This is a genomic window from Haloarcula sp. R1-2, from assembly GCF_011627385.1.
GTDB lineage: Archaea > Halobacteriota > Halobacteria > Halobacteriales > Haloarculaceae > Haloarcula > Haloarcula marismortui.
The window spans coordinates 337,961-446,381 of sequence record NZ_JAANTG010000001.1 but is presented as its reverse complement, the minus strand read 5'-3'; the positions used below and the strand labels follow the sequence as shown (position 1 = coordinate 446,381).

Genomic DNA, 108,421 nt, shown 5'->3' with positions numbered 1-108,421 from the left:
CGTCGCCGCCGTCAATCCCTCGTACAGTAGTTGCTGTGTGTCAGGGGTGAGAAACTGCGCGCCCGTGACTGAAACCACGCCGGCCAGTTGCCGGCCGAAGACGATGAACACGAGCAACAGCACCGGCATGAGCGAGATGAACGCGTAGTACGCTAGCGACGTCGCGATGTACCTGATGTCGCTCTCGTACGCGATGCTGGCGACTGTCTTCGCAGTTGCCACCCACTCGGCTCGTCGCACCATATCTCGAAAAGGGTGGAAGCAGGGAAACATGTTTGTGATAAGATAACTGTGGTCGAGGGACAGCTACGACTGGTCGTCCGCGAACCATCCTCAGCCCTCACGACGTACTGCGCCTGCAGGGCCACGTATGGTTAGCTCAGCCGTCCAACCGCTTTCGCATCTCGACGTGTGGAATGCCTGCTTCCTCGAATTCGTCGCTAACCGTCTCATAGCCGAGCTGCTGGTAAAATGGTTCAACGTGGGTCTGTGCGTGGAGTTTGAGTTCGGTTGCGCCGTCGTCCCGAGCGGCGTCTTCGACGGCCCGCATCAGCGCTGCGCCGACGCCATCGCCCCGATAGGGCTCGCGGACCGCAACTCGCTCAACCTTGCCGACCGTGGACTCGGGGAACCGGAGCCGAGCAGTCCCGACGGGATACTCGTCGTCACGGGCAAGAAACTGGACCGCATCCGAGTCGTTTCCATCGAGTTCCTCGTCCTCGGAGACGCCCTGTTCCTCGACGAACACTGCTGTTCTGACGGCTGTTGCCGCATCTTCGAACGCATCCCAGGTGCCGACACTGATTTCCAAGTCGCCCATGTCCGCGACTTCGAGCGGATCCCCTGTATGTGCTGTCACTTGGAATCGCCGAAACCATCAACACAGATGCGGGTGAAGCGGGCACGTATGACGTACGACTACGCTCGCGACCACGAGCACGAACTGTCGGCGGAGTATCTGTACGCCTCTGACGCGGAGGTTCTGGGAATCTACGACGCCGATGACTCTCTTCAGGTCGACGTGGCGGTCATCTGTCCCGAGTGCAGTGAGACACTCCGTCTGGAGACGACTGTCGACAAAGTCACGTCGTCCGGGACGGAACTGCCGCTGGACGAAGACTACTACGACTGACGGACACTCCCGAAATAATTTTTTCTGCGGCGCGAGTATACTGGGCCGCTATGTCCGACTTCGACACGTTCGAGTGTGCGAGCTGTGGTGCGTCGTTCAAAGCGTATCCCGACGCAAATGCGGCACAGAAAGAAGCGTGTAGTCCGGCCTGCGAAACCGCGTTATAGTCGGCTTCGACTTTCTTGCGTTCCTCGGTCGACAGCGTTAGCTGTCGGGGCTGTAGTTGGGTGCTTCGTCCGTAATCATCACGTCGTGTGGGTGGCTCTCCTGCTGTCCCGCGGCAGAGACCCGAACGAACTCGGCGCGTTGCTTGAACTCGGGTATCGTCTCGGCTCCGACGTAGCCCATCCCGGACTGCATCCCGCCGACGAGCTGGTGGAGTTCGGAGGCCAGCGAGCCCTTGTACGGTGTCGCGGCTTCGACGCCTTCGGGGACGAACTCCTCGCCCTCTTCGTCGTCCTTGAGGTAGCGTTCGCCGCCGCCCTCGTTCATCGCGCCGACGCTGCCCATGCCGCGGTACTGCTTGTACTTCTTGCCGTTCATCGTGATGACGCGGCCCGGAGCCTCGTCGGTCCCGGCGAAGTACGAACCGAGCATCACCGCGTCAGCGCCCGCGGCGATGGCCTTGATGGCGTCGCCGGAGTACCGGATGCCGCCGTCGGCGATGACCGGCACGTCGTGCTGGCTCGCCACGTCGGCGACCTGCGCAACGGCGGTGATCTGTGGCATCCCCGACCCGGTGACCACACGAGTCGTACAGATGGAGCCGGGGCCGATACCCACCTTGACGCCGTCGGCGAAGTCGACGACGGCCTCAGCGGCTTCCCGGGTCCCGATGTTGCCGACGACCACGTCAGCGTCTACTTCGGCCTTGATCTCGCGGGCGCTCTCGATGACGTTCGCGTTGTGGGCGTGCGCACAGTCGATGAACAGGATGTCAGCACCGGCCTCGTCGGCGACCTGCGCGCGGTCCATCTCGAAGGGGCCGACGGCGGCACCACAGCGGAGCGAGCCGTCGTCTGCGCGGGCAGCCTGGTCGTACTCGCGGCGCTGGAGGATGCCCTGCATCGTGACCAGCCCGACGAGTCGGTTCTCGCCATCGACAATAGGGACGCGCTCGATCTTGTGGTCGTACATCAGTTCCAGCGCCTCGCGAGGCGTCACATCTTCGGGGGCGGTGACGACTTCGTCAGTCATCGCATCCGTGACGGCGTCGTCCTCGCCGACCTCCAGATACGGCCGGATGTCCGTCCCGGAGATGATGCCCAGCACTGCGCCGTTGTCGTCGTCGACGACCGGCGCGCCGGAGACACCCTCGCGTTCCATCAGTTCGTCGACCTCACGGACGGTCTGGTTCGGGCTGGCCGTCACGACGTCGCGAATGATGAGCTCGTCGGCGCGTTTGACCCGCTCGATCTCGGTCGCCATCTGGTCGGCGTTCATGTTGCGGTGGAGGACGCCAATGCCGCCCTGGCGTGCCATCGCGATCGCCATGTCACTCTCGGTGACGGTGTCCATTGCCGCGGAGACAACGGGGACGGTCAGTTCGACCGACTTCGAGACCCGCGTTGTGGTATCTGCCTCGTCGGGTTCGACACGGGACTCCTTGGGTCTGAGGAGTACGTCGTCGAACGTCAGCGCCTCCGGCACTCGGAGCTTCTCTGAGAAAGGCTCGGAATCGTTCGCCATGTAAATCGTCAACGACGGCCCGGCAAAAACGTTGCGAGACTCGGCGCTACGTGAGGTTCGATGCCACACGTCTCTCTGGCACCCCGTTCCAGAAATCCGCTATCGATCTCTCATTTGTCACTCCCTGGTCCCGAAGGTGAGACATTCGTCCACAAACAACGGGCTATTCCGGAGAAACGGTGGCGTATGTGCGCAGTTCTCACGCAACGGTTATGTGCGAATGAAGGATAATTAAAAACATGCGACTCACCGAACCCGCACGGAACGGTACTGCCCGTCAGATGACGTCCACAGCGTCGGGCAATACAGCGTTCACGTGGTTCGGTAAGAAGTTCTGGCAATTCTGTCGTGTTCGTCAGGACCGAGTGAGAACCTCCCGACGGGAGTTGGGTTACGCTCAACCGTAGCACGACATGAGTAGCTCCAGACACCCGATTGCACTCGACATCGAGCAGCAGGTCGGCCGCGGTGGCCGGCTGCTGGCGACCGTTATGGGTCTGCCGCTCGTCGACGGCATCTTCCCGGTGCTCGTCCTCGCGGGGGCACTCTCGACCTGGATGGGCGTCCTCGAAGTGGGCTTGCTCGTCTTCGGCGGGTCGGCCACCGTCGCTGTCGTGTTAGCCGAACTCGAAGGCGGCCCCCGGCAGCAGGCGCGCTCTGTACTCATCATCGGAGCCGTGTTGATGCCGATCGCGCTCGTCGAAGCGGCCCTTGCGCCGACGATTGCGGGACTCGTCGAACTGGGGACCCTCGAACGGTTCGCCGGCCTCGTCATCCTCGCCATCGCAGCACAGACCGCGAGCGCCCGAATCGGCGAGTACCTGCCGCGGCCAGCCGTCATCGTCGTCCTCGGCCTCCTGGCGAGCCTTGACCCCGCCGGCGCAACGCTGGTCACCGCTATCGAACCCGGTGTCTTGCTCCGCGCGGCCGCCACCACGGGCGTCGGTATCGGCTTCGCCCTCGCCGTCGCACTGGCGAGCCCGTGGCTGCGTAACGCCGTCGACATCGACCGCTTTCGCTTCGGTAGTGCTGTCGCGCTCGGCGTCCTCGCCCTTTCGGTCCTCGGCGTGATGCCGACCGACGCGCCCGTGGCGCTGGCCGTGCTCGCTGTCACGGCGCTGCTGTCGTTCGACCCGGAGAACGCCCGCACGCGTCACACGGAATACCGACCGGACGCCGTGGACCTCACCGCCGCCTTCGCCGACGGCGGCGCGTCCCAGGGCGTTGCCGCCGACGAGCAGACCGACGAAGGGGCCGCGGTCGAGTACGAACCGGATCAAGAACGCGCCCCGTGGCTGTGACGAGGGAGAACTTTTAGGCCTCTCAGGCCCGGTCGTCCGGTATGAGCGACAATCGCGTGGTCCAAGGTCGGATGCAGACCCCCGAGAGCCTGGCCGAACTCATCGAAGGAGACGGTGTTATGGACGCAGAGCCTATCGAAGACGCCGATGACGACTGCCCGGAATGCGGCGAGAACGTCATCTCCGTGGGGTACATGCCCTCTGCGCTAGAATTCGTTACTGGATACAAGTGCCAGGAATGCGACTGGTCTGACACCGACCGCGACTGAGCGCCGTCTGCCAATCGAAATCCCTTTAATCCGAGTCGGCTTACGCCGGAGTGCGGGGTCGTGGCCTAGTCCGGGAAGGCGGCTGACTCCAGAGGCCACGCGCCTGGGACGACACTCCAAGGGCTGATATACTGAGCGGCCGGCTGATCACCGGTTCGCGACGATGACCCTCTGGAGTTCCGAGGCGCAGGACGGAGATATCAGCCGATCGGGGGTTCAAATCCCTCCGACCCCATTTCTCGCGTTTCACGCTCCAAAATTGCCAGCAGAGGCTCTTTTGCTCAAGTCTCTCCGACCACATACCGTTACCCTTTCACACCGGTCTGTTCGCTGGCTTGCATCACAGTAGGACGTCGCAACCCGATATATCTGGCTCTAAACCCATCCTCAGCACTGCCAGAGCATTCTGAAAGCACGGACCTGTAGTCAGTGCCGAGTTGCAGACGCCAACACTGCCCAAGTCCAATGAGTTTACTGCATGGCGGCTATCTGCCCACGCATGAGTCAGTTATTACGTGATTTACTTGCCGGAAACGCCGACCACGCGGCGGCGTTCCGGGACCGGTTCGACAGCGTCCAGAACTCACAAACACCCGATGCTGTCACGGTCTGTTGCTCCGACTCGCGGGTGCTGCAGGACCATATGTGGGGCAACAGCGAGCCGGGGCATCTCTTTACCTGTAGCAACATCGGGAACCGAGTTATCCAGCAGACCGCGTCCGGCGAGGCGGTCTCGGGTGACGTGTTGTACCCCATCGAGCACACGATGACCGAAACCGCCATCGTCGTCGGCCACACCGGCTGTGGAGCGGTGACGGCGACCTACGACGACCTGACGGACGGCCTCGATGAGCCGGCCGGTATCGAGCACTGTCTCGGCGTTCTCAAACCGCATCTTGAGCCCGCGCTGGAACACCTTCCCGAAGACATCGAGCGGGCGGCGGCTGTCAACCGACTCGTCGAGTACAACGTCGACAGGCAAGTCGAGTTCCTCCGAGACAGCGATGACGTGCCCGACGCCGTCGACGTGTTCGGTGTCGTCTACGACTTTCAGGACGTGTACGGGGGGCAACGGGGTGAGGTCCACGTAATCAACGTCGACGGCGAAACCGATGTCGACGCGCTCCGGGCAGCCCATCCCGATATCGACTCACGGATCAACCGTCTCTGGGAGTACTAACAGGACGGTGAAGGTGGTGAGTGAGCGTTAAAACCGAGTCTCGGACTATACCGACCACATCACAACAGGTTCTTACTATCTGTTCTCTCGCTGTTCGACCTTGTTCAGTTCGATCAGGAGCCGGAAGATCGCTTTGACGAGATTCTGGTCGACGTCGAACTGCTCCGCGTTGTCGCCGGCGCGGTCCATGACGGCCTGCTCCTGTTGCTCGTCGGTCGTCGGCAACCCCTTCTCGTCTTTGACCTGTGCGATGGTGTCGGCCACGTAGGTTCGCTGTGCGATTTTCTCGACGATTTCGCGGTCGATCGTCCGGATTTCGTCGCGCAGTTCGTCCAGCGACATGTCCTCTGGATTCGGATTTGTGCTCATACTGTGTGTGCTCCCTCTGTTTGTGTCGTCGTCAGCCAGGTCGCCCCGGGTCGCTTGTCCCAGGTGTCCTGTACAGCTTCGAGTGCCGCCCGTTCGCCGACGGCGGTAAACGACGGCCCCGTTCCGGACAGTGAGACGCCCTCGACGTGCTGGAGTGCGTCGAGAACCGGGTCCGTCTCGAAATCCAGCGCGGCCGAGAACGCGAGGCCGTTGACGGTCATGGCCCGCTGGTAGTCGCCATCGAGTGCGAGGTCCTCGACGAGGCGGGCCATCGGTGCGATCTGCCGGCATCGCTCGACATCCGCGTCAGCACTGAAAGACTGTTCCGGCGGCGTCCAGACGAGCACATCCCAGTCGATTTCCTCGCGGGCTAGGAGCGCGTCATCCTCGTTGTCGGTGACGGTGACGCCGCCGAGCATCGACGCCGACGCGTCGTCGAAGGCCCCGGTGACGGTGACACCCACGTCGCGGGCGGCCATGACGCCGAGACGGGCCATGTCCTCGCGGCTCATCCGCTCGGTCGCGTCAAGCGCGTCGAGCGTCGCCATGACAGTCGCGTTTGCGGCCGCACTGGAGCTTTTGAGCCCCGACGCCATCGGGACCTCGCTCTCGGTGCGGGCGGTCCCGCCGGAGACTGCCGGGACACCCACGTTCTGTGGGCCGCCGTGGGCGTCGATGACGTACTCGACACAGCGTTCGATGAGCCGCGTGTCGGCGTCCGGCGCACCGTCCACCTCACCGGTGACGCCGTCGGTTTCGGTCGAGAGCGTGACGGTCGCTGTCGTGTACTCGTCGATAGCAAACGCCGCGCCGCGGCCGGTCGCGAGCGCGTTGAGGACCGTCCCTGCTGCGGGCGCTGCTGCCTTCCCTTCCATCGACGTGTACTCCCACACGGACCTATTTACTAACTGCGATACCCCTGTAGCGGTCATATTGACCGCAGCAGCCGATGTGGTTCTGTCTAGTAATGCGATACACCGGCGTCCGGCTGCAGTACCCCGTCTTAGGCTGGAAACAGGAGATACGGCAGAATAAACAGCAACAGGAACATGAATAGGAGGATGATGCCATAGCCGGCCAGCGTCCCGGCGGCTGTCAGCCACGCTGGATGGTCGAACTGCTCGGTGAGAGTTGCCATACCGTGGGATTCAGTCGGGGACAGTATAGTGGTTTGGGAGCGGGACTGCCCCGAATTACCGCAATGGCCTCCCTGTGACTGGGAACGGTAGGCTTTCAACCATCGGTTCAGTACACTGGCAAAAATGTATATTGTCATCGTTGGTGCCGGTGATATCGGGTCGCCGTTGCTTGAGATTGCGACAGCAGGGGGCAACGAGGTCGTCGTTATCGAACGCGACGCGGAACGAGCGGAACGCGCGTCGAGACAGTACGACTGTCTCGTTATCAACGACGACGCGACGGTGAAGGATACGCTAGAGGACGCCGGTGCAGACCGTGCCGACGCGCTCATCTCGACAACCGATCAGGACGCGACCAACATCATGGTCTGTCTGCTGGCACAGGAACTCGAAGTGCCGGACATCGTCTCAGTTGTCCACAATCCCGAGCACATGAACGTGTTCCGCCAGATCGGCGTCAACACGATGCAGAACCCACAGCGGCTCATCGCCGAGTATCTCTATCGGGCCGTCAAACGGCCGTCTATCGTTGACTTCATGCGCATTGGCGATCACGCGGAAGTGTTCGAGATAACGGTCCAGCCTGACGCACCGATTGCAGGCAAAACGTTGCAGGAGGCCAACACAGACGGCCTCATCGGCGGCCAGACGCTTATCGTAGCTATCGAGCGTAATGGCGATGGTGACCCAATAACGCCCCGCGGCGATACGCGTATCGAGGCGGACGACCTCCTCACGGTCTACTCGGGAGAGGGTGCGACGCCGGAGGTGACTGACATCTTCGGTCACTCCGAGGACCACAACTGATATGTCACGACGGAACGGCGGGCTGTTCCCGACAGACCTGCAGACAATCGCCCGCGATATCGGGTCCCTCCTGCTGATGGAGGCCGGGTTGATGACGATTACAGCCGCGGTTGCGCTGGGCTTTCAAGAGTTCTACGCCGCGTTTGGGTTCTTTACCGCGGCCGGGATGACCGCTGGCGTCGGCGGTCTCGCGAACCGCGGGTTCTCCGATGCTCCAGCCCCACAGATGAAACACGGCATGGTCATCGCCGCCGGCGGGTGGCTGCTGGTCGCCGCGTTCGGCTCGTTGCCGTTCCTGTTGACCGCGTGGTTCACGCCTCCTGCTGTCATGGATACGTTTGTTCCGGTCGGAACGGACACGAGTACGTGGGCGCCGATCAGGGTCGGCGGAACGACGACGCTTTCCAGTCTGGCGTACTTCCGGAATCCGCTCCATGCCTTTTTCGAGAGCATGAGCGGATGGACCGGGAGCGGCCTGACGATGGCGGTTCACGAGCCCTCGCTCCCCCGCGCAGTCCAGTGGTGGCGGTCGTTCATCCAGTACGTCGGCGGCGTCGGCGTCATCGTCCTGACCGTGTCTATCCTTTCACGACCCGGCAGCGGTAGTTACGCCCTTTACCAGAGCGAGGCCCGAGAGGAAAAGATCCATCCAAGCGTCGTCTCTACCGTCCGAACGGTCTGGAAACTCGTTGTCGGCTACACAGTCCTTTCGTTCGCGCTGCTGTTCGGTGCTATCCTCGCCAGCGACAGCGAGTACGCGGAGTCGCTGCCGCTGTGGGAGGTCGCCTGGCAGGCACTCAACCATGCCATGACTGGGCTCACGACCGGCGGGTTCTCGGTCACTGACAACTCGATTGCAACGTACAACTCGCCGCTTGTCGAGACCGTCCTGTTGCCGATTATGATTCTCGGTGCGATTGCGTTCCCGGTCCACTACGTCGTCTTACACGACAGGCAGGTTCGTGAACTGGTGACGGACCTGCAGACCCGCTGGCTGTTCATCCTGCTCACGGTCGGCGTCGTTGGTCTCTCAGTACAAAACGCGTGGTCCGTTCCTGCGACGACTGAGGCGTTTGCCACCCAGTCGTTCCTGCCGGTTTCCGTGCCGATGCTCAACGCCGCACAGCTCGATGCGGTCCGGGACTCGACGTTCCAGTGGGTCAGCGCTCTCAGCTGTACCGGCTTCCAGTCGGCACCAATCGGTCGCTGGCTTGCCGGCGGCAAGGTACTCGTGGCCGGTGCGATGGTGCTTGGCGGCGCTGCGGGGTCCACTGTCGGAGGCATCAAAATCATCCGGGGCTACACCATCGTTCGCGGCATCATCTGGCAGTTCTCGCGGGTGTTCCTCCCGACAAACGCGGTGATTACGGCCCGTATTGGCAACCGGACGCTCGACCGTGAGTCGATGGAGCGGGAGTTCAGCGAAGCGGCCATCGTCACGCTGCTGTGGCTCATCATTCTCATCATCAGCAGCGTCGTCCTCACCAACGTCGCAGGACCAGCGTTCGGCTACGCCGATGCCCTGTTCGAAGTCGCCAGCGCGCAGGGGAACGTCGGCCTTTCATCGGGCATCACCGGCCCGTCGATGCCCGCGATTGCGGAGGGGATGTTCGTGTTGAATATGTGGGTCGGCCGACTGGAGATTATCCCGATACTCGTGTTCATCCGCGCCGGGCTGTACGGGCTCGACCCGTAGCTGAGCGGTCGCCCCGCAGTCTTTCACTCTTCATCAGGGTAGACTTCGCCGAGGAACATCCAGTGGACTTTGGTACCGCCCTCGGGTCTGGTCTCCTCCTTGACATGGTAGAGATACGGACCGTGTGGGCAGTCACCACAGTCTTCAGCACAGGTCGTCCGCTTCACCACCTCGGTGTAGCCGTCGCGTTTGGTCGCACGAAGGATTTCCTCGTTGGGGCCCGGCTCTACCGGTGAGGCCGTCTCGTCGTGGAATTGTAACAGCTCCTGCGCATAGATGATCGTATTGCGGAGTTCATCAGGCGTCAACTGTGGCAGTTCCGCTGCTACTTCATCCGGGAGCCCCTCAGGCGGTGTCGGCTCGTTTTCATGACTAGACATACTCACATCTCTATCTGGGAGGAATATAACTGAACTGGCAGCTACAAACAACGGCAGAAGGTGTTTCCCGGACTCACTCGTTCCAGAACGCACCCGTGAATAGCACGAACACCGGGATTATCTCCAGTCGACCGATCCACATCAGGAATATCATCAGCAGTTTGCTGGTCTCCGGGAAGAGTTCGTAGGTCCCGAACGGCCCCAGAAACCCGAACCCGGGGCCGATATTCCCGATAGTCGCAAGACTTGCGCTGATGGCCTCGAAGACAGTTAGTTCGAGTCCGACACGGCCCGCATCAAGGAGGAGAAACACCGTCGCGATGCCGAACGTGAGCAGGTACAAAAGCGTGAATCCGTATATCGCGTTGATGACGTCCTCGTCGATGACCTGCCCGCCGAGCCGAACTGGTCTGACGGCACTGGGATGGGCTGTCGTGAACAGTTGCCGTCGGATACTCTTGAGCACGACGAGCCACCGGACGATCTTGATGCCGCCACCGGTCGACCCTGCGGAGCCGCCGATGAACATCGCGAACAACAGGACTCCCTGTGCGGTGTTGCCCCACTCAGCGAAGTTACTCGTCGCGTACCCGGTCGAGTTCAGCAGCGAGGCGACCTGGAATGTGGCTTGCCTGAGCGAGTTCTCCAGCGCACCCTGCGTGATGCCACCGAGTTCGAGCGGCGGTGCGGACCCGGTAAACAGCAGGCCCCAGAGGATGACGGCCACGCCGGCGTTTGCACCGAGGTACGCCTGGAGTTCACGGTCCTGGAGGAAGGCGGCATACTCGTCCTGCAACAGGAGGTAAAACAACGCGAAGTTCATCCCGGCAATGAGCATGAACGGGATGACGGCCCACTGGACGGCCGGTGAGAAGTAGGCGATGCTCTCAGCCTGTGGCGAGAAGCCGCCGGTCGGCAGCGTTGTGAACCCGTGGGCAACGGCGTTGTAAGCGTCCATATTCGGTGCGTAGCCTGTGTAATGGAGGCCAAGCAGAATGAGGATATACAGAACGGTAAAGCCCAGATAGAACAGCCAGAGGAGTCGGGCAGTCTCGGCTATCTTCGGCGTCAGTTTCTGCAGTTCGGGGCCGGGTGCCTCCGATTCGATCAACTGTGCCCCGTTGACGGCTGCCTCTGGGAGAATGGCGACCATCAGGACGATGATACCCATCCCGCCGAGCCACTGGGTGAGCTGTCGCCACATCAGCAGCGCGTGGGAGTGGCGAGCAAACGATATTTCATCGGTAGCAGTCGCGCCAGTGGTTGTAAACCCGGACATCGACTCGAACAGTGCGTTCACAGGCTCACCGAGCGCTGATTCGGTCCCGTACCCGGCGATAACGTAGGGAATCGCACCGATGACTGCGACAGCCCCCCACGAGAGCCCGACGAACAGCAGCGCTTCGCGTGGCCCGAGTTCGTGGCTGTCGCTGACTTGCTCTATCGCTACGCCGAGCGTGATGGCGATTGCGATAGAAATCAGGAAGACAATCGTGTCATCGCCGTACACGAGACTGATACCCAGCGGGACCAGCATTGCCACGGCAAGATACTTGATCACAGTGCCGGTCAAGGCGATACTCTGTCGCCAGTCGACACGAATCGACATCACTGATCACCGACCATTAACTGACGCTCACACTCCCGATATGAAAAAGCCTCGCGTTCCAATAGCCCTGTTTCCGGCGAATCTACTCGTGCACAGCGTCAGTTCGATGCGGTCGCTGTTCCGTTCTGGCAGCGCACCGACTGCGTATGCAGTCGCGTCGTCCGGTGTCGATCTTGCCGCTGGAACTACTAGAGACGCTGCAGTGGCGACTCAGGCGTGGCCCCGTTCTTTCGCCCCTTCGCGGATTTTCTTCGACCGCTTACGGACGCGTGACACGTACCGTTCGATTTTCTCCGGTTTCTCGCCGTAGAACGACGCGGCCCAGTGAACGTCGACGCCGTCCTGCGTGAGGAAGTACGCGACGAGCGTATCACGGCCCGCCTGTATGACCGTCGGCGGCACGCCGCGGTCGCCGGTCCCGGCCTCCTGAAAACCATTTACGTCGAAGTACACATCAGCGTACAGCGTCGCCGTGTCCGGGTCGTCGAATGCAATTCTCTGGTGATCTGGGGCCTCAAAGCGATACCGTGTCTCGCCGTCAGCAGTGGTCCGTTCGGTGATTCGGACGCCGAGGATATGCTCACGATACGTCTCTAAGTCGGTTACAGTGTTTGAGTTGTCAGTCTGAGCCATTTCTTGGGTAAAATCGAAAGCTGGGTAGCTGTCGGAGTGGTGCTTGGTCAGCGGCGTGCCTCGTTAGCTGTTGCTCCCGTTGCCGCTGTGGCCATTCTCGTTACCGTTGTTGCTATTTTCGTTGCCGTTGTTACCGTTGCCGCTGTTGCCGTTACCGCTATTCCCGTTTCTCGTCTTTTCTTCGGGCTCCTGTGGCTCGTAGACGTAGAGCCCGTCGTTCGGGTACGAACGCGCGGGGCCGCCGAAGCCGTCCTCACAGCAGAGGACGCGTCCGTCGTCCATCACGTAGACGTTATCGACGTTCCGGAGCGCGTCGTCGGCGTCTTCTGGCTCGTCGGTGAAGTCGGGGCCGACAATGACCGGTTCGAGCGTCGAGATGTTGTAGTCGGATTCAAGCACACCGCGATAGACGACCCCGCCGTCAACGCGGTCCATCTGGATGTCGCCCTCGTCGTTTGCGAGGTCGTCGTTGAACTCCGAAATACCGAAGTAGACTGGGTCGCCCGGTCCGGCACCGTCCTTGCTGTCGACACCCTCTGCTTTGTTGAACTCGATCGATACGCCGATTTCCTTTGCCGCCGCACGGGTTTCGAGGAACGGAACCCGGCGGAGTTCCTCGTCAACGCCGTCAGGACCTTCGGCGTAGTACTGGTCGGCCCACTCGACAATTTCCTCGTTGGTGATGTAGTTCTGGTTGCCGTTCTCGATGACTTCTCGGTCAGCCTCCTCGAGGGCGGCCTCGCGGTCCTCCATCCAGTCAGACCCGGCGTGGACTCGGAGATAGTCAGATTGCGTGATGTCGTCGTATTCGGCAATCCACTCTTCGATTTCCGCGTTGCTTGCACTACCCAGCGGAATCCACTCGATGTCGAGCGAGTACTCAGCCGGAGACTTCCGTGTGCCAACCGTCGACGCGTCCGCCTGTGGGTTCGTAATCTTCGGCGCGTACAGCGTGCCCGACACGTCCATCGGGTCGTCGTACTTCGGAATCCGCTCGTCGGCGACGAACTTGTAGATGCCCTTGCTGTCGCCGTCCGAGCACATATAGACAGTTTGCTCGTCGGCCTGAATGTTCGGTGCCTCCCACGAGGCCCGCCCCATCACGTAGTACTTGACTGGCTGTGGCGGGTCGGCGGTCGGCTCGCGGAAGTCGACGTGGTAGCCATATCGGTACGGGTTCGGATACGTATCAGAGATCGGTTCGGTGCTATTGCTGTTTGAGTTCTGATATGACTGCTCAGAACCGAGATAATACGCGAGGAATTCCACGCCGTCCAGCGCCCAGTATCCCTGGATGCTCCAGGCTTCGTCGCCGTAGTAGTCGTCGACGGCGCTCTGAATCTCAGTCGGGTTCGGTCGGTTCCAGAACTGCGCACCACCGATGCGTCCCTTTCCGGTGCCGGCGTCGACGATGTCACCGACTTGGTTGGTCAGCGACACACGGGGGTGGGCGTAGTTCTCCTCTGAAGAGATCATTGTTCCCCACGGGCTAAGATCGCCGTAACAGTTGATCCGCGTGCCACCGATCTCACGGAACGGCTCCGTGTTCGCCAGGTTGATCGCGTCATCGAGGTCGGCTTCCCACTCGCCGTCGAAAGTCTGGCGCAACGGGATTCGACTGACGTTGCCCGGACTGTTCTCCCAGTTGGTAAACAGGTACCCTTCAGTTCCGTCCTCGTCTGTCGGGACAAACTGATTACAGTCAGGGTTCGTCCCAGCCGCACCGTACTGCGTCCCTTCGAAATTGTCTAGCGTGATGTCTGTTCCGTCCGGCGTCTGCGTCACGCCGAGGCGCTCCTCGCCGTCGTTGATTTTGTCCCGACCGTGTGCGAGGATTTCGTATTCCCCGTCGCCTGACCGGACCTGACGCTGCTCCGCCTCGGTCTGTGGCGTCGACAGCTCGTCGAAGTCGTCGTTAGTCCCATCAAGTTCGAACTGGAAACCACTGAAATAGCCGATTCCAGCAGTGTCGAACGGCTCCGGATTTTTCTCCTCAGGATGCTGGAGACTGTACAGGAGTGCCCCGTTCTGGAAGACAAACGGCCCTGTCACCTCCGCCCCGAACGCTGTCGTCGAAAATCGTTTGAGGTCACCCTTGACAGTCCCCGAGCCAACTGTCTCAGATTCTGCGACCTCATCACCACTTGCCACACCGATGACACTAGCCCCAAGCGCAGCTGCCACCGATTTCGAGAGTACCTGTCGTCGACTAAAATCGACCATGCACCTGTTCAAGCGGAGGGTGTTTTAAAACCGGTTTATAATATGTGCGTATAAGGATATTTTCTGCACAGAGATATCCCGGTTGCAGGGTAACAGACAGTTTGCGAATAAATCACGATGCAGCGCTATTTTTGCCGAATATATTATCTATTAAATATACGAGCCAGATGGCACAGTGCTACAGGAGCAGGACGCTTGTGAGGGGTCTGTCTGCTCCATCAGTGGACTCGGCCCGCAGTCTGTCACAGTGTAGCGGTACTCAGGCGTGGCCCTGTTCTTTCGCCCCCTCGCGGATCTTCTTCGACCGCTTGCGGACGCGTGACACGTACCGTTCGATTTTCTCCGGTTTCTCGCCGTAGAACGACGCGGCCCAGTGGACATTGATGCCGTCCTGTGTGAGAAAGTAGGCGACCAGCGTATCACGGCCAGCCTGTATGACTGTCGGTGGCACGCCGCGCTCGCCGGTCCCGGCCTCTTGGAAGCCGTTCACGTCGAAGTACACATCAGCGTATAGCGTTGCCATCTCGGGGTCATCGAACTCGACGCCCTCGTGGTCAGGGGCCTCGAATCGGTAGCGTGTGTCGCCCTCGCCTGTCGTTCGTTCGGTGATGCGTATGTTGAGGATGTACTCACGATAGGTCGAACTGTCCATCGGTGCAACAGTGGTGTCTGATTGTGGCATGGATAGGTTGGTCTGGTGCTACGGTTGTCGGCTCGTTCTAGCTGCGAGCGCCGCCACCGCAGCGAGTGCGGCGATGGCCAGCGCTATTGGGAGTGGCCCGTTCGCGCTAGTCGTCGACCGGTCGCCGCTATCCGCTGTGGTACCTGCGGCGCTTGCGGTGCCCGCTGACTCGGCTGTGGACTCGCTGGCGGATGACGATGCGTCGGTCACAGCGGTCACTGTCTCCGTCGATGCGCTCGGAGAGACTGCGACCGCCGTCGGCTCGGTCGCAGGTTCGACCGCGCCGCCGCCGTCCGCGTCGACCTGACTCGACGCGACGGTCACCTGTGTCTCGCCGCCGGCGACACCGGTGAGTTGGACCGTCGCGAGCGGCACGTCGCTCGCGCCGGGTTCTATCTGCCCGTCGAGGTCAGCCGCCTCAAGCGTGACTGTCTCACCGTCTGAACTAATGACAGGGTCAGTCGTGAGGCCGAGGCGGTCGGGGTAGCTTGCGTTCTCAAATCGGGCGACTGCGGGGTCATCGACGGAGAGTTCGAGCTGGTAGCCGGCCAGTCCGTCCGGTGCGCTGGTGAGAACGACCGGCACGGCCATCGTTTCACCGGCAGCGACGGAGCCGGTCTCGATGCTGATTGCTGGCGTACTCTGCCCTGCAGCGAGCGCGGGGACCGTCCCCGCGAGGAGGACGAGCGCGACGAGCGCGAGCGGGGTGCCAGCGGTTCTGACGCAACCGCGTATCGAAAGGGGGCTGTCGTCTGTCATTGTGTTCCTGTATGGAAAGATGAGAGGGGGTCGGTTGCGGCCGTCAGTTGACCTCTTCGTAGAGCGCCGTCACATCCGCGAAGTCGAGTTTGCCGTTCTCATTGAAGTCGTACGCGCCGGTGTTCAGCTGCACGCTGTCGGAGTCCATATTCGAGAACAGCACCTGCACGTCCTCGTAGTCGAGACGGCCGTTGCCGTTGAGGTCCTCGAAGTGACCGTCGCCGTCGGGGTCGGTCGGCGCGGCGTCGCCGACAACCGTCTGCGGGCCACCCACAACGATGCCGTTTCGAGCTTCTGCCTCGATGGCGTTCCCGTTTTCGTCATCCATCTGCTCGATGGAGACAGTCAGGTCGGTCGTGCCGCCGCCGTTGGCGCGGACATCGAGCGTTGCGAGCGACACATCCCTCGCGCCGGACTGGACGTTCGTGTTGACATCGGCCACGCGAATCGTCGCCGACGAGCCGTCATCGCTGACAGAACTCTCAGTGAGTCCAAGCGCGTCGGGGAATGAGACGCCGGTGATAGACGCGATTTCGGGGTTCGAGACGCTGACGGTGAGCCGAGCGCCGGAGAAGCCAGCAGGGAGCGACGAGGCAGTCAGCGAGACGGTACCCGTCGACCCACTCCCGACCGCGGCGGAGTTGGCGCTGACGGTGACGGTCGGCTGGTAGACATAGAGCCCGTCGTTCGGGTACGAGCGCGCGGGGCCGCCGAAGCCGTCCTCACAGCAGAGGACGCGACCATCACGCATCGTGTAGACGTTGTCGATGTTCCGGAGTGCGTCGTTTGCGTCTTCTGGCTCGTCGGTGAAGTCGGGGCCGGTGATGACCGGTTCAAGCGTCGAGACGTTGTAGTCGGATTCAAGCACACCGCGATAGACGACCCCGCCGTCGACGCGGTCCATCTGGATGTCGCCGGTGTCGTTTGCGAGGTCGTCGTTGAACTCCGAAATGCCGAAGTAGATGAAATCGCCGGGCTGTGAGTTATCGACGGTATCGACACCCTCGGCCTTGTTGAACTCGATGGTCGCACCGATCTCCTTGGCGGCTGCGCGGGTCTCAAGGAACGGGATGCGACGGAGTTCCTCGTCGACGCCGTCTGGGCCGTTCGCCTCGTACTGCTTGGCCCACTCGATGATGGCCTCGTTCGAGATGTAGTTCTGGTTCCCGTTCTCGATGACGTCGAGGTCGGCCTGTTTGAGCATCTCCTCGGTCACCTCGTCGCCTTCTTCCCAGTCGGCGTGTGCGCTGAGGTAGTCGGCCTGAGTCACACCGTCGTACTCGGCGACCCAGGACTCGACCTCGCCGTTGGTGGCGTGACCGAGTTCTATCCACTCGATTTCGAGCGGGGTCTGTGCGGGAGAGTTCCGTTCGCCGGCCTCCGAGGCGTTGGCCGCGTCGTTCGTTATCTTCGGTGCGTACAGCGTTCCGGCAACGTCCATCGGGTCGTCGTACTCCGGAATCGGCTCGTCGGCGACAAACTTGTAGATGCCCTTGCTGTCGCCGTCTGAGCAGCCGTAGACGGTCCGCTGATCGCCTTCGATGTCAGGTGCCTCCCACGAGGCCCGCCCCATCACGTAGTACTTGACCGCTTCAGGTTCGTCGGCGGTCGGTTCGCGGAAATCGACGAAGTACCCGTACCGGTACGGGTTCGGATACACATCGTCGATAAGCTTCGTGTCGAGGTTCTCGCCGTCCTTCTGGTCGTCGCGGTCCGCACCGAGGTAGTACGCGAGGAACTCGACGCCAGTCAGTGCCCAGGAGCCCTGCGCATAGAAGTTCTCGTTGAGGTCGCCGCTCTCGGCGTAGGACTCGATCGCGTCCGATATCTCGCTGGGGTTCGGCCGGTTCCAGAACTGACACCCACCGATGAGGCCCTCGCCCGACCCCGCCTCGACGATGTCACTCACCGTCGCTGTCAGGCTGACGCGAGGGTGTGCGTAGTTCTCTTCGGCAGAGATCATCGTCTCCCACGGACTGAGGTCGCCGTAGCAGTTGATCCGCGTCCCGCCGTGTTCACGGAGCGAGTCGGTGTTGGTCAGGTTCATTGCGTTCTCGGTGTCCGCACTCCACTCACCGTTCTCGTCCTGGCTGAGCGGGACCCGCGAGACGCACCCGGGACTGTTCTCCCAGTTCGTGAACAGGTAGCCCTCGGTTCCCTCGTCGTTGCTCGGGACGAACTGGTTGCAGTCGGGGTTCGTCGCCGCGCCGCCGTACTGCGTGCCGGCGAAGTTATCCTGCGTGATATTCGTCCCGTCAGGCGTCTGGACCACGCCGAGGCGCTCCTCGCCGTCGTTGATCGGTTCGCGCCCCTGGACGAGAACCTCGTAGTCACCGGCCGCGGATCGGACCTGACGCTGTTTCTCTTCGGTGTCCGGAATCCCCACCTCCGAGAAATCGTCGTTACTCCCGTCGAACTCGAACTGGAAGCCGCTGAAATAGCCCACCGCGGCCCGTCCGAACGGTTCGGGGTTCTCTCCTTCCGGGTGCTGGAGGCTGTACAGCAGTGACCCGTCCTCGAAGACGAACGGTCCCGTCACCTCCGCGCCGAATGCCGTCGTCGAGAAGCGTTTGAGACTTCCGGCGACGCTCGGTGCCCCGGGTGTGTCTGTTTCTTCGACCTCTTCCCCACTTGCCACGCCGATGACGCTGGCCCCAAGTGCAGCAGCCACCGACTGTGAAAGTACCTGCCGTCGAGTGAAATCGACCATGCGAGTGAGAGGTAGCAGTGATTATTAAAGCAAGTTTATAATATTTGTATGATGTATTAAGAGAGGTCTTTGTACATCGGATACACACGTACTGCTAATTTTCCAGATGTATAAGAAATAGTACTATTTTTGCGGAATACGTACTGAATAGCTCTGACAACATCCGCTCACGGACCTGTTGGAGCCCACCTACTTACCAGTAAGCGCTACGGGGAGCTGACACTGCCCGATACCACGATATGTCAGGTTGAAAATTAAACAGGTCGTCGCCGTGGAGCGCGGGACGAAGGGCTACATCCCCATGTCGGCGGCCGGGTCGGGGACCGGAAGCGCGTTCGGGGACACACCGAGCAGTTCCGCCGCGTGGTCAAGCGCCATGTCGAAGCCGTAGTACCGCTCCAGTTCGTCGCCGTCAGCGGTCGGTCGGACCTTCAGCATCGCGTACCCCTCGATGTTCTGTGCGACCGCAGCGCTCCCGCCGTTGCTCTCGAATATCAGTAGCCGTTCCTCGTCGGTCTCGCGGTAGGTGGCCGTGATACCGTCGGCCGACGCCTCGGCGGGGAGTTCGGAATCGGTCATCAGCGGTACTATGAACCGGGGGCATGCGAACCTGACGGTCCGTTCGAAATCATAAACGCGAAGCGGACGGCCCGCCACAAACGCCTATGTCGAAGTGGCTCCAGAGTGGTCGCCGACGCGATATGTGTGTCCTGCTGGCCGCCGCCGAAGACGGGGAACTCTCCGGCCAGCGGCTGAAGACACGGCTCGAACGCCGGTATGACACACGGATCGAACCGAAGAGCTTCTACGGTGCGCTCGACGCCCTAGAGTCGGCCGGGTTCGTCGAACACCGCGAGGACGGCATCGCCGACAAGTACTCGCTGACCGACGCCGGCAAGCGACGACTTCGAGCCCAGTTCGAGTGGATGCGTGAGGCGCTCAACGAAGACGGCTGACACCGCTGACCGTCGACACCTGCTGCATTTCGTTCGCCGGCACTGGTGGATGGGATATTCTTTTGTGAGCTGTCCCACAGCACACAGGTATGTCCCTGTCCCGCGCGCTCCTTCTGGCTGGTCTGGACGCCCTCCCGTTCGCAGCGCTCGCCAGCGTCGCAACGTATGCCTTCGCACGCACAGCTGTTCAGCCGTCGGAAATTGTCGGGATGCTCGCCGGGACCGTCGGCGTGGCGGTACTCCTCGCGCTCGGAACAATCAGTGCGAACTGCTACCGTGCGGACGGAAAGCCGTTTTACTTCACGCGTGCGGTGGTCGTCGAAGCGCTCCTCTCGTTTCCCTAATCGAGAAGTTCGCTGGCAATCGTGTTGCGGAGGACCTCGCTGGTCCCTTCGTAAATCTCGTTGAGTTTCGCGTCGCGGTAGAACCGCTCGGCCGGGAAGTCTTTCGTGTAGCCGTAGCCGCCGTGGACCTGAATGCCCTCGTTCGCCACTTCCCGGGACACCTCTGAGGCGTACAGTTTGGCCTGAGCAGCCTCCTTGACAAAGGATTCGCCGGCCATCTTCTTATCGGCTGCCTGGTGCATCAGCAGGCGAGCGGCCTGCGTCTTCGTGTCCATGTCGGCGAGTTTGTGCTGGATGGCCTGAAAGTCGCTGATTGGCTGGTCGAACTGCTCGCGGTCCTGGGCGTATTGTAGCGCCTCGTCCAGCGCCGCCTGGGCGATGCCGACACCGCGGGCCGCAATGGTGATGCGTCCACCATTGAGCGTCTTGAGCGCGTGGACGAATCCGCGGCCTTCCTCTCCGAGCATCCGGTCGGCGGGGATACGCATCTCGTCGAACCGGAGTTCAGCGGTCGGACAGCCCTTATCGCCGAGTTTGTGCTCGGTCCCTTCGACGATGAAGCCGTCGTCCTCCTCGGGACGGACGATGAACGAGGAGATGCCCTTGTTGCCGGCCTCGGGGTCGGTCTTGGCGAACAGGACAACAGTGTCGGCGACGGAGCCGTTGGAAATCCAGAGCTTGCCGCCGTTGACCAGATAGGCGTCACCGCCGTCAACCGGTTCGGCGGTGGTGTCCATCGCCGGTACGTCACTGCCTGCGCCCGCTTCGGAGAGGGCGAACGCGCCGATTTCCTCACCCGCTGCCAGCGGCGTGAGGTAGGTCTCCTTCTGGGCTTTGTTGCCGAACTCGTAGATCATGTTGCAGGCCAGCGAGATGTGTGCGGCGACGATTGTGCCGAGCCCGCCGCTTCCCCGCGAAATCTCTTCGAGGGCCATGGCGTAGCTGTGATAGTCTAGTTCGGCCCCGCCGTACTCCTCCGGAATCGGCATCCCCATCAGGCCGAGGTCAGCCATCTCGTCAACGAGGTCCCACGGGAACTCGTCGGTTTCGTCGATCTCCGCTGCCCGCGGCTTGACCTCGTCGTCGACGAACTCCGCGACCATGTCCTGTATCTGGCGTTGTTCCTGTGTGGGGCTAAAGTCCATGACAGATTCTAACGCGGGTTGGGTCTTTACTGTTGGCCAACGCGCGGCCCGTTGCCGGGTATCGTATTCGGCCTGCTACTGTCGGCGTTTGTCACCGCAGAGTGGTCAGTCGTAATCGTAGAAGCCCTGCCCGGATTTCTTCCCGAGGTCGCCGGCCGCGACTTTCCGTTTGAGCAGGTATGCGGGCTTGTAGCGGTCTCCCAGCTCTTCATACAGCGTTTCAGAGGCGTCGAGAACCACATCAAGACCGATGTGGTCGGCCAGTTCGAGCGGGCCCATCGGGACGTTCGTCCCGAGAGTCAGCCCACGGTCGATGTCGGCTTTGTCGGCGACACCCTCGTCGTACGCGCGAACGCCTTCGTTGATCCAGGGCATCAGCACACGGTTCACCACGAAGCCGGGCTTGTCGTCGGCCTCCCAGGTTTCCTTGCCGATGTCGTGGGCGAACTCCCGCCCCAGCGTCACCGTCTCGTCACTGGTTTTCTCGCCAACGACAAGCTCGACGCCTTTCATGACCGGTACGGGATTCATGAAGTGCAATCCGAGGACCTGTTCGGGTCGCTCGGTAACACTAGCGATAGTCGTAATCGAGAGCGTGCTCGTGTTGCTGGCTAGCACTGTGTCCGGCCCACAGACGGCATCGAGATCCTCGAATACAGACTGCTTGATATCCATGTCTTCCGTCACGGCCTCAACGACGAGGTCGGCATCCGCGAGGTCGTCCATCTCGGTAGTTCCAGTGATGCGGGCTGTTGCCGCTCCTGCCTCTTGTTCTGTCACTGTATCCCGCGCAACGAGTGTCTCAAAGCTCGACTGAATCTCCTCAAACCCGGCGGCAACCAGTTCATCTGTCATATCGCGCATGACGACGTTGTAGCCGGCCGTCGCCGCGACCTGCGCGATGCCGTTGCCCATCGTTCCAGCCCCGACGACGCCGACGGTGTCTACTTTTTCGAGATGCATACCGGCGTCTTCGTCGGGTGGTCGTGTAAGTCTGCCGACGGTATCGGACTGTCACAGGACTGGAATTCTACCGAGAGAATCTGTCACAGGCTTAGCGGCAAGCACTGCCCCGCGGCTGAATATTCACTCGAAATGTAGTAAATGTCAGCAAAAAGATACTTATGGTGTGCCGGAGAACCAACTGGTGATGAGAGACCCTGCGGGCAGCAGGCTCGGAGAAAATTCGACTGGTCACCGGATGGCCAGTCTCTGCCCCTACATCTGACAAATGAGTAAGTCACTCGACATTTCGACCACCGAAGCCGAGCAGACAGTCACGGAAGTCATCGACACCATCGTCGCGACGACACCGGACGTCCGCCGCGCTGTTGCCGACTACCGTGGCCAGAGCAACTCCGTCAACCCCACTGGCGACGACCAGCTCGCGGCTGACCTGCGCGCCGACGAACTGTTCGAACAGCGGGTGCTGGGCATCGACGGCGTTGCCTCCTACGCTAGCGAGGAACGCGCGGACGTGAAAACGACAGACGGTCGCCTGCATGTCGCGATGGACCCCCTCGACGGGTCGAGCAACCTCGAACCCAACAGCGGGATGGGGACGATTTTCGGCATCTACAGCGAACAGCCACCGACTGTCGGTACCAATCTCCTCGCCGCCGGGTTCGTCATCTACGGTCCGATCACCTCGATGGTCGTTGCTCGGGACGGCAGCGTCCGCGAGTATATCCTTGAAGACGGCGACAAGCGGGTCGTCGACGACGACGTGACGGTCCCTGAAGACCCCACCGTATTCGGGTTTGGCGGCGGCGTCGACTCTTGGACCGACGAGTTCGAATCCTACGCCGAGGCGGTCCGTCACGAACTGAAACTCCGCTACGGCGGGGCGATGGTCGCGGACATCAATCAGGTACTCACCTACGGCGGCATCTTCTCGTACCCCGCACTTGAATCACGCCCCGAGGGGAAACTCCGGGTCCAGTTCGAGGGCCACCCGATGGCCTACATCCTTGAGTCAGCCGGCGGTCGGTCCTCCGACGGCGACCAGTCGTTACTTGAGATCGAACCCGACGAGCTACACGAGCGGACGCCGCTGTATCTCGGGAACGACGACCTGATCGACCGTCTCGAAGCGAATATCGACTGACGACCCGGCTTCTGTCATTTAGTATCCGAGATAGATCGCCAGCGCTTTGAGAACGCCGTACAGCCCGACAGCGACGCCCAGTAGCCCACCGAGGACGGTTCCGACGATGCCGTCAGGCCACAGCGAGAGCGGGTTCGGAACGCCGATCGACGGGAGCGCTGGAATCGGGAGACCACCGCTGTCACCCGTCACGTTCCCGATGCGCTGCCCGTCGACCGTTAGCTCGCCAGTCCTGTTTTCCGGAACTGAGCGGGCAAACTCCGTCGTTCGCGTCTCCCCGGCAGGGACCGTAACTGTCCGCGTTGTGAGTGTCGAGGTGTTGAGCGCGACAATCACGTTGTGGTCCCCGCTCGCAGTGCCCCGGTTTTCTAGCTCGACGGTAATCACAGTCCGGTCGCCGGGGCCGAGCGCCGATGGAACAGCCGTGGCGTTCGTGACTACGATATCTGGTTCTCCGGCGGTCTCTGTTTGTGTCTCGGGTTCAGGCGTCGATGTCTCAGTCGTCTCGGATTCAGATGTCGATGTCCCGTTTGCCGCGGCTTCAGACGTTGCCGTCTCATTTGTCGTCGCTGTCTCCGAATCCGCGTCTGCTGCTGTCACCCGCTCGACTCCGACAACAAACGTTGAGAGACTCGGTGATGTAGCCCGGTACACGATATGCGAGTCGGTCCGGTCGGCGACTTCAGTCGGTAACGGCGTCCATCCGTTGCTGTTCCGGAACAGTGTCACAGCTCCGGGCTCCGCGTCGACCGCCGCAAGTGTGTCGCGGTTCACAGTAAACCTAACCAGCACATCCGCAGTTGGAACTGCGCCATTGTCGAGAGCAAACCGGCTGATACCAGTGTGGCCAGTCGCAGTCGCGAACGACGGCGGAGGCTGGCGAGAGCGGATGGTGAGCGTCGCAGATTCGTTGGACGGGAACGACGCCGTGAGTCGTTCCAGTGTTCCGTTCGGGCCGCTGGTGAGTGCACCCACTTGGGGCTGGATCACCTGTGACTGCCCAGTCCCATTCACCGAGACACTTGCGACAGTCGCATTCGGTTGCTGCACGGTCACGTTCCCAACGGTTCCATTCCCCGTCACAGACACGACTCTGGTCACTGTTTCCGTGTTCCCAAATGGATCGGTAGCCGTCACTGCAACCTCGTGACTGCCAGGCGAGGCGAATGCCACGGTGATGTTCTCGCCGCTCAGGATCGTGTCATCACCCACCTGCCACTGGATAGACTCAACACCCTGGCCGTCTGTCGTTTCCGCTGCAGAGAACGCCACCGGTTCGCCAACTGTCGCGTTTCTCGGACCAGTAACGGTGACGTTCGGTCCAGTCCCATCATAGAGGAACGTCTGCTGTCGGGAAAAGGAGTTGTTGTTCCCGTGCCTGTCGGTCACCGACATCAGCAACAGTGAGTACTCACCTTCTTCAGGGAACGTGTATTCCCGGGTGTAGACGGCTGAGTTGCCGGTACGTTCAGTGAATGCTGAGATATTGAGCGTGTCAAGCGATGCCCCGCCGATGGAGACGCGTAGTTGATCTAATCGTTCATGTGTCTCAACGGTGATTTCGGCGGTCGAACTGTTGACCCGCGTGACATTGAAATCCCTGTACTTCGGTACGACGGCATCCATTCCGGTTGCGGTGACTGCCTCATCCGGGAGTTCGTTGCCTGCCGTATCGGTGATGTTCGCAGTATTGCGGAGGCTGACTGAGACATTGTTTTTGTCTACCTTGCTTTCGAGGGCGAGCGACACACGCGCCCCACTTTTATTCCCCTTCGCTGCACTGATCGACGTGACAGAGACGTTCTCTACCCGACCCGCAGTCAGTGTAAAATCGTCTGCTTGAATCGTGTTCGTGGCTATCGACTCGTCGTCATACAGAGTGACCTCGATGGTCGTGTCGTCGCTCCGCGTCGCGTTGCCCCATTCTGGTGGTTCAGTGTCTTCGGCTACAACGGTGTCTGTCGCAATCGGCATGAGAAGCGGGACCGCGAGAAGCAAAACCAGAAGCGGGAGCCATCGGCGCGGACTCCCGGGTATCAAAGGCGTGACTCGGGAATGACCGATGGCACTCATAGTATCTAGCTATTCAGGCACCCAATATCAATGGTATGCCACCATTATGAGAGGTGATAATCACGCGTGGGGTAGCTACGATGATATGCACTGGGACATCGAACGTGTTGTCGACGGTCGACCCCTTGGGATCGTAGTCGTCGGGAGTATACAGCCCCTACTCCCTCCCTTTCAGTGGTAAACAGTGTGTATTTAATACGGTGGGTGAAAACGGGATAACAGACCACGTGGGGGCGTGGTTGCGGAGGGTGACGTGTTCACAACGGACCGAACGGTCCTGATAGGGACCATCGACGGGTGGTGTAGCGCTCTGCTCGACGAACTTGCGGCCGTCGAGCGAGAACTATGGCTTGTCGTCGCCGTGACGCTCATCGTCGACGTGTGGCTGACACACATTGGCCTCCAGCACGGTCTCCACGAAGGAAACCCCGTGATGCGGGCCGCGATAGAGACGTTTGGAATTGCCGTTCTTGGCCTGACGAAGATCGGCGTTCTCGGGCTGGCAGGGCTGACCCGCCAGTTGCTGAGCGACCAACGTGGTGTCGTCGTGCCGCTCGGGCTGGCGCTCCCGTGGGTGGCGGCCGTCGTGATCAACGCGGCCCTCTTGGTTAGCCTGTAGCCGCTCTGGGATTGCGCTGTCCTCCGACGTTACCTGTTCGTTCGCTGGACCAGTATCCTGCACGTATCGTGTAGCCGTGGGCGATTCAGTCACAGACATTCCGTCTGACCGACTGGTTCCGTCGTGGGTAACTGTTATCTGGAAAATCCCATGGACGGCGGTACCCTTTTCCCCACAGTCTGAGATATTAGCCGTATGTCGCCTGAGGTAAACCCATTTGAGAGTTTACAGGAGCAGATCGACGACGCGTCGGACTATCTCGAATATTCGACCGACGTGCTCGAACGGCTGAAACACCCCGAGCGAGTGCTGGAGACGAACCTCTCCGTAGAGATGGACGACGGCTCCGTCGAGGTGTTTCGTGCCTACCGGTCACAGTTCAACGGTGACAGGGGACCGTACAAGGGCGGGATCCGGTATCATCCACAGGTCACACGCGATGAGGTCAAGGCACTGTCTGGCTGGATGGTGTACAAGTGCGCTGCGGTCAACATCCCCTACGGCGGCGGGAAAGGCGGTATCGAGATCGACCCGCGCCAGTACTCGGCCAGCGAAATCGAGCGGATAACGCGGTCGTTCGCGAAAGAACTCCGGCTAATCATCGGCGAGGACCGGGACATCCCCGCGCCCGATGTCAACACCGGCCAGCGGGAAATGAACTGGATTAAGGACACCTACGAGACGCTGGAGAACACCACCGAACCCGGCGTCATCACCGGCAAGGCTCCGGAGTCGGGTGGCAGTGCGGGCCGCGTCGAAGCGACTGGCCGGTCCGTGATGCTCACGGCCCGCGAGGCGTTCGACTATCTTGGCAAGGACATCGAGGACGCGACGGTGGCTGTCCAGGGCTACGGGAACGCCGGCTCCGTGGCGGCGAAACTCATCGAGGATCTAGGCGCGAACATCGTCGCCGTATCGGACTCCTCAGGTGCCGTCTACAATCCCGACGGGCTCGGCGCACGCGACGCGAAGGCGTTCAAGAGCGAGACCGGGTCGCTAGCCGGCTACGAGGGCGCGACGGAGGAACTGACCAACGAAGAGCTGCTAACGATGGACGTGGACCTGCTTGTTCCGGCGGCACTCGAAAACGCTATCGACGGCGACCTCGCTCGGGATGTACAGGCCGACATCGTCGTGGAGGCGGCCAACGGCCCGCTGACACCGAACGCGGACGACGTATTCACGGAGCGCGACGTGGCCGTGTTCCCTGATATCCTCGCCAACGCCGGCGGCGTCACGGTGTCGTACTTCGAATGGGTCCAGAACCGCCAGCGGTTCTACTGGTCCGAAGAGCGGGTCAACGACGAACTGGAGACCATCATTACGAACGCGTTTGACGACCTCGTCGAGACTTACGAGGAGACCGGCGCGCCGAACTTCCGGACGGCGATGTACGTCGTCGCTATCCAGCGCGTCGTCGCTGCGGCCGAGGAAGGCGGCATCTGGCCCTGACCGCGTCCCGGAATCAGTCGCGGCTACCGCGGGTGTTTTGCCAGCGCTTCCCCTACTATGTGTATGGACATTTACGAGCGCCAGGTTCGCGTCGAAGCCCCGCTAGCAGAAGTCTGGAAATTCCACGCGACAGGCGACGGGCTGGTCGCACTGACCCCCGACTGGATGAACATCCGCATCGAGGCGGAGCGGGGACCGGATGGCGAGCCGAACCCCGACGAACTAACCGCCGGGTCGGTCGTCGAATCCTCGATCAAGCCCTTTGGCGTGCCGCCGCGCCAGCAGTGGGTCTCGAACATCGTTGCTCGGGAAGAAGGCGAGGACGAAGCGATGTTCCGCGACGTGATGGACGAAGGGCCCTTTCCCCACTGGGAGCATACGCACACCTTCCGAGCGTTGAGCGACAGGGAGACGCTCGTCCACGACCACGTCGAGTTTGAACTGCCAGGCGGACCGCTCGGCCGGGCCCTTGGCCCCTTCGGCTGTCTCGGGATGGAACCGATGTTCCGGTATCGCCATCAGCAGACGAAGAAACTACTCGAAGGGTAACTTGGCCTGCCCGCAGACGGCACGGTCCCGACTATGGTATCCGGTGTTTCTTTATTCCCGTGTCGGATACTGCCACAGGATGAGTGGACGTGTCGTTACGATAACTGGAGTGGTCGTGATGTCTCCGCGCCACAGCGGAGCGGAGTGGACGTGACCGAGCCGCGAATCGACCCGCGAATCGGGCTGGTCGTCGCAGTCCTTGCGGTCAGTACGAGCGCGATTCTCGTCCGCTGGACCGACGCTGCGGCGTCGGTAGCGGCATTCTACCGTGTCCTGTTGACGACCGCGCTGCTGGCCCCGCTGGCGCTGGGTCGGCATCGGTCGGCGTTCGGGCGACTCGCTCGACGGGACGTACTGGCGGCCGGGGCGACGGGCGTCGCGCTCGCAGTGCACTTCGCCGCGTGGTTCGAGAGCTTGGCGTGGACGAGCGTTGCGGCGTCGGTCACGCTGGTCCAGTGCCAGCCGCTGTTCGTCGCCATCGGCGCGTGGGCGCTACTGGACGAGCGTGTCACGCGTGGCACGACGGCGGGCATTCTGGTCGCTATCGGCGGTATCATCGTGATGTCTGTCGGCGAACTGCTCGGAAGCGGGACTGTCGGCCAGCGTCCACTGTACGGCAACGCCTTGGCCCTCGTCGGTGGTGTCATGGCCGCCGGCTACGTGCTCGCCGGACGCTCGCTCCGCCAGCGGTTCCCCCTTATCCCCTACGTGACCGTCGTCTACGGTGTCGCCGCGGTCTGCCTGCTCGTCTTCGTCGTCGCGTCGGGCCACCCTGTGACAGGCTACCCGCCCCGGGAGTGGGCACTGTTCTTCGCGATGGCCGTTGGCCCCGGCGTATTCGGCCACACCGTCCTCAACTGGGCGCTGGCACACGTCGAATCCAGTATGGTCAGTGTCTCACTGCTCGGTGAACCGGTCGGGAGCGCGCTGCTGGCGCTGCTGTTGCTCGCGGAAATACCTGGTCCGTCGACCGTCGCCGGCGGCGCCGTCGTGCTCGTCGGTATCGGCGTTGTTGCTAGAAGCCGGTCGGTCGGAGCAGCGCCAGCGGACTGAAACTGTTCCGGACGGCCTACGCGTGTTTTTCGACGGCTCCGCGGATTTCGGCGGCGGCGAAGTCGTGGTCCGGGCGAATGTTGACGAAATCGAGGAACTCCTCCGCAGCCAACAATTCAGACGTATCGTAATGCTGTGCGGCGGCGGAGACAGCAGCCGGTGCACCGATGAGCGGCTCCAGCGCGCCAAGCGCACAGGCCACGTCGTAGGCGCGAGCGTCCCTGATAGCCGCCTCGCGGACGCTCGTAGCGTCGATGAAGTACAGGTCACCGTGGGCCACGAGCACGTTCTCACAGCGGAAATCGCCGTGTGCGAGGCCGTCCTTGTGCATCCGGTTGAGGAAGTCAAACACTGTTGGACTGTGTCGCTCGACGGTCTGGGTCGGAAGGTCATCCAGCGGTTCGAAGTCGGGAATATACTCCAGCACCAGAACCCCCATTCCGTCGTACTCGAAGGCCTCAATTGGTTCGGGAGCGTTAACGCCGATCTCCCGCATCCGCCGGGTCGCCGCCAGTTCGTGTTCCGCCATCTCGTAGGGCGTCCCGAAGTGCTCAAAAAAGCCCTCGGTGCCCGACGAGAACGCGCCGATGTTGCGGCCGGCGGTCAGCAGCGTGTGGACCAGCGAGTTCTGCCCCGTGATGACTTTTACGAACCACTGGTCGTTGACGACCAGCGGGGTCGAGAGCCAGTTGTCCGCCTCCAGAAACGCCACGCGAGCCGCGGGCTCGTCGTACCGCCCTATCACCGCTCGCACCACACCTTCGAGTTGCTCCCAGGGGACTGTTCCACGGAGGAGTCGCCGGAACGCCATTCCCTCTAAGAAACGCCGTGGGCGGTCAAATGGCTTGTGTCTGCCCCCGTGTGGTATTTAATAACACAACACATAGGCTCGGTATGGAGTTCGACGTTCCCGGCGAACACCGGATGATACGGGACTCGGTCCGCACGTTCTGTGAAAACGAGATTCAGCCGATAGCGCAGGACATCGAGGACGAGCACCGGTTTCCGGCAGAGATATTCGAGGAACTCGGCGAGCTGGACGTGATGGGGGTGCCGATCAGCGAGGAATGGGGCGGGCTGGGCGGCGATACGCTGATGTATGCGCTCGTCGCCGAGGAACTCGGGCGCGTTTCCGGAAGCATCGGGCTCTCGTACGTGGCCCATACTTCTCTTGGGGCCAAGCCGATAGAGCTGTTCGGCACGGATGCCCAGAAAGAGCGCTGGCTCACACCACTCGCCTCTGGGGACCAGCTCGGCGGCTGGGCGCTGACAGAGCCGGGCAGCGGAAGCGACGCCAGCGACATGGAGACCATGGCCGAGCGTGACGGCGACGAGTACGTCATCAACGGGACCAAGCAGTTCATCACGAACGCTTCTGTCGCCGGGTCAGTGCTGGTCAAGGCCGTCACCGACCCCGAGGCCGGCTACGATGGCATCTCGACATTCATCGTCGCTCCCGAAGACGACGGCTGGGACGTGACGACCGAGTGGGACAAAATGGGGCTGAACGCCTCGCCGACTTGCGAACTCCAGTTCGACGACTGCCGGGTTCCCGCGGACCGACTGCTCGGCGAGGAAGGCGACGGCTGGGCACAGACCCTGAAGACGCTCAACGGCGGCCGCATCTCCATTGCTGCGCTCTCGACGGGGCTCGCACAGGGGGCGTTTGAGGCCGCGAAGTCTTACGCTACCGAACGCGAGCAGTTCGACCGACCCATCTCGAAGTTCGACGCTGTGCGGGACAAAATCGTCGAGATGGACCGCAAAATCGAGCGCGCTCGCCTGCTGACCCACAAGGCTGCGACGATGTACGACCAGGGCGAAGACGTGACGCGTCTGTCGTCGCTAGCGAAACTCGACGCCAGCGAAATCTGTCGAGAGGTCGCCGAAGACGCCGTTCAGGTGCTTGGCGGCTACGGATACACAACGGATTTCGCCCCGCAGCGGTTCTACCGGGACGCGAAGCTCATGGAAATCGGCGAGGGAACGAGCGAGATACAGCGGATGGTGCTCGGCCGGGAACTGGGGTTGTGATACGCCGCACGGCGTTCACGCGTCGACGGGACCTTCGGGGACGATAGTAACGGGCACATCGGCGGCGTCGATGACGGCGACTGCGGCGTCGCCTTCCCGGAGTCTGCCGGCCAGCCCCTTCGGCTCGTGGCCCATGACGATGTGATGCACATCCACGTCAGCCGCGAGTTCGAGCAGTTCGTTGCCGATCCGCGTGCCCGAGCGCATTGCAGACCGGCCGACGTGTTCGATAGCGACCGTCGCCACGACGGTGGCGTCGCGGAACCGGTCGCGCATCTCGTCCCGGAGTTGCATGGCTGTGCCATCAGCGGTGTTCTCGTCGACGAGGTGGACGACGTACAGTTCCTCGTCGAGTCCGTCGGCGAGTCGAACTGCCGTATCAATGACTGCCGGAGAGACCGAATCGTTGGCGATAGCCACAAGAATGGTCATACCGGAGACAGGGCCTTCGTGTCCTAATCACTTTCTGCCAGACCAACAGGTTCGCTCACTCAGTTGCCTTCAGATTATGGACGGCGTCGACGTACTCGACGACCTCGGCAGTGGGCTGGATAGCCGAGAGTATCGCGTCGGCGTCCTTGTACGCCATCGGCGCTTCGTCCCGGACGCCTTTGATGACGGACTCCGAGTAGATACCGTCCATCGCTTCGGCGAACTCGTCCATATCGACCTCGCTGTGGGCCCGCCGGCGGCTCATCACACGGCCCGCACCGTGTGGCGCTGTCTGGTGGTACTCGTCGTTGCCCTTCCCGCGTGCGATAATCGACCCGTCGGCCATGTTGAACGGGACCAGCAACCGCTGTCCGTCGCGAGCGGGCGTCGCTCCCTTGCGAATAGTGAGGTCACGGAAGTCGATGTAGTTGTGAATCGACTGGAAGCGGTCGACGGGGTCGACGCCAAGGGCGTCACAGACGGCATCGCTCATCAGTTCGCGGTTCCAGCGGGCGTACTGCTGGGCGAACAGCATATCGACGAGGTAGCCGTGGGCCTCGCGACCCTCCAGCCAGTCTAAGTCCGTGTTGCGGTCCTCGTCGTCGCTGCTGTGGATGGCATCCTGAACCTGTCCCAGCGCGTCGAAGGCGTCCTCGATTTCCTTGCCGTCCAGTTCGCGGCGGAGACGGTCCTTCCGGATGTAGGATTCGCCCATGCCGCCAGTGACCCAGGCGTAGAGGTCGCGGGATTCGACTGTATCGGGGTCGAATTTCAGGTACTCGACGTACTCTTCGGGAAGCTGGTCGCGGATCTCGCCGATTGTTCGGCGGTCCGTCGCCGTCGACTGCCAGTACTCGGCGACGGACTTACCCAGATACCGGGAACCGCTGTGGATGACCAGCCAGTAGTCACCCGACTCGCGGGCCTGGCCGAACTCGACGAAGTGGTTCCCGCCGCCCAGCGTCCCCGCGCTCTTGATGATGTACCCCATGCTCTGGCGCTGGTCAGCCAGAACGCGGTCACACAGCGACTCGAAGTACTCTCCGTCGTAGCCGTTGAAGTCGAACTCGACGGGGTCGATGTGTTCGCCGAACCGCTCGGCGTAGGCCGTGTCGAACTGCTCGAAGATGCGGTTGGCCCGCTCGAACGGGAACGCTTCGACGAAGTGGACCGCATCGTCGTAGTCGTGGACCGACCGCCCCATCGGGACCGCCTCGCGGACGCGTCGCTCGCGCTCAGCGTCTTCTAGCGGGAGTTCCGGGCCAAGGTTCGTTGCGGCCATTCCACACCCCACGTCGACGCCGACGATGTTCGGCACGACGCGCTCGCTCAACGGCATCGTAAAGCCGATAGGTGCGCCGGCCCCCCAGTGCGTGTCCGGCATGATTCGAACCGGCTCAGTGAACGCCGGATGGTCGATGAGCGTCTCGATCTGCTCCCGACACCCGCTCTCGACGAGCGATTCGTCGTCGACCATCACCCGTGCTGTGGTGTGTTCGCCCGTCAGTTCGAGTACCATTGGTGTCGTACCGTAGTTGCATGGAGGGTTTGAACCTCACGGTGGCCCGTGGGTGGCTCTCATCCCCGCGAAAGCTCCTAAAACCCACAGCCGAACAGGGCCCGATACACCCAGCCGCTGAAATCTGCCTTCTCAGCCGCTGAGATGGGTTTTCACTCTGTGGGAACACCCTCTCCCTTATATGCCACCGTGGTGCGGAACTCCATATGTGAGGTGACACAGATGTCCTATCAAGCGGCGAACCCCCTGGCAGACGACTTCGAGCTCGAGCTCGGCGGGGCCTGGACCGCATACTGGCTGGCGTTCCTGCGTGTCGTAACCGGCTGGTGGTTCTTCCACGCAGGCGTAACGAAACTCATCGAAGACGGGCTGGCCTACAGCTACGGGCCGATGTATCTCAAGCAGATGACTGGCACGGCACTCGGTCCGATCCCCGTGCTGATGGGCGAACACTTGGGCTGGCTCATTCAGGCGATGGTTCCGCTGGGCGAGACGCTCATCGGGCTGGGACTGATGGTCGGCGCGCTAGTCAGGCTCGCATCCGTGTTCGGGGTCTTCTTCATGTCCCTGTTCTGGATCGGCAACGCGGGCTTCGGCCACGGGCTGGTCAACAGCGACTTCATGGGCCTGCTGCTGTTCATGACGATGATCGTGCTGGCCACCGGTCGCTACTATGGCCTCGACGCGATCATCGAGAAGACCAAACTGGTCAAACGACACCCGAAACTCAGGTACCTGCTCGGCTAAGGAGGTGACCACCAATGCAACAACACACCACCGTCATCGACAAAGCGGCGATGGCACTCAGCGGCGGACTGATGCTGCTGGGAGTCGTTGTCCTCGGCATCGTGGAGATACTGGCGGGTAAGCCCTACAGCGCGGCACCGCTGACGAACGACGCGGGCGAGATCATCGCGACCCCGATGGTCGATCCGACGCTCCGGACCGGGCTGGTCTTGGCCGGCCTCCTAGTCTTGGCCCTGTACGGGGTCTACAGGCTCGTCGCCCCAATGAAGACTGAGACGGCCACGACACAGCAAGAAATCACGGCAGACTGAGCAGTCCTCGTTTTCGCTGTTTTGACCCGACGTGTCGCTCTTATCTACAGAAATGATAGTGGGTGCCGTTCCACCCCACCGATTCCCCACTGACAATGTATTTACTGTGACTATATTAATCAGGTGGGGTAGTTTCTAATTCTGATAGAGCCCACCACAACGCTCATTTCTGTGGTGGTAGTGATTATTATATGCCTTCGCTGGTGGTCCACTACGCTTTTGTTGGGTTACTCGCCGCAACGCTGCTGGGTGCTGCATTCGATAAGCGGTCGTTGCTCCTGTCGATACTCGTCGTCACGTTTCCCGATGTAGACGCGTTCCTCGGTCTCTACTGGCAGGTCGGTCACCGGGCCGCGACGACGAACCTCGTCATCCCGGCGGTGCTGGCGCTCCTCATCGGAGCCGACCTGTACCTGCGCGACAAATCGTATATTAAGCGCCGCTGGGGGGCGTACGGTGTTCGAGTCAGCTGGTTCTGTGTTGTGGTGTATGCGGTGGGTCACGTACTGCTGGACTTGATTACTGGCGGTGCGAACCTCTTCTGGCCGCTGTACGACCAGTTCTATCAGCTCAGCGGCCATCTGGAGCTGTCGAGCCAGCGCGGTATCGTCCAGACGTTCGTCGAGCTACCCGAGCCGCGCGCTCAGACAGCCGGTGGCACCGGTACGGGCGGGAGCGGTGGCTCGACCACGCAGTCGATGGGCAACTCCAGCGAGGTGCAGATGAGTACCGGTATCGACCCCAATCCGGGCCAGCCGGAACCCGAGACTGTCGACCGTGTGTTCCCAATCGCCCGGAGCGGCTGGGAACTGGTCGTCCTCGTCGTCGGGACGCTCGCCACCGCCATCCGTCTGCGCATCGGCCACGACCTCCCGGAGGAGTGATGGGCTGCCGGTCGGCACTGTGGAGCGTTCGCTTTCGAGTCCTTCATATACGCCGTGGCCAACCGGGGAACCATGGGCTTCGAGGTACGCCGACGACTCAGTGTCGCCGACACGGTGACGTTGTTCAACGCCGTCGTCGGGTTCGTCGCCGGAGCCATCGCCTTCACTGACCCCCATCTGGCCGCTCGGCTCATTCTGCTGGCGGTTATCGCTGACGCTATCGACGGGATCGTCGCCCGGAACGGCGACAGTTCGGCGGTCGGCCCGCTGCTCGACTCCGTGACCGACGTGGTTTCGTTCGGTGCGACACCGAGCCTCTTTCTCTACGTGCTGTTGACGGACGCCTACGGCGGTATCGAGTCCGCGCACCCGGCCGTGTTCGTCGGCCTCGCGTTGCTCGCTTCCGCGTACGTCGTGTGCTCCATCGTCCGGACCGCCTTCTACTCGACGTACTTCGATTCTCCCGACGAGCGGCCGGGCATGCCGAACACCCTCGGGAGTATCATCATCGCGACAGCGTATCTGGGCGGCATCACGAACCCGCTCGTCCTGAGTGTCGGCGCGCTCGGTCTCTCGCTGGCGATGATCGCGCCCTTCGACTATCCGAAACCCGGTCCCAAACACGCGGTGCCGATGGGCGTCGTGCAGGCGGTGGCCGTCGTCGCGCCGGCTGCGCTGTTCCGGGCCGGCCCGCGGGCGATGCTCGCCATCGCGCTGCTGTTTTTCGCGCTCGGCCCGTGGTTTTACCCCGGAGAGTAAGACGCCAGCAGCTTCAGCCGTTCAGTTCCACTCAGGCTCGTACAACTCTCGATCTTGATCGGTATATCTGGTGCTTTAAAGTCTGTTAATTCCATACATATGTGGTACGGAGTTCAACAGCAGGAATGGAATTCCAGTTCTCTTGGTACCTATATACCCCTCTTCTCTCCGCCGCAGTTTCGCTTCTTATCGCTGGTGTTGGCGTGTACTATCGCGACTGCACGGGGTCTCGATCTCTCGCTTTTTTGATGGTTGCCATCGCCTGGTGGTCGGTGATGTCTGTGATTGAACTCGGGGCGACCGACCTTGCAACGAAGCGCCTCGCACTCAAGCTCATGTATCCCGCAATTGGGGCCGTTCCCGTCGCGTGGCTCCTGTTCGCCATCCAGTACACGGGTCAGACTCGCCTCCCGACCCGCAAAGAGCTGGCGGGCATACTCTTCGGGCCTGTCCTGATGATCTTGCTCGTGTGGACAAACCAATACCACGGGTGGTTCTGGTCCTCAATGGAGCTGGCTTTCCAGGGCTCGCTCCTCGTTTCAGTGACGGAGCGGGGCCCCGCGTTCTGGGCATGGACCGCATACGCGTACGTCGTGATGGCTGTGGGGACCGGCCTCATGCTGAAGCTGGCACTGTTCTCAGGACGCGTCTACCGTACCCAGGCGATCGGACTCAGCCTGGCAGCACTCCTCCCGTGGGGAGGAAACATTCTCTACCTTACCGGCGTCTCGAGCGTATTTGACCTGACCAAGATCGGATTCGTGTTCAGTGGCGTCCTTCTGGGGGGCGCTGTTTTTCGTCGGCAACTGCTTCAAGTCATTCCTGCAGCCCGAGAGATCGCCCGGGACGAGATCGTCGCGTCGATGAAAGAGGCTGTCATCGTCGTCGACGAACGCGACGTTGTCATCGATCTCAATCCACAGGCGAAAGCCATTATCGGGACACCGGGGGCAGCGTGGATCGGCCGGCCACTTGAGGATGTGCTCCCCGGTTTGATTGAGCTCCGTGACTCGCCAACCGACGACATCCCAGACCGTGCCGAAATTACCGTGCCTGTGAATGGCGAAGAGCGAGCATACGAAGTACGACAGACACCGCTGCATCGTGGCTACGGCACAGTCACGGGACAACTGATCACACTCACTGATGTAACCGAGCGCAAACAACGTGAACAACGCATCGAGCGACAGCGACAGCGTCTAGAGGTCGTCAACCGCGTCCTCCGCCACGACATCCGTAACGATATGCAGGTCATTCTGGGGACCACTGAGAACCTCCTCAAATCACAGCAAGCCCAGCCACAACTGAAGCGAATCAAACGGAAAGGAGAGGATATTGTCACATTAAGCGAGCGGGCTCGCGACCTTGAGCGGTTCGTCGGGGACGGCGCAGTCGAAACTACGACCGTCGATCTCAGCGCTGTCGTTGCAGACGTAATAGCTGACCTCGAACGGACGTATCCAGACGTGGAGTTTCGCGTCGAACGGCCGGACCGGGCGGAGGTATCCGCCGTAGATTTGATCGACTCCGCGCTGAGGAACGTTCTGGAAAATGCGGCCGAACACAACGACCAGTCGGTCCCAGAGGTATCGGTGACGGTTATGGGACCCACAGATGACGGGGACGTTACGGTTGCGGTCGCTGATAACGGTCCCGGACTCCCTGACCGAGAGCAGGAGGTGATCGAAACGGGGACAGAAACGGCTCTCAAGCACAGCAACGGGCTGGGTCTCTGGATCGCCTACTGGACTATCACTACCTCCGGCGGAACCATCACGTTTGCCGAGAATACGCCACGAGGTTCGGTCATCACTATTCGCCTGCCATCTGCTTCAGCAGAACAGCCGAAGCCGTGACCGCCACTGTCGCCCCCTCCAGTCAGTAGTTGTGTGTCTCAATAGCGCCACTTCAGTATATCTCAAACCGCTCAGACCGCGTCCTTGATGAACTCCTTCAGGAGGTCGTTGAACGTCTCGGCCTGTTCGACCATCGCCAGATGGGCAGCGTCGGGGACAAACGACACCTCTCCGTCGGGGATCTCGTGAGCCAGTGTCTCGTGATACGCGCGTGGAGTCAGTTTGTCGTGTTCGCCGCAGACAGCCAGCACGGGCACATCGATCTCGCCCAGTCGCTCGCGCACGTCGAAACCGTGACACGTCATGAAGTCGCGGCGGGTTACCGCCTGCCCGACCGTCTCCATCTGCTCGCGGGAGCGAGACGCGGCCTCGTGGTCCGTGTCGTGGAACAGGCGGTCCCGTTCGTGCAGGAACTCGACGGCGCGGTCCCAGTCGTCTGCGAGCCATTCCTGCAGCCCTTCGAACACCGGGAGTTCAGGGCCGGTCCCCAGCAACACTATCGCCTCGGGCGTCCAGTCCCGCTCCAGTGCGACCCACTGGGCGACGGCCCCGCCAAGCGAGTTCCCGATCAGCACGTCCGCGTCTGTCTCCCGCCCCACAGCGACCACGTCGTCCGCGTAGGCGTCGAGCGTCGGGGTCCCAGCCTCGGTGTCGATATCGTCGGAGTCACCGTGCCCTGACAGGTCCAGTGCGACGGCGGGGTGAGCCGGTCCAGATGGCGCGTATTGGTGACCCCACACGCGGTGTGTCGCCCCGCTGCCGTGGACATACAGCGCCGTCGACCCCGATGCCGCAGGCTGTGTCTGTCTGTACGCCGTGCCTCGCCCGTTGTGACTGACCCGTACCATGCGACACCGTTCGGAAGCGGTGTGGATAAAAGGTTGGCGCGCTCAGATGAGGTGTGAACCGCATTCAAGCAACTCTCCTCATTTTTCTGCCGTACGGCGTATTTCGGCGATGAGTTTATATACTTATAGCACTTACTTTTGGTTAGCATGACTTCAGAACAGCAGTTGTTCGACGAGACGCCCCTCCGCCGATTCGAGTACGACGACAGCGTCGTGTTCGCGGCGGACGTGGGACCTGCCGCCGATGCGAGTGTCGATGTGGTCGATGAGACCGTCATCGTCGTCGCTGACGGCCACCAGTACGAACAGGAAATCCCCGCTGACGACGCACGAGCGTTTATCAACCACGGGGTTCTCACTATCGAACTGTCAGACGGGGAGAGATAACTGATGAGACTTACAGTTAAACCACTCAAACAGAAAGACGCCGGCCGTGGCCTCGCGGCTATCGACCGCGCCGCGATGGACGAACTCGAACTCGAGAACGGCGACTACATCGTTCTCGAAGGGAAACAGGACAGCCGCGCAGTCGCCCGGGTCTGGCCCGGTTACCCCGAGGACGAAGGGAACGGCATCGTCCGTATCGACGGGCAGCTCCGCCAGGAAGCTAACGTCGGCATCGACGACCCCGTCAACATCGAAAAGGCCGATGTCAACCCCGCGACATCGGTCACCGTCGCGCTGCCCCAGAACCTCCGGGTTCGGGGCAACGTCGGGCCGATGATTCGCAACAACCTCAGCGGGCAGGCCGTCACGCAGGGCCAGACGGTTCCCGTTAGCTTCGGTCTCGGACCGCTTTCCTCGATGTCCGGCCAGAAGATCCCGCTGAAGATCGCAGAGACCGAGCCCTCCGGCACGGTCGTCGTGACTGACTCCACAGACATTCAGGTCAGCGAGATGCCCGCCGAGCAGGTCCACAGCGGCGAGGGCGCACCTGAAGCGAGCGACACGCCCGATGTGACCTACGAGGACATCGGCGGCCTCGACCGCGAACTCGAACAGGTCCGCGAGATGATCGAGCTGCCGATGCGCCACCCCGAACTGTTCCAACAGCTCGGCATCGAGCCGCCGAAGGGCGTCCTCCTGCACGGCCCGCCCGGCACGGGGAAGACGCTGATGGCCAAGGCCGTCGCCAACGAAATCGACGCGTACTTCACCACTATCTCCGGGCCGGAGATCATGTCGAAGTACTACGGCGAAAGCGAGGAACAACTCCGGGAAGTCTTCGACGAGGCCTCCGAGAACGCCCCCGCTATCGTCTTCATCGACGAGATCGACTCTATCGCCCCGAAGCGCGGCGAGACGCAGGGCGACGTGGAGCGCCGCGTCGTCGCCCAGCTGCTCAGCCTGATGGACGGGCTCGAAGAGCGCGGGCAGGTCATCGTCATCGGCGCAACGAACCGCGTCGACGCCATCGACCCGGCGCTGCGCCGCGGTGGCCGCTTCGACCGCGAGATCGAGATCGGCGTCCCGGACAAGGAGGGCCGCAAGGAGATCCTACAGGTCCACACCCGCGGGATGCCCCTCGCCGAGGAGATCAACATCGAGAACTACGCCGAGAACACCCACGGCTTCGTCGGCGCTGACCTCGCGACCCTCACGAAAGAGAGCGCGATGAACGCCCTGCGGCGCATCCGTCCCGAACTCGACCTCGAATCCGACGAAATCGACGCCGAGGTGCTCGAACGCCTGGAAATCAGCGATAAAGACTTCCGCGAGGCGATGAAGGGCATCGAGCCCTCCGCGCTCCGGGAGGTCTTCGTCGAAGTCCCTGATGTCACCTGGGACTCCGTCGGTGGACTCGAGGACACCAAGGAGCGGCTCCGAGAGACCATCCAGTGGCCGCTGGAGTACGAAGACGTGTTCGAGTCGATGGACCTCGAAGCCGCAAAGGGTGTGCTGATGTACGGTCCGCCCGGCACCGGGAAGACGTTGCTGGCGAAGGCCGTCGCCAACGAAGCCCAGTCCAACTTCATCTCCGTGAAGGGGCCGGAACTCCTGAACAAGTTCGTCGGCGAGTCCGAGAAGGGCGTCCGCGAAGTGTTCAGCAAGGCCCGCGAGAACGCCCCGACTGTGGTGTTCTTCGACGAGATCGACTCCATCGCCGGCGAACGTGGCGGCGGCACGACCGACTCCGGCGTCGGCGAACGCGTCGTCTCCCAGCTCCTGACGGAACTGGACGGCATCGAGGACATGGAGAACGTCGTGGTCGTCGCGACCACGAACCGTCCGGACCTCATCGACGACGCGCTCCTGCGCCCCGGCCGACTCGACAGGCACGTTCACGTGCCCGTCCCGGACGAGGAGGCCCGGCGCGCCATCTTCCACGTCCACACCCGCGACAAGCCGCTGGCCGACGGCGTCGACCTCGACGACCTGGCCAGCCGAACGGACGGCTACGTCGGCGCGGACATCGAAGCGGTCGCCCGCGAGGCGTCCATGGCCGCGACCCGGGAGTTCATCAACAGTGTGGACCCCGAGGATATCGGCGACAGTGTCAGCAACGTCCGCGTGACGATGGACCACTTCGAGCACGCGCTCTCCGAAGTCGGCCCCAGCGTCACCGAGGAGACCCGCGAGCGCTACGACGAGATCGAACAGCGCTTCGACCGGGCTGAACCCGGCGTGACCGACGAAAGCACGGCCAGTCGCACCTTCCAGTAGCGACGGTCGGCACTGACGCCGATTTTTGCGTAATAGAGCGGTTTGCTGGCTGCGTTATTCGTCTGCAACCCTGTCTATCGTGATTTTGAGACACTCATAGGCTTCCTTCGTGGCACCGGACCCGCCGACAGTGACTGGTCCGTCCTCGGTCTCGATGGTGAGTGACCGTTCGGCCGGGTTCTTGCTCGATGCGGGATAGACGAGACTCTGCCGGGCGTTTATGACCGGCCCCGATATCGTTGTTTCAGTTCGGTCCGCAGTCGAGAGTACCCGGGCGCGAGCAGTGATCGGCGTCCCCGCGCGCAGCGCCAGCGCCGACATGAGCACCGCGAACTGAAAGGCAGAGAACGTCCGCGGGAACTCACACACGTCGGCGACGTAGCGTTCCGTCCCCATCAGCCAGTGGCTACCGAGAAACATCGTGAACTGGTCGTGCGCGAGGTTCTTGTTATCGAACTTGGTTGCCTGATATTCTGCAATCGAGTCAGTCAGCATTCCAGAATGCCCAGTGAGTCCACGCTGAGTGTCGGCGGTCACGAGCAACGGGGTGATGTTGCTCTCGATTGTCCTGACCGCTGTTGCGATATCCTCGTACGCGGGCGTCGGTACTGTCTCATCGCCATGGACCAGTAACAACACCAACACATCTCGCTCGATAGCGGCGCTGAGTTGCGGCACAAGCTCCGAGAGAACGGATATTGGTACAGCAACCGTGAGACTCTCCTCGGCACTGTCGATAAGTGATCGTATCGCATCGAGGACTGCCGACTGAGTCCGATGAATCTCCAGCCCCGGTTGTGCCATCATCAGAGGATACACTGCCACGAGTATAAATTGTCCCCTGAATTGGGCGATACCGTCGCTGAGACGGTGGAAGTGTCACCAGTAGGGATGGTCGTGGTGTAACTTCTTTATGTGTGTGTCTCTTCGGAAGGGTGATGAAGTCACAGCCCACCGTCCTGTTCGTCCGTAGTCCGAGCCAGGACAGGGCCGCGATTTCGATGCTTCGGGACAGCGGTCTCACCGTCCACGAGTTCGACGGTGTTCGTGAACTGGAGTGTGCGCTCGGCGAGTACGACACGGATTGTGTCGTCACGAACTGCGAAGTGGAGAACTTGGACGGAACACAGTACCTCGGTGGGCTAACGGTTATCGAACGACTGCGGGAAAGCCATCCCGAACTTCCAGTCGTCCTTTTTGCTGAGGTGACGAACGGAGACATCGCTCGTGAGGCATATAGCCGCGACGTGTTCGGGTACGTTCCGAACACCGTGGCAGACGCCCACCAGCGGCTTCTGGCACAGGTCGACGCCGCCGTCGCGTCCAGTCCGGCCCGTCAACGGGCAAACAAGCGAAAACAGCTCAACGAGGCCGTCCGGCTGGTTAATCAGGCGCTCGTCCGCTCACAGTCACGGATGGATATCGAACGTGACGTCACAGCAGTTCTGGCGGGCACGGCCAGATACAGCGAAGCCTGTACGGTGACCTGTCAGCACGACAGGCCGGTCGTTCGAGCGCTGGGCTCACAGCGAGGCCGCGTTTCCATCGCCGTGCCGGAGCCGTTGCGTCGCGCCGACTCGGAGGACAGACTGGTCGTTGCAGACATCGACCCAGCAACGTTCGCGGACGACACAGACGCACTGGAGACGGACTGCGTCCGCGTGCTCGCTGTGCCACTGGTGTACGATGGGACGTCGTACGGTGTCCTCGGGGTGTACGCCGACCGTGTCGATATCTTCGACATGGAAGAACAGGACACGTTCCGGGAGGTCGGCCACAATATCGCGCTGGCTATCGACGCGAGCCAGACGAAAGACGCGCTCCAGCAGCGGACGACAGAACTGGAACGACAGAAAGAGCGGCTCCGAGAGCTCGCACAGATCATCTCACACGAACTCCGGAACCCGCTTCAGGCAGCGATGGGACGGGTCGAACTCCTCGCCGCTGAACACGCCGCCGAAGAGTTTGACGCCATCCAGCGCAGCCACACCCGTATTTCGTTCCTCATCGACGATCTCATGGAAATCGCGCGACAGGGCGGCAGACAGTACACTGTCGGGCCGGTCGCGCTCTCCGACGTGATGGGGGACGCCTGGACGACGGTCGACACCGATGGGTCGACCATCGAAATCGACTGTACCGAGACGATATTGGCCGATAGCACCCGGCTGTGTCAGCTCGCAGAGAACTTCTTTCGGCTCGCCACGGACCAGGCCGACACCGGGAAGGTAACGATCACGGACACGGCCGATGGGTTCGCCCTCGAACACGACGGCCCTCCGTTGGAGGCGGGAAACGAGGGGCCGTTTGAACTCTACTACGCCACCAATGATGAAGGAGTCGGGCTCCACCTCGCCGTAATTCGGGAAATCGCACACGGTCACGGATGGGAAATCACCCTCTCCAACGAATCGACGGGACGGGTCCGGCTGAATGTAACCGACGTTGAGCGGCCGTCAGCGAAAACCACGTAGGACCCCGCCTCGCCGTACGCGACTCGAAACCGTATTCTGGATTCAGTCCGGAGTTGTGGTATGGATCTTCAGGCTCGGTATCGCGTGCCAGCACTCACTGGCCTGTTGACGGTCGTGTCGCTTGCGCTCGTGTTCGGGGCCGTTCTCGGGGCCATTCCCCAGTCGGCTCTCCCCGCTGCGCCCGCGAGCGTTCTCGGGGCCATTCCCCACGCCAACGCCGTAGTCAGCGCTCTCGCTATCGGAACAATCATCGGCGGTGTCCGGGCCATCCGCCGCGGAAATATCGCTCGACACCGGAAACTGATGCTCTCCTCGTTTGGCCTGTTCGCCCTGTTTCTCGTGCTGTACCTCTACCGGATAACGCTTGTCGGGCCGACGGACTTCACCGGCCCGTCGGTCGTCGAGACCTACTTCTACCTGCCGTTTCTCGCGGTCCACATCTTGCTCGCCATCATCGCCATCCCGGCGGTGTACTACGTCCTGCTGCTGGCTTACACATACCCCGTCTCGGAACTGCCATCGACAAACCATCCGCGAGCCGGAAAGCTGGCCGCAAGCCTGTGGCTCATCTCCTTCTCGATGGGTATCGTTGTGTACGCGATGCTGTATCTGGTCTGGTAAGGATTACTCGCGCTCCGTTCGGAGCAGGCCGAACCACAACATGTCTCGCCACGCGCCGTCGAGATACCACTCCTGACGGTGTGTCCCTTCCTTCGTGAATCCCAGCCGTTCGACCACCGCGACGGAGCGGTCGTTCCCGCCCACGATTTTCGCCGACCACTTTCGGAGCGCCCGCTGGTCGAAGCCATACTTGACCAGCCTGCCCGCCGCCTCAGTGGCGTACCCTTGACCCCAAGCGTCCGGGTCAAGCCAGTATGCCAGTTCGGCTGTGCCGCGCTCCGTGTCGTGGTCCGTCATAGCGACGAGTCCGACCGGCTCCGTCCGCTCCTCGACCGGGCCGGGACTCCCGGCCGGGTCGATACAGACCAGTAGATGGACCGAGTCCTCGTCGGAAAGCGTCTCTTCGTAGTATGTTTCCATCTGGTCGGTGGTCGGCGGGCGGGCGTACGTCCCCAGGCCCCAGACCTGCTCGTTGTGAAAGACGTGCTGTATCCAGTTGAGGTCGTCTCGCTCCGGGGACCGGAGGGCGGTTCGGTCGGTCGCGAGAAAGGACGGCCCTGGCATGGGCAACGCCTCACTCGGAGTGGGCAAAAATGTAGTGCTGTGCAGCACCGACGACGCTAGTCGTCAGCCGGGCTCGATTGGGTCCCGATATCCGGGCGGACAACGTCGCGGTCCGTCGCCTCGCCCTCGATGTCGTAGGGGTATTCGCCGGTGACACAGCCGAGACAGAGGTCAGTCCGGCTCTTGTCCAGCGTTTCCGCGATGGCGTCGATAGAGAGATACGACAGCGAGTCCGCCTCGATTTCGTCGCGGATTTCCTCGACGGACTGATTCCCGGCGATGAGTTCGTCGCGGGAGGCCATGTCGATACCCATGTAACACGGAGCGACGATGGGCGGCGCGCCGATGCGCACGTTGACCTCTTCGGCACCGGCATCCTTCAGCAACTTGATCAGTTGCGTCGAGGTGGTCCCGCGGACGATAGAGTCGTCGATGATGGTGACGCTTTTGCCCTCGATTGTGGACTTGATGGGGTTGAGCTTCAGTCGGACAGCCCGCTCGCGTTCGTCTTGCGTCGGCATGATGAACGTACGGCCGACGTACCGGTTTTTCATCAGCCCTTCGGCGAACTCGATGTCCGAGCCGTCGTCCTGTGCGGCCTCAGCGTATCCGGAGGCGAACGCACGCCCGGAGTCGGGCACCGGCAACACCACGTCCGACTCGACGCCGGACTCTTCCCAGAGTTTCCGACCGAGTTCGCGCCGGACCTCGTAGACGAGGTTCTCGTCGATGGTCGAGTCCGGTCGCGCGAAGTAGACGTGTTCGAAGAAGCAATTGGCCGTGTTCTCCGGTTCGACGAGCTGATAGGTGTCGTAGCCGGTGCCGTCGGCGTGCAGGACGACGAGTTCGCCGGGCTTGACGTCCCGGATCAGTTCGCCGTCGAGCGTATCGATGGCGGCTGATTCGGAGGCGAGGACGTAGCCGTCCTCGAGTTCGCCGATACACAGCGGCCGGTTCCCCTGCGGGTCGCGCACGCCGAGGACCGTCTCGTCGTGCATGATGGTCAAAGAGTACGACCCGTGGATGCGGTTCATCGTCCGCTTGACAGCCCGAACCAGATCCTCCTCGAGGAGATTACGCGCGAGGTCGTGGGCGATGACCTCGGTGTCGCCATCGGACGTAAAGGCGTGGCCGAGGTCAGCCAGTTCGTCGCCGATCTCGTCAGCGTTGACGAGGTTCCCGTTGTGGGACAGTCCCAGCGACCCCGACTTGAACGAGACGGAGAACGGCTGGGCACAGCAGGCGTTGACGCTCCCGGCAGTCGGGTATCGGACGTGGCCGATCCCGTTCGAGCCGTTGAGCGCCTCCAGATCGCCGGGGTCGAATGCGTCACCGACGAGTCCCATTTCGACGTGGCTGTACTGCTGGAACCCGTCGTGGGTGACGATACCGGCCGATTCCTGGCCGCGGTGCTGGAGCGCGTACAAGGAGTAGTAAAGCGGTCGGGCGGCGTCACGGTCCTCCAAAGAGATGCCAACAACGCCGCACTTCTCGTGCATTTGTGTTGAGTGTGTTATTCGCCTGCTTTCGACTGCCACTCGTAGTCACGCCGCTTGGCCGACTTGCCGAAACCGCACGACGAGCAGACCTTCTTTTTCGTGTGATACGACTTTTCACCACACCGTCGACACTTCGTGTGCGTCGTGGTGTTTTTCTTGCCCTGACTCGGAGTTCCTGCGCCAGTCATGGAGTAATTGAGACGACGTTATCGCCGCGTATAATCGTTGTGTCTTCATCCTCGACGACGAGGTTCATGTGTTGGTCGTAGCCAGTGAGTTCCCCCTCGAACAGTTCGCCACCCTTCAGCTGTACGGTGACTGTCTCACCGAGGGACGCTTCGAGTACATCTAGCGGTCGTCCACTCATGTACGGTTTGGATAGTGATGGCCGCTTAAACGTACCGTTTGTCTGATGGCGCGCGAGAGCGTTCAGATATCCTACACGTCAACGCTAAAGGGCGCTTGCTCGGCCGCTCGGACGGCGAAGCCAGCCAGCAGGTCTGCGAGCGCGTCGAGGTCGTCCGGGTCGATGACTTCGACCGGCGTGTGCATGTAGCGGTTCGGCAGGCCGACGTTGACTGACGGAATCCCACCGCGGGAGGTGTAGAAAGCGTCCGCGTCGGTCCCGGTCCGGATACCGGTCGCCTGTAACTGGATGTCAATGTCCTCGGCGTCGCTCGTTTCTCGAAGCGCATCGACGGCGACCGGATGGTTCGCGCTCCCGCGGGCAACGACCGGTCCCTCGCCGAGTTCCACACCCGTCGCGGCTTTGCCCGGCGAGCCCGGTGCGTCCGTTGCGTGCGTCACGTCCGCTGCGATGGCGACATCGGGCGCGAGGTCGAATCCGACCATCTTCGCACCCTGTACGCCGACTTCTTCCTGCACCGTCGAAACAGCGTACACCGTTGCGTCCGCATCTGACTCTGCTGCGCGGCGGAGTCCCTCAGCGGCCGCCCATATGCCGATACGGTTGTCCATCCCCCGTGCAGCGAGGCGGCCGTTCTCCAGTTCACTCAGCGTCTGGACGAATGTCACCGGGTCGCCGCGGTCGACGAGCGATTCTACCTCGTCGCCGTCCACTGCCCCAACGTCGACGTGCTGTTCGGAGATTTCGGGGACTGAATCGTCGTCCGAATCCCGGAGGTGAATCGCAGTCTGTCCCACGACACCCGAAACGGGACCGTCAGCCGTGTGAATAGTGACGTGTTGCCCGCGTGAGACGGTCTTGTCAGAGCCGCCGATGCGGCCCAGTTTGACGAAGCCGTCGTCCGTGAAGTCCCGAACGATGAACCCGATTTCGTCGCCGTGGCCCGCGAGCGCAACGGTCGTGTCGCCGCCCTCGACCTTCGCGACAGCGTTCCCGTAGTCGTCCGTTCGGACCTCGTCGGCGAACTCACTGACGTAGTCGAGCCACACCCGCTGGCTGTCGGCCTCGTATCCAGACGGGCCGGGCGTTGTCAGCAGCGATTCAAGGAACTCTCGTCGTCGTGTGTCCATATGGGGCATAATCGCCCCGTGGTGATGAAATCAACGGACGGCAGACGGTCTACGACCATCCCAGCGTGGTCCCGGTACCGCCACGGCTAAGAGTCGCGGTATCGAACTGTCAGTATGGCAGAATTCACCTTCCTCGAACTGCATCTCGACGGCGCGGAGTTCACTGCGAACGCCCCATTCAGCGCTGCTGACGATGACGACGAATCGGAGCGCAAATCGCGGTGGTCGCGGTCCCAGACGGAAAAAGCGAGCGACGAAACGGGCGCAGAAGGCGGCAGTGGCCCCAGCATCGGTCGCATCGCGCTCGCGGTGCTCGGTGTCGTCGCAGTTGTCGCGCTCGTTCTGCGCCTGTATTTCGGCGGGTCTGCCGCTGATGACGACAGCGACGAAGCGCTGTAGGGCCACGTCTCGTGCCACAGCGAGCAACGAACCGAACGCTAGTGGTCGTTTTCGCAGGGAGAAGGCCTATTTTGTCCCGCCACATTTCAGACGTATGGGATTATACCACAGCGTTCAGGCTGTCGCCAGCGCGACCGGCGACGGCCCCATCGACTGGAGTGCTGTCGCCGACGCCGCGAAGGGTGCCACAGACACGGGTGACCTCACTGTCGAGACGCCCGAACGCGACGGCTACGCGACCGACGTTCGGGACGCACGGGATCGCGTCCGGGAGGTCGGCGAACTTGCCTTTGATCTTCCCGAAACCGTCGAAATCCAGAACCGGCATCACTGGATCGACGCCAACGTCGCCACGTTCAGCCGCGTGATGGAGCCGATAGAACAGCAGGCCGAGTATATGCCCGGCATCGCCCGCGTCGTCAACACCGGATCGATGGCCGTTGCGCTGTCGTTTCTTGGAAACAACGTCTTGGGCCAGTACGACCCCGTCTTGCTCGCGGACAACGACGCCCACGCGCTGTACTTCGTGCGCCCCAACATCAACCGGGTCGCCGACCAGTTGAACGTCGAACGGGACCGCTTCCGCCGCTGGATCGCCTTCCACGAAGTCACGCACGCGGCGGAGTTCGGTGCAGCCCCGTGGCTGTCTGACCACCTCGAAACAGCGATGGAGGACGCCATCGACAACCTCACCGACGGCAACATCGACCGCACAACGCTTGGCGAACTCGATACGACGATGACTGCCGTCGAAGGGTACGCGGAACTGCTGATGGACCGTGCCTTCGACGACGAGTACGACGACCTGCGGCGGAAAGTCGACGAGCGCCGACAGGGACGTGGCCCCATCGCGTCGCTCATGCGCCGACTGCTCGGCCTCGGAATGAAACGCCAGCAGTACGAACGCGGGAAGGCGTTCTTCGACACGGTCGCCGACGCCCGCGGCGTCGCTGCGGCCGGACGCGTCTGGGATTCGCCGGACACCCTCCCCACCGAAGACGAGATAGAGACGCCGACGCTGTGGATCGACCGCGTCGATCCCTGAAAGCGCTACAGCACGCTGCGTGGTCGCACGGAACGGTTATTTTTCCGGTTCTTCTACAGGCCCTTCTATTTTCGCGACGTCGAGGAGGATTTCGCTGTTCGATTCGTCGACAGCGACAACTGTCCCGGCGACGACGAGCTTCGATATCGGCGTCGGGCCGAGAATGACGGCCTGTCCCTCACTGAAATCCTGCACCGAACTCTGGAGGTGGAACCGGGCGCGGCACTTCTCCGGGTCGTGAACGTTCGTGAAATTAATTTCCTCGACGGTGACGTCGACCCGGTCGTAGTCGTGGGCGACGACGACGCTCTCTGCCTCGTCTATCTGCTGGCGGTCGATTGCGTCGAATGCCTCGGACGTCGGCTTGTAGCCACCCGTCGGGCCGGGAATACCTTCGACAAGTCCCAGCGAGGTCAGACTCTGCATCTGGTTCCGTACCGTTCCGGGGTTCCGGTCGATCTCCTCCGCGATTGTCTCGCCGGTAACCGCCTCACCGGTCTGTTGATACCTGTTTACCAGCGTCGTAAGCATCGTTCGCTGGCTGTTGTTCAGATCGATGCTAACCATACCGGAGTGTATCGGGAGCGGCTACTTATCCCATTGGGTTCACTCATTCACCGCCAGTCGCTCTCACGGAGGTGGCTACTCCATGTATCCCAGTTGCTTCAGGCGGTCCTCGACTGCGTCGCCGTCATCGCTTCCGATGGCGTCCTCGATACTGAGCGGGTCACGTTCGCCGATGGCGGGGTCCTCAGGGAACACCGGGAGCACTTCGCCGCGCATATCAGTCGGGATAGCACAGCCGTGGGCGGCCAGCACCGTCGGCGCGATATCGAGAATGCTGATTCTGTCGAGTTCGCCCTGTGGCTCGAAGTCCGGCCCGCTGGCGGCGAAAATGCCGTAGGGTGTGTTCTCGGCCGCCCAGCGGTCGGGGCCGCTCTGGATGGTCCCGCCGCCGATGCCGTCGTTGACGTGGACACCTGGGCGCTGGTCGACAACGACCTCTGGACCGGCGTCGACATAGGGGCCGTTGTACACGTCCTCGCCTCTGTACACGTCAGTGAACAGCGGCCCGTGCTCGTCTTCGACCTCGCTGAGGTCGGCAATCAGCGACTCACGGACCGATTCCACGTCGAATCGGGGATTGATGTACACCGGCCCTTGCCCGCTGGCGACGACCTTCGTCTGTTCCAGGTCGATGGCTTCGAGCTTTCGGTCCCGTTTGACGCCGTCGCGTTGCGGGACGAGTTGCTGGATAGACTCGGGGACGACGCGGGCAAGTATGTCGACCAGTCCAGCCCGCTTTGCGACCGCGAGCAGGTTCTCTCGGTCGAGCCCAATTTGCGTGAGAAGCGCGTCGACGCTCGTATCCCGAACTTGGTAGCCGTTCTCGGCCAGCCACTCGTTGATGTAGAACTCCGTCTGGGTGGCGTCACAGCCGTGGTCGGACATCAGGACGAGGTTCAGGTCCTCGCGGTCGTCGAGTCGGCCGACCCACTCGTCGACGAGCTGCCACGCGCGCAGGCTCGGCTCGTCGTCCCAGAAGAAGTGATGCAGGACGTTCAGATAGAACAGCGTCACATGGACGAAATCGAGGTCCCGCTCGTCCAGTAGCGTCGTCGCGACCTCAAAGCGCTTCTCTAGCAGGTCCAGAATGGCCTCGACCTCCGCGCCGCGCTCGTCGTTCGAGGACAGCAGCGGGTCCGGGTGGACGCTGTAATCGAACCGTGATTCGAGTTCGTCGGCCAGTTCCGGCGGCGAGGTGTAGCCGGAACTGATCGAGCGGTACTCCCCTTCAACGGCGTCCGGGCCGCCGGCAACCACGAGGTCGTCGATGTCCCGCGGGGGGTACATCGTCGGCATATTGACGACGCCAGCCGACTGCCCCTCGTCGTTGAGGTAGTCCCACAGCTCGGCGGTGTCGTAGTCGCCGCCGTTCATCACGGTGATCTCGCCCGCGGCGAGGTCGACGTTCTCGAACCAGAAGACGCCGAACCCGCCGGGGTCCTTACCCGAGGAGTAACACTTCCAGTTCGGGAACGTGACTGGCGGCAGACAGCTCCGCGTCCCCGCCCAGGTGCCGGTGTCCCGCAGCGCGGCCAGGTTCGGGAGCTCGCCGGCCTCGATCCACGGGTCGAGCAGTTCCCAGCTCGCTCCGTCAAGTCCGACGACGAGGGTCTTCGTCATGGTGAGACGGAGACAGGGGAGTCACTAGTCCCTTTCGCACCCTGTCTATGGGAGTGCAACACGACCACCCGACCAAACCGACAACGCGTCACTTTTGAGCGCGCCGCTGGAAGGGCCGGTATGAGCAACCGGTCGGACATCGCACCGGACACCGTCTCGGTCGAGTTGACCGAGGACGGCGTCGTCGTGGAGTACCTCGACGGCCGCCAAGCGTTCTATCACGGCGTCCCAACGGCGGTCGAAGAGCGTATCCAGACAGCCCCGGGGAAAGACACACACGTCCTGATAACCGACAAAACGGAGACATCAGGTATCCTCGTGTACGTCAACGACCTCCGGACGCACGACGACATTCTCGAAGAAACGGGCGTCGGACGGGTCATCCTCGACGACGGCGAGGAAGACGAACTGTTCCCGGGAGTCACGGTCCGGGATAATCAGATGCGGACGGCGGTCGAGGTGGACTACGAGGTGACGAACGGCCGGGTGTTCGTCTTCGAGGAGGACGAACTCGGCGAGCGGAGCTACGAAATCGTCGAGGGGTGAGACTACGGTGGGACAGGCGCGACTGCGGGGCGAGGACCGTTACTGGATGTAGGACGGGTCTTCGTCGTCACAGTTCTCCTCGTGCTGGCGCGCGTCGCTCTGGTCGTCGAACATCAGGCCACAGGTCTCGCACTTGTACCACGTGACCTCGTCTCGCTCGGTCTGGACAACCATATCAGAGACTCGAATTGCCGCCCGTATATTATTTTCCCGCAACACAACGGGAACCCTCAAGGGAGTCGGATTGCAAGAAGGCGGCATGAGCGGGTCCACTGAGGCCGGTGTCGAACTCACCGTCGAGGGTGCGAACAAGCGCGACGCCGGGCGCGGTATCGCACGACTGCCGGAGTCCGCACGGACTGAATTGGGCGTGCTGAGCGGGTCGCCCGTCATCATCGACGGGGATGACATGACTGTCGTGAAAGTCTGGCCGGCTGACGATGACGGCTCGTTTGTCCGTATCGATTCGGACACTCGGGCGAACGCCGGCGTCAACATCGGCGACACTGTCACAGTAACAAGCGGGTCGGTCTCAGAGGCCACCGAAATCGCCGTCCAGCCGGTCGAACCGATGCCGGGGAGCGAGGACTATGAGAGTCTGGTCAGGAAGCGTCTCGTCGACCAGATTGTTCAGGCCGACGAACGGACGCACATCGATGGATTGGGGACCTTCCTCGTCCGCAAAACGTCTCCGTCGGGGCCGGTCCGGGTTACCGACGCGACAGCGGTGACCGTGCTGCCGGGACTCGACGGCGGCAGCGGCGCGGGCCAGTCGTCATCCGACGAGGCAACAACAACGAACACGCCGACCGCCGAAACAGAGTCCGGGGTGAGCTACGAGGACATCGGCGGCCTCGACGAGGAACTGGACCGCATCCGCGAGATGATAGAGATGCCGCTCTCGGAGCCCGAGGAGTTCCGCCGTCTGGGTATCGACCCGCCAAGCGGGGTCCTGCTGCACGGCCCGCCCGGGACGGGGAAGACCCTCATCGCCCGCGCCGTCGCCAACGAGGTCGACGCCTACTTCGACACCATCTCGGGCCCCGAAATCGTCTCGAAATACAAGGGCGAAAGCGAGGAACGGCTCCGCGAGGCCTTCGAGAAAGCCGAAGCGAACGCGCCGGCCATCCTCTTCGTCGACGAGATCGACTCCATCGCCGGCTCCCGGGACGAGGACGCCGACATGGAGAACCGGGTCGTCGCCCAGTTGCTTACGCTGATGGACGGCCTCGAAGACCGGGGCCGCGTCGTCGTCATTGGCGCGACGAACCGCGTCGACGCCATCGACCCGGCGCTGCGCCGCGGTGGCCGCTTCGACCGCGAAATCGAGGTCGGCGTCCCCGGCGAGCACGGCCGCCGCGAGATTATGGACGTCCACACGCGGGACATGCCGCTGCACGACGACGTGGATCTGGACCGGATCGCCGCACAGACCCACGGCTTCGTCGGGGCTGACCTCGCGTCGTTGACCACTGAAGCCGCGATGGCCGCGCTCCGGACCGACCGCGATGATGGCGATGTCCATCAGGACGACTTCGAGACCGCGCTTGCAACGGTCGACCCCAGTGCGATGCGGGAGTACGTCGCCGAGTCGCCGACGGCGACCTTCGACGATGTGGGCGGGCTGGCCGAGGTCAAGCAGACGCTGACCGAGACCATCGAGTGGCCGCTGTCGTACGGTGAACTGTTCACCGCGACCAACACCGACCCGCCAAGCGGCATTCTACTCTATGGCCCGCCGGGGACCGGCAAAACCCTGCTCGCTCGGGCCGTCGCCGGCGAGAGCGACGTGAACTTCATCCACGTCGCCGGCCCCGAAATCATGGACCGCTACGTCGGCGAGAGCGAGGAAGCGGTCCGGGAACTGTTCGAACGCGCCCGCCAGACCGCGCCGAGCATCATCTTCCTCGACGAGATAGACGCCATCGCCAGCCACCGCGGTCAGGGCAACGAAGTCACCGAGCGCGTCGTCTCCCAGCTACTCGCTGAACTCGACGGCATCACCGAGAACCCCAATCTGGTCGTACTGGCTGCGACTAACCGCCGGGACATGATCGACGATGCGCTCCTGCGACCAGGTCGCCTCGAACAGCACGTCGAGGTCCCGAACCCCGACCGTGACGCCCGCGAGGAGATTCTTTCCGTCCACACCGCCGGGAAGCCACTCGCCGCTGACACCGATATCGAGGACCTTGCCGAGAAGACCGACGGCTTCTCTGGCGCAGAGCTGGAGGCCGTCGTCCGCGAAGCGTCAATGCTGGCTATTCGGGAGGTCGCGTCCGCCTACGGACCAGAAGAAGCCACCGAGAACGCTGAGGAAGTGGAGATCACACCAGCACACTTCAGCGAAGCGCTTGAACGGGAACGCACGCGGTAGCTCGCGTGGCTCGCTGGGAATCTTGGTCGGACTATCCGCTGAGCGGGAGCGCTTCGTCGGTAGTATCCGAAAGGCGAGGAGAGGCGAAAGGGTCGACTCCGGGAGAGGAGTGAAAAGGCTGTCCGGACAGCCTTGGCGGACGAGCGACGCCGAGTGGCCGAGCAGCGAGACGGGCGTTAGCGCCGGCATCGACGTGAAAAGCGCCTTGCCGGCAGGTACTCGTAGCGAGTGCACAGGCAAAAAAGGCCCGGTGTCGGGTTCCGGCTACGCGTCGTCGTCGGGCGACTCATCAGTCGGTTCGGGAGTTGGTTCCTGCTGTGGGTCGCTACTGCCGTCGTCGCCGTCTTCTATGGCCGATTCAGACGTGCCACGTCGGCCCAGCAGCGGGAGCGACCGACCGCGGAGGAGTCGGCGGCCGCCGACGACTGGGACAGCGAGGACGACGAGCCACGGCGCGAGACTCGCGGCGGTCACCAGCAACCCACGAGTGAACACGTACACGTCGGTCACTGACGAGAGGAACGCAGCGACAAGCGACCGCTCGTGGTACGGCACTTGCTGGGCCGACGGCTCGGGCGCTGGCTCATGGATCTCGACGCGCAGCGTCGAATAGGCGACCCGCTGTTCGAGCGAGCGCTTCTGTGCTTCGAGGCGTTCGATGTCGCTCTGGACCGACGACAGTTCTTCCTCGATGCGGAGCAGTTCCGCCGTGCTGTTGGCCTGTTCGTAGAAGGTCCGCAGTCGGTCGCGGCGCTCCCGGAGGTTGGTCAATCGCGCTTCGAGGTCAACCAGTTTGTCGGTCACGTCTTTCGTCGTTGTTTCCTCGGAGCGGACCGTTCCCTGCTTGCTCACCATCGACTGCGTCGGCTCGTACTCCTCGCTTGGCACTCTGATGACGATGTAGCCGGTGTACCACGTCTCGCCGTCGTCACGGTGGAGTTCGCGGTTCGAGTCGCTCACGTATCCGCCGGACGTGCGAGCGCGAGCGGCGATTGCATTGGCTGTCGCGGAGTAGTTCTCCACTTCGACCACCATCCGTCCGTTGCGAATGATTGCCCGGTCGGCCGCCGCGTCGCCGGCCTGAATGTTTTCGCTATCGCCAGCGCTCGCCTTGGAATCCGCTTCGACGGGCTGACTCGACCCGTCGCCGCCGCTGGACATCTGTGCGCCATCGCCGCCGCCCTGTGCCTCGCCCGCATCGCCACTTCCGCCCATGCCGGTACAGCCGGCCAGCAAGAGGAGACCGACGACAGCGAGGACCCTGATTCGGGAAGCCATACGGGACGGACTCGTTCTGAGAGCAGTATAATGACGGCGAACGCTCAAAAACCGCTTTTTGTCAAACAGCGACTGCAGTTACGGCCAGTCCGTCCGGCGGTCAGCAAGCGCCGGGAATTCCTCGCGGACCTGCTCGACGCGAGCCGGGTCGAGAGTGGCAGTTACCAGTGCCGGGTGGTCGTCGGCGCTGGCAAGCGTCGTTCCCCATGGGTCGTACACCGTCGACCGACCCAGCAGTTCCGCGTCCTCGAACTGTCCGACGCCGTTCGCAGCGGCGACGTACAGTTGGTTCTCGACGGCACGGGCGCGGCCGAACAGTTTCCAGTGTTCGACGCGCGGATACGGCCACGCGCTCGGGACAAGCGTCAGCGTCACGCCCTCGTCAACGAGATGGCGGTATAACTCCGGGAACCGGAGGTCGTAACAGGTGGTGACTCCGATGGTGAATTCCTCGAAGTCGACAGTCGGAACCGTCTCACCCGGCTCCAGTAACTGGGATTCCGCAGAGTCGTAGCCGAACAAATGGTGTTTCCGGTACACCGCCCGGCGCTCCCCGTCGCGGTCGAAGAATACAGCAGTATTGGCCAGCCCCTCATCCGCGGGCACGTCGAACCCGCTGTCAGCGCTGGCCGCGAGGTCCTCGACGACGCTGCCGGCCAGCACCGCCACGTCGTGGTCCGCGGCGACGCTGCGAATCTGGCTGAGCGTCTCGCCGTTCAGTCCCTCCGCCTCGCGAGCGTAGCGGTCGAAGGCGAAGTACCCGATGTTGAACAGTTCCGGGAGCACAACGAGGTCCGCGCCCTCCGCGGCCGCGTCCCTGATGGCGGTCGTCGCGCGACTGACGTTCACGGTCACCGAATCCGACGATACGTCTATCTGGGCAAGCGTGAGCCTCATACTTCGACTTCGAGGTCGTCCCGCAGCGCCTGTTCGAGGTTTTGCATCTCATCGTCGAGGTTCCGCTTGAAAAACCGCTCGACGCCGGGGAGTTTGCCGTCGACGATGAACCGGTTCGTCAGTTTCGTCCCGCCGTCGGCCGTCTCTTCGAGTTCGTGCTCGCCCTGGACGGTCATCACCTTCGAGCGACCGATGAAGCGGGCGTACTCCGGGCGGCGCTGTTCGACATCCTCAGTTTTTACCGTCATTGTCTGACTGACCACCGGAATTGGGAGCTCAATCGACCAGTTTGCGTGTGTGTCGTCGATGATTTCCCAGTCAGTGACGACGCTAATTGGCCGGGCCCGTTTATCCGGGTCGGTGATGAATTCCCAGACACGTTCCGGTGTGGCCGGCACAGTCATCGTTCGTTCGACCCGGACAGTCATGGAAGGTACTGAGGACTACTGGCCGATGAATCCACCGATTGTCACAGTGCGTAAAACCCGACGGGGGCTATCCGGTCGGCGTGACGCGCCACGTCGTCGACCGCGCTCGGCCCCACTTCTCGATTTCGACTTCGTCGGCCTCTTCAGCTAAGCGTGGCAGCCGCGCTCCCACTTGCTTCGAGGAGAGGCCGAGCTGCTCAGCGATGTTCTTCGCGCGGAAGTAGCTCTCTCCACGCGAGACGCTGTCCCGGAGATATTCGAGAATGCGTCGGTCTTCCTCGCTGTAATCGGCCATACAAGAGATACGGTCTCTGCGTTTTTAACGGTTCCCTTCACAGTCTTGCGGCTGATACCAGTATCAGGCGTCGTAGGCGTGGATCGCCACGATTGCCACGGCCGCGGCCAGCATCGCAAGCCCGAACGCGCCGCCAGATGTCACGAGCAGGTTCCCCGTCTCAAGTTCCTGTGCGTGCAGAATCGCGTAGTTATAGCTGTTTGTTGCTGTGACCACGGCCGCGCCGACAGAGACGAGCCCGAACAGCAGGGCCAGGCCCGTCCCCATGTCGCTTTTGGACGCCTTGGAACTCATGTACGACGCTTTCGGTGTTGCCCACTTAGTTCATTCGGGCTGGAGCCACAGGACATATACCTCCCCATGGGAGATGGATGTGCAACTATGGGTCGGTTGAAAATAGTTGGCGTGCTGGTTGTCGCAGTCGCTGCTGTCGCGGGGGGCAGCGTCGCACTCGGCGTCCTGGGCACGCCCAGTGTCGCGTCGGTGGACAATCACTTCGCAGGTGTCTCGAACCAGACGACTACCGTGGCGACGGACCTGACCGTGACCAATCCCAACCCGGTCGGCGTCCAGCTGGGCGGCGTCGGACTCAATTACACGGTCTCAATGAACGGCGTAGAGATGGCACAGGGCGACAGGCAGGGCATCGGTCTCGGCACCGGCAACTCGACGCTACAGTTCACCACCGACATGCAAAACGACCGTATCCCGCCGTGGTGGGTCACTCACATCGACAACGGCGAGACGACGACAGTAGGTATCGACGCCACCGTCACGTCCTCGATGCTCGGCGGACAGTCAGTGTCCGTTACTCAGGAACGAACTATCGAGACGGACCTCCTCAGCCAGTTCAACTCCACCGAGACGCGGCCCGTTGAGGCAGACCAGCCGCTCGTGTCGGACCCCGTCCTCTACATCAACGAGACCCGCGGCGCGTGGGACCAGGAGAACCTCACCCAGTCCGAGACACCACTGAACCTTGCCTTCGACGTGTACAACCCAAAGCCGTACCCTTACACAATCACCAAAGTCGGCTGCACCATTCGGATGAACGACGTGACCGTCGGCGAGGGCGAAACGGATCGTGGCTACGTCCTCAACCCAGGCGAGAAGACGACACTCGAAGCGAACACCGCTATCCAGAACGAGAATCTAGACCGCTGGTGGGTGACCCATCTCCAGCGAAATCGACAGACAGACCTCTACAGGCGGAGCAGGCCGAGTACCTCGGGGCTTGACCCCGAGGGTGAAGGCCGTAAGCCCCGTTAAACGTGTTCCGTTCGCTCGATATACTGCTCAATCGTGTCGGTCGAAACATCACCCGCCGTCCCCACGTAGTACGATTCCTCCCAGAACCCACCTCCCCACAGATACTCCTTCAAGTACGACTCGTGCTGTTCCCACATCTCCCGCGCCGTGATGCTCTTGACCGTTCGCACAATCTCGCTCGGCGCATGCTTCGGGTGGGCTGACAGGAACAGGTGTACGTGGTCGGGTGAGATGTGGAGCGACAGTATCTCGTAGCCGTACTCGTCGCACATGGCACGGAAACTCGCTTCCAGCGAACCCTCGATTGGTTCGAGAATGGTGTGGCGGTACTTCGGACACCACACGAAGTGGTAGTTAATCTTGTACACCGTGTGGTTCGACCGCTTCTCGCCCATACATACCAATACAACGACCAATCGAAAGTATTCTCTGAAGTGACTCACAGACTACCACAAGTGAACTTTTAACTGTGGAAGAACAAGGGGTAGACGTGACGAAACAACTCAAGGTATCCGACACCGTGTACGACGACCTTGACGAACTCAAGGACGAGGAGGGCCACACGAGTTTCGACAGCGTACTCCGCACGCTCCTCCTCCACTACCGTCACGTCCAACCCAACGAGCAGGAATGACCGACTCACAGGCTCTCGTCAAGACGCTGGACTTCCAACTCGACATCCAGAGTGACAACGAGAGCCTGCTGTACGACGCCACCCTCGAAGCGCGGTCGGTGTACAACGAAACCATCCGTCTCGCCAAGCAAGGCGTCGACTGGGACGCGATTCCCGACCGTGTAGCCGACGACGCCAACCTCGTGAAAAACACGACACAGCGCGTCGTCGCCAAAGCACTCGGCGCGATGGAGAACTACTACGAGTACGACGACTTCGGCAAACCCAGTCACACCAAGGACGGCGCGTACCCCCTCCGAGCGAACTACGAGGAGGGGTACAACCTGTCGCTCACCGACGACGGCGACGTGGCGTTCCGCATCAGCGCGAAGCCGTACAAGCACGTCACGGGCGTCCTCAAAGGGAGTGACGCCAACCTCGACATTCTCCAGACCGCACTCGAAAGCGATGAGTGGAAGATTGGGACGGCGGAAGCCCTGTTCCACAACGACAACGCTGAGTTGCACGTCAACGTCACCAACACCGAACAGACCGTTCGAGACAAGCAGGACTCGCGGACGGTCGTCGGTGTGGACGTGAACGAAGACAACGTGGCTCTCACCGCTCTCTCCGAGGATGGCATTGAGGACTCGTTGGTTATTGACTTCCCCGAAATCAAGTTCGAGCGCCACCGCTACTTCACGATGCGGAAGCGCGTCCAGAACGCGGGGAAAGACAGCATCCACGACACGCTGGAAGGGCGTGAGGAACGGTTCGTCCGTGACCGACTCCACAAGGTGTCTCGACACATCGTGGAGTGGAGTCGTCAGTTCGAGAAGCCGTGCATCGTCTTTGAAGACCTCAAAGAGATGCGCGACAGTATCGACTACGGCACGCGGATGAACCGACGCTTGCACCACCTTCCGTTCCGCGCCCTCCAGTTCTATACGTCGTACAAGGCGTCGTTCGAGGGTATCCCGATAGCGTGGATTAACCCCGAGTACACGAGCCAACGGTGTCCGATGTGCGGACACACGGAACGTGCGAACCGTAACAAGAAACGGTTCAATTGTTGGGACTGTGGGCATCAAGACCACAGCGACCGTGGTGCAAGCGTCAACATCGCCGTGAAAGGCGTGAAGAAACTCGATTGGAATGTGCCTGCTCTCAACAGCCTTCCCGTTGTTCGGAAGGTGCGACGGCGGGCATCGGGGGCCGTGGACGCCCCGACCGTGACCCAACCGACCGTTCGAGGCTATCAGGCCGATGGTCGGATGGGAGTGTCCGACTAAACCACGGGAAGCCTCGGGGCTTGACCCCGAGGCGGTTCACCTCGTGCTTGAGGGCGACAACGAGCAGTTCAGAGTTGACCTAGACTCTATTGACTACCAGCAGGAGATAGAGACAGATATCTTCGGCACCAAGGCGCAGCACCCGACCGGTGATGGGACTGCTGACGACTCCAGCAATGGGTCCGACCGTTCGACAGCCGACAGCGCGACTGCAACCCCAACACCCGCGGAAACCGAAACAGACGGCGGATTACTGGACGGTGGGGACACAGAGACGGATGACGGCCTGCTCGACGACGGAGAGACGGAAACGGAAACCACGACGACGACCGAGACACCCACAGCGACCCCGACGGAGACGGCCACGCCGACTGAAACCGAGACAGACGATGGCGGTCTCCTCGGGTAGCCGATAGTAGTCTGCTCCCTCAGTTCTCGACACAGAGTGTCCCCGTGTCATCGACTGATACCGTATAGCCACAGTACTGGAACAGCATCGGTAACTCCTCTGACGGGGCATCCAGCACCGCGTCCAGTCGTTCACCGTCAACGACCATCTCAAGGCTCCCAAGTTGTGTAGGGTGGCAGTCCTCAAGTGCCGCGATGGTCTCTTTGACGGCGATATGAATGGGTGTCGATGGGTCGACAGGCCGCTTCATACTGGACCATTCACGATGTCCGATGAAAGGTGCAGGTGTTTTTCACAGCAACCGATCGTGGTAGTGAAACTGCCAAATTACGTGGTAGAGTCGGAAAACAGGACTGTCGCTGCGAACCGCAACTGCGGGCAGCGGGAGCCGCCTCACTCGATTGTCGTGTGCTCGGACTCCTCGTTGAGCGCGAGGTTCGTCGCGATCTCTGCGCTCCGGACCGCGAACTCGGCGGTCTGCTGGAGGCTGACAAGCACTTCACGCACTTCCAGTAGCGCCTCGTTGTCCATCTCCGGCAGGTCGTCGAGGATTTCGTGTTCCTTGTCGCCGATATCCTTGTACAGTTCTCGGACCTGAATCGCGGTGTCGTAGTTACGGTCGACAGCCGCCTGCACCGCCAGCTCGGTGATGTCGTTGACCTGGTCGGTAAACTCGCGGATGCGGCGCATCGTGGAGCTGTCGACGTTGAGCGAGTGGTCCTCGGTCTCCAGGGCGATCTCGGCGATGTCCTCGGCGTTGTCCGCCGTCAGTTCGAGGTTCTTCGCAATCGACCGATAGCCGATGAGCGGGAAGCCGTCGTTGAGGCCGATGGCCCGCGCAAGGTTGGGGTTCTGGTAGGCCGTGAAGATGAGCCGTAGCAGGAGGACGAATATCTTGTTGGCCTGTCGCTCACGGTTGAGCGCCCGCTGCGCGAGGTCGGGGTTGCCGTGGGCGAGGGACTTCACCGCTTCATTGCGCATCGTCGAGCCGGTGGATTCCAGCCGTTCGAGAAGGTTGTTGAGCGTGAAGTCTTCCGGGTCGACGGAACAGCGAATCGCGATCCGGTCCGGCGTTTCTTCGATGACGCCGAGGCCCATCAGCTGGGTTTCGGCGTTGTAGACGGCGTTGATGTGGGACGATTCTAGCGTCTCGCCTTCTGGGGCTTCGACGTGGATGACGCGCCGACCGAGCACATACTGGGCGACGATAGCCCGCTCGACGGACGCGGCATCGAGATTCTCCGCGTGGATGATAGCCTCTGATTCCTCGGTCTGGACGGACTCGGGCATGACTGTCAGCGTGCCTTTGCCGCCCATCCGCAGTGACACTTCGTCGCCTTTCTCGACATCGTGCGCACTGGCCCACTCCGCCGGCAACGTCATCGCGAGTGTCGACGGTCCCAATCGCTGGACTTTCCGGGTTTCCATATGTCCTTTGTGGGGCGTGAGATACCTTAATCTTGACTATACATGATAAAATGCCGGGAGCGATATATCATGGCTTGCTGTCATCGGCTGTAGGAGTTTCAGACGACTTCGACGAGTCTGCGTTCGTGCCTCCCGACGCGGACCCGCAGCCAGCCGCGCAGTTCCGCGTCTAATTCCGGGTCGCCGGTGTCGACACGGAGCGTGCCGATACCGTCTAGTTTCCGCCGCGAGGCGACCACTTCGAGGTCACACTGCCTGATGACCGCCGGCGATAGCTGCTGGTTCCCCCGACCGAACACGAACCCCTGCCCGCCGATAGGCGAAACGACGATGACATTTCGGTCACCAAGGGCGTCGAGGATGTCCGACTCGGCGGCGTCGCGGGCGAGCACCTCTCCGTCGCGCCATACGTCTACACCAAGCGTCGTTCCATCAAACCCCAGTTCCTCTTTGATAGCGCCAACAGTACTCCCCGGTCCAAGGACGTAGGTCACATCCGGGTCAGCGGCATTGGCGACGCTCTCGGCGAGGGATTCGACACTGCCGCCGCCCAGCTGCTTGGCTGACTGGCGCTGGTCTGCGACTGGGACCTCCGCGACGGCCCGGAGTTCGGTGACCACTTCCCCGCCTCTGAAGGCGTCCTCGTCGATATCGTTGACCTCCGCGCGCTCTGTCTCGGAGAAGCGGGCCACGATGCGCCCGGCCGCACGTGGCGACACGCCGAACACGGAGGAGTACACCTTAACACCGGCCGGGACGCCCAGAATCGGGATAGCCGCGTCCAAGTCGTCGAGGGTCGTCGCCACGTCGACAGCCGTGCCGTCGCCACCGACGAACAGAATCACGTCCGCATCCGCCTCGACGAACGCTCGAACCGCATCTCGGGTGTCCTCGCTGCCTGTCTCATCAGCGCTCGCCGGAGTGCCAACGACCGTCGGATCGAAGCCCGCCTCACGAGCGAGACGCTCTCCCATCGGGTCGCCGTACGTGAGCAGTTCCACGTCCGTCCCGACCTCGGCGAGTGAGGCAAGCGCTGTCCGTGCGCGGTCCGGTGCGCGTTGCTCCGCGCCGCGGCGGCGCGCTTCCGCGACTTTCCCGTCAGTGCCTTTGAGGCCGACGCGGCCGCCCATGCCGGCAATGGGGTTGACCACGACACCGATTCGTCGCATTCAGCGTCACTACGCGACCCCGCGGCAAAAGAGGCCCGGGAGCGTGCCTTTCAAGCCACCCCACGCAGAACGCACAGCTATGTCAGTCGTACTCCAGAGCGGCGTTCAGACAGGGATTATCAACGCGTCCGGCGCGGCCATCACGCTCGGTGGCCTGCTGCTTACGTTTCTCTGGCTGAACCACCTCTACCGGTAGTCACTCTGCCGTCGGTGACTCAACGCGTTCGCTGAACCACGCAGCCGCCTCCTCGACTAACTCCTCCTCTGTCCCTTCGAACCGGACGGTCACGTGCTCGCCCGGATAGCTCCCGACCTTAACCGGGAACTGCTCCTGTACCTCTGCCAGTCGGTCAAGGAGTGCGCTCTCGGGCTCAGCGGCGTCGACGGTGTGAACGTACCGCTGCTCGCCGGCGAACTCTTCTGCGACCTCCTCGAACATCCGCTTCATTTCGCCCGGCACGCCCGGCAAGACATAGCAGCTCTCGACGACACAACCGGGCGCGACCCCCTCGTGGTTGGGCAAGACACGGGACCCCTCCGGTACCTCGCCCGTTCCGTCGGTCAGGTCGTCGCGCGTGTACCCGCCGTGTTCCTCCAGCCACGCAATGGCGTCCTCGCTCTCGACGACATCCCGTCCGAACGCCGCGGCGACGGCTTCGATTGTTTTGTCGTCGTGCGTCGGTCCAAGGCCGCCGGTGACGATGACGGCGTCGAACTCCGCGTGATACTCGTTGACCACGCGGGCAATGTCCGAGATCTCGTCGGGGACGACCGTCGTCCGACCGACGGTGACGCCACGCTCCGCGAGTTGTTGTCCAAGCCACGCAGCGTTTGTGTTGACCGTCTCGCCACTGAGCAGTTCGTCTCCGACGGTGACTACCGCGACGCGCATACCGCCTGATTGGACTGGCAGACACAAATACTGTCGGTCATAGAACGTAGTAACTGTGTATCCGTTGAATCGGAGAGAAATGCTCCGTCAGGGATTTGAACCCTAGTCATCACCGTGAGAGGGTGATATGATTGGCCGGACTACACCAACGGAGCGTACACAAGTTCGTAGCGAGGAGATACGTATAATCATTGCGTTTCAGCCCCGCCCTGTGCTGGTTTATCATGCTGTCAGCTGTAACTATTCCCAGATATCTGCGGTAGCGAAACGCGACACAGGCGTACAGCCGCCAGTATCACTCGTCGTCGAACGGTGACCCTGCGGCGTCGGGTTCCTGACCAGCGAGACTGATGATGTTCTCGCGGCCGACTCTGAGCTTCGAGATGTCGCCGTCGTCTTCCATGTCAGAGAGGAGCATACTCACCTTCGACTTCGACCAGTCGGTGCTGTCGACGATGTCGACCTGCTTCATCCGGCCACCGTTTTCCTCCAGCAGTTTGCGGACGCGGTCGCTGTCGGTGAGCAGTTCCTCGTCGGGGACTGCCGGTTCGTCAGGGGTGTCGGTGTCCGCCATTGCATCGCCCGAGGAAGCCGTCGATGGCTGCTCAGTGCCGCCTGTGGCCGACGCCGTCGCAGCGGGTGGTTCGTCATCGTCGGTTCCCAACACTCCTCCCAGCGCGCCGGACCGCCACGCGGCCACACCACCGGCGACGACAATGAGACCGACGATGGCGGTCGGGAGCATCCACGATGGCCCGCCGGCGGCCTCGGCAGGTGTGTCATCGTCCGCCGTGGTGCGCTGCTCAGCACTAGTGCTCTGCCCGGTTTCGCGCGGCTGCAGTTCCACGTAGGGCCGACGGTCGTTGAACGACTGCTCGCCGTTCCACGTGACGCTCTCGCTGTTTTCGAGCGAGTCCGGGGCGCTCTGTGAGGCGGGGGCCGGCTGGACATCGGCGAATGCTAGCTCGGGGCCGCGCTCGAAGACGAACGACTGGCTCGGCCCGATGTAGAACCCGCCGTCGAACACGTCGCTGACCACGACTGCGTCGCCCTCAACGACCGCGAAGTTACGCCAGCGGAACGACATCCGCACGGTTCCAGTGTTCTGGAGCGGGTCGACCGTCGCCGACCGGTCGTAGTTGGTCGCACTCATGTTCCGGCCAGTCACGTTCGTCCCGTACTGTGTCAGCAGCGTCGACTGCTCGACGAAATTCTGGTACAGTGGCTGCTCCGACTGCTCGAACTCCCGGGCAAACTCCTCGAACTGCTGTTGTTCAGTGTCGTTTGCAAGCGGCGTCCGGTAGAGGATGGCCCACTTCGCCGACCCGTTCTGATACAGCGTGACCTGAAACGTCGTCCGGTCGAACCTGTCGGGCGTCTGGACGCCAATGCTCTCGTCGGCCGGCTGTGACATCGCCAGTGGCGCGGCACCGCTTCCCAGCAGGAGAGCCAGCACGAGACTGGCGACGACCAGGCGTACCATCTGTCGTATATCATCGATGGACCGCATAAAAGCGCTGTGAATAGCACCGTTCTCCGTCGATGTCGGGCCGATATCCGGTGGTTTCTCGATACGGTTTCGGCTCAAAGCATTGGTGACCCAAGTCGGTGTCGTGCGCTGTGCGGGCGCTCGATCACCCGGCCGTCACTGGGTTCGAAGTGGCTCCCATCGGCAATCTGTCCCGTGGTATCAATCGTCTCTCGCTTGATACGTGACCATGGGAGGGGACGATTCCTGTTTTGACACCGGTGTCTTGGCTTCTACACCGGTATTTCGCACGAATTTCCGGTGGGTTATTTAGACAGGAGGGTCCAACGAAGGGTAACCTATGGGAATTGCTGAGTTCGCAAGAGACGGCCGTGTTGTGATGGGTGACCGGCCGGGGGCAGCAGTGGTGGCCGCTGTAAGTGGCTTCCTCCTGCTGGATTTAGTTGCAAAGCTCGCTGGGACAACCGTGTTCTTCCTCGGAGCCAAGTTACTGGGTGGGTCTCTCACCGTGAGTTCGTTGCTCTCAATGGTGGTGGACGGACTGCTCGTCGGACTGGCGGTCGGACTCGCCGGCATCGGCCTGTCGATGACATACAGCATCCTCGACTTCGCCAACTTCGCACACGGGGACACTGTGACCGTCGGGGCGTTCCTGGGGTGGGTCGCCGCGTACATCACCGCCGGCCTCGGGACTGGAGCCCCGATCTCGGAACTGTTCATGCTCAATTCGGGGCGGCAATTGAGCACCGTTTCGACGTTCCTTCCGGTGCTTCTCGGGCTTGTCGTCGCCGGCGTCGGGTCGATCGGTATCGTGTTACTCATCGACCGACTCACCTATCGCCCCATGCGCGATACGGACAACATCTCCTTGCTGATTGCGTCAATCGGTGTCGCACTCGCGTTGCGCTACCTCATCGCGTTCGTCTTCGGCACACAGACCAGTGGGGTCGCAAGCGGCGGGCTCCGGGTGACGCTGTTCTCGATGATCTCAGTCACTGACAACGAAATCACCCTGCTGGTGGTGTCGGTCCTGTTGATGCTCGGCGTCCACCTGCTGCTACAGCGGACGAAGCTCGGCAAAGCAATGCGGGCGATGGCCGACAACGAGGACCTCGCACGCGTGACCGGGATTCCGACCGAACGCGTGATTCGACTTACCTGGATTCTCGGTGGCGGCCTGGCAGGCATCGGTGGCTACCTGCTCGTGTTGGAAAGCGGCACGATATCATTCAACTTCGGCTGGATTCTGCTCCTGCTCATCTTCGCCGCAGTCATCGTCGGCGGCATCGGCTCGATATACGGGGCGATGGCCGGTGGCATCCTCATCGGGCTGGTCGACAGTCTGGCCCTGATATGGCTGCCATCGGGACTGACCCGGGCCTCCGCGTTCCTCGTGCTCATCGTCGTCTTGCTGTTGCGCCCGTCCGGTATCTTCGGGGGGGTGTCGACAGCATGAGTGCTGTTGACACTGTTCGAAACCGTCTGGATGCGCTCCCTGACGTAGGGCTGGTCGTCGCCTTCATCGCCAGTATCTGGGCCGTCATGCTCGTGCTGGCGATCGCTGTCGGCGGGGCGAACTGGGCGAACCTCGCCGCCGGCTTCATCGGCAGCGTGACCGTCCTCATCGGCGGCTACGCCATCCTCGCACTGGCGCTGAATCTCCAGTGGGGGTACACCGGCCTGTTCAATATCGGCATTGCGGGGTTCATGGCCGTCGGCGCGTACACCACGGCGGTTCTCACTGCGCCAACTGACCCGGCCGCGGGAGCGGTCCCGGGGCTCGGACTCCCGCTGTGGGTCGGTCTCATCGGCGGTATGGCAATGGCCGCTATCATCGGCGGTCTCGCGGCGCTACCAGCGCTCCGACTGAAGGCCGACTACCTCGCTATCGTGACGGTCGCGTTCTCGGAAATCATCCGACTCGTCGTCAACTGGAACGGGCTCGCCGAGGTCTCGCTATTCGGGGTGCCGTTTGGAACCGGCGGCGCGACCGGTATCTCGTTCAAGTCCGCAAACGAGGTCGCATCGACGCTCATCAACGGCGTCGGACAGCCACTCGTTACTGCTGCGGAGGGCGTCGGCGTCTCCGGGCCAAATCTGGCGAACCTCACGTACGGGATACTCCTCCTGCTGGTCGTGGCGGCGAGCTACTGGGTGCTCGCCCGTATCACGAACTCGCCGTTCGGTCGCGTGCTGAAGGCGATCCGCGAGGACGAAACCGTGACTCAGTCACTCGGCAAAGACACCCGGCGGTTCAAGATCAAGACGTTCATGATCGGCTGTGCGCTGATGGGGCTGGCCGGCGTTCTGTTCCGCGGGCAGGCGGGCTACGTCAGCCCACAGCAGTTCAGACCGACGATCACGTTCTACGTGTTCGCGGCGCTTATCATCGGCGGCTCGGGGTCCAACACCGGCAGCATCATCGGGGCGGCGACGTTCTCTGGACTGCTGTTCTATCTGCCGGCCCGATTGGGCGAGAACGTCTCGCTGGGCGGCACTCGCGCACCTAGCAACATCGTTGACGCGATCGCCGGGCTCGGGTCACTGGACCCGCTCCCGCTGCTCGCATACACCATTAGCAACGTCAGCACGCTCCGGTTCGTCCTCATCGGCGTCGTGCTGATATACATCATCCAGAACCAGCCAGACGGACTGCTCGGCCACCGAAACGAACCCGCAACGAGCGTGAGCCTTGACAGACCGCAGTCCGGGTCCGGAGGTGAGGCGAATGAGTGAACCCGACGCGGCACCGCGACAGGAGACCGCCGTCACGAGCGACGCGATCGAGTCGCCGCTGCTGGAAGTCACCGGCCTCCGCAAGGAGTTCGGTGGCGTTGTCGCGGTGGACGGGGCGACGTTCTCCGTGGCAGAGGGGTCGCTCACCGGCCTCATCGGCCCGAACGGGGCCGGCAAGTCGACGACGTTCAACTGTATCACGGGCATTCACGAGCCAACTGGTGGCCGGGTCACCTTCGACGGCCAGAACATTACCGGGCTCCCGCCGTACACACTCGCAAACCAGGGACTGGTCCGAACGTTCCAGATCGCCCGTGAACTGTCCGAGATGACGGTCCTGGAGAACGTGATGCTCGCGCCGGGTGGACAGGTCGGCGAGTCGGTCATCCGGTCGGTGACGCCGGGGCTTCGCGGCGATGTGGTCAAGGCCGAAACGGCAGTTCGCGACCGCGCGTGGGAGACACTGGAGTTCTTCGAGATCGACCATCTCGCCCACGAGAATGCCGGCAATCTCTCCGGTGGCCAGCGGAAACTGCTGGAGATGGCGCGGGTTCTGATGACCGAGCCCGAAATGATCCTTCTGGACGAGCCACTTGCCGGTGTCAACCCGACGCTTGAAGAAAAGCTGCTGGAGCGGATTCACGAACTCCGCCGAGAGCAGGGCCTGACCTTCCTGCTGGTCGAACACGACATGGACGTTATCATGAACAACTGCGAACACATCATCGTCATGCATCAGGGGAGCGTCCTCGCCGAAGGGGACGCCGAGACTATCACGTCGGACGAGCGCGTACTTGAGGCGTATCTGGGAGGTGACGTATGAGCCAGCGCGCGACAGAGTCCGAGGCTGTCACGCTCCCTGACCCAGCCGAGCGGCTCCTCGCCATCCGGGACCTCGATGCGGGCTACGGCGATCTGCAGGTCCTCAGTGACGTCCACATGGACGTTGCGGACGGCGAGTACGTCGTCATCGTCGGCCCGAACGGGGCCGGCAAGTCGACGGTGATGAAATCCGTCTTCGGTCTGACAACGTACATGGGCGGAGACGTCATTTTCGACGAGACCGACATCAGCCAGCGCAATCCCGACGAAATCATTTACGAGGGAATCAGCTACGTCCCACAGACCGGCAACGTGTTCGGCTCACTGAGCGTGCGCGAGAACCTCGAAATGGGCGCGTACATCCTCGATGAAGTACCGGAAGACCGGATCGAGGACGTGTACGACCGGTTCCCGATTCTCCGGGAGCGGTCCGAACAGTCAGCAGGGACGCTGTCGGGCGGCCAACAGCAGATGCTCGCCATGGGTCGGGCGCTGATGCTCGACCCCGACCTGCTGTTGCTTGACGAGCCTTCCGCCGGGCTTGCCCCCGACCTCGTCGAGGATATGTTCGACCGCATCGACCGCATCAACGACGACGGCACGGCTATTCTGATGGTCGAACAAAACGCAAAGGAGGCCCTCCGGCGGTGTGACCGTGGCTACGTGCTCGTGCAGGGCCAGAACCGCTACGAGGACGAAGGGACGGTCCTCCTCAACGACGAGCAGGTTCGTCAGGACTTCCTCGGCGGATAGCTCGAAGAAAGAATCGACGCCGGCAGCCCCGTTACTGGTTCATCGCGCTGTTGATTTCAGACGTGTAGGAGGACTGCTGTTGTTCGAAGCCGACCTGATTGACGATGGTCCCGCCTTCCGCTTCGAACGCGCCGGCGAACGCCTCCTGTAGCGCTTGGCCGTAGCTGTTGTTCACGTACAGCGTCGATGCGGTCTCCGCACCGAGTTCGCCCACGCCGACTTGCGCCAGGACCTGTCCCTGCAGAGCGTCGCTGGGCGGGGTGCGGAACATGTAATCGTTGTCTTCGAGGTCAGTAATCGTCGGTGACGTGGACGCTGGCGAACAGCCGACGACGCCGCTATCGATGAGCACGTTTCTGGCGACCTGAATCGACGTTTCGGAGCTGGCCGCCCCGGTTATCGACGGATAGCCTGCGCTGACGAGAGAGTTGGCCGCGTCGATGCCCGCCTGCGCCTGCGTCTGGGTGTCACCGACCTGGTAATCGAACTCGAAGTCGACTTCGCCTTCGAGTTGCAGGGCCGGGAGTAGCGCCCCGTCGCGGATTGGCCTGCCGAGCGGCCCGAGGTCGCCGGTTTCGGGCATCAACACACCGAACTTGATCGTCCGTCCGGAGTCGCTCCCGGAGCCGTTCGGTTCCGGCTGCGGGATGTCGCTGCCAGCGCCGAAGTCGACGGTGCTGAGCGTATCGACGCCCCCTCCGTCCTGAAACCCGAAGACCTGGTACTGCGCCGAAGCCATGTCCCCGTTTTCGTCGAAGTTGACCGCACTCGAAGCCCCTTCGTACTGGATGTTCTCGCCCGCCGCGGCCGCTTCGACGGCCGCTGGCAACTCGGAGGGGCCGTACGACTCGCCGCCCGGGTTGGCGACGACGCGCATGTGGTCCCGGACGGCTTGCCCGTCGTTTTCGCCGGCCAATACGTTCGCGAGTATCTGGACCGCCGTCGCGTCGTAGGCCTGTGACGTAAACACACCGGCCTCTTCGTAATCGAACTCGGAAGTGAACTGCTCTGTGAACGTATCGACGCCGGGCCCGGCCGCCGATGGGGCCGTGCCACGGACATTCGACATATCGTCGCCGACGTTGCTCGGCAGTTCGCCGTCCTGCAGTCCGTCGGTGACGAGGATGTCGGCGGCGTCGTCGCCGTAGTCGGCGTAGAAGTCCTTGAACAGTTGCACACCGCTCTGGGGATAACCGACGACCATCAGCACATCCGGCGACTCCGGACCGCTGTCGCCACCGGACTCGGTCCCGGTTCCGGTCATCCCACCGTCGCCGCCATCTCCACCGTCACCGCCGGTCTGTTCGGTTGAACAGCCTGCCAATCCGCCAAGCAGACCAACAGTGGTTACCGCTCCAGTGCGCTTCAGGAACGCTCGCCGATTGGTATCGCTACTCATACCACTTACCACTGATTCACATCTTATAAAACTATATCCTCCCGTGCCACTGCCGTTCCGTAGTCTGCTACAGTCTCGCCGATATTTTTTGTTGGTATCGTTAGATATTAACGGCGGACTGAACGCGACCGGCCCAGATACCGCTCGGGCTCTCGGCACAGCCGCAAAAAACGTCGGGTGTCGCCCGTTACTCGAAGTGACTGACCGACTTCTCGTACTCTTCAGCAGCCTTGTCCCAGTCGACAACCTCGAAGAAGGCGTCGATGAAGTCACCACGGGCGGGACCGTAGTCGTAGTAGTAGGAGTGCTCCCAGACGTCGAGTGCGAGGATGGGATGGGAGCCCCAGAGCGCGCCCTGGTCGTGCTTGTCGACCGGCACGTTGCGCAGTTGCTTGGCAACGGGGTCGTACACGAGCAGCGCCCAGCCGCCAGCAGCTGATGCAGCGGCTTCGAACTCGCCCTTCCAGCCCTCGTAGGAGCCGAAGTCCTCCTCGATGCGGTCGAGGAGTTCGCCTTCCGGCTCACCGCCGCCGTTGGGGTCCATGTTCTCCCAGAACAGCGTGTGGAGATAGTGACCACAGCCGTTGTGGGTGACGTTACCCATCGCAGCAGCGCTTGAACCGAAGTCACCGGCGTCGCGGTTCTCTGCAAGCGTCTCCTCGGCCGATTCGAGGCCGTTTACGTACCCCTGATGGTGGGTGTCGTGGTGCCAGGTGAGCACTTGCTCGGAGATGTGTGGCTCCAGTGCGTCGTAGTCGTACGGGAGCGGTGGCAGTTCGGGATTTGAATGTTCGGACATATGAAAACGCCTCCATCAGTATTGTCGCGCGGCTGCCTGTTAAACGTTTAGGAGCCATTTGGTAGCACTCAACAAGGACAGCGAGACGGAGCCGTATCTGCCCGCGGCACTGACGCCAACACGTGGCCTCGTCCCGCGTGTAAGCACTCAGGAGAGTTCAATGGATCTGAACGAACCGCTCTAGTCGTCTCCTCTGGCCCGCTCGAACATCGCCAGCGCCTCCTCCCGGCGCTCGCTGTGGTCGACGACGGGGTCCGGGTACTCCGGTGCGGCGCTGCGCCGTTGTGTGAGGGAACAGTCGTTCCAGTCGTGGATGATCTCGGGTGCAGCGTCCCGTAGCTCCGGGACGTATTCCTTGATATACTCGGCGTTCGGGTCGTAGTCTTCGCCCTGTGTCATCGGATTGAAGATGCGGAAATAGGGCTGCGCGTCGGTCCCCGTGGAGGCCGCCCACTGCCAGCCACCGTTGTCGTTGGCCGTGTCGTGGTCGACCAGTTTCTCCCGGAACCACTCGTAGCCGTGCCGCCAGTCGATGAGTAGGTCCTTGGTGAGGAAGGAGGCGACGATCATCCGGACGCGGTTGTGCATGTAGGCTTCCTCCCGGAGCTGTCGCATTCCGGCGTCGACGATGGGATAGCCCGTCTCGCCGTCTTTCCAGGCCTGCAACAGCTCTTCGTCGTTTTCCCACTCTATTGGATTCTCGTAGGACTTGTAGTTCGAACTGACGACGTGGGGATGGGCAAACAGTACTTGCGTGTAAAACTCTCGCCAGGCCAGCTGGGACTGGAACTCACGGACGGACTCGCGACGGTCGCCGCCGGTCCCCTCCTTGGCGTCCTGCGTGCGGTCGTACACCTCGCGAATACCGATGGTACCGAACTTCAGATGAGCCGAGAGCCGGGACGTGCACTCGTCAGCCGGGAAGTCCCGGCGCTCCTCGTACTCGTAGACGTTCTCGTTGAGGAAGTCATTGAGCAGGGCGCGCGCTTCATCGGTTCCCGCCGCTGGCACGTCCGCTTCCGGTTCCTCGAAGCCGAGGTCGGCCAGTGTCGGGAGCGTATCGCCGTCGACGTCGGCCAGTTCGTCGGCTGACGGCGGCTCATAGGGAGCCGCCTTCTCGCGGTCGTGCCATTTCCGGCCAAAGTAGGTGAAGACGCTGTAGGGGTCGCCGTCGTTCGTCGTAATCTCACCGGGTTCGTGCAACACGGCGTTCTGGACGGCCTCGCGGGCCACGTCCGCATCGTCGAGGGCTTGCCGGACGGCCGCGTCACGTTCCCGTGCGAGCCCGGAGTAATCCTTGCCCCAGGTGACTTTTTCGGCGCCGTACTCGGCTGCCAGCTCTGGCAAAACGGAGGTGGGGTCGCCCTCAGCTACAATCAGGTCACTGCCGCGGTCGCGGTACCACTCGCGCAAACTGTCGAGCGCGTCCAGCATGAACACGACCCGTGGTGGGCCAGCGTGGTCGAGCACGGCCCTGTCGAAGACGAACACCGGGACAACCCGGTCGGACGGTGTCGCCGCGGCGAGGCCAGCATTGTCCGTCGGCCGGAGGTCACGGCGATGCCAGTGGAGACGCATACGTAATACACGGACCAGCCCGGCCAAAAGGTACTGCCCAACGATGTTGGTCTGGCAGGCGCTGACGGACACCACTGTTATCTTGCCGCCGGTCGAGGGCCAACGTATGGAAGACGCGACCGTGACGCTGTCTGTTGACGACGGAATCGCCACAGTAACGCTGAACCAGCCGGAGTCGCGGAACGCCCTGTCGGCAGAGTTGGCCGACGCACTCACCGCGCAGTTCGAAGCAGTGATGGACAGCGACGCCCGGTGTGTCGTACTGGAGGGTGCGGGACCGGCGTTTTGCGCTGGCGGAGATATCAATGCGATGTTACAGGGCGTGAAACACGACCGACCGCCGGCCACGCAGGTCGAACTGGTGGTTTCGTCGCTCCACGAAGCGATTCGGACCGTCCATAGCTGTCCGCTCCCAGTCGTCGCAAAAATCGACGGCCCCGCCTTCGGTGCCGGCGCAGGACTCGCGCTGGCCTGTGATATACAGATCGCAAGCACTGCCGGCCAGATCGGCTTTGGCTTCCGGCAGGTCGGACTGGCGTGTGACTCCGGCGTCTCCTATTTCCTTCCACGTATCGTCGGCCCGAACAAGGCCAAAGACCTCCTGTTTACCGGCGAACTACTGGATGCTGCGGCGGCCGAGGAACTCGGGCTGTTTACCCGGGTGTTCGACGCAGAGACGTTCGAGTCGGAGTTTTCGGCGCTTGTCGCGGATATCGCCGCTGGACCGACGGTCGCACTCGGGCACGCCAAGCGGCTGGTCAACCGAAGCCTGGACAGTTCGCTGGAACAGGCACTCGAAAACGAAGCCACCGCGCAGGGTGTCGCGTTCACGACTGCCGATCACGAGGAAGGGACGACCGCGTTCGTCGAGAAACGCGACCCGGAGTTCGAGGGCCAGTAAGTTGATTACTGTGACCGACGCAACCACTGAGTCAGCAATCGGTAGTCAGCAGACAGATAATGTCTACGAGCTTTCCAACGCAGATTCGACCGAGCACACGTACCGTGACTGAGCGCGTCTGTCCCTCCGCCGGGACGGGAGTTCTGACATGACCGACAACCCCCCGGACTGGGAGTTCAGCGAGCGGGATATGTACATTCTGCGAGAGCTCTCGGCGGACCCCCAGCGGTCGTCCCGCGAGCTTGCGGACCTGCTGGAGTCCGAGTACGACATCGACGTGTCTCACGTAACGGTCAGCGAATCGATCCGAGAGATGCGTGACGCGGACGTTTTCCGGGAGACCATCGTCCCGAACGAGGAACTGTTCAATTTCGCACTGTTCGAGTTCAAGTTCAATCCCGAGCATTTCGCCGACTCCTGGCACGACGCGATGGTGTCCATCCGGGACGACCGGCACACGCTCTTTTACTTCCTCTCCGACGGTGAATATCAGTGGAAGTCAGTGATGATGTTCCCGAGCCGAACGGCCGAATCCCGCTGGATACACGACTTCTATAAGGAACACGGCGACGTGATCCAGAACGTCCGGAACTCGGTCGTTCACAATGTCCTGAAGTTCAAGACAGACCCGGAGGTGTTCACAGAACTCAACGGTGAACGGTCGTAGCCAACGGGAGAGACGGATCGAAATAAAGACGAGAGAATCCGACGCAGGGCCAGCCTGCTTACAGTTTCCGCTCGGCGTCCTCGGCCAGTTCCTTCATCCGCTTGCTGACACGGCCCGCGTCAGAAAATTCGTCTTCGCTCATCGCCGTCGCCAGCGAGTTTCCGAGCACGAACACGGCGTGTTTGTGTTCGCTCTTCGATTTGTGCACGTCGGAGGGACGCACGTCGAGTTCCTGGTAGGCGTCGAACAGGTCGGGGTCAACCGAGTCCATGTCGTCGCGGAAGTACTCCATAATCGTCACCATCTGCTCGTGTAGCTCGAGAAGCTCGTCTTTGTGCATAGCTACAGTATGCGGTGGCACGTCTATAAGAATTGCTTGAGAAGGGATACCAGACGCTCACGCCTGTATTTTCAGAAGACGTACTCGTCGTCGTGGCCCATCATGCCGTCTTCTTCGAACCCTGGCTCCTCGTCTTCGTCCTGTGGTCCGGAGGTTTTGTACGCCTTGAGCCCGGTCGACAGGAGGTCCTCAATGGCTTCCTCGCGGTTGAGGAACTCGCCTTTCTCGACGAGTTGCGCGATTTGCATCTCCAGGTGTTCCGGGATATTGATCTCTACCTTAGGCATCGCAACATAGGGGGCTTCGACTATGCCCTATTTAAACTTGACGGGGGTATGTTCGTAGATTGCAGAATTACAATTGTAGAACTGAGAGAGGAACTTTGTGAACCCAGATATTAATTTCTACGAATCGGAATCCGAGAGCCGCCATGTCGTGCGGCGGCCCGGAGCGGCGTGAAATCGGCCGCGCCACGACAGCGGTCCGATCGAAGTTCACTGTGTGGAATCGAGCGTATAGTTAGGCTCAAAGGTGCGCAATCCTAAGGCATGGCTGATGGAACCACTGCGTGGTGACGAGACGACGGTTGGTGAGACAACGGTCGTCGCACGCGGGTGTCGCCTCGACGATGCACCGGTGCGGGCGGTACTGGAGACGGACGCTCGCCCCCGGTTCTTCTGGGCGGCCGGTACAGAGTCAATCGCGGCCCGCGGGAGCGCGGCGACTGTGACTGCCGACGGGCAGTCGCGGTTCGACGACGTGCGGACAGCAGTCGAAGCACTGTTCGATGACTGCTCAGTGCCCGACAGCCTCCCGAGCATCGCTCGACCGCGAGCGTTCGGCGGGTTCGCTTTCCACAACGGAACGCATGAAGGAGAGGACTCTCCCTGGGATGGGTTCCCCAGTGCGGCGTTTTTCCTCCCCGAAATACAGGTAACCAGAAGGGACGACGATGCCTGGCTCACAACGGTCGCGACAGGACCTGAGGCCGCGACCGAAGCGGAGGCGCTACTGGAGGAATGGCGTGACCGACTGGTCGCAGACTCCGAGCGCAATCCGGGTACGCCGCCGGGAATCTCACACCGGAAGCGCACGCCAACACAGGACGGCTGGCGCGAGCAGGTGGCGGCCGCCACAGAGAGTATCGACCGGGGCGAGCTCCAGAAGGTCGTGCTCGCCCAGAGTCTCAGCGCCACACTGGACGCGGAGCTATCGGTCCCGGACGTGATGGCCCGGTTGTCGAAGACGTACCCCGACTGCTACCGGTTCATGTTGTCGCCCGACTCCGGCGGCACCTTCTTCGGAGCCACGCCGGAGCGGCTGGTCTCAGTTCGCGGGCGAACCGTCCGGACGGAGGCGCTGGCCGGTTCAACGGGACGGGGCGACACACCCGCCGAGGACGAGTGGCTCGCCGCCGAACTCCTCGACAGCGAGAAGGACCGCCACGAGCAGAAGCTCGTCGCCGACGCGATACGGGACCAACTGGAACCGTTCGCTTCGACGGTCCGCATCGGCGACCGGACCGTTCGCCGACTCGCCACGGTTCAGCACCTTCGAACATCGATAACAGCTGAACTGGACGACGACGAGCACGTCCTCTCGCTCGTCGAGGCGCTCCACCCGACGCCAGCCGTGGGCGGACTGCCCCCGGACGCGGCGCTGCGGACTATCCGCGAGACAGAGGCGTTCGATCGGGGCTGGTACGCCGCCCCGGTCGGTTGGGTCGACGCCGCCGGCAACGGCACCTTCGCCGTCGGCATCCGCTCGGCCGTCGCCACGGAGCGCGAGGCGACGCTCTTTGCAGGCGCGGGCATCGTCGCGGACAGCGACCCTGACCGCGAATGGGACGAGGTCCAGCTCAAATACCGGCCGATACTCGACGAGCTAGAATGACGGCCCCGAACGTCAACACGCTGTGGGCCGAGACACTCGTGGGCGAACTCGTCGCCGGCGGCGTCGACGCGGTGTGTCTCTCGCCCGGCAGTCGCTCGACGCCGCTGACGGTCGCGTTCGCCGAACACCCCGACATCGAGGTGTTCTCCCACCTCGACGAGCGGTCGGCGGCCTTTTTTGCGCTTGGACGCGGCCGGAGAACCGGCGAGCCGACGCCGCTGGTCTGCACATCGGGGACCGCCGCGGCGAACTACCACCCGGCGGTCATCGAGGCCAACCAGTCGGGCGTCCCGCTACTCTTGCTGACGGCGGACCGACCGCCGGAACTCATCGACAGTGGGGCGAATCAGACTGTCGATCAGGAGAAGCTGTACGGCGACGCCGTCCGCTGGTATCGGGACATGCCCGAACCAGAGGCCGAGCCACGGAAGGTGCGAATGCTGCGGACCACGGCGGCCCGGGCGCTCGCGGAGAGTACCGGAGCCGACCCGGGACCGGTCCACCTGAACTGTCGGTTCCGGAAGCCGCTGGAACCGACGCCGGTGCCGGATGACGACCCGGCGGGCGTTCCCGCTGGCTGGGCGGGCGGCGACGACGCGGCCGAAACCGGACGCGACGGGCCGTTCGTCACGACAAGCGAGGGCGTCGCTACGCCGGACGAGCGGACAGTGCGCCGGGTACAGGACGCGCTCCGGGCCGCCGAACGGGGTCTCATCGTCGCCGGGCCAGCCGACCAGGGACTCAGTGCCGACTCATTAGAACGACTGGCAGCAGCCACGGGCTTCCCCGTTCTGGCGGACCCGCTGTCGGACCTGCGGTTCGGCCCCCACGTCGACCGGCTCGATGTGCCGGTCTGTGGCGGCTACGACGGCTATCTCGGAAGCGACAGCGTCGACCAGTGGGACGACCCCGATGTCGTCGTCCGGTTCGGTGCGTCGCCGACCTCGAAGCCACTGCGTCACTACCTCCGGGACGCCGACTGTCAGCAGTTCCTCGTTGACCCGGCCGGCGGCTGGTCGGAGGCCGAGTTCACCGCCACGGACCTACTCGTTGCCAACCCCGACGCCACCGCAGATGCGCTCGCGGGCGAGACGCTGGGTGGCGTTGCAGCGTCGTGGCGAGAACAGTTCATTAGGGCGGAGCAAACCCACTGGGACGCCGTTACTGAAACCGCTTCGGAGACCTACTGGGAAGGGGGCGTCCTCTCAGATGTGACTGCGTTGGCCCCGGACCCGGCTACACTGTTCATTTCGAACAGTATGCCGATACGAGATATGGACCGCTTTGGCGGCCCCCGTGACGCCGACCTGACCGTACTGGGTAACCGCGGGGCCAGCGGTATCGACGGCATCACTTCGACGGCGCTCGGGGCCGGCAGCGCGACATCCGACCCGCTCGTGCTCGTCACCGGCGACTTGGCGTACTACCACGACATGAACGGCCTGCTCGCGCTCGGTCGCTGTGCGGTAGACGCGACGGTCGTCCTGCTCAACAACGACGGCGGCGGCATCTTCCACATGCTGCCCATCGAGGACCACCCCACCTTCGAGGACCAGTTCCGAACGCCACACGGGCTCGATTTCGAGCCGACGGAGGCGCTCTATTCCCTGCAGTTCGAGCGGGTGGCCGACCGCCGGCAGTTCCGCGAGCAGTTCGCCGAGTCAGTCCAGACAGATGGGACACAGGTCATCGAGGTCCGGTTCGACGCGGGTGACAGCCACGCAGTCAGAGACCAGCTTACCGAACAGGTCGCCGAAACCCTCGCTGGCGACTGATTTTCAGAGCCGCAACACCGACGCTGTCAACAGCGACAGTCCGAACGGGAGCCACGTCCCCGACAGCGCGAGGGCCCCCACAAGCGAGAACGCGCTGATATTCAACGTGACCAGCAGCACCGCCGTCATCAGACTCCAGCTCCCGAACACCATAATTGCAATAGTAGGTTCGGACTGGAGGTAGCCGATCATGAAGAGGGTACAGACCCCAATTGTCAGGTTCACCCACAACGGGAACGCCGGGAGTAACGCGCTGAACAGCAGTACCGGATAAAGCGCGAACGTGATGGCAAACAACGTCAGCCCCCGGCCGGTCGGCATCTCCAGAAGCGACCCGCGGGACGGGGTGTCAGTCTGGCGGACGGAGTACGCGGACGAAGAACTCCAGGTGGCACCGTTGCCGGCGTTGTCGCTGAAGCCGCTGGTCGCGGTGGCCCCGGAGCGCCGGGTCGACGCAGAGTTCGACGCGGTCGCCGTCCCGCTGGTCGTATCAGTCGATTGCTCGTTGCTCGACGACGCATCAGTGTCGGTGGTTGATCGCTCGTCTCTGTCATCGGCGACGCGGTCTCTGGCAGCCCGTTCACGTCGCGCCCGATCCCGGGCGTTTGTCCGGGCTGTACTTCGGTCAGTGCTCGCTTCGGTTCGGTCGCCAGCCGATCCAGACTCGTCATAGCCCGCGCGCCGTGCCGCTTCGGAGACGTTACTGCCGCCGTCGTCCGGTATATCATGTTTGCCCGCAACATAGGCGTCGTGACCCAGCCGATCGTATCGCGCCCGCTCGCCCTCGTCAGTGAGCACGTCGCGGGCTTCAATGAGCTGCTGTGTCGCCTCGCCGGCGTCGGCCGCATCGCTCACGTCAGGATGGGTTTCCTTCAGTCGCTCCCGATAGGCCGCTTCGATAGCCGCCGTCGAGGCGTCAGTTGGAACGCCCAGTACCTCGTAGAACGTCTCTGTCATGCCGGGGGTAGCACCTGCAAGCGAGTGAGCGAGGGGAGCTGCACGCGACCGCCGTCGGTCACTCGTTCTCTACGCCTCCTTTGGTTTCCGTGCTGTGTCCGTATGACTCCGACGGCCGCTGGTAGTCTCCAGCGGGTCCATCCCTATCTGGTTCCGACTCGCGGGCACGCGCTGTCGCAAGCCGTTCCAGTGCCGTCGCGATCCGTTCGAGCGTGAGGATGAACCGCACGAGAAGGTAGAGGAACCAAGGGACCACGGCCACAATCAGTCCGAGTAGAATCTGTTGGACGATGATGAGGCTGTACACGACAACAACGATAGAGAGGCCAGCGAGTATCCCTATCACCGCTTTCCTCGATGTGGAGGGCATCGCTAGTCGGTTCACGTGCGCGACACCAAAGGGTTTGCTCTGCTGTGGGAACACGTACGAGGAATCTTTTTGCGAAGGCCGTCCCGAGCCACGGTATGGTCTCTGAGCTATTCGACCCGGAGCGGTGGACAGCCATCGACCGGTTCGACTTCGCCGACATCACCTATCACCGCTCGACCGACACGGGCGCGGTCCGCATCGCCTTCGACCGGCCGGAGAAGCGCAACGCCTTCCGCCCAGAGACGGTCGACGAACTTGCGACGGCGCTGGACCACGCCAAGCGCCAGACCGACGTGGGCTGCGTTCTCCTGACCGGGAACGGCCCCTCCGAGAAGGACGGCGGCTGGGCCTTCTGTGCCGGTGGGGACCAGAGCATTCGCGGTGAAAGCGGCTACGAGTACAGCGAGTCGCCACGCGACTCGGACACAGCGAGCGGGGAGCAAAGCGACCCACGAGAGACGAGCGACGGCGTAGAAGATGACGCGCCGGAGAACGTCGGCCGCCTCCACATTCTCGAAGTCCAGCGCCAGATCCGCCACATCCCAAAGCCCGTCGTCGCCGTCGTCCCAGGGTGGGCCGTCGGCGGCGGCCACTCGCTGCACGTCGTCTGTGACCTCACGCTCGCCAGCGAGGAGCACGCCAAGTTCCTTCAGACGGACCCCGACGTGGGGAGCTTCGATGGCGGCTTCGGCTCGGCGTATCTCGCGCGACAGGTCGGCCAGAAGAAGGCCCGCGAGGTGTTCTTCCTCGGCAAGACCTACGACGCCGCCGAAGCCGCCGACATGGGGATGGTCAATGACGTGGTTCCTCACGAGGACCTTGAGGACACTGCTATAGAGTGGGCCGAGCGCATGAACGAGAAGTCACCGACGGCGATGCGGATGCTCAAGTACGCATTCAATCTCGACTCCGATGGGATGGTCGGTCAGCAGGTGTTCGCCGGGGAGGCGACGCGGCTGGCCTACATGACCGACGAGGCCCAGGAGGGGCGGGACGCGTTCAACGAGGGCCGCGACCCGGACTTCGACGACGTGCCGTGGCACTACTAACGCACGCCGCGTAACCGTCGGTCAGTCCTCGTACGCGAGGGTCATGACCCACTGCGAGAAGGTGTCGTCGTGGGGGTCGACCTCTTCGTCGCCGATAAACGGCGAGAGCTGGTCACCGGCCATCAGAAGCGAGAAGTCGAGGTCGCGGGCCGCGGGCGTCAGGTAGTACGTGTTGTGCCCCTCATACACCGTCTCCTCACGCTGGATGAGGTCCTTCTCGAACAGGGACTCGACGATGCGACTCCCCTTTCGCGAGGAGACGTCGAGTTCCTTCCAGAAGTCGCTCTGGTGGATGCCACCGGACTCACGAATCAGTTCGAGCCCGGCCCGCTCGCCATCAGAAAGGTCCGCCTCCGACGCTGCTGAACTCATGTATTACTCATACCGTGAGTCGGCCGCTTAAATCTGACCTTCGACCGGGCGGTACGGCGTCCGGCATGGCGGCCCGGCCGCGTGCCGATACTCGTGGGCAGCACCCAGTGTGATGAGCGACGACGACCGCGTCCCGAATCCGTCACCGTGGACGCAGACGCCGTACTCGTGGTCGCTGATGGTTTCGCCTGCCCGATCAATCCATTCGTCGGCGGCTTCGCCGGGCTCCGGAACCAGCGCCTCGCGCAACCGCGTCGCGTTGTTCGCTTGCTCCTCGCCGGCATCGGGCCGATGGGCTGGAATCCGGTAGTCGCCGTCCGCGCCAACGTTGACGACGACGTGAACGCCGGGCTGGAAGTTCTGGACCGCGAGCTGGCCGTCCCATTCCAGCAGGACGGCGGCGTTCTCGTCTGCCAGCAAAAGGTTGAATCCCGAATATTCGGCGTCTCTGGTCGCTTGTTCGACGGCGCGGGCGGCTGACTCCGCGCTCTCGTGACTCAGCGCGTCCCGGACGAGCAGGCCGCGCGAGCGGTCGCCGGCAAGGTCGGCGTCGACCCAGCGGTTCGTCACCGCCGCTAGCAGGCCGTGCTCGTTGTAGCCGATCCACGTCCCGTCGGCTTCCTCGTCAGCCGGTGCGACGACGCGACTGCCCCAGTGGCGCTGTTGTGGCGGCTGTGACGGCCTATCGAGCCGCTCGTCGCGGTTCGCCGCGACCGCGACCGGCGTGCCGTCGAAGACCTGCCACGCGAGGACGATTGTACACACGGAACTGCATACGCTATCGACGTAGAAAACCGCTTGGCCGCGAGCCCCAATCCGCTATGCCGATTCGTTCGACTCGCTGGCAGTCCCGAAATGCGACCGGACGGCGGCCCGGTCTACGGTCCCTGAGGCCGTCCGTGGGAGCGAATCAACAGCCCGCACCGTCTTCGGGACTTCGTAGGCGGCGAGTCGCTCGGCGCAGTGGTCGCGAACCGCCTCGGGCGATACATTCCCGACGACCAGTGCAGCGACGCGCTGGCCCCACTCTTCGTCGGCGAGTCCCACGACGGCCGCGTCCTCGACTGCCGGGTGTTCGCGAATGGTGTCAGCAACCGTCGACGCGTCGACGTTCTCTCCGCCGGTCACGATCTGGTCGTCGACACGGCCTTCGACCCAGAGGTGGCCGTCCGCGTCCCGGTAGCCGATGTCGCTGGTCCGAAAGCCGTGGTCGCTGAACGCGTCATCGTCGCCGTTCAGATAGCCCGGCGTCACCGTGGGGCCGTCGACGACTATCTCGCCACGTTCGCCGGGGTCACAGGCGGCCCCGTCAGCGACGACCGTCACGTCGGTGAACACGAGCGGCTGGCCGACGGTGCCGGCGTGTTCGAAGGCTGTCTCGGGCCGCGCCGTCGCTATCTGTGACGCCGTCTCGGTCATCCCGTAGGTGGGACAGACCGGTACGTCCCGCTCCCGACACCGTTCGATGAGCGTCTCGCTGGCCGGTCCGCCACCGAGCAGGACGAAGCGGAGCGAGGACGGTGGTTCCCAGCCAGCGTCCAGCAGCCGCGAGAGCATCGTCGGCACCAGCGAGACGCCTGTCACCCCGTGTTCCGCGAGCACCTGCTGTGTCGCGTCGGCGTCGAACGACCGCTGGACGACGGCCGCAGTGCCGTATAGCGCGCTCCGGATGAACGGAGCCAGTCCGCCCATGTGGTAGGTCGGTAAGCAGACCAGCCAGCGGTCATCCGGAAGCACGCCGAGGCGGTACGACGACGCGACGGCGCTAGCGACGAGGTTGCCGACGGTCAGTCGGACGCCTTTCGGCTCGCTGGTCGTCCCCGAGGTGAAGATGACCAGCTGGGTGTCCGTGCGGGAGAGGGGTGCCGGGGTCACGTCGGTGGCTGTTTCATCAGCCGAACCCGCCGCTGCTGTCTCGTCGGCGACGGCAGCCGCTGACAGTTCCCTGTCGACCGAAACGGTGGGACAGCCGTCGATGTCGGCCGCCAGCGACGCGGTGCTGTCTCCACAGACCAGCAGGTCCGCGTCAACTGTCGAGAGCTGGCTTTGGAGCGTCGCCGCGTCGAGTTCGACGTTCAGCGGCGCGAGTGTCGCCCCCAGTCGCATCGCCGCAAACAGGAGCGTCCCGACTGCCGGCCGTGTCGGCAGGAGCGTCGCGACGGTGGCGTCCGGGGCGTCGACCCGCCGGTCGAGTTCGGCAGCCACCGCATCGACGGCAGCATCGAGTTTCCGGTAGGTGACCGCGTTCCCGGAGGCCGCCGCGACCATCGCCGTCCGGTCGGGTGTCGTGTCGGCGCGGTGCGTTACGAGGTCCTGTGTCGGCCAATTGAGGGGGTCACGCATCGGTCCCCACCTCTGTCGGATCGATTCCCAGACCGGTCGACTGGGGGACCGACATCGCACCATCCGTTACTGTCGTCGGGTCCGGCGCGAGGTCGGCCGCCAGTCGGTCGCCGGTCGCCAGACCGCACGCGGCCACGTCAGGAATCGCGGCGGCGACGTGCAGCGCCGCGAGGCGGGCAACGACGGCGTCGATGGTCGTCGTGACGACCGGCTCGACACCCTGTTCGCGTGCCCGGAGTGCCAGCGTGTGGGCGTTGCCGGGGCCGCCCAGCACCATCGGCTTCAGTATCAGCACGTCGGCTGCGTCGGCATCGAGGACGCTGTCGACCCGGCGGTCGACGAGGGATTCATCGAGCGCGACGCCGACCCCGGAGCCCCGCAATTCGGCGTGTCCCGTGAGGTCATCGGCCGGAAGCGGCTGTTCGACGTAGGCCACGTCCAGCGGCGCGAGGCGGTCGACGGCGTCTTGCGCTTGGTCACGGGACCACGCGCCGTTGGCGTCGGCTCGCAATGTCACGTCGTCGCCCACCCGCTCGCGGACGGTCCGAACGCGCGCCACGTCTTCGTCGACGGTTCGCTTCCCGACCTTGAGCTTACAGCAATCGTAGCCGGCCTCAACCGCTCGCTCGACGGCGTCGGCGGTCTCGGCTGGAGACCCGTCGCCGACTGTCGCGTTGACCGGGACGCGATTGCAGTGCCTCTCGGAGTCGAACCACTGGTACAGCGGCACGCCGTCGGCTCTGGCGTCGGCGTCCAGTAGCGCGGTCGCAAAGCCGTGTCGGGCGGCAGGAACCGATGCGGCGTCCAGCGACAGCAAGACATCTGTGTGCCCACCGTCGGCTGCGACCGTGGCAGCGTCGTTGAGCCCGCGCTGGCAGTCGTCGAGCGACTCCGTCCAGCCCGGGAGCGGCGTGGCTTCGCCGACGCCGGTTTCGCCGCGGTGGTCATAGCGGACGACGAACCCCGAACGCTGGCTAATTGTCTCGCGGGCGGTCGCGAGCGGACTCGACAGCGGGAGGGAGAACGAATCGACCTTCATAGTAGCTGTGTGGCGGCGAGACCTGCCGCGAACAGGACGGAGTGGGCGAACAGCGTCTGACCGACCCGTTCGAGCGTCGGGTTCAGTGCGTCGCCGGCGGTCTGTGTGAGGACTGTTTTCGAAATAGTCGCCGCCAGTGGCAGCGTCAGCAGCGGGGCCAGTGCCGCCAGTCCGTACTGGCTATCGAGGGCGAACACGACCGGGACGACGTAGGCCATCCCGACCATCAGGAGAAATTCGACGCGGCTCCAGCCGTAGCCCAGATAGACGGCCAACGTCTTCTTGCCAGCGGCGCGGTCCGTCTCGCGGTCTCGGATGTTGTTGACGACGAGAATCGCCGTCGACAGCCCGGCCGCTGGGAGGCTTGCCGTGATGGCAGCAGCAGTGACCGACCCCGGCGGGAGCGTCATCGGAAACGTGCCGACGCCGCTTGCGCTCGCCACGGCCTGCACGTAATATGTGCCGGTCACAGCGACGAGACCGAAGTAAACGAACACGAACAGGTCGCCGAGACCGCGGTAGCCGTAGGGGAACGGACCGCCGGTGTAGAGAACCCCGGCGGCGATGCCCGAGAGGCCAACTACGACGATGGGGAGACCGCCGACGGCGACGAGATAGACGCCGATGACGACAGCGAGGCCGTAGGTCGCTATCATCGCCCGTTTGACCTCCTCGGCGTCGATGAGGCCGCCAGCGGTCACACGGGTGAATCCCTCACGCTCGTCGGTGTCGGCCCCCTTTACCGCGTCGTAGTAGTCGTTCGCAAAGTTCGTTCCAATCTGGATAAGCAGCGCACCCACCAGCGCCGCGACTGCCGGCAACAGAGCGAAGACACCGGCGTGGACTGCCAGGCCCATCCCAACGATGACCGGCGCGGCCCCGGCAGGCAGTGTCTGTGGCCGCGCGGCCATCACCCACGCCTGCCGCTTCGAAACGTCCGCCGTCGCTGTACTCATTGTTGAAAACTGGGGACGCTATCCTCAAAGCGACTGTGGTTCGACAGGCACCCTAAATATGACCGGTGCCGAGACAGCAAAATCAGGGGAGTATCACAACCACTTTATCATGATTAACCATACGATAGCCTGAGATGCATAAGCCACTGCTTACCACGGATTTTCTCGACCGTGCGCGGGAATACTACGGGGACAAAGAGGCTATCGTCGCCACGACCGGTGAGCGCTTCACGTACGACGAGTTCGGGGAACGAGCCGACGGGTTCTCGGCGGCGATGGCTGCCCGTGGCATCGAGAAGGGTGACCGGGTGGCCGTCTTGGACCCGAACACGCACTACCAGCTCGAAGCGGCCTACGGAACCATGCAGCTGGGCGCGGTCCACACGCCGCTGAACTACCGGCTCGTGCCGGACGATTTCGAATATATCCTCTCGGACGCCGAAGTCGACGCCGTTTACGCGGACTACGAGTACGCGGACAAGATCGAGCCGATCCGTGACGAGGTGCCCACCGACATCTTCGTCACCAACGACACGGATGCCGTCGACGGCGACTGGGAGTCCTTCGACGACATCATCGAGGAGGCGGGGACCGACTACGAGCGCCCCGAGATGGACGAGGACGACCTCATCACCATCAACTACACGTCGGGGACGACCGGCGACCCGAAGGGTGTCTGTCGGACCCACCGGACCGAGACACTCCACGCCTACATCGTTGCGCTCCATCAGGAAATCTCGGACGACGATGTCTACCTCTGGACGCTCCCGATGTTCCACGTCAACGGCTGGGGCCACATCTTCTCGGTTACCGGTATGGGCGCAAAGCACGTCTGCACCCGCGGTGTTGATGCCGAAGGCATCTTCGACGCTGTCAGGACAGAGAACGTGTCCTATCTCTGTGGCGCGCCGACGGTGTTGAACATCCTTGCGGATCGCTATGCGGCCCACGACGGGGAAATCGAGACGACCGGTGCGAACGACGTGCGCATCGCGACGGCCGGCAGCGCACCGCCGGAGGCCGTCATCCGAACCGTCGAGGACGACTTCGGCTGGTACCTGAAACACGTTTACGGCGCGACCGAAACCGGCCCGCTCGTCACGACCTCGGACGCCCGGCGCTTCTTCGAGGACGGGAGCAACGCCCGCTTCAGCGTCAAGAAGCGCCAAGGTATCGGCTACCTCGGGACCGATGTCCGGGTCGTCGACGAGGACGGCAACGACGTGCCACACGACGACGAGACGCTCGGGGAGGTCGTCGTCCGCGGCAATCAGGTGATGGACCGGTACTGGAACAAACCCGAACAGACGGAAGAGGCCTTCTCCGACCGCGTCGAGGGCTACTACCACATGGGCGACTTGGCGACGGTCGACGAGGACGGCATGGTTGCCATCCGCGACCGCAAGAAGGACATCATCATCTCCGGCGGCGAGAACATCTCCAGCATCGAACTAGAGGACACGCTCTACGAACACGACGCCGTCAGCGATGTCGCAGTTATCCCCGCCCCGAGCGACGAGTGGGGCGAGACGCCGAAGGCCTTCGTCGTCCCGAATTCGGGCGATCCCGACAACCCGGGCGTGACAGCCGAGGACCTCCGGACGTTCACCCGCGAACAGCTGGCGACCTACAAAGTCGTTCGCCGCGTGGAGTTCGTCGAGGAACTGCCCACGACAGCAACTGGGAAGGTCCAGAAGTACGAGCTCCGCGAACAGGAGTGGGAAGACGAAGACGAGATGGTCGGCCAGGGATAGCGACCCGCAAGAACCTCACAGAAGTGTAAATTATTTATAATTAAGCGGGGCCGAAAGATGGAACACGTAGCCCGTCAATGATGGGCATATGTTAGCTTCCGGTTTCAGAGATGGTCTTTTAATTCAGCTTCCTATAATGTGTGACTACTACCCAAAGATATGACTGCTATCGCTGAGACAATTTGCATTCTCCACGTCGATGATGAGCCGGGATTTGCCGACATGGCAGCGACGTTTCTGGAACGCGAGGACGACCGGGTAGACGTGCAGACTGCGACGTCCGCCACAGCGGGGCTAAAAATCCTAGCTGACAACGACATCGACTGTGTCGTCTCCGACTACGATATGCCCGAGCGGAACGGCATCCAGTTCCTCGAAGCCGTCCGCGAGGAATACGGGTCGCTTCCATTTATTCTGTACACTGGCAAAGGCTCCGAGGAGATCGCAAGCGACGCTATCTCGGCCGGAGTCACCGATTATCTGCAGAAAGAGAGCGGCACCGACCAGTACGCGGTGCTCGCGAACCGAATCACCAACGCAGTGGAGTCTCAGCGTGTCAAGCGAGAGCGGAACCGCCAACTCGATGCCATCGAGACCGCACAGGAGGGCATCAGTATCCTTGACGAAGATGGGGAGTTCATCTTCGTCAACGAAGCGTACGCAGACCTCTACGGTTACGATCCGGCGGAGATGCGCGGGAAACACTGGGAACTGCTGTATCGAGAGGCGGATATCCCTCGAATCTACGACGATATCATTCCGGCCGTTCAGGAAAACGGATACTGGACAGGCACAACAACCGGACTCCGTGCGGACGGGAGCACGTTCACCGAGGACCACGTGCTCGCACGGACTGACCGCGGTGAACTGGTCTGTACGGTCCGGGATATTTCTGAGCGGCGAGACGGTGAACGGGAACTCTCTCGGACCAAACGCGCCATGAACGAGGCCCCTATCGGCATCATACTCACCGGCCCCAAGCAGGATGATACCCCGATAACCTACGCCAACAGGCGGTTTCTGGAGTTGACCGGCTACACGGAGTCGGAGGTGCGTGGCCGAAACTGCCGGTTCTTGCAGGGCGAAGCGACTGAGTCCGAGCCAGTCGACGCGATGCGGGCGGCCATCGATGAGGGTGAACCTGTGTCGGTCGAACTCCGGAACTACCGGAAGGACGGGACGATGTTCTGGAATCAGGTGTCTATCGCCCCAGTCCGCGACGAAGACGGAACGGTCGTCAACTACGTTGGGTTCCAACGGGACATTACCGAACGGAAAGAACACGAACGCCGCCTCAAAGCTCTCAGCGAGTCGGTGCAGGACCTGCTCCAGGCAGACACGCGCGAGGAAGTGGCCGAAATCGGCGTCGAGACGGCCCGCACGGTACTGGGACTCGAAGCCAACACGATCCACCTCTACAACGAGGCCGAACGGACGCTCGAACCGGTTGCCGCCTCTGACGGGATATATGACCTGCTAGAGGATTTGCCGACTTTCACGCCCGGAGATAGCATTGCGTGGCGCGTCTACGAGTCCGGCGACGCACTCGCAGTCGATGATGTCCACGCTGACCCGGACATCTACAACCCGGACACGCCAATCAAAAGCGAACTATATCTCCCGCTCGGCAGGCATGGAATCCTGCTGGCCGGTTCGGGGACAAACGCGGCGTTCGACCAGCGAGACGTCATTCTCGGAGAGATTCTGGCCGGACACATCATCAGCGCGCTCAAGCAGGTCGAAGGGACCGAACAGTTACGCGACCGCGAACGGGACCTCGAACAGCACAACGACCGGCTCGAAGCGTTCACGAGCGTCGTCTCACACGATCTACGGAATCCGCTGAACGTTGCACAGGGACGACTGCAACTGGCACGCGAACAGTACGAGAGTGAGCATCTGGCCGCTGTCGAACAGGCACACGAGCGAATGGACACGCTGATAACCGACCTGCTCACGCTGGCACAGGACGGTGAGACCGTCACCGACCGCGAATCGGTCGCGCTCGCGTCGCTCGCCGAAAATTGCTGGACGACCGTCGAGACGGCCGATGCGACACTCGTCACCGATATCGACCGGACTGTCCTGGCAAACGAGAGCCGCCTGAAGCAGTTATTCGAAAACCTCGTCCGGAACGCGGTCGAGCACGCCGGGGCAGACGTGACCGTAACGGTCGGAGCGTTAGACGACGGATTCTACGTCGCGGACGACGGCCCCGGCATCCCCGAAGACGAGCGAGAGACAGTGTTCGAAGCCGGCTACTCAACGAGTACGGAGGGGACCGGGTTCGGGCTCAGTATCGCCCGGAAAGTTGCAGCGGCACACGATTGGGAGATCAGCGTTCGGGATAGTGCTGATGGTGGCACACGCTTCGAGATTACCGGCGTCTCGTTTTGTGATTCGTAGCGACTGGCACGGCGTCCGTCTGGGGGCTTGCTGGCACTCGTTCAGTGACTCTCGTCACTCCACCGCTGTTCCGTTGAGAAATGGTCGTTGCCCGACCGCTGTTCGATAACGAGCAGACGCTATCTGTCGGAGTGAGATGTCGCTGCCTCGTTTGTCTGCAAAAACGTCGGCGAACCGAGTTCCGTTAGTCTTCGAGCGCGTCAGCGATGCGGTCGAGCGAGCGCCGCATATCGTGGACTTCGTCCCGGAGCTTTCGCATCTCTCGCGTAAGTTCCTCGTTGTCGCTCCCGCCCGATTCCTCGCGCTGCCCTGGCGGGCCGCCGCCCATGCCGCCGGGGCCGCCCGGACCGGGACCGCCGGGGCCGCCGCCCATCATGCCGCCCATCATCTGTGCGAAGGGGTTGCCGCCGCCCATGCCGCCGGGGCCGCCGCCACCGCCCATCATCTCTTCCATGCGCTCTTCGCGGCTCATCTCTTCGCCGTCGCCCTCGCCTTCTTCGCGCTCCTCGGCGCGCTGCTGTCGGATCTCCTCGACTCGCTCGCGGAAGGACTTCTCCTCGCCGCCTTCCTCGGTCGCATCCGCCGATTCGCCAGCGTCTTCAGGTTCATCGTCTGCCATACGCTCGGATTTGGTTGGGCCGCTGAAAAGGGTTGCCGTCCGAAGACAGACTCGATAAACGGTCGGTCAGCGAGGGACGCTGGTCCGGAGAATTGCGCCGTCTTCGGGTGACTGGTTCGCAAAGTTACAGATGAACAGCGACTCCTGCTGGTCGCCGGTCCGGAAGAGCACATCGGAAGGGAACACCAGCCCGTCGTCCGCCGTTGCGACGACGTCCGTGGTCCCGTCCGCAGTCACTCTGACGACGCGGTTCTGGCTGTTGGCCGCGACGTAGATGTCGCCGTCCCGGCTGGTAATCCCGTCGGCTCCAAATATCGCCCCACCCTCGAAGAACATCGAGGGCTCGCCGGCAGCGCCGTCCGACTCAACCGGAACGCGGAGCAAGCGGCCAGTTTCTTCGGGGGCTCGCGTCACTGCGACGAAGATGTCGCCGTCGGCGTCGCGGGTAATTCCGTTCGCGCCGAAACTCTCCGTTTCCAGCCGGTCGTCATCCAGCCAGGTCGACCGCTCACCGTCGGTCGTGACCGCGTAGACCACGCCGTTTTGCGATTCGGTCACCAGCAGGCGCTCCTGGTCAGCATCGTAGTGGATGTCGTTCGGGAACCCGCCCATCTCCACGAGTTGCGCCGCGTCGCCGTCGAGCGGGATTTCCCAGACGCCAGCCTGATCGTCCTGTGTGGCGACGGCGACGTATACCGTTCCATCGGGCGCTGCTTCGACGCCAATCGCGCCAGGCAGCGTCGCAATCTGTTCGGTATCTTCGAGGGAAAGGCCGGTCGCGCCGGTCTCTACCGCAGGGACGCGCCGAACCTCGCCGGCCGTGATACCGAAGTACAGGCCGCCGTCAGGACCGAGGGCCATGTTCTCCGGTACGCGGTCGCCGCCGACCGAGACGAGCGTCTCGACGGCCGCTTGGTCCGGCGTCGCTGTCGCGGTGTCGGTTGCCGGCGGCTCGTCGGTTGTCGTCGTGGGTTCGGCATCACCATCGTCAGTGGGTGACGGCGTCGAGTCAGTGGCAGTCGACTCGTCGCCGCCGGTACAGCCGGCCAGCCCCACACTGGCGATGGCGCTGCAGCCCATCAGGAATCGTCGCCGCGTCGCGCGTCGTTGGGTCATGATATCCCTCTCGACGTATGGCTGACAGGTGCCTGAAACCTCGGATTACTGAAACGCCGACTGTGGGTACCTGATATGGCCGGGGACGGGCTCAGGCGAGTCGTCGGACCAGCACCGAGAGTCCCAGTCCGCAGCCGAGCACCACGGCGAGGTTGAACGCCGCGTTGAACAGCGGTCGATATCTGTCGGTGACGAACGTATCAATCGCCGACGACGCGGAAAAGTAGAACTGGAGTGTCGCGATGAGCGCGACGAGCGTGAGGATAGCGAATACGGCCCATTGCGCGTAGATAGCTATTGTCGGACCCGCGTTGTCGTCGTCTGGCTCATCGACTCCGCCGCCGGTATCCGCGTCAATATCCTGTGCCACTGTGTCGGTGTTGGAGGTATCACTCATTGGTCTGTCTCCGTGCGATGAGGAGCGCGCTTGCGAGGACGGCAATCAGGCCGACCAGCGCCGTGAAGCCGGGACCTTCTCCGGCCGCAGTCTGCTGTGGTTCGTCCATTCCCTGCTCCGCTGGCCGTTCCTGCTCGAAGTCACTGGACTGGAAGCCGACTTCCTGCCGGGTTTCGTTCTCCTGCAGGCGCTCCGTCGGATGGAGGTTCGCCGGGGAACTTTCGGTCCCGACGATGACGCCGTCGGAGAGCAGCATACCGTCGAGCCAGTAGTTGTAGTCGTCAGGCACCCTCAGCTGGGTTCTGACGATCTCTGTTCGGCCGGGGCGAATCTGGCCGACCCGCACGGTCGACTCGTCGGCGATGACGTTCGAGTCAGCCTGCCGCGCCCGGAGGCGAAGCGAGAGGTCATCGGACGGGGTGTTGCCGGCATTTGTGACGTACACCGACACGTTCAGCGTCGTCTGATTGTCCGAGACGCCGTCGATCCGGTAGGTGATGGAATCGAGCGGGACGCCGGCGTTCTCGAACCGCTGGAAGGTCACGGTACTGCGGGCGTACGCCGGTGTGAGCGCGTCGACGTTCTGGACCGACTGCTGGCCGGTTTCGACCCGATTCCCGTCCTCGTAGACGATCGTGTCTATCCGATAGCCGCCCGCCCGCTCGACTGTGATGTTTGACCGCACCGATACCTCTCGTTCCCCTTCGACTGTGCCGACCGACTGTCGCGTCGTCGTTGCGACGAGGCCGGTGTCCGCGTCGATAGCTCGCGTCTCGACGGTGACGTTCTCGGCGGGACCACCGCGGTGAGAGAGTCGGGCGTCGATGGCGAGCGTCACTGTCTGGCCGTCGACGGCGGCCGGTTCGATGGTCGTCTCGCGGAGGTCGAGATAGCTCTCACGAACGTTGTCCTCGGGTTCGGAGAGCGCGCCGGGGACCGCTGTTGCACCGATGAGCATGGTCAGGACGACCACGACCACGCCACCGGTCAGGAGGGTTTCACGTCGCACACGAGGAAGGGCAACAGCCGCGTTTAAATGTCTTCTGCACTGTCAAGTGTGGATTACAGCGACGCCAGTCTCCAGTGTTACCCGAACGCACCGAGGCTCGACTGGAGGTCGCGGTCGGTCCCGCCGTCGGTAAGTTCGTAGCCGACGAGCTGTCGGAGGTCGACAGCATAGACACTGCCGTTGTTCTCAAGCACGGCGACTCGTCCCTTCGTCCCCCGGACGGTCCCCGTCGCCAGGGTTTCGGCCATCGGACGGTCCGAGAGGGGCAAGTCGTACTCGAAGTCGTAGGTCGCCAGCGGGTCATAGCGCTCACAGAGCGACGCCCACCAGTCCGTGTCGACGGACTGGTCGAATCCCGATATCTTCGTGGGAACTCTGACCCGGTCGCCCAACTCAACGGCGATGTCGGCCTCGACTTGCCGGGCGATACGGCCGTCGGCGACGGTCCGGAGGTGGGCGGCCCTGTCAGCCCCCTGCTCACGGAGCCGTGTTTCCAGCCGCCAGGAGCGGGTGACGCCGACCTTGATGACATCCGGCGCGAACGCCGCCAGATACACCGCGTGTTCCTCGTCGCAGGTGTCGAGGGGCTTGTTGCAGTCACCGGTACAGCGGGCACACGGCCAGATGTCGGTGTGTTCCGGGCAGTACGGCGCAGAGTCATTGTCGCAGTGAAAATGTCGGTCGCCGTCGACCGCGCCGGCGCAGTGGCGCTCACCGAGCGTGTAGGAAAGGTCCGTGTTCGGGTCCAGTCGCTCAGTAGTCACGCTCCCGTCCTCGGCCAACAGGAGCGCGGCGTGTTCGTCGACCCGCGCGCGGTAGCCCACGACCTGCACGTCCGGCGGTTCGGCGCGGAGCCGCAAATGGCTGCCGGGACGACGTTTTTGTGTTTGTCTGTCATATCTCCTGACATGGCAGACCTACAGCTCCGAAGTCCGGCCTTCGACGACGGGGACCGTATCCCCGAGGAACACGGCTACTCGGCGGCAAACACGAACCCACCGCTAGAAATCGAAAACGTTCCGTCGGACGCGTCGTCGCTCCTCCTCATCGTCGACGACCCGGACGCCGAGGAGCCGGCCGGAAAGGTGTGGGACCACTGGCTCGTCTGGAACATCCCGCCGGATATTGGTCGGATACCGGCGGGGTGGGAGCCCGATGAGGCCACAGAAGGACAGAACGACTTCGGTGAGGTTGGCTGGGGCGGTCCGAATCCGCCGGACCGGGAGCACACGTATCGGTTCCTCCTGTACGCGCTAGATACGACGCTTGACCGCTCCCCGGCAGCCGATAAAGACGACGTGTACGACGCGGCCAGCGGCCACGTCGTGGAAAAAGCACAACTGAACGGTACGTACCCGGCCTGAATCCGCGCTCAGAGTTCTTCGAGCAGTTCGCGGGTCGACTGTCGCACCGCGTCGTCGCTCGACTGTTCGGGCTCCCAGCCCAGTGCCGAGAGCTTGTCGACGGAGAGGCGCATTCGCGGCACGTCACCCGTCCAGCCGCGGTCACCGCCGGTGTACTCGTACTCGGGGTCGATATCCATCTCGTCAGCGACGATAGTGGCGATGCGGTCGACCGATGTGGTCGTCCGCGTCCCGAGATTGAACACGTTGTGGTCCTTGTCGGCGTGTTCGACGGCGAACAGCATCGCGTCGATGCACTCGGAGATGTGCATGTAGGATTTCTCCTGACGACCGTCGCCGAGAATCGTCAGCGTCGACGGGTCCTCGGTGAGTTTCTCGATGAAATCAGGAATGACCGCACCGCGCAAGCGCGGGCCGACAATATTCGCAAACCGGAACACCCACGACTGGATGTCGTGGCTGTGGGCGTACGTCGAGACGAGCGACTCTTCGGCGAGTTTCGTCGCGCCGTAGACACTGATTGGCTCAAGCGGCGCGTAATCCTCTGGAGTCGGTCGCGGCGCTTCGCCGTATACTGTAGATGACGACGTAAACACGAGGTTTTCGACGCCGGCTTCCTGCATCTGTTCGAGAATGTTGTACGTGATGTCGCTGTTGTCCTCGAACTGGCGGCGAGGGGTGTCCGTGTCGACCAGCTTCGACGCCGCGAGGTGGACGACGAGGTCGACATCGCTCGTGATAGCCTCAGCGACGACATCGGGGTCGGTGAGATCACCATCCAGATAGGTTGCGCCCTCATGGACCCACTCGGATTGCCCGTTCGCTTCGTTGTCGACGACGACGACGTCGTTGTCCGGAACGAGGCGCTCGACCAGATGCGACCCAATAAAGCCTGCCCCGCCGGTAACGACTATTCGCTTCTCTGATACGTCCATAGGTGCGATGCTTCCTAGGCGAGAAAAAACGTTGTGGTCGCGGCCGATTCCGGTGGAGTCGGTAGGCACGTAACAGATGACAACGTCGTTTTATAGCTTCCCCTGTGAGGGTCGGTTATGACCCGATTCACTCGCCGGAGCGTTCTCTCGGCGACGACCGTTACCCTCGGCGCGCTAGCCGGATGTGCCGGCGGTGGTTCTGAGTCGGCCGAAACGGAGACGGCGACGCCGACGCCCGCACCGGGCCAGCCGCTCTCGACGCCCGTCGCGGGCGACCCAGAGGCCGACGTTACGGTTGCGGTGTACGAAGACTACGCCTGTCCACACTGTGCAACCTACTCGGAATCCGTCTACCCGCAGGTTCGGGAGGACTACCTCGCTGAGGGAACCATCCGCTATGAGTTCCACGACTTCCCGATTCCGGTCGATGAGGACGCCTCGTGGCAGGCCGCAAGCGCTGCGCGCGCCGTACAGGACAACGCCGGCGACGAGGCCTTCTTCACCTACTCCGAGCGCCTGTTCGCGAACCAGAATCAGTTGGGGCCGGACACCTACGCCGACCTGACGGAGGGCATCGACATCGACGGCGAGACTGTTCGAGCGGCCGCGACGGGAGAACTGTACCGCCCGACAGTTTCCGGTGACCGCGAAGCCGGCATTGACCGTGGCGTTCAGGGAACGCCAGCCGTGTACGTCAACGACGAGCGGGTCGAATGGAGCGAGGTCTCCTACGAACCGGTCCGGGCCGCCATTGAAGCCGCACGGAGCGACGGATGAAGGATTCCCCACAGGTGACGGTGCTCCGACTGGGCCACCGGCCCGGCCGGGACGAGCGGATGACGACCCACGTTGGGCTGACCGCACGCGCGCTCGGGGCCGACAAGGTCGTGCTGGCCAACGCCGCGCGCAACCAGGCCGACACCGTCATCGATATCACCGACCGGTTCGGTGGCCCCTTCGACGTGGCTTCGACGGAGGAGCCAAAGCGGCTCATCCGCGATTTCGAGGGGCGCGTCGTCCACCTGACGATGTACGGCGAGCCAGTCCAGGAGGTCGAGGCCGACGTTCGAGAGGCCAACACAGCGGAACCGCTGCTGGTCGTCGTCGGCGCGGAGAAAGTCCCCTTCGAGGTGTACGAACACGCCGACTGGAACGTCGGCGTCACCAACCAGCCACACTCCGAGGTCGCTTCACTGGCCGTCTTCCTCGACCGCCTGTTCGAGGGCCGGGAACTGGACCGCGAGTGGGAGAACCCCGACCGGGTGGTCGTCCCGCAGGAAACCGGCAAGCGAGTCATCGACCCCGACGAGGAGTGATACCCACGCAGTTGTGCCGCGGGCCTTTTATCGCTCGACGCTAACTCACGCTCAGATGTCGCGTCACAACGTGTTGCTCGTCGTCGCTGACAGTCTCCGCGCCCGGAGCACCTCCGTACTGGGCTATCGCCGGGAGACGACGCCCTTTCTTGACGCCTTTGCCGAGGAGGCGACGGTGTACACGCAGGCTCGCAGCCCGAGCAACTGGACCGTCCCCAGCCACGTCAGCATGTTCACAGGCCACGAGACCCACGAACACGGCGTCGACCACACCGCTAGACTCGACGCCGGCCACACAATCTTCGAAGAACTGGCTGAAGCGGGCTATGACACGGGGTTGTTCTCCGACAATCCGTTCCTGACCGACCACGAATCGGGGCTCGACGACGTGTTCCAGACGGCGGTCGGCTCGCCCGAGCAGTATGACTCGGCCTACGAGACGAACGGCTCGCTGGGCGACTGGCCAAACGGCTTCTGGTACGCCGACCGAACGCTGGAGTGGGTCGACGACCGGGAGAGCGAGTGGGCCGCCTGCATCAACCTGATGGACACCCACCGCCCGTACGAACCGCTCGCCGAGTACGACGAGTGGAGCGACGAGCGCTCCCGCGAACTCCAGGAGTCGATGGGGTTCAAGTGGCACTGGGAGTTCCTCTCGGGGAACCTCTCGCTTGGCTTTGCCAGCATTCTCGAACAGATATACGACGGCGCGGTCCGGCAGGCCGACGCTATCTTCGAGACGCTGATCCGGGGGCTGGACGAGCAGGGCGTGCTTGAGGACACGCTGGTCGTCTTCGTCGGCGACCACGGCGAGGGCTTCGGCGAACCGACAGCAATTCCCGAGGAACCACCAGCCGTCAGCCACCGTATCGGAACCCACGACAGTATGTATCACGTCCCGCTCGTCGTCCGTGCTCCCGGCCAGCGGGAGGGACACCGCGTCACCGACCTGGCGACACTCAGCCGGTTCCCCGACGCCGTCCGCGCGATGGCGCTCGGCGACGGCAACGCGGACGGCCCGGCGTTTGCCTCGCCGAACGGGACTGTCGTCGCGTCACAGGCCCCCATCGGCCCGGCAATGCGCGAGGAGGCCGAACGGGTCTGTGGCGACGCTGCCCCGTTCGCAAAACACGCTCGCCTGGTCTACCACGACCGGCCCGGCGACGAGGTCCGAAAACGGGCGGCGTGGGGCGACAGTGCCCACGAATCCGTTATCAAAGGCTGTGGCGGCACGGTCGAGGACCGCGATATTGATGCCGCCGTCGTCCGGAACCACTTCGACAGCGGCCGGTACGCCGACGTGGCTATCGCGACGCCGCTCGACGGCTACACCGAGTTCGAGGATGCGTCTGACACGCAGTTTGCCGGAGACCTTGACGACCGACTGGAGGCGCTTGGATACAAATGACGATGATACCCGACACCGAACTGGTACTCGTGGTCGCTGCAGACGAAAACAACGTCATCGGCCTAGATGGCGGCGTTCCCTGGCACTACCCAGAGGACGTGCGCCAGTACAAGAACCGCATCGCCGGCCACCCAATCATCCTCGGGCGGCGAACGTTCGAATCGATGAAGCCCATCCCGGACTGCTACACCGTCGTCCTGACGAGCGACGACAGCCGGAGCGCCGATTCGGAGACAGTTGAGTACGCCACAACGCCGCAGATCGCTGTCGAAGCAGCCGCTCGCGCCGGCGCGAGCGGGGCGTTCGCTGGCGACAGCGCTGGCGCAGAACGCTCACCACCAGTCACCTACGTCATCGGCGGCGAGGCGGTGTACGACCTGTTCCTCCCGTTCGCCGGCCGGGTTTTCCTCAGCCGTATCCACGAACACAACGAGGGCGACCGGTATTTCCCAGATCTGGGCGCGGAGTGGACAGAACTGTCCCGGGAGCCCCACGACGGGTTCGATGTCATCGAATACGAACAGGCATCGCCGCGACCGCTCGACGACCTCTGACTGTTCGCCAGTCAGCAAAGTCGCCTGAAACTGTCGGTGGCCTGAAAACCACAGCTGTTAAAGTAATTCAAATGACTACTATCCTGCAGCAACTCGTGATGCTAGACAAAATCAAAAAATCCGTCTCGGATGTACTCTCGGGTGGGAAGGGGCAGTCAGACAACGGACCAGAGGCCAGTGCAGTGACGAACAACCGTGTTCAGGCTAGCTCCACCGGCGGTGACGGCGCGGCCGACGAACCTGAGTCGAATCTCTACGAGTGTCCGTCCTGTGACTCCGTCTTCGTCGCTATCGACAAAGAGACCTGCTCCTCCTGTCGGACTCCAGTCGAGCAAATCGAATAGCGGGGGTCGTGGCGACGGATTACGGTGACGGTGGTGCCCGAAAAAGGACTGCTGTCCGTCGCTGTTGCTGGCTGCCTGCGGGCACAACGAGTGCTTCCCAACAGCAGCATGGTCCCGGCCTCTGTGTCAGCGTTCAAGAGAGGACGACCCGATGGTTTTAACCACATGACTCCCGGATGTGCGGGTAATGGCTTTTGAGGAACTCTTGGAGGACCCCGTCATACAGAAATACCTCCACGAGCTGGTCGGACCGAAAGGGATGCCGGTCGCCGCCGCGCCGCCGGACGGCGAAGTGACCGACGAAGAACTGGCCGAGGAGCTCGGACTCGAACTGAACGACGTTCGCCGAGCGCTGTTTATTCTCTACGAGAACGACCTCGCGACCTATCGTCGGCTCCGCGACGAGGACTCCGGGTGGCTCACGTACCTCTGGACGTTCCAGTACGAGAAGATCCCCGAACAACTGCAAGAGGAGATGCACCGCCTGCTCGACGGCCTCGAAGAGCGCCGCGAGTACGAGCGGGAAAACGAGTTCTACCTCTGTGAGCACTGCGGTATCCGCTTCGAGTTCGGCGAGGCAATGGAGTTCGGCTTCGAGTGCCCCGAATGTGGCAATCAAGTCGAGACGATGGAGAACACCCGTCTCGTCACCGCGATGGAGAATCGCCTCGAGGAGCTTAGAGACGAACTGAACGCTGACGTGGACGTGGAAGCCTGATGGTCGTTCTCGGTACAAAAGTGTACGTCGCCGGCGACGCCCGGGACCGTACGCTCGACGGCCTGCGCTCGATGGTCGGCAACGAACTCGGCGACCTCGACGTGGCGTACGACATCGGCCTCCGTGACGACGACTTCCCGACGGTGACCCTCGACGGCCCGGACGAGACCGTCGCGAAGAACCTCCTCCGCGAGGAGTTCGGCGAGCTGGTCGCCGACCACGAAGACGGCGAGACGTACGTCGGGACACTCGATAGCTGGGACGAGGACGGCTTCGTCCTCGATGTCGGCTTCGGCCAGACGGCCCGGATTCCGGCCGATGAGCTCGGTCTCGGGCAGGGGACGCCGTCACAGATCCGGAAACGGTTCGGACTGGTCCAGCACCTACCGCTCCGGTTCGTCGCCGGCGACCCTGCAAGCCTTGCAGAGGTTGAGCAGGACCGCCTGTACGAGTGGAGCCGTGGCAACAACGGTCGCATCAACGCGAACAGCGTGACACGCTCGGAAGCGCGTGCGACGGTCAACCGCGCCGGCCACGCACAGGATATCGTCACTGTCGAACGTATCGGCCTGTTAGAACAGAGCATCATCTGCAACCCGGACACCGACTCGCCGGGGCTGCTCGCCGACATCGGGCAGTATATGCCGTCGGAGCTGCTGGCAATCGTGCCCTGATTTCGAGCTATGAAACGCCGCCACCTCCTGTTGGTTGCCGTTCTCGCACTGGTCGCCCTTTCGGGCTGTACCGGCTTCTTCGGCTCCGAAGAGGTCGACCCGGAGCGGCTGAACGAGAACGCGAGCTACGACTGGAACACCTCAGCTGACGGGACCATCGTCATTGGGGAGTCCAAATACACCGCCGTCTACGCCGTCGAAAACGAGACGACGTTCGATGTGTACACCGTCGACGGCCTCGGGCGCGAGCGGAGTGTCCCTATCAGTGCGCTTCGGTTCCGGTACGAGAACGGGACTGTCGTTAGCGCTGCCAACTCCTCGTTGAGCGCTTCAGAGAGCCGCCAGCGAACGACTGTCAATCTCTCCGGGAACGTCTCCGGAAAGGTGGGCTACTCGGTCGCGCGGACCGGCAAGCGCTTCGCCTCCCCGACACTCGTCGAAGACGGCTCGTACACGGTCGTACTCCCGCCCAACACCGGAGCCGGGATTCCGTTCCTCTCGCGAATCAGCCCGGGAGGCTACGAGTCGGAGACCGTCGACGGCCAGCAGGTCATCCGCTGGAACGAGGTGACCTCCGACCAGATTGTCGTCCGGTACTATCTTGACCGCGACCTGTGGCTGTTCGGCGGCCTGTCGGCCATCGCCATCGCTATCGGCGTTGTGGGGACGCTGTACTACTACCGACAGCTACAGGCGGTGATTCGCCGACGCCAGGAAGCCGGTATCGACCTCGAAGAGGACGACGGTGACGACGACCCGCGGGACCGCGGGCCACCGCCGGGAATGCGCTGAGGTCGGACCGAAAGCGCAATTGGACGCCTTTCGCAGACGCTAACCGGGTCACTTTTTCGCATCGGGCGTGCACACACGGCTATGAGCAACGGGTGGTTCGCCGGGCTGGACCCGGACGACGACGCGGCCGCTGTCGAACAGATAGAGGCCGGGCGAGCCGACACGCCGGAGGACTGGCCACAGCAGGCCGTCAAGGCAGGGTTCGCCGACGACGAGGCGGCCTACTACGACCGTCTGCACGAGGTGACGATGGCGGCCACCAGCGCGGCGGTCGCCGAACAGGAGGGCGCTGACGACCAGCAACTCGTCCACGCAGTGCGGGCGATGGCCGACTGCGAGCGGACGGCGAACGAACTCGCCGAACGGGTCGCTGAATGGGGCGGGAGCCGACACGGTGACAGCGGGAGCGGCGTCGAGTATGCCCGCTCGCTGGCCGACCGAGAAGATGAGGACGAAGGGGACCGTGCGCTCCGGTCGCTCGCCGAGCAGACGGCCGCGCTGGCCGACGAGGCGGACTCAATCCGGGCGTACATCGAGCGGACCGCGCCCGCCGTCGCGCCGAATCTCTCGATGCTGGCCGGGCCCGTGCTTGCAGCCCGACTTATTTCACTGGCCGGCGGGCTCGAAGCGCTGGCGAAGAAACCGAGCGGGACAGTGCAGGTTCTCGGTGCGGAAGACGCGCTCTTTGCCCACCTCAAAGGGTCGGCCCCGTCACCGAAACACGGCGTCATCTTCACCCACGAGTACGTGCGCGGGACCCGCCCGGAGGACCGCGGGTCGGCTGCGCGGGCATTTGCGGGGAAGCTCTCGATTGCCGCCCGCATCGACCACTATAGCGGCGACCGCCGGCCAGACCTGCAGGTGGAACTTGACGAGCGCATCGAACGGATTCAGGCACGAGCCGAGGAGGGGGACGACGAATGACCCTTCCATCCGGCGTTGAGCGCCACGACTTCGGCGGTGAGACGAGTCTCGCCACACAGGGACAGCCGGTGTACGGCGAGCGGACCGACGGCGACTGGCGGCGGTGGGACCCCCACCGCTCGAAACTCGGCGCGATGCTTGCGCACGGAATGGACACCGGCCTCGACGGCGGCGAGACAGTGCTGTACCTCGGTGCGGCAGCCGGGACGACCGTGAGCCATGTCGCTGATTTCGGCGGGCCGACTTACGCCGTCGAGTTCGCTCCCCGGCCGGTGCGGGAACTGCTGGACGCCGCGGAGAGCCGGCGAAACCTCTTTCCGCTGCTCAAGGACGCACGCAAGCCTGAGAGCTACGCCCACGTCGTCGAACCGGTCGACGTGGTTGTACAGGACGTGGCAACCAGAGGGCAGGCCCGGGTGGCGACACTCAACAAACAGTTCCTGACCGACGACGGTCGGCTGCTCGCGGCTATCAAAGCCCGGAGCGAGGACGTGACTGCCGACCCCGACGCCGTGTTCGACAGCGTGCGTGCGGAACTCAGCGCCGAGTACGAACTGCTGGAGACGGCGCGACTGGACCCGTATCACGAGGACCATCTCGGTATCGTCGCTCGGCCCCGCAAGGACTGACGCGGGACCTCTTGTTCACGCGATTCACGTCAGGATGGAATCCAGTTGTGCGGGCTGAGCGGGCGGGGACGGAAGGCTTTAGCGGGTCGATTCCGATGTGCTGATTAATGGACGCGACGGGTTCTGCCGAGCATTTTACCCGGATGGGGACGCTCGGCATCGAAGAAGAGTTCTACGTCGTCGACGAGTTCGGTCGCCCAACGTCTGGCACGGACGAACTCGTCTACGAGACGGAGCCACCAGCGGTTCTTGACGGGCGGCTCGACCACGAACTGTTCAAGTGCGTTATCGAGACGCAGACGCCGCGTATCGACGACCCGGCGGACGCCGGTGACCACCTCCGGTCAGTCCGGGACGCGCTGGTCGACCACGCCGAAGCGAACGGGTTCGGTATCGCCGCAGCGGGCCTGCACCCGCTGGCGAAGTGGCGCGAACTCGAACACGCCGAGAAACCGCGCTACAAGTCACAGCTGGACCGTATTCAGTACCCACAGCACCGCAACACGACCGCGGGGCTGCACGTCCACGTCGGCGTTGACGACGCCGACAAGGCCGTCTGGGTGGCAAACGAGCTTCGCTGGCATCTCCCACTGATGCTCGCGTTGTCGGCCAACTCCCCGTACTGGAACGGCTTCGACACCGGGCTGCAGTCCGCCCGCGGGAAGATATTCGAGGCCCTGCCCAACACCGGAATGCCGACAACCTTCGACGATTACGACGCCTTCGAGACCTACGAACAGCGGATGCTTGAAACGGGGAGCATCGACGACCGCGGCGAGCTCTGGTTCGACGTGCGGCCCCACTCCGGCCACGGCACTGTCGAGGTACGGGCCCCGGACGGGCAGGCCGACCCGGACCGGGTACTGGCCTTCGTTGAGTACGTCCACGAACTCGTTGTCGACCTCGCTGAGCGCTACGAGGACGGTGAGTCCGGTCGACGGCTCCGCCGGGAGTTCCTCGACGAGAACAAGTGGCGCGCGATTCGCCACGGCCAGTCCGCGGAGCTGCTGTCGCGTGACCTCTCAACGACGCGCTCGGTGGAGGAACTGGTCGAAATCGAGAGCGACCGTCTGGGGGTCGATGGGCTGTGGGAGCTGTACGACCGCGAAAGCGGCGCCGAGCGACAGCGCCGGCTTCGGTCGGAAGAGGGGGTCATGGCGCTTGCAGACTCACTGCGACTGTCCTGACGGAGGGTGTCGTCTGGGGCCGGAACGGATTGGTCGTTTCTAGACAGGGACTGGAGAGCCGGGGCAAGGGTTTTTATCCAGCTGTAGCTTTTGTCCTCACAGAGACAACGCATGTCTGCAGACGACAACGACCACGACGAGCTTGAGGACACAGACGATGTCCGGGACCGAATCGAGCAGGAGGCAGACCGCGCGGTCGAGCAGTTCGACGAAGGAATTGTCGACCTGCTGGCGTGGGTCCTCGACACGGAGACGCGGGCGCGGATCTACGTCCACCTGCGACAGCAGCCCGAAAGCACCAGCGAGGAGATAGCCGAAGGGACCGGCCTGTATCCGAGTACTGTCCGCGAGGCCCTGGCCGCGCTCACCGAGGAAGAGATCGTGACCCGCCAGAAGCGTGAGAGCGACGGCGCAGGCAACAATCCCTACGAGTACAGCGCCATTTCGCCGAGCGACCTCGTCAACACTATCGTCGGTGACATCCAGTCGGAACTGAACACGGTGTTCAACCTTGACGACCACATCGGCGGCGAAACGACACTGGAACCCGACAACGAGCCAGTGACGATTTCCGTCGAAGATGCGAACGATGACGCGACCGACGCCGACGCGAGCGAGGCCACTGATGACGACGGAGACGAGTCCGAAGACGGCAACGACGACGCCGACGTGTAATCAAACTCGGCTCCAACAGGCTGTTTCACAAGTCGATATTACTAAACCTACCCGTGCCGTTGCCCGGGATATGAATGTCGCGCTGGGGGGAACGTTCGACCCGATTCACGACGGACACCGCGCGCTGTTCGAACGCGCATTCGAACTCGGGGACGTGACAGTTGGCCTCACCAGCGACGACCTCGCGCCGAAGACACGCCACGACCAGCGCCACGTTCGCCCGTTCAGCGAACGGCAATCCGCACTCGCCGACGAACTCGCGGCGCTCGCCACCGATCTGGAGCGCGAATGGGAGGTCCGGGAGCTCACCGAGCCGACCGGTATCGCCACGGAGCCGCAGTTCGACACGCTCGTCGTCTCGCCAGAGACGGAGACCGGCGGCCGCCGCATCAACGAAATCCGCGAGGAGCGAGGCCACGACCCGCTCGAAATCGAAGTCGTTCCGCACGTCCGCGCCGCGGACGGCGACATCATCTCTTCGACCCGGATCGTTGAGGGCGAAATCGACGAACACGGTAATCTCACGCCGAACCGCACCGGCCGCCAGAACATTTCGTAGTTACCAGCCCGGCGCTTCCAGCCCAGCTGTCTCCAGCAGGTCCTTCCAGCGCTGTTGAATCGTTAACCGAGAGACGTCTGTCGCCTCCGCGACGGCCGACTGTGACCGCTCTTCACCGGCGACCAGCGCACCAACGTACACACTGGCCGCCATTGTCGCCTGTTTGGACCGGTCCTCCTCCGGAACTGTCGAGAGGAACAGGTCAACTGCGTGGGACCGCGCCGCCGTCCCGAGGTCGAGCCTGTCCGACGCCGCTTCGATGTCGGAGAGCCACTCATCGTGCTCGATTCGGTCGCTGGCGCGGTACATACCAAGTCATTGGTCCCCATCCTATCTAAACCTTCGTCGCCCGCAAACGAAGGGTTCTTTATTCCAACACGGATACCGATTGTTGCGCGCGGGTTGCCGAGCCAGGCCAAAGGCGTAGCGCTTAGGACGCTATCCCGTAGGGGTCCGCCGGTTCGAATCCGGTCCCGCGCATTCTTGCTGCGAGCAACACGCGAGCAGCAGAATCGTCAGCGGATTCCGAACCCTGGAAGACGAGTGAAACGAGTCTTCCTCCGGTTCGAATCCGGTCCCGCGCACTTCTCGGCTCGAATAACTCATTAGAGCCGTGAGTGCAGAACGAGGATTCGAAGCACGGAACGAACGAAGTGAGCGATGTTCAGGCGGTTCGAATCCGGTCACGCGCATATTCTGTCCGAATAATAGTGAGGACGAATAGCGGCTGGAGCGAATTCGAGCCCTGTAAGGAACGCACAGCGAACTGCTGTGAGCGAGCATTTCTTGCTCTGGTTCGAATGCGGTCCCACACGGTCTTGTTACAAACGCGGGCGAGAGACGCCGGCCAGATTCTCACACCGCAGGAATCACAGCTGCCGCTTATAATGAGTGTTGGCGTTGTCTCAAAATGAGGGACTGACGATGTCAGTGTACGACCCACTCCGTGACTCGTCTGCTCGCCCCGCAGGATCGACTCGGTTCGACTATGCGGTTGACGACGCGGACAATCCGACCGAGCTCACCGTCTTCAGCGAACAGGACGATGAGCTCCCAACCCACTGGATTTCGGTCGACATCGAACACGCCGTCGCGCTCGATGAGATGCGGTGAGCGAGAAGCGGGCTCGCTCGGGGCCTGTCTTCTATTTTGACGATATAGTGGACAGCGAACGCTCTGGAAGCGTTGTGTCCGAAGTAAGTTTGCGTGGGTGCAGTCCCAAGGGAATGCACCTGCACTCTGAGAGTGCGTGGGACCGGATTCGAACCGGCGGACCCCTACGGGACAGCGCCCTCAACGCTGCGCCGTTGGCCTGGCTTGGCTACCCACGCGCGCTCTGTCTGAGTGCATTCAACTGTTCCCGGTGGGTAAATAAAAGCGCTTTCGTTTGGACCCGCCCCGGGAGGGTGTGACACTCGGTCGAACCGGACGTTTGAAATATCACGAAACCGCTACGGGGGGCATGGCCAAATACTCGACCGGCAGTGGTGGCGATAGCGCCGGCGGGAGCTGTGAGCTCTGCGGTAGCGACGGCGGCGACCTCCAGACCGCGAACGTCGCTGGTGCGACCCTCCAAGTGTGTGACAGCTGTGCGCGTGACCACGGGGAAAACGAGCGAACGACAGGCAATGACAGCTCGCGCGACGAACAGAACCGGAAACGCAAAGCCGCACAGAACGCGGCGAAGCTGCAGGACGCGCAACGAGCCGATACGTCGCACTGGGAGGACGGCGCTGACTACGACGATGACCAGCTCCCGTATCTGGTCAGTAAGTACGGCGAGCGCGTAACGGAGGCGCGACAGGACGAGGGACTCCAGACGAGTGAGCTGGCCGAGGAACTCGATCTTGACGACGCAGACATCCTCGCTGTCGAGCAGGGGCGCGCGACGCAAGCGAACGTCGGCGGCTCGACAATCAAGGCGCTTGAGCAGTACCTCGACATCGACCTCGTCGAGTCCAACTGACCCCGGATATTTTGCCGACTCCGGTGTAACGGGCCGTATGGACCTCTCCGCTGCGCAGCGAGCCATCCGTGACACCGTTCGAGAGTTTGCCGTCGAGGACATCCGCCCGAAAGCCGCTGATGCCGACCGAGAGCAATCGTTTCCCGAGGAATGCTGGGACGGGCTCGCGGATATCGACATCACCGGACTGACAACACCGGCGGAATACGGCGGCTTCGACGCCGACAAACCGACGTACGCGCTGGTCAACGAGGAACTCGCGTACGGGTCGCTCGCGGTCGCGACGGCGCTGTCGGTCCACTGCCTCGCAACCTCGTGTATCGCACAGTTCGGTTCCGAGGCAGTGCAGGACGACTGGCTCCCGGAGATGGTCGACGGCCGCCCAGTCGGCGCGTTCGCGCTCTCGGAGCCACAGGCCGGGTCGAACCCGCGGGAGATGTCGACCACTGCCCGGCGCGATGGCGATGAGTACGTCATCAACGGCGAGAAGCAGTGGATCACCAACGGCAAACGGTCTGGCGTCGTCATCGTCTTCGCGAAGGCCGACCCCGACGACCCGGATTCGATAACGCAGTTCCTGGTGCCGAAAGACACAGAGGGACTCACCGTCGGTGAGAAAGAGGACAAACTCGGGCTCCGTGCGAGCGACACGACACCGCTCCAGTTCGACGGCGTCCGCGTTCCCGAGCGGTACCAGCTGACAGAGGAAGGTAAAGGGCTGGCTGCAG

General features: G+C 62.7%; 119 protein-coding genes and 4 tRNA genes (2 of these 123 cut by a window edge). 61 read left to right on the top strand and 62 right to left on the bottom strand.

Translation table 11 applies throughout. The annotated features are described in order from the left end of the window. Positions 1-243 carry the 5' portion of a YihY/virulence factor BrkB family protein gene (locus G9C82_RS02195; RefSeq protein WP_127013256.1) on the bottom strand. It extends 549 nt beyond the left edge of the window, so 243 of the gene's 792 nt are visible here — the first part of the coding sequence; its start codon is at positions 241-243; its stop codon lies beyond the left edge, outside the window. A gap of 136 nt (positions 244-379) precedes the next feature. After that, entirely contained in the window at positions 380-820 is a 441-nt protein-coding gene (locus G9C82_RS02190) for a GNAT family N-acetyltransferase (protein WP_127013818.1), read from the bottom strand. 87 nt (positions 821-907) lie between these two features. Between G9C82_RS02190 and G9C82_RS02185 the strand changes: the two genes are divergently transcribed. Continuing rightward, positions 908-1,132: a hypothetical protein gene (locus G9C82_RS02185; protein WP_004961702.1), complete on the top strand. Its 225-nt coding sequence runs from the start codon at positions 908-910 to the stop codon at positions 1,130-1,132. Between the two features lie 204 nt (positions 1,133-1,336). On the opposite strand, the gene guaB is transcribed toward G9C82_RS02185, so the two are convergent. After that, positions 1,337-2,821 carry an IMP dehydrogenase gene (gene guaB / locus G9C82_RS02180; RefSeq protein ID WP_127013255.1) on the bottom strand — a complete coding sequence of 495 codons (1,485 nt, stop codon included), beginning with the start codon at positions 2,819-2,821 and terminating at the stop codon, positions 1,337-1,339. A 413-nt stretch (positions 2,822-3,234) separates the two neighbouring features. On the opposite strand from guaB, the gene G9C82_RS02175 reads away from it, so the two are divergent. The 4 genes from G9C82_RS02175 (at position 3,235) to G9C82_RS02160 (ending at position 5,571) form a co-directional block, all read left to right on the top strand. After that, positions 3,235-4,122, top strand: coding sequence for a DUF5794 domain-containing protein (locus G9C82_RS02175; RefSeq protein WP_004961697.1), 888 nt, complete (start codon positions 3,235-3,237; stop codon positions 4,120-4,122). Positions 4,123-4,163: 41 nt separating this feature from the next. After that, positions 4,164-4,391, top strand: a complete 228-nt coding sequence (locus G9C82_RS02170; RefSeq protein ID WP_004961693.1) for a DUF5795 family protein — start codon at positions 4,164-4,166, stop codon at positions 4,389-4,391. A gap of 54 nt (positions 4,392-4,445) precedes the next feature. Further along, a tRNA-Trp gene (locus G9C82_RS02165) sits at positions 4,446-4,626 on the top strand. Between the two features lie 264 nt (positions 4,627-4,890). Then, positions 4,891-5,571 carry a carbonic anhydrase gene (locus G9C82_RS02160; RefSeq protein ID WP_127013254.1) on the top strand — a complete coding sequence of 227 codons (681 nt, stop codon included), beginning with the start codon at positions 4,891-4,893 and terminating at the stop codon, positions 5,569-5,571. A 75-nt stretch (positions 5,572-5,646) separates the two neighbouring features. Here G9C82_RS02160 and G9C82_RS02155 read toward each other — a convergent pair whose 3' ends face one another. From G9C82_RS02155 to G9C82_RS20840, 3 genes are all read right to left on the bottom strand, one after another. Continuing rightward, positions 5,647-5,940, bottom strand: a complete 294-nt coding sequence (locus G9C82_RS02155) for a chorismate mutase (RefSeq protein ID WP_127013253.1) — start codon at positions 5,938-5,940, stop codon at positions 5,647-5,649. Then, positions 5,937-6,815 carry a shikimate kinase gene (locus G9C82_RS02150; protein WP_127013252.1) on the bottom strand — a complete coding sequence of 293 codons (879 nt, stop codon included), beginning with the start codon at positions 6,813-6,815 and terminating at the stop codon, positions 5,937-5,939. Before G9C82_RS02150 ends, G9C82_RS02155 begins: the two co-directional genes overlap by 4 nt. Before the next feature lie 128 nt (positions 6,816-6,943). Then, positions 6,944-7,078 (bottom strand): hypothetical protein, encoded by a 135-nt coding sequence (locus G9C82_RS20840; RefSeq protein ID WP_004961683.1) that lies wholly within the window; start codon positions 7,076-7,078, stop codon positions 6,944-6,946. Positions 7,079-7,202: 124 nt separating this feature from the next. Between G9C82_RS20840 and G9C82_RS02145 the strand changes: the two genes are divergently transcribed. Together G9C82_RS02145 and G9C82_RS02140 are read left to right on the top strand one after the other, a co-directional pair. After that, complete coding sequence (locus G9C82_RS02145; RefSeq protein WP_121303016.1) at positions 7,203-7,886, top strand: TrkA family potassium uptake protein; 684 nt, start codon at positions 7,203-7,205, stop codon at positions 7,884-7,886. A 1-nt stretch (position 7,887) separates the two neighbouring features. Beyond that, the gene (locus G9C82_RS02140; protein WP_121303017.1) at positions 7,888-9,582 is read left to right on the top strand and encodes a potassium transporter TrkG; all 1,695 of its coding nucleotides are present in this window, start codon (positions 7,888-7,890) and stop codon (positions 9,580-9,582) included. Positions 9,583-9,605: 23 nt separating this feature from the next. On the opposite strand, the gene G9C82_RS02135 is transcribed toward G9C82_RS02140, so the two are convergent. The 8 genes from G9C82_RS02135 to G9C82_RS02100 all read right to left on the bottom strand — a co-directional run bounded on the left by G9C82_RS02135 (position 9,606) and on the right by G9C82_RS02100 (position 19,157). Further along, a complete protein-coding gene (locus G9C82_RS02135) occupies positions 9,606-9,962 on the bottom strand; it encodes a hypothetical protein (RefSeq protein ID WP_007187798.1) in 357 nt (118 codons plus the stop codon). Between the two features lie 73 nt (positions 9,963-10,035). Then, a complete protein-coding gene (locus tag G9C82_RS02130; RefSeq protein ID WP_127013251.1) occupies positions 10,036-11,571 on the bottom strand; it encodes a TrkH family potassium uptake protein in 1,536 nt (511 codons plus the stop codon). Positions 11,572-11,781: 210 nt separating this feature from the next. Next, on the bottom strand, positions 11,782-12,204 hold the full coding sequence (locus tag G9C82_RS02125; RefSeq protein WP_127013250.1) for a hypothetical protein: 423 nt from the start codon (positions 12,202-12,204) through the stop codon (positions 11,782-11,784). A gap of 63 nt (positions 12,205-12,267) precedes the next feature. After that, complete coding sequence (locus G9C82_RS02120; protein WP_127013249.1) at positions 12,268-14,427, bottom strand: alkaline phosphatase PhoX; 2,160 nt, start codon at positions 14,425-14,427, stop codon at positions 12,268-12,270. Between the two features lie 259 nt (positions 14,428-14,686). Then, on the bottom strand, positions 14,687-15,109 hold the full coding sequence (locus tag G9C82_RS02115) for a hypothetical protein (RefSeq protein ID WP_127013248.1): 423 nt from the start codon (positions 15,107-15,109) through the stop codon (positions 14,687-14,689). Positions 15,110-15,127: 18 nt separating this feature from the next. Then, on the bottom strand, positions 15,128-15,868 hold the full coding sequence (locus G9C82_RS02110; RefSeq protein WP_127013247.1) for a cell surface protein: 741 nt from the start codon (positions 15,866-15,868) through the stop codon (positions 15,128-15,130). Between the two features lie 43 nt (positions 15,869-15,911). Continuing rightward, the gene (locus G9C82_RS02105) at positions 15,912-18,578 is read right to left on the bottom strand and encodes an alkaline phosphatase PhoX (RefSeq protein ID WP_127013246.1); all 2,667 of its coding nucleotides are present in this window, start codon (positions 18,576-18,578) and stop codon (positions 15,912-15,914) included. 291 nt (positions 18,579-18,869) lie between these two features. Continuing rightward, positions 18,870-19,157 (bottom strand): hypothetical protein, encoded by a 288-nt coding sequence (locus G9C82_RS02100; RefSeq protein ID WP_004961657.1) that lies wholly within the window; start codon positions 19,155-19,157, stop codon positions 18,870-18,872. Between the two features lie 86 nt (positions 19,158-19,243). On the opposite strand from G9C82_RS02100, the gene G9C82_RS02095 reads away from it, so the two are divergent. Continuing rightward, positions 19,244-19,534, top strand: a complete 291-nt coding sequence (locus G9C82_RS02095; RefSeq protein WP_004961654.1) for a PadR family transcriptional regulator — start codon at positions 19,244-19,246, stop codon at positions 19,532-19,534. A gap of 89 nt (positions 19,535-19,623) precedes the next feature. After that, positions 19,624-19,878 carry a hypothetical protein gene (locus G9C82_RS02090; RefSeq protein ID WP_004961651.1) on the top strand — a complete coding sequence of 85 codons (255 nt, stop codon included), beginning with the start codon at positions 19,624-19,626 and terminating at the stop codon, positions 19,876-19,878. Here the strand turns inward: G9C82_RS02090 and G9C82_RS02085 are convergent. Both G9C82_RS02085 and G9C82_RS02080 read right to left on the bottom strand, forming a co-directional pair. After that, entirely contained in the window at positions 19,875-21,023 is a 1,149-nt protein-coding gene (locus tag G9C82_RS02085; RefSeq protein ID WP_127013245.1) for an acyl-CoA dehydrogenase, read from the bottom strand. The two genes, G9C82_RS02090 and G9C82_RS02085, sit on opposite strands and share 4 nt — an antisense overlap. Before the next feature lie 105 nt (positions 21,024-21,128). Next, the gene (locus G9C82_RS02080) at positions 21,129-21,986 is read right to left on the bottom strand and encodes a 3-hydroxyacyl-CoA dehydrogenase family protein (protein ID WP_127013244.1); all 858 of its coding nucleotides are present in this window, start codon (positions 21,984-21,986) and stop codon (positions 21,129-21,131) included. A gap of 268 nt (positions 21,987-22,254) precedes the next feature. Here G9C82_RS02080 and G9C82_RS02075 point away from each other — a divergent pair, with 268 nt between their 5' ends. Further along, on the top strand, positions 22,255-23,130 hold the full coding sequence (locus G9C82_RS02075; RefSeq protein WP_004961643.1) for a class 1 fructose-bisphosphatase: 876 nt from the start codon (positions 22,255-22,257) through the stop codon (positions 23,128-23,130). A gap of 18 nt (positions 23,131-23,148) precedes the next feature. Here the strand turns inward: G9C82_RS02075 and G9C82_RS02070 are convergent, their stop codons facing one another. Further along, the gene (locus G9C82_RS02070) at positions 23,149-25,203 is read right to left on the bottom strand and encodes a PKD domain-containing protein (protein ID WP_127013243.1); all 2,055 of its coding nucleotides are present in this window, start codon (positions 25,201-25,203) and stop codon (positions 23,149-23,151) included. A 235-nt stretch (positions 25,204-25,438) separates the two neighbouring features. Here G9C82_RS02070 and G9C82_RS02065 point away from each other — a divergent pair, with 235 nt between their 5' ends. The 4 genes from G9C82_RS02065 (at position 25,439) to G9C82_RS02050 (ending at position 28,876) form a co-directional block, all read left to right on the top strand. Beyond that, complete coding sequence (locus tag G9C82_RS02065) at positions 25,439-25,822, top strand: DUF5658 family protein (protein ID WP_007187809.1); 384 nt, start codon at positions 25,439-25,441, stop codon at positions 25,820-25,822. A 195-nt stretch (positions 25,823-26,017) separates the two neighbouring features. After that, positions 26,018-27,274, top strand: coding sequence for a Glu/Leu/Phe/Val dehydrogenase (locus G9C82_RS02060; RefSeq protein WP_007187810.1), 1,257 nt, complete (start codon positions 26,018-26,020; stop codon positions 27,272-27,274). Positions 27,275-27,337: 63 nt separating this feature from the next. Continuing rightward, positions 27,338-27,823 carry an SRPBCC family protein gene (locus G9C82_RS02055; protein ID WP_127013242.1) on the top strand — a complete coding sequence of 162 codons (486 nt, stop codon included), beginning with the start codon at positions 27,338-27,340 and terminating at the stop codon, positions 27,821-27,823. Between the two features lie 144 nt (positions 27,824-27,967). After that, the gene (locus G9C82_RS02050; protein ID WP_007187811.1) at positions 27,968-28,876 is read left to right on the top strand and encodes a DMT family transporter; all 909 of its coding nucleotides are present in this window, start codon (positions 27,968-27,970) and stop codon (positions 28,874-28,876) included. A 16-nt stretch (positions 28,877-28,892) separates the two neighbouring features. On the opposite strand, the gene G9C82_RS02045 is transcribed toward G9C82_RS02050, so the two are convergent. Continuing rightward, positions 28,893-29,687 carry an RIO1 family regulatory kinase/ATPase gene (locus tag G9C82_RS02045; RefSeq protein ID WP_127013241.1) on the bottom strand — a complete coding sequence of 265 codons (795 nt, stop codon included), beginning with the start codon at positions 29,685-29,687 and terminating at the stop codon, positions 28,893-28,895. 83 nt (positions 29,688-29,770) lie between these two features. Here G9C82_RS02045 and G9C82_RS02040 point away from each other — a divergent pair, with 83 nt between their 5' ends. Continuing rightward, positions 29,771-30,910: an acyl-CoA dehydrogenase family protein gene (locus G9C82_RS02040; protein ID WP_007187813.1), complete on the top strand. Its 1,140-nt coding sequence runs from the start codon at positions 29,771-29,773 to the stop codon at positions 30,908-30,910. A 15-nt stretch (positions 30,911-30,925) separates the two neighbouring features. On the opposite strand, the gene G9C82_RS02035 is transcribed toward G9C82_RS02040, so the two are convergent. Together G9C82_RS02035 and G9C82_RS02030 are read right to left on the bottom strand one after the other, a co-directional pair. Beyond that, the gene (locus G9C82_RS02035) at positions 30,926-31,342 is read right to left on the bottom strand and encodes a universal stress protein (RefSeq protein WP_004961619.1); all 417 of its coding nucleotides are present in this window, start codon (positions 31,340-31,342) and stop codon (positions 30,926-30,928) included. Between the two features lie 55 nt (positions 31,343-31,397). Further along, complete coding sequence (locus tag G9C82_RS02030) at positions 31,398-32,861, bottom strand: RtcB family protein (RefSeq protein ID WP_127013240.1); 1,464 nt, start codon at positions 32,859-32,861, stop codon at positions 31,398-31,400. 222 nt (positions 32,862-33,083) lie between these two features. Here G9C82_RS02030 and G9C82_RS02025 point away from each other — a divergent pair, with 222 nt between their 5' ends. The 5 genes from G9C82_RS02025 (at position 33,084) to G9C82_RS02005 (ending at position 37,418) form a co-directional block, all read left to right on the top strand. Further along, positions 33,084-33,608 carry a DoxX family membrane protein gene (locus G9C82_RS02025; RefSeq protein WP_007187815.1) on the top strand — a complete coding sequence of 175 codons (525 nt, stop codon included), beginning with the start codon at positions 33,084-33,086 and terminating at the stop codon, positions 33,606-33,608. Between the two features lie 14 nt (positions 33,609-33,622). After that, positions 33,623-33,919, top strand: a complete 297-nt coding sequence (locus G9C82_RS02020; protein WP_004961612.1) for a hypothetical protein — start codon at positions 33,623-33,625, stop codon at positions 33,917-33,919. A gap of 191 nt (positions 33,920-34,110) precedes the next feature. Beyond that, positions 34,111-34,803, top strand: coding sequence for a metal-dependent hydrolase (locus tag G9C82_RS02015; RefSeq protein ID WP_127013239.1), 693 nt, complete (start codon positions 34,111-34,113; stop codon positions 34,801-34,803). Positions 34,804-34,875: 72 nt separating this feature from the next. Next, complete coding sequence (locus G9C82_RS02010; RefSeq protein ID WP_127013238.1) at positions 34,876-35,562, top strand: protein sorting system archaetidylserine synthase; 687 nt, start codon at positions 34,876-34,878, stop codon at positions 35,560-35,562. Positions 35,563-35,687: 125 nt separating this feature from the next. Then, on the top strand, positions 35,688-37,418 hold the full coding sequence (locus G9C82_RS02005; protein WP_127013237.1) for a histidine kinase N-terminal 7TM domain-containing protein: 1,731 nt from the start codon (positions 35,688-35,690) through the stop codon (positions 37,416-37,418). A 71-nt stretch (positions 37,419-37,489) separates the two neighbouring features. On the opposite strand, the gene G9C82_RS02000 is transcribed toward G9C82_RS02005, so the two are convergent. After that, the gene (locus G9C82_RS02000; protein WP_127013236.1) at positions 37,490-38,266 is read right to left on the bottom strand and encodes an alpha/beta fold hydrolase; all 777 of its coding nucleotides are present in this window, start codon (positions 38,264-38,266) and stop codon (positions 37,490-37,492) included. A 147-nt stretch (positions 38,267-38,413) separates the two neighbouring features. Here G9C82_RS02000 and G9C82_RS01995 point away from each other — a divergent pair, with 147 nt between their 5' ends. Together G9C82_RS01995 and G9C82_RS01990 are read left to right on the top strand one after the other, a co-directional pair. Next, positions 38,414-38,653 (top strand): hypothetical protein, encoded by a 240-nt coding sequence (locus G9C82_RS01995; protein ID WP_127013235.1) that lies wholly within the window; start codon positions 38,414-38,416, stop codon positions 38,651-38,653. Between the two features lie 3 nt (positions 38,654-38,656). Continuing rightward, positions 38,657-40,930 (top strand): CDC48 family AAA ATPase, encoded by a 2,274-nt coding sequence (locus G9C82_RS01990; RefSeq protein ID WP_127013234.1) that lies wholly within the window; start codon positions 38,657-38,659, stop codon positions 40,928-40,930. Positions 40,931-40,984: 54 nt separating this feature from the next. On the opposite strand, the gene G9C82_RS01985 is transcribed toward G9C82_RS01990, so the two are convergent. After that, positions 40,985-41,737, bottom strand: coding sequence for a TrmB family transcriptional regulator sugar-binding domain-containing protein (locus G9C82_RS01985; RefSeq protein WP_127013233.1), 753 nt, complete (start codon positions 41,735-41,737; stop codon positions 40,985-40,987). Between the two features lie 131 nt (positions 41,738-41,868). Between G9C82_RS01985 and G9C82_RS01980 the strand changes: the two genes are divergently transcribed. Both G9C82_RS01980 and G9C82_RS01975 read left to right on the top strand, forming a co-directional pair. Then, the gene (locus G9C82_RS01980; protein WP_127013232.1) at positions 41,869-43,404 is read left to right on the top strand and encodes a histidine kinase dimerization/phospho-acceptor domain-containing protein; all 1,536 of its coding nucleotides are present in this window, start codon (positions 41,869-41,871) and stop codon (positions 43,402-43,404) included. Between the two features lie 60 nt (positions 43,405-43,464). Further along, complete coding sequence (locus tag G9C82_RS01975) at positions 43,465-44,025, top strand: DUF420 domain-containing protein (protein ID WP_004961586.1); 561 nt, start codon at positions 43,465-43,467, stop codon at positions 44,023-44,025. A gap of 3 nt (positions 44,026-44,028) precedes the next feature. Here G9C82_RS01975 and G9C82_RS01970 read toward each other — a convergent pair whose 3' ends face one another. From G9C82_RS01970 to G9C82_RS01950, 5 genes are all read right to left on the bottom strand, one after another. Then, a complete protein-coding gene (locus tag G9C82_RS01970; RefSeq protein WP_007190423.1) occupies positions 44,029-44,589 on the bottom strand; it encodes a GNAT family N-acetyltransferase in 561 nt (186 codons plus the stop codon). 56 nt (positions 44,590-44,645) lie between these two features. After that, the gene (purF, locus tag G9C82_RS01965) at positions 44,646-46,088 is read right to left on the bottom strand and encodes an amidophosphoribosyltransferase (RefSeq protein ID WP_004961581.1); all 1,443 of its coding nucleotides are present in this window, start codon (positions 46,086-46,088) and stop codon (positions 44,646-44,648) included. A 14-nt stretch (positions 46,089-46,102) separates the two neighbouring features. Then, positions 46,103-46,276: a 50S ribosomal protein L37e gene (locus G9C82_RS01960; protein ID WP_004517916.1), complete on the bottom strand. Its 174-nt coding sequence runs from the start codon at positions 46,274-46,276 to the stop codon at positions 46,103-46,105. After that, positions 46,273-46,455, bottom strand: a complete 183-nt coding sequence (locus tag G9C82_RS01955; protein ID WP_004517917.1) for an LSM domain-containing protein — start codon at positions 46,453-46,455, stop codon at positions 46,273-46,275. Before G9C82_RS01955 ends, G9C82_RS01960 begins: the two co-directional genes overlap by 4 nt. A gap of 71 nt (positions 46,456-46,526) precedes the next feature. Next, positions 46,527-47,585: a M20/M25/M40 family metallo-hydrolase gene (locus G9C82_RS01950; protein WP_007190422.1), complete on the bottom strand. Its 1,059-nt coding sequence runs from the start codon at positions 47,583-47,585 to the stop codon at positions 46,527-46,529. Between the two features lie 114 nt (positions 47,586-47,699). On the opposite strand from G9C82_RS01950, the gene G9C82_RS01945 reads away from it, so the two are divergent. Further along, complete coding sequence (locus G9C82_RS01945; RefSeq protein WP_127013231.1) at positions 47,700-47,984, top strand: hypothetical protein; 285 nt, start codon at positions 47,700-47,702, stop codon at positions 47,982-47,984. Between the two features lie 94 nt (positions 47,985-48,078). Further along, positions 48,079-49,029: a zinc-dependent metalloprotease gene (locus tag G9C82_RS01940; protein ID WP_004961571.1), complete on the top strand. Its 951-nt coding sequence runs from the start codon at positions 48,079-48,081 to the stop codon at positions 49,027-49,029. Between the two features lie 36 nt (positions 49,030-49,065). Here the strand turns inward: G9C82_RS01940 and G9C82_RS01935 are convergent, their stop codons facing one another. Continuing rightward, entirely contained in the window at positions 49,066-49,596 is a 531-nt protein-coding gene (locus G9C82_RS01935) for an Rrf2 family transcriptional regulator (protein WP_004961567.1), read from the bottom strand. A gap of 75 nt (positions 49,597-49,671) precedes the next feature. After that, complete coding sequence (locus tag G9C82_RS01930) at positions 49,672-51,216, bottom strand: alkaline phosphatase family protein (protein ID WP_127013230.1); 1,545 nt, start codon at positions 51,214-51,216, stop codon at positions 49,672-49,674. Between the two features lie 120 nt (positions 51,217-51,336). On the opposite strand from G9C82_RS01930, the gene G9C82_RS01925 reads away from it, so the two are divergent. Beyond that, complete coding sequence (locus G9C82_RS01925; protein WP_127013229.1) at positions 51,337-51,762, top strand: DUF5796 family protein; 426 nt, start codon at positions 51,337-51,339, stop codon at positions 51,760-51,762. A 39-nt stretch (positions 51,763-51,801) separates the two neighbouring features. Here G9C82_RS01925 and G9C82_RS20835 read toward each other — a convergent pair whose 3' ends face one another. Next, positions 51,802-51,936: a hypothetical protein gene (locus G9C82_RS20835; protein ID WP_004517924.1), complete on the bottom strand. Its 135-nt coding sequence runs from the start codon at positions 51,934-51,936 to the stop codon at positions 51,802-51,804. An 85-nt stretch (positions 51,937-52,021) separates the two neighbouring features. Here G9C82_RS20835 and G9C82_RS01920 point away from each other — a divergent pair, with 85 nt between their 5' ends. Further along, entirely contained in the window at positions 52,022-54,139 is a 2,118-nt protein-coding gene (locus G9C82_RS01920; RefSeq protein ID WP_127013228.1) for a CDC48 family AAA ATPase, read from the top strand. A 264-nt stretch (positions 54,140-54,403) separates the two neighbouring features. Here G9C82_RS01920 and G9C82_RS01915 read toward each other — a convergent pair whose 3' ends face one another. The 5 genes from G9C82_RS01915 to G9C82_RS01895 all read right to left on the bottom strand — a co-directional run bounded on the left by G9C82_RS01915 (position 54,404) and on the right by G9C82_RS01895 (position 57,304). Continuing rightward, entirely contained in the window at positions 54,404-55,417 is a 1,014-nt protein-coding gene (locus tag G9C82_RS01915; protein WP_127013227.1) for a DUF4349 domain-containing protein, read from the bottom strand. A gap of 78 nt (positions 55,418-55,495) precedes the next feature. Continuing rightward, entirely contained in the window at positions 55,496-56,314 is an 819-nt protein-coding gene (locus tag G9C82_RS01910; protein ID WP_127013226.1) for a carbon-nitrogen family hydrolase, read from the bottom strand. After that, entirely contained in the window at positions 56,311-56,742 is a 432-nt protein-coding gene (locus G9C82_RS01905) for an SRPBCC family protein (RefSeq protein WP_004961545.1), read from the bottom strand. Before G9C82_RS01905 ends, G9C82_RS01910 begins: the two co-directional genes overlap by 4 nt. Positions 56,743-56,809: 67 nt before the next feature. After that, positions 56,810-57,037, bottom strand: coding sequence for a hypothetical protein (locus G9C82_RS01900; protein ID WP_004592831.1), 228 nt, complete (start codon positions 57,035-57,037; stop codon positions 56,810-56,812). A gap of 63 nt (positions 57,038-57,100) precedes the next feature. Then, entirely contained in the window at positions 57,101-57,304 is a 204-nt protein-coding gene (locus G9C82_RS01895) for a hypothetical protein (RefSeq protein WP_004961543.1), read from the bottom strand. Between the two features lie 114 nt (positions 57,305-57,418). Between G9C82_RS01895 and G9C82_RS01890 the strand changes: the two genes are divergently transcribed. Then, positions 57,419-58,306, top strand: a complete 888-nt coding sequence (locus G9C82_RS01890) for an LEA type 2 family protein (protein WP_241244068.1) — start codon at positions 57,419-57,421, stop codon at positions 58,304-58,306. Here the strand turns inward: G9C82_RS01890 and tnpA are convergent. Beyond that, entirely contained in the window at positions 58,303-58,701 is a 399-nt protein-coding gene (gene tnpA / locus G9C82_RS01885) for an IS200/IS605 family transposase (RefSeq protein ID WP_127013224.1), read from the bottom strand. The genes G9C82_RS01890 and tnpA overlap by 4 nt on opposite strands. Before the next feature lie 74 nt (positions 58,702-58,775). On the opposite strand from tnpA, the gene G9C82_RS01880 reads away from it, so the two are divergent. The 3 genes from G9C82_RS01880 to G9C82_RS01870 are packed head-to-tail and all read left to right on the top strand — an operon-like array spanning position 58,776 to position 60,620. Continuing rightward, positions 58,776-58,940, top strand: coding sequence for a hypothetical protein (locus G9C82_RS01880; protein WP_162531016.1), 165 nt, complete (start codon positions 58,776-58,778; stop codon positions 58,938-58,940). Then, a complete protein-coding gene (locus G9C82_RS01875; RefSeq protein ID WP_127013223.1) occupies positions 58,937-60,211 on the top strand; it encodes an RNA-guided endonuclease TnpB family protein in 1,275 nt (424 codons plus the stop codon). Before G9C82_RS01880 ends, G9C82_RS01875 begins: the two co-directional genes overlap by 4 nt. Next, a complete protein-coding gene (locus G9C82_RS01870) occupies positions 60,186-60,620 on the top strand; it encodes a hypothetical protein (protein WP_121303046.1) in 435 nt (144 codons plus the stop codon). The genes G9C82_RS01875 and G9C82_RS01870 overlap by 26 nt, the downstream gene beginning before the upstream one ends. A 19-nt stretch (positions 60,621-60,639) precedes the next feature. Here G9C82_RS01870 and G9C82_RS01865 read toward each other — a convergent pair whose 3' ends face one another. From G9C82_RS01865 to G9C82_RS01840, 6 genes are all read right to left on the bottom strand, one after another. After that, on the bottom strand, positions 60,640-60,870 hold the full coding sequence (locus G9C82_RS01865; protein ID WP_050038030.1) for a HalOD1 output domain-containing protein: 231 nt from the start codon (positions 60,868-60,870) through the stop codon (positions 60,640-60,642). Between the two features lie 143 nt (positions 60,871-61,013). Beyond that, positions 61,014-62,048 carry a phosphate uptake regulator PhoU gene (locus tag G9C82_RS01860; protein WP_004961528.1) on the bottom strand — a complete coding sequence of 345 codons (1,035 nt, stop codon included), beginning with the start codon at positions 62,046-62,048 and terminating at the stop codon, positions 61,014-61,016. A gap of 98 nt (positions 62,049-62,146) precedes the next feature. Then, on the bottom strand, positions 62,147-63,217 hold the full coding sequence (locus tag G9C82_RS01855; protein WP_004961525.1) for an ATP-NAD kinase family protein: 1,071 nt from the start codon (positions 63,215-63,217) through the stop codon (positions 62,147-62,149). A 196-nt stretch (positions 63,218-63,413) separates the two neighbouring features. Then, positions 63,414-64,109, bottom strand: a complete 696-nt coding sequence (locus G9C82_RS01850; RefSeq protein ID WP_007190411.1) for a molybdopterin-binding protein — start codon at positions 64,107-64,109, stop codon at positions 63,414-63,416. An 80-nt stretch (positions 64,110-64,189) separates the two neighbouring features. Further along, positions 64,190-64,264: transfer RNA gene (locus G9C82_RS01845), tRNA-Glu, on the bottom strand. Positions 64,265-64,404: 140 nt separating this feature from the next. Beyond that, on the bottom strand, positions 64,405-65,619 hold the full coding sequence (locus G9C82_RS01840) for a hypothetical protein (protein ID WP_127013817.1): 1,215 nt from the start codon (positions 65,617-65,619) through the stop codon (positions 64,405-64,407). A 319-nt stretch (positions 65,620-65,938) separates the two neighbouring features. On the opposite strand from G9C82_RS01840, the gene G9C82_RS01835 reads away from it, so the two are divergent. From G9C82_RS01835 to G9C82_RS01820, 4 genes are read left to right on the top strand one after another with little or no spacing between them, the layout of a single operon-like run. Beyond that, entirely contained in the window at positions 65,939-67,054 is a 1,116-nt protein-coding gene (locus tag G9C82_RS01835) for a branched-chain amino acid ABC transporter permease (RefSeq protein WP_007190409.1), read from the top strand. Beyond that, positions 67,051-68,334: a branched-chain amino acid ABC transporter permease gene (locus G9C82_RS01830; protein ID WP_007190408.1), complete on the top strand. Its 1,284-nt coding sequence runs from the start codon at positions 67,051-67,053 to the stop codon at positions 68,332-68,334. Before G9C82_RS01835 ends, G9C82_RS01830 begins: the two co-directional genes overlap by 4 nt. Beyond that, positions 68,327-69,157: an ABC transporter ATP-binding protein gene (locus G9C82_RS01825; RefSeq protein WP_011223258.1), complete on the top strand. Its 831-nt coding sequence runs from the start codon at positions 68,327-68,329 to the stop codon at positions 69,155-69,157. Before G9C82_RS01830 ends, G9C82_RS01825 begins: the two co-directional genes overlap by 8 nt. Continuing rightward, positions 69,154-69,909: an ABC transporter ATP-binding protein gene (locus tag G9C82_RS01820; RefSeq protein ID WP_004961509.1), complete on the top strand. Its 756-nt coding sequence runs from the start codon at positions 69,154-69,156 to the stop codon at positions 69,907-69,909. Before G9C82_RS01825 ends, G9C82_RS01820 begins: the two co-directional genes overlap by 4 nt. A 31-nt stretch (positions 69,910-69,940) precedes the next feature. Here the strand turns inward: G9C82_RS01820 and G9C82_RS01815 are convergent, their stop codons facing one another. The 3 genes from G9C82_RS01815 to G9C82_RS01805 form a co-directional block, all read right to left on the bottom strand. Continuing rightward, positions 69,941-71,308 carry an ABC transporter substrate-binding protein gene (locus G9C82_RS01815; protein ID WP_127013222.1) on the bottom strand — a complete coding sequence of 456 codons (1,368 nt, stop codon included), beginning with the start codon at positions 71,306-71,308 and terminating at the stop codon, positions 69,941-69,943. Positions 71,309-71,495: 187 nt separating this feature from the next. Next, complete coding sequence (sod, locus tag G9C82_RS01810; RefSeq protein ID WP_004961502.1) at positions 71,496-72,107, bottom strand: superoxide dismutase; 612 nt, start codon at positions 72,105-72,107, stop codon at positions 71,496-71,498. A 180-nt stretch (positions 72,108-72,287) separates the two neighbouring features. Continuing rightward, positions 72,288-73,685 (bottom strand): deoxyribodipyrimidine photo-lyase, encoded by a 1,398-nt coding sequence (locus G9C82_RS01805; protein WP_127013221.1) that lies wholly within the window; start codon positions 73,683-73,685, stop codon positions 72,288-72,290. Positions 73,686-73,728: 43 nt separating this feature from the next. Here G9C82_RS01805 and G9C82_RS01800 point away from each other — a divergent pair, with 43 nt between their 5' ends. Further along, positions 73,729-74,586, top strand: a complete 858-nt coding sequence (locus G9C82_RS01800; RefSeq protein WP_101350022.1) for an enoyl-CoA hydratase/isomerase family protein — start codon at positions 73,729-73,731, stop codon at positions 74,584-74,586. 148 nt (positions 74,587-74,734) lie between these two features. Next, complete coding sequence (locus G9C82_RS01795; protein ID WP_101350023.1) at positions 74,735-75,253, top strand: Lrp/AsnC family transcriptional regulator; 519 nt, start codon at positions 74,735-74,737, stop codon at positions 75,251-75,253. Positions 75,254-75,311: 58 nt separating this feature from the next. Here the strand turns inward: G9C82_RS01795 and G9C82_RS01790 are convergent, their stop codons facing one another. Then, entirely contained in the window at positions 75,312-75,593 is a 282-nt protein-coding gene (locus G9C82_RS01790; protein ID WP_004517945.1) for a UPF0058 family protein, read from the bottom strand. A gap of 71 nt (positions 75,594-75,664) precedes the next feature. Continuing rightward, positions 75,665-75,880 (bottom strand): ribbon-helix-helix domain-containing protein, encoded by a 216-nt coding sequence (locus tag G9C82_RS01785; RefSeq protein ID WP_004517946.1) that lies wholly within the window; start codon positions 75,878-75,880, stop codon positions 75,665-75,667. A 268-nt stretch (positions 75,881-76,148) separates the two neighbouring features. Between G9C82_RS01785 and G9C82_RS01780 the strand changes: the two genes are divergently transcribed. Together G9C82_RS01780 and menD are read left to right on the top strand one after the other, a co-directional pair. Continuing rightward, positions 76,149-77,486 carry an isochorismate synthase MenF gene (locus tag G9C82_RS01780; RefSeq protein WP_127013220.1) on the top strand — a complete coding sequence of 446 codons (1,338 nt, stop codon included), beginning with the start codon at positions 76,149-76,151 and terminating at the stop codon, positions 77,484-77,486. Beyond that, positions 77,483-79,261, top strand: a complete 1,779-nt coding sequence (gene menD, locus G9C82_RS01775; protein WP_127013219.1) for a 2-succinyl-5-enolpyruvyl-6-hydroxy-3-cyclohexene-1-carboxylic-acid synthase — start codon at positions 77,483-77,485, stop codon at positions 79,259-79,261. The genes G9C82_RS01780 and menD overlap by 4 nt, the downstream gene beginning before the upstream one ends. Positions 79,262-79,264: 3 nt before the next feature. On the opposite strand, the gene G9C82_RS01770 is transcribed toward menD, so the two are convergent. Together G9C82_RS01770 and G9C82_RS01765 are read right to left on the bottom strand one after the other, a co-directional pair. Next, positions 79,265-80,218: a DnaJ domain-containing protein gene (locus G9C82_RS01770; protein ID WP_127013218.1), complete on the bottom strand. Its 954-nt coding sequence runs from the start codon at positions 80,216-80,218 to the stop codon at positions 79,265-79,267. 58 nt (positions 80,219-80,276) lie between these two features. Further along, positions 80,277-80,588, bottom strand: coding sequence for a hypothetical protein (locus tag G9C82_RS01765; protein WP_007190402.1), 312 nt, complete (start codon positions 80,586-80,588; stop codon positions 80,277-80,279). A gap of 95 nt (positions 80,589-80,683) precedes the next feature. Between G9C82_RS01765 and G9C82_RS01760 the strand changes: the two genes are divergently transcribed. After that, positions 80,684-81,637, top strand: a complete 954-nt coding sequence (locus tag G9C82_RS01760) for a 1,4-dihydroxy-2-naphthoyl-CoA synthase (RefSeq protein ID WP_007190401.1) — start codon at positions 80,684-80,686, stop codon at positions 81,635-81,637. 21 nt (positions 81,638-81,658) lie between these two features. Here the strand turns inward: G9C82_RS01760 and G9C82_RS01755 are convergent, their stop codons facing one another. The 5 genes from G9C82_RS01755 to G9C82_RS01735 are packed head-to-tail and all read right to left on the bottom strand — an operon-like array spanning position 81,659 to position 86,347. Beyond that, on the bottom strand, positions 81,659-82,009 hold the full coding sequence (locus tag G9C82_RS01755; RefSeq protein WP_004517952.1) for a hypothetical protein: 351 nt from the start codon (positions 82,007-82,009) through the stop codon (positions 81,659-81,661). Between the two features lie 27 nt (positions 82,010-82,036). After that, positions 82,037-82,774 (bottom strand): NRDE family protein, encoded by a 738-nt coding sequence (locus tag G9C82_RS01750; protein WP_004961474.1) that lies wholly within the window; start codon positions 82,772-82,774, stop codon positions 82,037-82,039. Between the two features lie 54 nt (positions 82,775-82,828). After that, on the bottom strand, positions 82,829-84,352 hold the full coding sequence (locus G9C82_RS01745) for an AMP-binding protein (RefSeq protein WP_127013217.1): 1,524 nt from the start codon (positions 84,350-84,352) through the stop codon (positions 82,829-82,831). Then, positions 84,345-85,391 (bottom strand): o-succinylbenzoate synthase, encoded by a 1,047-nt coding sequence (gene menC, locus G9C82_RS01740; protein ID WP_007190399.1) that lies wholly within the window; start codon positions 85,389-85,391, stop codon positions 84,345-84,347. Before menC ends, G9C82_RS01745 begins: the two co-directional genes overlap by 8 nt. Next, on the bottom strand, positions 85,388-86,347 hold the full coding sequence (locus G9C82_RS01735) for a 1,4-dihydroxy-2-naphthoate polyprenyltransferase (RefSeq protein ID WP_127013216.1): 960 nt from the start codon (positions 86,345-86,347) through the stop codon (positions 85,388-85,390). The genes menC and G9C82_RS01735 overlap by 4 nt, the downstream gene beginning before the upstream one ends. Before the next feature lie 134 nt (positions 86,348-86,481). On the opposite strand from G9C82_RS01735, the gene G9C82_RS01730 reads away from it, so the two are divergent. Further along, complete coding sequence (locus G9C82_RS01730) at positions 86,482-88,101, top strand: long-chain-fatty-acid--CoA ligase (RefSeq protein WP_127013215.1); 1,620 nt, start codon at positions 86,482-86,484, stop codon at positions 88,099-88,101. A gap of 159 nt (positions 88,102-88,260) precedes the next feature. Then, positions 88,261-90,507, top strand: a complete 2,247-nt coding sequence (locus tag G9C82_RS01725; protein WP_127013214.1) for a PAS domain S-box protein — start codon at positions 88,261-88,263, stop codon at positions 90,505-90,507. A 184-nt stretch (positions 90,508-90,691) separates the two neighbouring features. Here the strand turns inward: G9C82_RS01725 and G9C82_RS01720 are convergent, their stop codons facing one another. The 5 genes from G9C82_RS01720 to G9C82_RS01700 form a co-directional block, all read right to left on the bottom strand. After that, the gene (locus tag G9C82_RS01720) at positions 90,692-91,126 is read right to left on the bottom strand and encodes a hypothetical protein (RefSeq protein ID WP_004961456.1); all 435 of its coding nucleotides are present in this window, start codon (positions 91,124-91,126) and stop codon (positions 90,692-90,694) included. A gap of 66 nt (positions 91,127-91,192) precedes the next feature. Then, the gene (locus G9C82_RS01715; RefSeq protein WP_241244067.1) at positions 91,193-92,242 is read right to left on the bottom strand and encodes an SMP-30/gluconolactonase/LRE family protein; all 1,050 of its coding nucleotides are present in this window, start codon (positions 92,240-92,242) and stop codon (positions 91,193-91,195) included. A gap of 91 nt (positions 92,243-92,333) precedes the next feature. Further along, on the bottom strand, positions 92,334-92,639 hold the full coding sequence (locus G9C82_RS01710; RefSeq protein WP_007190395.1) for a hypothetical protein: 306 nt from the start codon (positions 92,637-92,639) through the stop codon (positions 92,334-92,336). Beyond that, a complete protein-coding gene (locus tag G9C82_RS01705; protein ID WP_121303063.1) occupies positions 92,632-93,648 on the bottom strand; it encodes a PGF-CTERM sorting domain-containing protein in 1,017 nt (338 codons plus the stop codon). Before G9C82_RS01705 ends, G9C82_RS01710 begins: the two co-directional genes overlap by 8 nt. A 77-nt stretch (positions 93,649-93,725) precedes the next feature. Next, on the bottom strand, positions 93,726-94,508 hold the full coding sequence (locus tag G9C82_RS01700; RefSeq protein ID WP_121303064.1) for a DUF2797 domain-containing protein: 783 nt from the start codon (positions 94,506-94,508) through the stop codon (positions 93,726-93,728). A 48-nt stretch (positions 94,509-94,556) separates the two neighbouring features. Between G9C82_RS01700 and G9C82_RS01695 the strand changes: the two genes are divergently transcribed. Then, positions 94,557-95,012, top strand: coding sequence for a YbhB/YbcL family Raf kinase inhibitor-like protein (locus G9C82_RS01695; protein ID WP_004961442.1), 456 nt, complete (start codon positions 94,557-94,559; stop codon positions 95,010-95,012). 8 nt (positions 95,013-95,020) lie between these two features. Here the strand turns inward: G9C82_RS01695 and G9C82_RS01690 are convergent, their stop codons facing one another. Further along, positions 95,021-95,947: an NAD-dependent epimerase/dehydratase family protein gene (locus tag G9C82_RS01690; RefSeq protein WP_127013213.1), complete on the bottom strand. Its 927-nt coding sequence runs from the start codon at positions 95,945-95,947 to the stop codon at positions 95,021-95,023. Between the two features lie 117 nt (positions 95,948-96,064). Between G9C82_RS01690 and G9C82_RS01685 the strand changes: the two genes are divergently transcribed. The 13 genes from G9C82_RS01685 to G9C82_RS01625 all read left to right on the top strand — a co-directional run bounded on the left by G9C82_RS01685 (position 96,065) and on the right by G9C82_RS01625 (position 105,727). After that, positions 96,065-96,724: a thioredoxin domain-containing protein gene (locus tag G9C82_RS01685; RefSeq protein WP_127013212.1), complete on the top strand. Its 660-nt coding sequence runs from the start codon at positions 96,065-96,067 to the stop codon at positions 96,722-96,724. After that, on the top strand, positions 96,721-97,263 hold the full coding sequence (locus tag G9C82_RS01680; RefSeq protein ID WP_127013211.1) for a tRNA (cytidine(56)-2'-O)-methyltransferase: 543 nt from the start codon (positions 96,721-96,723) through the stop codon (positions 97,261-97,263). Before G9C82_RS01685 ends, G9C82_RS01680 begins: the two co-directional genes overlap by 4 nt. Before the next feature lie 55 nt (positions 97,264-97,318). Next, positions 97,319-98,671 carry a sulfatase gene (locus tag G9C82_RS01675; protein ID WP_127013210.1) on the top strand — a complete coding sequence of 451 codons (1,353 nt, stop codon included), beginning with the start codon at positions 97,319-97,321 and terminating at the stop codon, positions 98,669-98,671. Continuing rightward, positions 98,668-99,225, top strand: coding sequence for a dihydrofolate reductase (locus G9C82_RS01670; protein ID WP_127013209.1), 558 nt, complete (start codon positions 98,668-98,670; stop codon positions 99,223-99,225). Before G9C82_RS01675 ends, G9C82_RS01670 begins: the two co-directional genes overlap by 4 nt. A gap of 71 nt (positions 99,226-99,296) precedes the next feature. Further along, positions 99,297-99,569, top strand: a complete 273-nt coding sequence (locus tag G9C82_RS01665; RefSeq protein WP_004961422.1) for a hypothetical protein — start codon at positions 99,297-99,299, stop codon at positions 99,567-99,569. Positions 99,570-99,756: 187 nt separating this feature from the next. Further along, positions 99,757-100,287, top strand: a complete 531-nt coding sequence (tfe, locus tag G9C82_RS01660) for a transcription factor E (protein WP_004961418.1) — start codon at positions 99,757-99,759, stop codon at positions 100,285-100,287. Beyond that, positions 100,287-100,961 (top strand): DUF2110 family protein, encoded by a 675-nt coding sequence (locus G9C82_RS01655; RefSeq protein ID WP_127013208.1) that lies wholly within the window; start codon positions 100,287-100,289, stop codon positions 100,959-100,961. Before tfe ends, G9C82_RS01655 begins: the two co-directional genes overlap by 1 nt. A 9-nt stretch (positions 100,962-100,970) precedes the next feature. Beyond that, a complete protein-coding gene (locus tag G9C82_RS01650) occupies positions 100,971-101,753 on the top strand; it encodes a DUF5803 family protein (protein WP_127013207.1) in 783 nt (260 codons plus the stop codon). Between the two features lie 81 nt (positions 101,754-101,834). Next, entirely contained in the window at positions 101,835-102,677 is an 843-nt protein-coding gene (locus G9C82_RS01645) for an NOP5/NOP56 family protein (RefSeq protein ID WP_127013206.1), read from the top strand. Further along, on the top strand, positions 102,674-103,306 hold the full coding sequence (locus G9C82_RS01640; RefSeq protein WP_004961404.1) for a fibrillarin-like rRNA/tRNA 2'-O-methyltransferase: 633 nt from the start codon (positions 102,674-102,676) through the stop codon (positions 103,304-103,306). The genes G9C82_RS01645 and G9C82_RS01640 overlap by 4 nt, the downstream gene beginning before the upstream one ends. 107 nt (positions 103,307-103,413) lie before the next feature. Beyond that, complete coding sequence (locus tag G9C82_RS01635) at positions 103,414-104,493, top strand: glutamate--cysteine ligase (RefSeq protein ID WP_007190384.1); 1,080 nt, start codon at positions 103,414-103,416, stop codon at positions 104,491-104,493. Positions 104,494-104,604: 111 nt separating this feature from the next. After that, positions 104,605-105,168: a winged helix-turn-helix domain-containing protein gene (locus G9C82_RS01630; RefSeq protein WP_127013205.1), complete on the top strand. Its 564-nt coding sequence runs from the start codon at positions 104,605-104,607 to the stop codon at positions 105,166-105,168. A 70-nt stretch (positions 105,169-105,238) separates the two neighbouring features. Next, positions 105,239-105,727, top strand: coding sequence for a phosphopantetheine adenylyltransferase (locus G9C82_RS01625; protein ID WP_004961395.1), 489 nt, complete (start codon positions 105,239-105,241; stop codon positions 105,725-105,727). Here G9C82_RS01625 and G9C82_RS01620 read toward each other — a convergent pair whose 3' ends face one another. Continuing rightward, positions 105,728-106,036, bottom strand: a complete 309-nt coding sequence (locus tag G9C82_RS01620; RefSeq protein ID WP_004961393.1) for a cyclin — start codon at positions 106,034-106,036, stop codon at positions 105,728-105,730. Positions 106,037-106,122: 86 nt separating this feature from the next. Here G9C82_RS01620 and G9C82_RS01615 point away from each other — a divergent pair. Further along, positions 106,123-106,207, top strand: a tRNA-Leu gene (locus G9C82_RS01615). Positions 106,208-106,651: 444 nt separating this feature from the next. Continuing rightward, positions 106,652-106,840 carry a hypothetical protein gene (locus G9C82_RS01610; protein ID WP_007190383.1) on the top strand — a complete coding sequence of 63 codons (189 nt, stop codon included), beginning with the start codon at positions 106,652-106,654 and terminating at the stop codon, positions 106,838-106,840. Between the two features lie 133 nt (positions 106,841-106,973). On the opposite strand, the gene G9C82_RS01605 is transcribed toward G9C82_RS01610, so the two are convergent. Further along, positions 106,974-107,058: transfer RNA gene (locus tag G9C82_RS01605), tRNA-Leu, on the bottom strand. Between the two features lie 131 nt (positions 107,059-107,189). Here G9C82_RS01605 and G9C82_RS01600 point away from each other — a divergent pair. Continuing rightward, the gene (locus G9C82_RS01600) at positions 107,190-107,693 is read left to right on the top strand and encodes a multiprotein-bridging factor 1 family protein (protein WP_004961375.1); all 504 of its coding nucleotides are present in this window, start codon (positions 107,190-107,192) and stop codon (positions 107,691-107,693) included. Positions 107,694-107,730: 37 nt separating this feature from the next. After that, positions 107,731-108,421, top strand: partial view of an acyl-CoA dehydrogenase family protein gene (locus G9C82_RS01595; RefSeq protein WP_127013204.1) — the 5' portion only. 437 nt of this gene lie beyond the right edge of the window; 691 of the gene's 1,128 nt are visible here — the first part of the coding sequence; it begins with the start codon at positions 107,731-107,733; its stop codon lies off the right edge, out of view.

Excerpts from the sequence above, each read along its gene's own strand:
- G9C82_RS02190 (WP_127013818.1), bottom strand. The coding sequence starts at position 820 with ATGGGCGACTTGGAAATCAGTGTCGGCACCTGGGATGCGTTCGAAGAT.
- G9C82_RS01730 (WP_127013215.1), top strand. The coding sequence starts at position 86,482 with ATGCATAAGCCACTGCTTACCACGGATTTTCTCGACCGTGCGCGGGAA.
- G9C82_RS01630 (WP_127013205.1), top strand. The coding sequence starts at position 104,605 with ATGTCTGCAGACGACAACGACCACGACGAGCTTGAGGACACAGACGAT.
- G9C82_RS02095 (WP_004961654.1), top strand. The coding sequence starts at position 19,244 with ATGTCGAAGTGGCTCCAGAGTGGTCGCCGACGCGATATGTGTGTCCTG.
- G9C82_RS01745 (WP_127013217.1), bottom strand. The coding sequence starts at position 84,352 with ATGCGTGACCCCCTCAATTGGCCGACACAGGACCTCGTAACGCACCGC.
- G9C82_RS02080 (WP_127013244.1), bottom strand. The coding sequence starts at position 21,986 with ATGCATCTCGAAAAAGTAGACACCGTCGGCGTCGTCGGGGCTGGAACG.
- G9C82_RS02015 (WP_127013239.1), top strand. The coding sequence starts at position 34,111 with ATGCCTTCGCTGGTGGTCCACTACGCTTTTGTTGGGTTACTCGCCGCA.
- G9C82_RS01650 (WP_127013207.1), top strand. The coding sequence starts at position 100,971 with ATGAAACGCCGCCACCTCCTGTTGGTTGCCGTTCTCGCACTGGTCGCC.
- G9C82_RS02020 (WP_004961612.1), top strand. The coding sequence starts at position 33,623 with ATGCAACAACACACCACCGTCATCGACAAAGCGGCGATGGCACTCAGC.
- G9C82_RS01975 (WP_004961586.1), top strand. The coding sequence starts at position 43,465 with ATGGATCTTCAGGCTCGGTATCGCGTGCCAGCACTCACTGGCCTGTTG.
- G9C82_RS01945 (WP_127013231.1), top strand. The coding sequence starts at position 47,700 with ATGGCAGAATTCACCTTCCTCGAACTGCATCTCGACGGCGCGGAGTTC.
- G9C82_RS01940 (WP_004961571.1), top strand. The coding sequence starts at position 48,079 with ATGGGATTATACCACAGCGTTCAGGCTGTCGCCAGCGCGACCGGCGAC.
- G9C82_RS01625 (WP_004961395.1), top strand. The coding sequence starts at position 105,239 with ATGAATGTCGCGCTGGGGGGAACGTTCGACCCGATTCACGACGGACAC.
- G9C82_RS02125 (WP_127013250.1), bottom strand. The coding sequence starts at position 12,204 with ATGGCTCAGACTGACAACTCAAACACTGTAACCGACTTAGAGACGTAT.
- G9C82_RS02135 (WP_007187798.1), bottom strand. The coding sequence starts at position 9,962 with ATGTCTAGTCATGAAAACGAGCCGACACCGCCTGAGGGGCTCCCGGAT.
- G9C82_RS01780 (WP_127013220.1), top strand. The coding sequence starts at position 76,149 with ATGGAACCACTGCGTGGTGACGAGACGACGGTTGGTGAGACAACGGTC.
- G9C82_RS02100 (WP_004961657.1), bottom strand. The coding sequence starts at position 19,157 with ATGACCGATTCCGAACTCCCCGCCGAGGCGTCGGCCGACGGTATCACG.
- G9C82_RS01610 (WP_007190383.1), top strand. The coding sequence starts at position 106,652 with ATGTCAGTGTACGACCCACTCCGTGACTCGTCTGCTCGCCCCGCAGGA.
- G9C82_RS01935 (WP_004961567.1), bottom strand. The coding sequence starts at position 49,596 with ATGGTTAGCATCGATCTGAACAACAGCCAGCGAACGATGCTTACGACG.
- G9C82_RS02175 (WP_004961697.1), top strand. The coding sequence starts at position 3,235 with ATGAGTAGCTCCAGACACCCGATTGCACTCGACATCGAGCAGCAGGTC.
- G9C82_RS01980 (WP_127013232.1), top strand. The coding sequence starts at position 41,869 with ATGAAGTCACAGCCCACCGTCCTGTTCGTCCGTAGTCCGAGCCAGGAC.
- purF (WP_004961581.1), bottom strand. The coding sequence starts at position 46,088 with ATGCACGAGAAGTGCGGCGTTGTTGGCATCTCTTTGGAGGACCGTGAC.
- G9C82_RS01790 (WP_004517945.1), bottom strand. The coding sequence starts at position 75,593 with ATGCACAAAGACGAGCTTCTCGAGCTACACGAGCAGATGGTGACGATT.
- G9C82_RS02155 (WP_127013253.1), bottom strand. The coding sequence starts at position 5,940 with ATGAGCACAAATCCGAATCCAGAGGACATGTCGCTGGACGAACTGCGC.
- G9C82_RS02025 (WP_007187815.1), top strand. The coding sequence starts at position 33,084 with ATGTCCTATCAAGCGGCGAACCCCCTGGCAGACGACTTCGAGCTCGAG.
- guaB (WP_127013255.1), bottom strand. The coding sequence starts at position 2,821 with ATGGCGAACGATTCCGAGCCTTTCTCAGAGAAGCTCCGAGTGCCGGAG.
- G9C82_RS01985 (WP_127013233.1), bottom strand. The coding sequence starts at position 41,737 with ATGATGGCACAACCGGGGCTGGAGATTCATCGGACTCAGTCGGCAGTC.
- G9C82_RS01795 (WP_101350023.1), top strand. The coding sequence starts at position 74,735 with ATGACCGACAACCCCCCGGACTGGGAGTTCAGCGAGCGGGATATGTAC.
- G9C82_RS01890 (WP_241244068.1), top strand. The coding sequence starts at position 57,419 with ATGGGTCGGTTGAAAATAGTTGGCGTGCTGGTTGTCGCAGTCGCTGCT.
- G9C82_RS20840 (WP_004961683.1), bottom strand. The coding sequence starts at position 7,078 with ATGGCAACTCTCACCGAGCAGTTCGACCATCCAGCGTGGCTGACAGCC.
- G9C82_RS01930 (WP_127013230.1), bottom strand. The coding sequence starts at position 51,216 with ATGACGAAGACCCTCGTCGTCGGACTTGACGGAGCGAGCTGGGAACTG.
- G9C82_RS01915 (WP_127013227.1), bottom strand. The coding sequence starts at position 55,417 with ATGGCTTCCCGAATCAGGGTCCTCGCTGTCGTCGGTCTCCTCTTGCTG.
- G9C82_RS02120 (WP_127013249.1), bottom strand. The coding sequence starts at position 14,427 with ATGGTCGATTTTAGTCGACGACAGGTACTCTCGAAATCGGTGGCAGCT.
- G9C82_RS01675 (WP_127013210.1), top strand. The coding sequence starts at position 97,319 with ATGTCGCGTCACAACGTGTTGCTCGTCGTCGCTGACAGTCTCCGCGCC.
- G9C82_RS02055 (WP_127013242.1), top strand. The coding sequence starts at position 27,338 with ATGGACATTTACGAGCGCCAGGTTCGCGTCGAAGCCCCGCTAGCAGAA.
- sod (WP_004961502.1), bottom strand. The coding sequence starts at position 72,107 with ATGTCCGAACATTCAAATCCCGAACTGCCACCGCTCCCGTACGACTAC.
- G9C82_RS01850 (WP_007190411.1), bottom strand. The coding sequence starts at position 64,109 with ATGCGCGTCGCGGTAGTCACCGTCGGAGACGAACTGCTCAGTGGCGAG.
- G9C82_RS02040 (WP_007187813.1), top strand. The coding sequence starts at position 29,771 with ATGGAGTTCGACGTTCCCGGCGAACACCGGATGATACGGGACTCGGTC.
- G9C82_RS02035 (WP_004961619.1), bottom strand. The coding sequence starts at position 31,342 with ATGACCATTCTTGTGGCTATCGCCAACGATTCGGTCTCTCCGGCAGTC.
- G9C82_RS01715 (WP_241244067.1), bottom strand. The coding sequence starts at position 92,242 with ATGACCCAACGACGCGCGACGCGGCGACGATTCCTGATGGGCTGCAGC.
- G9C82_RS01870 (WP_121303046.1), top strand. The coding sequence starts at position 60,186 with ATGGTCGGATGGGAGTGTCCGACTAAACCACGGGAAGCCTCGGGGCTT.
- G9C82_RS02105 (WP_127013246.1), bottom strand. The coding sequence starts at position 18,578 with ATGGTCGATTTCACTCGACGGCAGGTACTTTCACAGTCGGTGGCTGCT.
- tnpA (WP_127013224.1), bottom strand. The coding sequence starts at position 58,701 with ATGGGCGAGAAGCGGTCGAACCACACGGTGTACAAGATTAACTACCAC.
- G9C82_RS02145 (WP_121303016.1), top strand. The coding sequence starts at position 7,203 with ATGTATATTGTCATCGTTGGTGCCGGTGATATCGGGTCGCCGTTGCTT.
- G9C82_RS01645 (WP_127013206.1), top strand. The coding sequence starts at position 101,835 with ATGAGCAACGGGTGGTTCGCCGGGCTGGACCCGGACGACGACGCGGCC.
- G9C82_RS01910 (WP_127013226.1), bottom strand. The coding sequence starts at position 56,314 with ATGAGGCTCACGCTTGCCCAGATAGACGTATCGTCGGATTCGGTGACC.
- G9C82_RS02185 (WP_004961702.1), top strand. The coding sequence starts at position 908 with ATGACGTACGACTACGCTCGCGACCACGAGCACGAACTGTCGGCGGAG.
- G9C82_RS01760 (WP_007190401.1), top strand. The coding sequence starts at position 80,684 with ATGGTCTCTGAGCTATTCGACCCGGAGCGGTGGACAGCCATCGACCGG.
- G9C82_RS01635 (WP_007190384.1), top strand. The coding sequence starts at position 103,414 with ATGGACGCGACGGGTTCTGCCGAGCATTTTACCCGGATGGGGACGCTC.
- menC (WP_007190399.1), bottom strand. The coding sequence starts at position 85,391 with ATGAAGGTCGATTCGTTCTCCCTCCCGCTGTCGAGTCCGCTCGCGACC.
- G9C82_RS02010 (WP_127013238.1), top strand. The coding sequence starts at position 34,876 with ATGGGCTTCGAGGTACGCCGACGACTCAGTGTCGCCGACACGGTGACG.
- G9C82_RS01620 (WP_004961393.1), bottom strand. The coding sequence starts at position 106,036 with ATGTACCGCGCCAGCGACCGAATCGAGCACGATGAGTGGCTCTCCGAC.
- G9C82_RS20835 (WP_004517924.1), bottom strand. The coding sequence starts at position 51,936 with ATGGTTGTCCAGACCGAGCGAGACGAGGTCACGTGGTACAAGTGCGAG.
- G9C82_RS01655 (WP_127013208.1), top strand. The coding sequence starts at position 100,287 with ATGGTCGTTCTCGGTACAAAAGTGTACGTCGCCGGCGACGCCCGGGAC.
- G9C82_RS01860 (WP_004961528.1), bottom strand. The coding sequence starts at position 62,048 with ATGGAAACCCGGAAAGTCCAGCGATTGGGACCGTCGACACTCGCGATG.
- G9C82_RS02170 (WP_004961693.1), top strand. The coding sequence starts at position 4,164 with ATGAGCGACAATCGCGTGGTCCAAGGTCGGATGCAGACCCCCGAGAGC.
- G9C82_RS01990 (WP_127013234.1), top strand. The coding sequence starts at position 38,657 with ATGAGACTTACAGTTAAACCACTCAAACAGAAAGACGCCGGCCGTGGC.
- G9C82_RS01785 (WP_004517946.1), bottom strand. The coding sequence starts at position 75,880 with ATGCCTAAGGTAGAGATCAATATCCCGGAACACCTGGAGATGCAAATC.
- G9C82_RS02075 (WP_004961643.1), top strand. The coding sequence starts at position 22,255 with ATGAGTAAGTCACTCGACATTTCGACCACCGAAGCCGAGCAGACAGTC.
- G9C82_RS01995 (WP_127013235.1), top strand. The coding sequence starts at position 38,414 with ATGACTTCAGAACAGCAGTTGTTCGACGAGACGCCCCTCCGCCGATTC.
- G9C82_RS01815 (WP_127013222.1), bottom strand. The coding sequence starts at position 71,308 with ATGAGTAGCGATACCAATCGGCGAGCGTTCCTGAAGCGCACTGGAGCG.
- G9C82_RS01970 (WP_007190423.1), bottom strand. The coding sequence starts at position 44,589 with ATGCCAGGGCCGTCCTTTCTCGCGACCGACCGAACCGCCCTCCGGTCC.
- G9C82_RS02000 (WP_127013236.1), bottom strand. The coding sequence starts at position 38,266 with ATGGTACGGGTCAGTCACAACGGGCGAGGCACGGCGTACAGACAGACA.
- G9C82_RS02140 (WP_121303017.1), top strand. The coding sequence starts at position 7,888 with ATGTCACGACGGAACGGCGGGCTGTTCCCGACAGACCTGCAGACAATC.
- G9C82_RS01925 (WP_127013229.1), top strand. The coding sequence starts at position 51,337 with ATGAGCAACCGGTCGGACATCGCACCGGACACCGTCTCGGTCGAGTTG.
- G9C82_RS02045 (WP_127013241.1), bottom strand. The coding sequence starts at position 29,687 with ATGGCGTTCCGGCGACTCCTCCGTGGAACAGTCCCCTGGGAGCAACTC.
- G9C82_RS02150 (WP_127013252.1), bottom strand. The coding sequence starts at position 6,815 with ATGGAAGGGAAGGCAGCAGCGCCCGCAGCAGGGACGGTCCTCAACGCG.
- G9C82_RS01755 (WP_004517952.1), bottom strand. The coding sequence starts at position 82,009 with ATGAGTTCAGCAGCGTCGGAGGCGGACCTTTCTGATGGCGAGCGGGCC.
- menD (WP_127013219.1), top strand. The coding sequence starts at position 77,483 with ATGACGGCCCCGAACGTCAACACGCTGTGGGCCGAGACACTCGTGGGC.
- G9C82_RS01895 (WP_004961543.1), bottom strand. The coding sequence starts at position 57,304 with ATGGGGACGGGCCTGGCCCTGCTGTTCGGGCTCGTCTCTGTCGGCGCG.
- G9C82_RS02085 (WP_127013245.1), bottom strand. The coding sequence starts at position 21,023 with ATGGACTTTAGCCCCACACAGGAACAACGCCAGATACAGGACATGGTC.
- G9C82_RS01920 (WP_127013228.1), top strand. The coding sequence starts at position 52,022 with ATGAGCGGGTCCACTGAGGCCGGTGTCGAACTCACCGTCGAGGGTGCG.
- G9C82_RS01950 (WP_007190422.1), bottom strand. The coding sequence starts at position 47,585 with ATGGACACACGACGACGAGAGTTCCTTGAATCGCTGCTGACAACGCCC.
- G9C82_RS01805 (WP_127013221.1), bottom strand. The coding sequence starts at position 73,685 with ATGCGTCTCCACTGGCATCGCCGTGACCTCCGGCCGACGGACAATGCT.
- G9C82_RS01770 (WP_127013218.1), bottom strand. The coding sequence starts at position 80,218 with ATGACAGAGACGTTCTACGAGGTACTGGGCGTTCCAACTGACGCCTCG.
- G9C82_RS02110 (WP_127013247.1), bottom strand. The coding sequence starts at position 15,868 with ATGACAGACGACAGCCCCCTTTCGATACGCGGTTGCGTCAGAACCGCT.
- G9C82_RS01955 (WP_004517917.1), bottom strand. The coding sequence starts at position 46,455 with ATGAGTGGACGACCGCTAGATGTACTCGAAGCGTCCCTCGGTGAGACA.
- G9C82_RS01765 (WP_007190402.1), bottom strand. The coding sequence starts at position 80,588 with ATGCCCTCCACATCGAGGAAAGCGGTGATAGGGATACTCGCTGGCCTC.
- G9C82_RS01960 (WP_004517916.1), bottom strand. The coding sequence starts at position 46,276 with ATGACTGGCGCAGGAACTCCGAGTCAGGGCAAGAAAAACACCACGACG.
- G9C82_RS01820 (WP_004961509.1), top strand. The coding sequence starts at position 69,154 with ATGAGCCAGCGCGCGACAGAGTCCGAGGCTGTCACGCTCCCTGACCCA.
- G9C82_RS02060 (WP_007187810.1), top strand. The coding sequence starts at position 26,018 with ATGTCGCCTGAGGTAAACCCATTTGAGAGTTTACAGGAGCAGATCGAC.
- G9C82_RS02005 (WP_127013237.1), top strand. The coding sequence starts at position 35,688 with ATGGAATTCCAGTTCTCTTGGTACCTATATACCCCTCTTCTCTCCGCC.
- G9C82_RS01710 (WP_007190395.1), bottom strand. The coding sequence starts at position 92,639 with ATGAGTGATACCTCCAACACCGACACAGTGGCACAGGATATTGACGCG.
- G9C82_RS01825 (WP_011223258.1), top strand. The coding sequence starts at position 68,327 with ATGAGTGAACCCGACGCGGCACCGCGACAGGAGACCGCCGTCACGAGC.
- G9C82_RS01690 (WP_127013213.1), bottom strand. The coding sequence starts at position 95,947 with ATGGACGTATCAGAGAAGCGAATAGTCGTTACCGGCGGGGCAGGCTTT.
- G9C82_RS02115 (WP_127013248.1), bottom strand. The coding sequence starts at position 15,109 with ATGCCACAATCAGACACCACTGTTGCACCGATGGACAGTTCGACCTAT.
- G9C82_RS01905 (WP_004961545.1), bottom strand. The coding sequence starts at position 56,742 with ATGACTGTCCGGGTCGAACGAACGATGACTGTGCCGGCCACACCGGAA.
- G9C82_RS01720 (WP_004961456.1), bottom strand. The coding sequence starts at position 91,126 with ATGGCAGACGATGAACCTGAAGACGCTGGCGAATCGGCGGATGCGACC.
- G9C82_RS01695 (WP_004961442.1), top strand. The coding sequence starts at position 94,557 with ATGGCAGACCTACAGCTCCGAAGTCCGGCCTTCGACGACGGGGACCGT.
- G9C82_RS01640 (WP_004961404.1), top strand. The coding sequence starts at position 102,674 with ATGACCCTTCCATCCGGCGTTGAGCGCCACGACTTCGGCGGTGAGACG.
- G9C82_RS02160 (WP_127013254.1), top strand. The coding sequence starts at position 4,891 with ATGAGTCAGTTATTACGTGATTTACTTGCCGGAAACGCCGACCACGCG.
- G9C82_RS02030 (WP_127013240.1), bottom strand. The coding sequence starts at position 32,861 with ATGGTACTCGAACTGACGGGCGAACACACCACAGCACGGGTGATGGTC.
- G9C82_RS01665 (WP_004961422.1), top strand. The coding sequence starts at position 99,297 with ATGACTACTATCCTGCAGCAACTCGTGATGCTAGACAAAATCAAAAAA.
- G9C82_RS01600 (WP_004961375.1), top strand. The coding sequence starts at position 107,190 with ATGGCCAAATACTCGACCGGCAGTGGTGGCGATAGCGCCGGCGGGAGC.
- G9C82_RS01725 (WP_127013214.1), top strand. The coding sequence starts at position 88,261 with ATGACTGCTATCGCTGAGACAATTTGCATTCTCCACGTCGATGATGAG.
- G9C82_RS02070 (WP_127013243.1), bottom strand. The coding sequence starts at position 25,203 with ATGAGTGCCATCGGTCATTCCCGAGTCACGCCTTTGATACCCGGGAGT.
- G9C82_RS01735 (WP_127013216.1), bottom strand. The coding sequence starts at position 86,347 with ATGAGTACAGCGACGGCGGACGTTTCGAAGCGGCAGGCGTGGGTGATG.
- G9C82_RS01830 (WP_007190408.1), top strand. The coding sequence starts at position 67,051 with ATGAGTGCTGTTGACACTGTTCGAAACCGTCTGGATGCGCTCCCTGAC.
- G9C82_RS01900 (WP_004592831.1), bottom strand. The coding sequence starts at position 57,037 with ATGGCCGATTACAGCGAGGAAGACCGACGCATTCTCGAATATCTCCGG.
- G9C82_RS01685 (WP_127013212.1), top strand. The coding sequence starts at position 96,065 with ATGACCCGATTCACTCGCCGGAGCGTTCTCTCGGCGACGACCGTTACC.
- G9C82_RS01865 (WP_050038030.1), bottom strand. The coding sequence starts at position 60,870 with ATGAAGCGGCCTGTCGACCCATCGACACCCATTCATATCGCCGTCAAA.
- G9C82_RS01855 (WP_004961525.1), bottom strand. The coding sequence starts at position 63,217 with ATGCGACGAATCGGTGTCGTGGTCAACCCCATTGCCGGCATGGGCGGC.
- G9C82_RS01875 (WP_127013223.1), top strand. The coding sequence starts at position 58,937 with ATGACCGACTCACAGGCTCTCGTCAAGACGCTGGACTTCCAACTCGAC.
- G9C82_RS01670 (WP_127013209.1), top strand. The coding sequence starts at position 98,668 with ATGACGATGATACCCGACACCGAACTGGTACTCGTGGTCGCTGCAGAC.
- G9C82_RS02090 (WP_004961651.1), top strand. The coding sequence starts at position 19,624 with ATGTCCCTGTCCCGCGCGCTCCTTCTGGCTGGTCTGGACGCCCTCCCG.
- G9C82_RS02130 (WP_127013251.1), bottom strand. The coding sequence starts at position 11,571 with ATGTCGATTCGTGTCGACTGGCGACAGAGTATCGCCTTGACCGGCACT.
- G9C82_RS01680 (WP_127013211.1), top strand. The coding sequence starts at position 96,721 with ATGAAGGATTCCCCACAGGTGACGGTGCTCCGACTGGGCCACCGGCCC.
- tfe (WP_004961418.1), top strand. The coding sequence starts at position 99,757 with ATGGCTTTTGAGGAACTCTTGGAGGACCCCGTCATACAGAAATACCTC.
- G9C82_RS01840 (WP_127013817.1), bottom strand. The coding sequence starts at position 65,619 with ATGCGGTCCATCGATGATATACGACAGATGGTACGCCTGGTCGTCGCC.
- G9C82_RS01835 (WP_007190409.1), top strand. The coding sequence starts at position 65,939 with ATGGGAATTGCTGAGTTCGCAAGAGACGGCCGTGTTGTGATGGGTGAC.
- G9C82_RS01800 (WP_101350022.1), top strand. The coding sequence starts at position 73,729 with ATGTTGGTCTGGCAGGCGCTGACGGACACCACTGTTATCTTGCCGCCG.